Raw genomic sequence first — 112,225 nt, forward strand, 5'->3', positions numbered from 1 at the left:
CACTTGCGCTTGACGAGAGGGGTCGGGGTCGGTTCGCTCACAATTCGTCCCTCCAGGTGCCGCGGACCGGGAAGCCCGCACCTTCGAGAAGGCTCACCGTCTCATAGAGCGGCAGGCCGACGACATTGGTATAGGACCCGACGAGCCGCAGCACGAACACGCCGGCCAGGCCCTGAATGGCATATCCGCCCGCCTTGCCGTGCCATTCGTTGGAATCGAGATAGGCATTGAGTTCGTCGAGCGACAGATGCTTGAAGCGCACCCGCGTCTCCACCAGCCGGGTCCTGATGGTCCCATGCGGATCGGCGACGGCGACGCCCGTCATCACGATATGGCTACGGCCCGACAGTAGGCGCAGGCACGCTTCTGCGTCCTCGCGCGTTTCGGCCTTGGGCAGGATGCGCCCGGTGCAGGCCACCACCGTATCGGCCGACACCGTATAGGCTCCGGTGAGATCGGGCCGGCTCCCGAGGGTCGTCAGAGCGGCCTCGAGCTTGCCCCTGGCAAGGCGTTGCACCAGCATGCGCGCCGCTTCGCCGCGCCTGGGCGTTTCGTCGATATCGGTGGGCAGCAGCGCATCCGGCTCGCAGCCTGCCTGCTCGAGCAGGGCATGACGGCGCGGGCTGGCGGAAGCGAGCACGAGCTTGGGACGTTCAGTCATGACAGGCGCAATAGCAGGATTCGTCACGTTTGGACCAGAGACGGCTGAGAAATAGCGACGGCGCCTTTGGATCGCGACCTGTCTTCCCGGAGCGAGCGGCCTTCGACAAGCATCGGCGGCCAGCAAAAAGTTCCGTAGGGAACACAAGGTTGCGTCGCAACTATATTAGATCGCCCGAGATCTATAAGTGCCGTGCTATGTATTTCATCGCGAGGGGCAGAGGATAATTTGCGCGGCGTGCAACATGCCCGAATGACCTCTGATGATTTCGATTGAATCGGCAATGGGGAAGGGGCTGGCATGCAGCATAAAGGTTATATCGCTTTGGCGGCGGCAGGTATTGCTTTGCTTGGGATCGGGAGCGCCAGAAGCGAGGTCATCGGCCGTTACGACCTGGGGCAATGGGTGATCGAAGCCAATGCGAACAACGGCCGTTTCGAATATTGCGCCTCTACCGGCCGATATTCCCGGGGCGCGGCGGTGTACTTCCTGCTGACGCGTGAGGCGGCCTGGGGCATGGTCATCGAGAATCCCAACTGGAACTGGGTCAGGGATTCGCGGGGCGATGTGACCTATTGGGTCGACAATTACCGCTCGCGTGCCGGCGGCGCCAAAGCAACGGCGCCGACCCGGCTCCTGATTCCGCTGGCCGATTCCACGCAGCTCTTCCAGGAGATCCGGGCCGGCCGGGTTCTCTATTTCCAGCCGCGCGGCAACAAGCCCTTCTCGGTCACCTTGAACGGTACGTCGTCGGCCTTGAGCGCGCTGATGCAGTGCGTGGCGCGCTACCGCTAGGGCAAAGTGCGTTTGCACGGAAACGCCATTTCGCTCCAACTCTTTGGACGCAGCACCTTGGTGTCGGCGCGCCTTCGCAAGGCAAGGCCGGCGGCGAGGATTGTCGCCGCCGCTTCGCCTATTGCCCCTCGGGATAATCGGCGCCCTTGGTCACCTCTTCCCAGGCATCGAAATTCTGGGTGAGCTGGGCGATCTTGGTGCGTGCACCTTCGAGCGCGATCTTGCCGAGCAGCAGGCGCAGCGGCGGGTTGTCGGCTTCGACGGCCTTGACGATCGCCTGGGCGGCGCGCACGGGATCGCCGGGCTGCTGGCCGCTATAGCCGCGGATCTGGCTTTGGCGCGCACCGGACGTCTCGCGATAGGCGTCGATGGTCTGCGGCGCCTCGTTGGCCGAGCGTCCGGCCCAGTCGGTCCTGAACGGGCCCGGCTCCACGATCAGCACCTTGAGGCCCAGCGGTGCGACCTCCTGGGAAAGCGCTTCCGACAGGGCCTCCACCGCGAATTTGGTGGCGGTGTAGAAGCTGACGGAGGGCGCCGCCCGAAGCCCGCCGAGCGAGGAGATGTTGACGATGGTGCCCGAGCGCTGCTGGCGCATCAGCGGCAGCGCCGCACGCGTCATGGCCGTCAGGCCCCAGACATTGATGTCGAACATCTTGTGGACTTCGGCCATGTCGCTTTCCTCGAACGAGCCGAAATAGCCGATGCCGGCATTGTTCACGAGGACGTCGATGCGTCCGAACCGCTCCTGCGCGACAGCGATGGCGGCATCGATGTCCGCCTGCTTCGTCACGTCGAGCTTGAGCACCAGTGCCGTATCGCCGAACTCCATGACGAAGTCCTCGAGTTGCGCCGGATTCCTCGCCGTGACCACGGTGGGATAGCCCAGCGAAAGCGTATGGCGCGCCAGTTCCCGGCCGAAGCCGGTGGAGCAGCCGGTGATGAACCAGACGGGCTTTGCAATTTCTGACATGACAATCTCTATAGGAGGGCAAAGGTGAGGCATCTTACATAAAAGCTGGGCCTCGTCTCAATAACCCGGGTAAAATCGAATAGGCCGTATAGCTCAGCTGATGAATAGCCGGCTCTTCATTGTATTTTCAGCCCGCTAACCTGATCTCCCGCTTTTCGGCATGGGCGCGGCTGGCCGCTTCGAGACAGGCGATCAGGTGGCGCGCATAGGCTCCATCGACGGGAACCGGCGCGTTTGCCTCGATGGCGGCTGCCATGGCCCGCCACTCGGCCTCGACGGCACGCTGCATCCAGTCCGGATCGGCGGAATGGGCGATCGGGCTCCAGCTGCCGCCGCGCCCGATCGCGACGCCGTTGTCGAAATCGATCCGCAGCGTGCCGCCTTCGCAGACGAGGTCCATGGCGAAGCTCACGGCGCCGTCGCGATAGCCGATGCTGGCGACCTGGCCGATGCGCCCGTCCGTGAAGCGCAGCAGCATCAAGGCGCTGTCATCGGCTTCCTGCCGGTGGAACCAGGTGCCGGAGAGGGCGCTCACCCCGGCGACCTCGCCGTCCATCAGCCAGACCAGGCGGTCGAGAGCGTGGATGCCGGCCGTCATCAGCATGCCGCCGCCGGTCGCATGGGAGAGGTGCCAGGGGCGGCGATTGGCTTCCATCCACAATTTGATCATCCAGCTCGAGCCGAGCACCGGCCGGCCGAGCGTGCCGCTGTCGAGGATTTCCTTGGCGACGAGGCAGGGGCGGGCGAAATGCATGACATGGCCGACCATCAGCCGGATATCGGCCTCGGCTGAGGCGGCATTGATGGCGTCACATTCGGCCGGCGTCGGTGCCATCGGCTTTTCCAGCAGGATATGCTTGCCGGCCCGCGCCGCCGCCACGGCCATTTCGGCGTGGAGGTGATGGGGCGTGGCGATCACGACTGCATCCACGGCGGGATCGTCGAGCACGGCGCGCCAATCGGTATGGGCGTTGCCGCCATGCTCGCGCGCGAAAGCCCGGGCTGCTGCGGCATCCTCCCGGCAGATGGCTGCGACACGCAGGCCCCCGGTTGCGGCAATCGCCCTGGCGTGCACCGCGCCGAAATGGCCGGCCCCGATGATGCCGATGCCGATCATGCCGCCGTCCTCCGATAGGCCTCGTCGATCAGCGTCATGGCCCGCCAATAGTCCTCGATGCCGACGAGCGGGGGTTGGCCACGGGCCAGCCGGGCCAGCGTGTCCGCCATAAAGGCCTTGTAGCGCTCGCCGGGCGGCAAGGGCGGCTCCTCCTGCGTGGCCGCGTCGTCGAGCGTCGTGATGCGGCAATGGTTTCCGCGGTCGACGAGATAGGCGTTCGCGCTGGAAATGCGCCATTCGAAGTCACCGCCCGGCGCCATCGAGGCGTAGGTATAGCCGGCCTCCACGGTGACGATCAGCCCCCGTTTATTGCGCAGGACCAGGACGGCGTAGTCCTCGACGGCCTCGCCATGAAGACGGCCGAGGGAGGCGGAAACCAGTTCCAGCCCGTTGTCGCCTGCCAGGGCCAGCGCGGCATCGACGCCATGGATGCCGAGATTGCGCAGGGCGCCGCCGCCGCTGGTCTGCGGTGCCAGCAGCCAGGGCACGCCGTCGATCCGGTAGCGCTCCGGCGGGCCGTTCACGATGCGGAACTGGGCGTGAGAAAGCCCGCCGAGCCGGCCGGCGGCGGCCAGCTCGGCGATGCGCGACCAGATCGGGCTGCAGCGATTGGGAAGCGGCACGGCGATGAAGGCACCCCGCCGGCCGCGTTCCCTGAGCGGTTCGAGTTCGCCTGCCGTTAGTGCCGCGGGCTTTTCCAGCATCACGGCAAGCCCCGCATCGACAAGCGCGATGGCGCGCTCGACCAGACCCGTTGGCCTGCCCATCAGCACCACCAGGTCCGGCCGGGCCCCGGCCAAGGCCTCGGGAGAGGCGTGGGTCTCGAGGCCGTTTTCCCGGGCAAAGCGCGCCGCGACGTCGGCATCCTCGTCCCACACCCCGGTGATGGTTGCCCCGGCCTGGCGGGCGGCCTCCCGGTGCATGGCCGCATGCCAATGTCCGACGCCTGCCAGGGCGATGCGCATGGCCCTTTCCTCCGCGGTTCAAAGATTGACTTGACAGATATCCTACAAGTCAATCACTATCAAGCCACAGACAATGAGGGCTGGTGGCTGTGGACGTGGCAAGGGCAGGCAAGGTGAAGTCGATCAAGCCGCTCGACCGGCCGCCGCTCCTGCATGTCTCCGTGCAGGAGAGCCTGAAAAGCTATATCGCCGACAACCAGCTCGGGCCCGGCTCGGCGCTGCCGCCGGAGGGGTTCCTCGCCCAGCAATTGGGCGTCAGCCGTAATTCGGTGCGCGAGGCGATCAAGGCGCTGGAGTCGGTCGGTATCCTGGAGACGCGCCGCGGCATCGGCGTCTTCGTAAAGGCTTTCTCCTTCGCGCCGCTGCTCGACAATCTCGCTTATGGCCTGGGCGGGGCCCTGCGCGAGGTCGAGGAGGTGCTCGAGATCCGCCGCGTGCTCGAGGTCGGCCTGATTGCCAAGACGGTCGCGCTGATCGGCGAGGACGACATCGAGGAATTGCGCCAGACGGTCGAGCAGATGCGGCAGGCCGCCGAGCGCAACCAGAATTTTGCCGCCGAGGATCAGCGTTTCCACAACCTGCTGTTCCGCTGCCAGGACAATCGCATGCTGACCAGCTTGATCGATGTGTTCTGGCTCGCCTTCTACAAGGCATCGGATTTCGTCAACCTGGCCAATATCGATCCGATGGCCACCTGGCAGGACCATTACGACATCTATGCCGCCGTGGCGGCGCGGGACGTCGAGGCCGCTCGCAGCCGGCTCGATCAGCATTATGACGGCATCGCCCGCCTGCTTGCGACCAGGAAGACAGCGCCGACGCCCGACTGAGAGGCCTGCGGCACGACCAGACAAGAAGAGACGAGGGGAGAAATCATGGCACTGAGGAAGATCGCGCTCGCGCTTTTGGCCGCGACGATCATGGCACTACCCACCACCAAGCCAGCCCGGGCTGCGGATGGCACGGCGATAACCGGGGCCTTCGATGTCGGTCCGGGTGGGTTCCAGGGCAATTTCAACCCGCTGGCTGCCACCGGCGGCTTCACCTGGCTCAATCTCTATTTCGAGCCTCTGGTGATCTATGACGGCAAGCTGGAGAAGATCGAAGGAGCGCTCGCCACCAAGTTCGAGGTCAGCGCCGACCGGCTCTCCTACAGCTTCACCCTGGCCGACACCAAATGGCATGACGGCCAGCCTTTCACCTCGGCTGATGTGAAATTCACCATCGAGACCGCCAAGAACGGCGCCACCGGTTCGGTTTTCGCCGCCCGCCTCAGCGCGATCAAGGCGGTCGAGACTCCCGACGCCCATACGGTGGTCCTGAGGCTGTCGGCCCCGAATGCCGGCCTGCTCGACACGCTGACCCAGCTGATGATGCTGCCTCAGCACGCGCTGAAGGATATTGCGGCGGAGACGCTTGCCAAGAACCCCTGGTGGTCGAAGACGCCAATCGGCACCGGCCCCTACAAGTTCTCGCGCTATGTCACCGACCAATATGTCGAGCTCGCCGCCAATGACGAGTATCGCGGCGGCAAGCCGGTGACGGGGCGCATCATCAATCGCTACTTCGCCAACACGGCCGCGGCCGTGGCAGCCCTGCGCGCCGGGGAGATCAGCTTCAGCTATGTGGAGGCCGATGACGCCGCCTCCTTCAAGGGCAACGATGCCTATCGCGTCATCGACGGCAATTCCTTCGTGGTCAATTATCTCGGCTTCAACCAGGAAGCGCCCCTGTGGAAGGACCTCAAGGTGCGCCAGGCCGTGATGCACGCCATCAATCGCGACGCGATCGTCCAGAGTCTCTATGGCGGGGCTGCCAAAACAGCCAATTGCGGCTATGTCGCCGACCGGCTGCAGCCCGCCGGCCTCGATCCCTATGCCTATGATCCCGAAAAGGCCAAGCAATTGTTAGCCGAGGCGGGCTGGGACAAGATCAATGGCGACAAGCCGATCACCCTGCTGACCTATTATAACACGCCGCAGGCCACCAATGTGCTCGCCGCCGTGCAGGCCATGCTGTCCCAGGTCGGCATCAACGTGGTGCCGCGCGCCGTCGATACGCCGACCTATAACGGCACCATCTATGCCCAGAAGCCGGACTGGAAACAGTTCCCGCTCGTCTATGCCGGCCTGCGCAACGGCCCGGATCCCGGCGGCCTCAACATGGGCCTCAACGAGAAGCAGATTCCGCCGCAGGGCGCCAATTTCCTGCGCATCAGGATGCCGTCGGTGACGCAGGCCTTCGACGCGGCGCTGAACGAATCCGACGACGCCAGGCAGGCCGAGCGCTACCAGGCCGTCTGCAAGGCGATGAATGCCGACCTGCCTTGGGCGACGCTCTGGGTCGCCAATCGCTATGGCGTTGCGTCGAGCAAGCTGAAGAACTTCGTGTGGCTGCCGGCTCCCGGCGGCGGCCCCTATGCGGCTCATCCGGAAAAATGGGCGGTGGAATAGAGCGCAATCAGCCTTCTTCCCTGGCGGGAGAAGGTGCCTCGAAGGGGCGGATGAGGGGAGAAACGCGACTTGGCAAGCCATCTGCCTGCACCCCTCATCCGTCATTGCTTCGCAATGCCACCTTCTCCCGCAAGGGGAGAAGGTTAGTCGCGCCTGTCTGACCTCGCCCACCCCGAACCCCGCCCCCCACGAGGAACGCCATGCTGCGCTACTACCTCAACCGCCTGCTGGTCGGGGCCGCCATGCTCGTCGCCCTGAGTCTGCTGGTCTTCGTGCTGCTGCGCCTGGCACCGGGCGACCCGATCGACGCCTATATCAATCCGAATGTCGCGATGTCGCAGGAGGACATGGCGGCGGTGCGCAGCCGGCTCGGCCTCGACCAGCCCTTGCCGGTGCAATATGCCGCCTGGCTCGCCAGCGCGGCTAGGGGTGACCTCGGCTTCTCGCTGCAGCGCAACGGTGACACCGTGCTCGGCCTCATCGGCGAGCGTATCGGGCCGACCCTGCTGCTGATGGGGGCCGGGCTGGCGATCGCCATCGTCATCGGCATCGCAACGGGCATTCTCGGCGCGGTCAGGCGCAACTCGCCGACGGATGTGGGCCTGTCGATCGCCGCCTTCTTCGGCATCTCCAGTCCCGCCTTCCTGACGGCCCTGGTCGGTCTCTACGTCTTCTCGGTGCTGCTGCGCTGGGCGCCGTCGGGCGGCATGCTCACCCCGGGCGCTCCCTTCTCGGTGACGGACCTGCTGCGTCACCTCATCCTTCCGGCTCTCCTGCTCTCGATCGGACATGCCGCCTTGATCATGCGCTATATGCGGGCCTCGCTGCTGGAGGTGCTCAACCAGGACTATGTGCGCACGGCCCGGGCCAAGGGCGTCAAGGAGTTCTGGGTCATCGTCAAGCATGCGCTGCGCAACGCCCTGCTGCCGGTGGTCACGCTGATCGGTTCCACTATCGGCATCGCCGTGGGCGGCGCCATCTTCCTGGAGAGCGTGTTCAACTGGCCGGGCATGGGGTTGTTGCTCGTCAACGCGGTGTCGACGCGCGACTATCCGGTGATCATGGGGGCGACCCTGGTGGTGGGGGCCTGCGTCATCGTCGTCAACATCCTCACCGATGTCGCTTATGCGGCCGTCGATCCGCGCATCAAGGTTGGCTGAGATGGCGGTTTCGACACAGCTCCGGTCTCGTGGCAATGGCCCGCTCGCTCGGGCTATGAGACGCTTTGCCGCCAATAACGTCACATTGGCGGGCCTCGCCATCCTGCTGGTCATGCTGGCCCTGGTGGTCTTCCACCCCTGGCTGCTGCGCTACAAGCCCAACGACATCGACCTCCTGGCCATCAACAAGGGGCCCAGCGCCGCCCATTGGTTCGGCACGGATGGTGTCGGACGTGACATACTGGCGCGCGTCCTGCGCGGCGGCCGCATCTCCCTGCTGGTGGCAGGCAGTTCCGTGGTGATCTCGCTGGTCATCGGCTATGTCGTCGGTGCGCTCGCCGCCCTGGCGGGGCGGATCGCCGATGCGGTGATCATGCGCCTGGTCGATCTCGCCATGACGCTGCCGCCGGTGATCCTGCTCCTGGTGATCGCCTCGATCACCGGCGCGGGCGTCCTCTCCACCATCGCGGTGATCTCGCTGCTGTCCTGGCCGGTGCTGGCGCGCATGGTGCGGGCGCGGCTGATGGAACTGCGCGAGCGCGATTTCGTCATCGCCGCGCGCGGCATGGGCGCCTCGCTCGGCCACCTGCTCTGGCGCCATGGCCTGCCCAATACCATCGACATTCTTGTGGTCTATGCCGCCCTGCAATTCGCGGCCGCCATCCTGCTCGAAGCGGGCCTGTCCTTCCTCGGGCTCGGTATCCCGGCGCCGGAAGCGAGCTGGGGCAACATGCTGAACGCGGCCCGCAGCACCGTCGTGCTGGAGCAATATCCCTGGCAATGGCTGTTTGCCGGCGGCGCTCTCGTCCTCACGGTGCTCGCCATCAATTTCGTCGGCGACGGCCTGCGCGATGCCTTCGATCCCCGTTCCGAACTCAACTGATTTCAACAAAAGGTCTGCCATGTCCTCCGCATCTCCCCTGTTCCATGGCGTCGTGCCGCCGGTCGTCACGCCTCTGACCGCAAGCCTCGAAGTGGACTATCCCTCCTTCGCGCGGGTGATCGAGCATCTGATCGCGGGCGGCGTGCATGCGCTTTTCGTGCTGGGCTCGACCAGCGAGGTCGTCTTCCACGACGAGGCCACGCGTCGGAAGGTGCTGGAATTCGCGATCGACAGGGTCAATGGCCGGGTGCCGGTCCTGGCCGGCGTCGTCGATCCCACCACCGATCGCGTCATCGCCCACGCCAGGACGGCGCAGTCGGTCGGGGCGAGCGCCGTGGTCGCCACCGCGCCCTTTTATGCCCGCACCAGCGCCCCCGAGGTGATCGATCACTTCCGCACCCTGCGCGAGGCCATCGACGTGCCCGTGGTCGCCTATGACATCCCGGTCTGCGTGCATTTCAAGCTCGACCGCCACACCGTGGTGACGCTGGCCCGCGAGGGCAGCATCGTCGGCCTGAAGGATTCCAGCGGCGACGACGGCAATTTCCGCTATGCCCTGATGGATCTCGCCGACCGCCCCGAGATCATGATGATGACCGGCTCGGAAATCGTCTGCGACAATGCCCTGCTGATGGGGGCCCACGGCATCGTGCCCGGCCTCGCCAATGTCGATCCCGCCGGCTATGTCCGGCTCTATGACCTCTGCCGCAAGGGCGACTGGACTGGCGCACGCCGGGAACAAGAGCGCCTGTGCCGCCTGTTCGAGATGGTCTGGGTCGCCGCGCCGCGCGTCAGCGCCGGCTCGGCCGGCGTCGGTGCCTTCAAGACGGCGATGCGCCGGCTCGGGATCATCGAGACCAATGAGATGGCGCGTCCCCAGCGGGCGCTGAACGACGCCGAAGCGGCCGCGATCGAGACGATCCTGCGCCAGACCGGCCTGTTGGCCTGAGCATGGCCATGGCCGCGCAGCCGATCCTCGCCATCGAAGGGCTGAACACGGTGTTCCGCGTCAGCGGGCGCGAAGTGCCGGCGGTGTCGGAACTCGATCTCGCCATCGGCGTCGGCGAAACACTGGCGCTGGTGGGCGAGTCCGGCTCCGGCAAGTCGGTGACTGGCCAGTCCATCATGGGTTTGCTGCCGGGCAGGATCGCGCGGGTGGCAGGCGGAAGCATAAGGTTCCGGGGCAGGAGCGGCGCCCTGCGCGATCTCACGACGCTCGATGCCGAGGAGCGCCGGCGCATCCGCGGCAACGAGATCAGCATGATCTTCCAGGAGCCTATGACCAGCCTCAACCCGGTCTATACCATCGGGGACCAGATCGCCGAGCCCCTCCGCGTGCACAAGGGCCAGCCCCGCAAGGCGGCCATGGCCGCGGCCGTGGCGCTGCTCGACAAGGTGGGCATCCCCGATCCCGCCCGCAGGGCCGGGCAATATCCACACGAACTCTCCGGCGGCATGCGCCAGCGCGCCACCATCGCGATGGCGCTCGCCTGCGATCCGGTGCTGCTGTTCGCCGACGAGCCGACCACGGCGCTCGACGTCACCATCCAGGCCCAGATCCTCGACCTCCTGCGGCGCCTGCAGGCGGAGAACGGCATGGGCGTGCTGTTTGTCACCCACAATCTCGGCGTGGTCGCCGAGATCGCCCACCGCGTTGCCGTGATGTATGCCGGCCGCATTGTCGAGCAGGGCCCTGTCCGCGAGGTCTTCCGGCGTCCGCGGCATCCCTACACCAAGGGCTTGCTGGCCTCGGTGCCGCGGCTCGGCGAGGCGACCCGGCTCAAGAAGGCCGGCGGGCGCCTCGCCGCCATTTCCGGTGCCGTGCCCAGCCTCGCCGCCATGCCGCAGGGCTGCGCCTTCGCCTCCCGCTGCTCTCTGGCCCAGCCGGCCTGCCGACGAGTCATGCCCGCTCTGGCGGAAATCGGGCCGGGGCATGCCAGCCGCTGCATCCGTTCGCAGGAGTTGTGAGATGGAGACGTCCCCTTCCGGCTCGCCGCTGCTTCAGGTACGCGGCCTCGCCAAGCAGTATGGCGGCGGTTTCGGCCGCGCCGCGCCCGTCCGGGTGCTCGACGACATTTCCTTCGAGGTGAAGCGCGGCGAGGTCGTCGGGCTGGCCGGTGAGTCCGGCTCGGGCAAGACGACGATCGGGCGCTCGATCCTGCGGCTGATCGAGCCGAGCGCCGGCGAAATCCTGTTCGACGGCAGCGACATCGCCCGCCTGTCGGCCGGGGATCTGCGCCGCCAGCGCCGGCGCATGCAATATATCTTCCAGGACCCCTTCGCCAGCCTGTCGCCGCGCATGACCATCGGCGAGATCCTGAGCGAAGGGCTCGCCATCCAGGCGATCGGCACGCGCCGCGAACGCCTCGACAAGGCCCGCGCCGCCCTCCAAGCCGTCGAACTGCCGCCCGACGCCGTCGACCGCTACGCCCACGAATTCTCCGGCGGCCAGCGCCAGCGCATCGGCATTGCCAGGGCGCTGATCCTGCAGCCGGACCTGATCGTCGCCGACGAGCCGGTCTCGGCCCTCGACGTCTCGATCCAGGCGCAGATCGTCAATCTTTTGCGTGACCTCCAGGCCCGCCTCGGCCTGACCATGCTGTTCATCTCGCATGATCTTGCCGTGGTCGAGTTCATCGCCGACCGCGTCATCGTGCTCTATCTCGGCCGCATCATGGAGATCGCCCCTTGCGACCGGCTCTACGAGGCGCCCAAGCATCCTTATACCAGGGCGCTGCTCTCGGCGATCCCCGAGCCGGACCCCGACCGGCCGCGCGAGCGCCAGATCCTGAAAGGCGATATTCCCTCGGTGGCCAGTCCGCCCTCGGGCTGCGTCTTTCGCACCCGCTGCCCGCATGCGATCGAAGCCTGTGCCCGCGAAGTTCCCAGGCTCGAGGAAGTCGAGCCGGGCCATTTCAAGGCCTGTATCCGACAGGACATCAGCGCATGACCCTTCGCGGCAACTGGGCAACGCTGCTGCTGCCGATCGCAGCCGACGATGCCATCGATTCCGGTCGCCTCGGCGAGGAGATCGACATCCTGATCGCTGCTGGCGTCGACGGCATCTACTCCAACGGCACGGCCGGCGAATTCCACAACCAGACCGAAACCGAATATGAGGCGATCCAGGCTCTGCTGGCCGAAAAATGCCGGGCGGCCGGCATGCCCTTCGTGATCGGCGCCTGCCAGGGAGATCCCCGCCAGTCGCTTGAGCGGGTGCGGCGGGCGGCCGGACTGCAGCCCGCGGCCATCCAGGTCATCCTGCCGGACTGGTGGCCGGTGACCGACGAGGAGGCGATCGATTTCCTGGCGATGATGGCGGAAGCGGCACGCGAGTTGCCGCTGGTGCTCTACAATCCGCCGCATGCCAAGAGGGTGTTGCCGCCGGAGGTGCTCGGCCGGCTCACGCAAGCGGTCCCGTCTGTCAAGGCCATCAAGCTCGCCGATGGCGACGAGGCCTGGTACGTGGCCGCGCGCCGGTATCTTGCAGGCATCGCGCTTTTCGTTCCCGGCCATCACCTCGCCACCGGCCTCAAGGCGGGCGTGGCGGCCGGCGCCTTTTCCAATGTCGCCTGCCTCAGCCCCCGCGGCGCCCAGGCCTGGGCGGATAGCATGGCCGATGACATCGGGACCGCGCTCGATCTGGAGCACCGCATCTGCCGCTTCATGGACGAGCATATCGTGCCGTTCCGGCGCGATCACGGCTATTCCAACGCCGCGCTGGACAAGCTCCTGGCCGCGATCGGGGCCTGGGGCCCCGTCGGTCCACGCTTGAGGCGCCCCTATCGCTGGATCCCGCAGAGCGAGGCGGAGAAGCTGAAGCCGGTCGCCAGAGCCCTTATGCCGGAACTGTTCGAAGCGTAACTTCCTGGGGGAGGGCCGGATGTCTCGGTCAGCCGCCAACATTTGCTGGGACTAGCGCGGGATTGGAGGGTCGATCTCCAGATCGACCATCTTGGAAACGTAGCGTTTGCGAGGAAGAAAGATGCCGATCTGGAGATCGGCACCCCTATCTAGCTCAGCTTCTTCTCCAGCTCCGCATAGAGCGCGCTCTGCGGCTCGAAGACGAAATCGAGGCTGGTCACCGCGATCGAAGCGGCGCCCTGCGCCGTCAGCCAGGCAGCGAAGTCGAACACCTGTCCGGCCGGGACCAGGAAGGTAAGGGGCTGGCCCTGCGCCGGCAGGCCGAACGGGGCGCTGGCGCCGAACAGGCCGGCGGCATCCTGCAGATGCTGCTGGTTGACGCCGCGCAGGATGCAGCGGATTTCGCGCTGGGCACTGCCCTTTGCCTTGGCGGCAAGGCGGCCGAGCATGGCTGCCGCGCCGGCGCGGGCACGTTCGTTCCAGTCGGCACCGAGCGAGGCGACGAGATTGGCCTGGCTCTTCAGCATGATGCCGTCCTCGATCACCTTCAGTGCGTTGGCGGTGAGGGTCGAGCCCGTGGTGGTGATGTCGACGATGAGATCGGCCGCCCCGGAGGCCGGTGCGCCTTCGGTGGCGCCCAGGCTCTCGACGATCAGATAATCGGCGACCCCATGGGCCGAGAAGAAGGCGCGGGTCAAATTGATATATTTGGTCGCGACCTTGAGGCGGCGGCCATGGCGCTGGCGAAAGCTTGCAGCGACATCCTCGATGTCGGCCATGGAGCGCACGTCGATCCAGGCCTGCGGCACCGCGACCACGACATTGGCCTGGCCGAAGCCGAGCGGCTGCAGCAGGGTGACCCGCTCATCGGCGCGCGCAATGTTCTCGCGCACCAGATCCTCGCCGGTGACGCCGAAATGGATGGCGCCCGAGGCGAGCTGGCCGGCGATCTCGGAAGCCGAGAGGAACAGCACCTCCACATCGTCCATACCGGGCACGGAGCCGCGATAGTCGCGCGCGCCGCGTTCCTGCACGAAGCGGATGCCGGCACGCTCGAAGAAGGCCGTGCAGTTTTCCTGCAGCCGGCCCTTGGACGGGATGCCCAGAAGCAGCGGGGAGGGAGAGGGATTGGTCATCATGCGTCTCCGCCGAACCGGTCGAGCCAGATCGAGCAACCCACGGCCGGCACGGCCTCGGCGGCGCCGAGCTGGGCCATCAGCTGGTCGTAGCGTCCGCCGCCGACGCGGGCGGCAGCTTCCGGCTCGGCCGGATCGGTCAGCTCGAAGACGAAGCCGGTATAGTAATCGAGGCGCCGGCCGAAGCCGGTGGCGAACTTGATCGCGCCGACATCGATGTCACGGGCGGCGAAGAAGCCGGTGCGTTCGTCGAAGGCATCGAGCGCCGCGTTGAGATCGAGCCTGGCTTCGCCGGCAATGGCGCGCAATTCGGCGCTGGCACCGTCGGGATCGCCGCTGACGGCAAAGATCCGCCGGGTGATCGCCACCTTGTCGGCATCGACGCCGAGACCTGAGGACAGCGCCGCCTGTTCCAGGAACCGGTCGGCGATCTCATCGACGCTGCGTCCGCCGATCGGCTGGATGCCGGCGATCGACAGGAGATCGGCGACCGCGGCGCGGGCCGATCCCGGGTCCGAGCCTTCGAGGGCCGCGAGGAAGCCGGCATAGGCGGCGGCGCCGTTCTTGGGGGCGGCACTGCCGAGGCGGGCAAGATCCTCGTCGAGATCCTTGGAGCGCCTGAGGTCGCTGGTCAGGCGGCGGCGCCAGACCGGCGGCAAATCCAGCGCATCGAGCATGGCGGTGACGATGCCGGCATCGCCCATGCGGATGTCCGGCTGGGCAAGGCCGAGATCCCCGGCCGCCTCCAGGGCGATGGCCAGCATCTCGGCATCGGCGGCCGGCTTGTCGTTGCGGCCGAAATTCTCGAAGCCGGCCTGCAGGAACTCGCTCGGGCCGTCGGTGCGGAAGCGGAAGACCGGTCCGCGATAGGCATAGGCGCCGACCCCGCCGGCCTTCACTGCCTCGAGATGATGCAGCGACACCGGAATGGTGAAGTCTGGCCTGAGGCAGAATTCCCGTCCCTCGGCATCGGTGGTCAGGAAGGCGCGGCGGCGCATGTCCTCGCCGAGGAGATCGAGGAACAGGCCCGCCGGCTGCAGGATCGGCGGGTCGACCAGCTGATAGCCCGAGCGCGAGGCAAGCGCGTCGAAGGCTTCATAGGCGGGATGGGGCATGCCGGCGGTCCATGGTGAGTGTCGGGGTCTTCTAGCAGGGCAGGGCCCGGGGTGCGACTGGAAAGGGCAAACGAGGTTTATGTCGCGGGTGCGCGGACGTCTCGTCCGCTCTTGGAAACGGAGCAATGCAGAAAGGAAGAGCGGACGAGACGTCCGCGCACCCGGGAACTACCCCAGCATCTCCTTCACGACCTTCACCAGCTCCGCCCGCGGCACCTGGCGCTGGGCGACCCTCGCCTCGCGCCATTCGGTGTTGCCTTCGATGGCCTTGGCCATTTCGGCGCCGAGTGCCAGGTCCTTGAGCTGGACCTCGCCCTTCTCGGCCTCGTCCGAGCCCTGGATCACCGCGATCGGCGCCTTGCGGCGGTCGGCATATTTGAGCTGGGCCTTCATGCCGGAACCGCCGAGATAAACCTCGGCGCGGATGCCGGCCTGGCGCAATTCGCTGGCCATCGCCTGATAGTCGGCGAGGCGCGCCTGATCCATCACGCAGACCACGACGGGCCCGGCGACACCGGCGGTGTCGACGCGGCCGAGGGCGGTCAGGGCGGAGAGCAGCCGCGAGACGCCGATGGAAAAGCCCGTCGCCGGCACGGGCTCGCCGCGGAAGCGGGCGACGAGACCGTCATAGCGCCCGCCGCCGGCGACCGAGCCGAAGCGCACCGGCCGGCCCTGCTCGTCCTTCACCTCAAAGGTCAGCTCCACCTCGTAGACGGGGCCGGTGTAATATTCGAGTCCGCGCACGATCGAGGTATCGATCAGGATGCGGTCGGTGCCGTAGCCGGATTTTTCGACCAGTTCGGCGATGCGCGCGAGCTCCTCGACTCCCTCGCTGCCGGCGGGCGAGCCCGACACCAATGGGCGGATGCGCGCAAGCGTGTCGGCATTGGAGCCGCTCTGCCCCGCCACATAATCGAGAATGGTCTGCGCCTGGCTGTCGTCGAGGCCGGCACCTTTGGTGAAATCGCCGGATTCGTCCTTGCGGCCCGCTCCGAGCAGGGCCCTGACGCCCTCCAGGCCCAGCCGGTCGAACTTGTCTATGGCGCGCAGCACCGTGAGGCGGCGGCCGGCGTTCTCGTCACCCGCCAGGCCGATCGCCTCCATGATGCCGTCGAGCACCTTGCGGTTGTTGACGCGCACCACATAGGAGCCGCGGGGAATGCCGAGCTTTTCCATGGTGTCGGCAGCCATCATGCAGATCTCGGCATCGGCGGCGACGGAGGCTGAACCCACGGTATCGGCGTCGAACTGCATGAACTGGCGGAAGCGGCCGGGGCCGGGCTTCTCGTTGCGGAAGACGTAGCCGGCCCGGTAGCTGCGATAGGGCTTGGGCAGGGCGTCGAAATTCTCGGCGACGTAGCGGGCGAGCGGCGCCGTCAAATCATAGCGCAGCGACAGCCACTGCTCGTCATCGTCCTGGAAGGAGAACACGCCCTCATTGGGGCGGTCCTGGTCGGGCAGGAACTTGCCGAGCGCGTCGGTATATTCGACGAAGGGCGTCTCGACCGGGTCGAAGCCGTAGCGCTCATAGACTTCCTGGATCACGGAAACCATCGCGCGGGTTGCCGCGATCTCTCCGGCATTGCGGTCGACGAAACCGCGTGCCTGCCTTGCCTTCAATTTCTGCTTCTTCTCGCCCGACATCGTTGCAAACCTTCAAAATTCTTGCCGCTGTTTAGGCAGCAAAACCGGCCGGGGCAAGTTTTGGCACAAGAATAATCGCTGCGATCTCGAATCCGCGAGCCGAGCTCTCCGATTGCAGCCGCGCCCCCGGGCATGTCGCCCGAAAGGCTTTGATCGAATGGCTCATCGCGGTTCCGGTGACGGACGACCGCCCCTCGGACGGCAGAAGAATGGCTCAGCGGCGCCGTGTGACGATACGCACGACATAGATGAACACGACAAGAAACGCGATCAGGATGAGCCAATGTGTGATTGCAAACCCGCCCACGATGACCTCCAGGTTCTGAAAGCCTGAAAGGTAACAGGCACGGCGCCGAAACGACAGCCCGTTGCCACCATCCTGGCCATTGGGCGAGACAGCTCCTATTTTTGTCATTATTGTTCTGTTTTTAAGCAATTTGGATTAAATCTTCGGCCGGGTCGATACAGATGCTCTCGGCCGACCTCCCGGAACTAAGAACATAATTGCCATTTATGTGGTTTACATGACTTCATTTTCGCGAATTTTTGCTAAGAAGATACTAGAGATTGCTCTTGTCGCAGCGATCCTGAGTATTCCAGATGTAATATTTTCTTGTCTTGGATGGGATATTTCGCCGTTCAGAACGAAGGAATATTTTGTAACATTATTGTCATTTTCAGTGCTCTTCGCCTTGTCGGCGGGGACCTGGTTCAGAATACTCATCGTCGTCCTGGTGTTCTTGAATCAGGCCATCTGGCTGAGCTCGCTCGTATATTTCGGAGCGCCCCTCACGCCCGAGCAGGTCAGGCTGTTTTTCAGTGATACGGCCGATTCCGTTTCGACCGGCTTGCAGGTCCAGAGCGAGTTCCTGCTGCCGATGCTCCTGGCGCTGGCGACGGCTGTCCTGCTCGTGGCACTCTCGCTGATCCGCCCCCTGCGGAGCGGGAGATCCTGGGCATTCTCCCTCCTGCTCGTGGTGGCGCTCGGTGGCGTCGCCGCTCGTTGGGAATTGCACAAATTGCCGAGCGTGGTGCAGGCCAATGCCTATTCGGCTTCCTTCATCTCCAGCGCCAATGCCGGCGTGCTGGCCTATCGCGCCAGCCGGGCACCCGCGCCGCCGGCTTCCCTCAATGGGTTGGCCGATCATATCTTCGACAAGGCCGATATACCGGAGGGCCGGGCGACCGTCGTGTTCGTGATGGGCGAATCCATCAATCCGGTGCGGATGTCGCTGTTTGGCGCGGCACGGCAGACCACGCCGCGGCTCGATCACCTGTTCAGGGAACCGCCGGCGGGATGGCGGATGTTCGCCAAGATCGGCTTTTCCGGCGGCGTGGCTACGCTTGCCAGCGTTCCCTCCGCGCTCAGGCTCGTCTATTTCCCCAATTTGGCCGAGCGGCAGCCGGTGAATATTTTCGACATCGCCAAGGATGGTGATTTCGCCAGCTACTACTATTCGGCCCAGGCCATCCACACCATGCAGATCGCCGGCGGAGCCCGGCATGCCCTGCAGTCCAAGACGGTGGAGACCTATGACGAGACGGCCGAAAAATCGGCCGAGGAGTCGCTTGCCGACGACGTCAAGGACGTGCCTGCGGCGGAGCGGCGCTTCATCTATGTCCATCAGCGCGCCGATCACGAGCCTTATCTCGACAATTGCAAGAAATATGCGGGCGAGTTCCAGGTGTTCACGTCACCTGACGGCAGCGCCGACGAAGCCCGGCGCGCACGCTACGACACCGGCCTGCAGTGCTGGGACCGCAGCACCAGCGACATCATCGCCACCATGCTGGCCGAGAAGGACCCGGTCTATATCTTCGTCACCTCCGACCACAACGAGCTGATGGGCGAGGATGGGTTGTGGGGACACCTGATCCGCCACCTGCGCACGGCGGTGGTGCCGGTGATGCTGATGACCAACAGGCCGGATTCGGCGATCGCCACTGCGTTCCGCCAGCTCGACCGTCCCACCCAGTTCCAGCTCATGCAATTGACGGCCCAGGCGATGGGCAAGACGGTCGCGATCAAGCAATATGATCCGTCGGTCTTCTATGTGAACGGCACCATGCCCTTCGGCCAGGCTAAATATATGAAGGTCGAGCGCCAGCCGGACGATCAGTATCAGATCTCCCATTTTGCCAGCGACGGCTCGCCGGCCGAACCGCCGGAACATCTCTCCTTGAAGGGGGTGCCCAAGGAGCCCGGACATCTGGGCTCCTGAAGGATGTTCCGGAGCGTGGACCGGAAAGTGGATGCCGGCTAACGCCGCAAGCGGAAGAAATCCTGCAGCAAGGTCCGGGCCGCGGTGGCGTGGATGCCGGAATAGACGTCCGGGCGATGGTGGCAGGTGGGGGAAGCGTAGAACTGCACGCCATTCTCCACCGCGCCGCCCTTGGGATCGTCGCAGCCGAAATAGAGGCGCCGGATGCGGGCGAAGGAGATCGCCGCGGCACACATCGGGCAGGGTTCGAGCGTGACATAAAGGTCCGCGCCGACGAGGCGCTCGCTGCCCATCACCTGGGCGGCGGCGCGGATGGCGAGCATTTCCGCATGGGCAGTGGGGTCTTTCAGCGCCAGGGTGCGGTTTCCTTCGCGCGAAAGCACCACTCCGTCCTTGACGACAACCGCGCCGACAGGTACCTCCCCGCGACCTGCGGCAGCATGGGCTTCCTCCAGCGCCAGTTCCATGATCGAGCGCTTCATCTCGTGACATGCCGCCTTTTCTGCTAAAGCGTTTCCCGGTCCCAGTGGGATCGGAAAGACGCCCCTCTTTTCAAGGAGTTTTGGAATACCCGCCGTTACGATGGTAGCTGTGGGCCATTCCAGCAACAATCGATGTCCGACGATAAACGATCTGGCGGCGGCGGCCGCAAGCCCCCAAGCGGGGGCAAGAAGCCATTTGGCCCCAAGAAGACTTCCGCGGGTGCTGGACCTCGTCGGCGTGGCGTGGATGGCGATGCGCCGCCCCGCCGTTCCTTCCGGAACCGTGACGAGGGCGGCGAGACCCGCCGGGAGCGTCCGGCCCGTTCCTTCGCCGAGCGTCAGGACGGCGAGCGTCGCCCGGCGCGTTTCAAGCCGCGCGAGGAGGGGGATTCCGAGGCCCGTCCCGCCCGCCGTCCGTTCCGCGAGCGTGACGGCGGCGAGGAACGCGCCTTCAAGCCCCGTCGCTTCGAGGAGCGCGGCGAGCGCGGGGAAGCACGCCGTCCGTTCCGGTCGCGCGACGAGGGCCCCGAAGGCGGCTTCCGGCCGCGCCGCGATGCCGAGCGCGGGGAGGGCGGTGAGCGCTCCTTCAACCGCAAGCCTCGCCGGGAGGGTGAGGAAGGCGGGCGCTCCTTTGCGCCGCGTCGTTTCGACACGTCCTTCGAGCCCCGCGAGGGAGGCCGCAAAGCCTTCGAACCGCGTTTCGACGATCGCCAGGAGGAGCGGGGGCCGAAGCGCGCCCCGCGTCGCGCCGAGGCCAAGACCAAGGCGGAAGTGGTGGCCAAGCCGGATGCTGAGGCCAAGACCGGCGCCTTTGCCGGGGAGCGTGTGGCCAAGGTGATCGCGCGGGCCGGGCTGGGATCGCGCCGCGATGCCGAGACCTGGATCGAGGAAGGCCGGGTCGCCGTCAATGGCGAGGTGCTGACCAGCGCGGCGCTCAATGTCCAGGTGGACGACAAGATCACCGTCGACGGCAAGCTCCTGCCCCGGCGCGAGCGCACGCGGCTGTGGCTCTACCACAAGCCTCGCGGCCTGGTGACCACGGAAAAGGATCCGGAAGGGCGCCCGACCGTGTTCGAGAACCTCGATCCGTCGCTGCCGCGCGTGATGTCGGTGGGCCGGCTCGACATCAACACCGAAGGCCTGCTGCTGCTCACCAATGACGGCGGCCTGGCGCGCCAGCTCGAATTGCCCAAGACCGGCTGGCTCAGGCGCTATCGCGTGCGGGCCTTCGGTGAGACCGACCAGGTTCAGCTCGACAAATTGTTCGAGGGGCTGACGGTCGATGGCGTCGACTATGGCCGCATCGAAGCGCGTCTCGACAAGGAGCAGGGATCCAACTCCTGGCTGACCCTCGGCTTGCGTGAAGGCAAGAACCGCGAAGTCAAGAACGTGCTGGGTTCCATCGGCCTGGAGGTCAACCGTCTGATCCGCGTGTCCTATGGGCCGTTCCAGCTCGGCGATCTGGCCGAGGGCGCCGTCGAGGAAGTGAAGACCCGTGTTCTGATGGATCAGCTCGGTCCCGAGTTGATTGCCGAGGCTGGCTGCGAGTTCGAAGCGCCGATCCACGAGGCTGCCGGCGATAAGCCGGCCAAGGCTGTGGCCAAGCCCGCAAAGGGCGGTCCGGCGCGCGGGCTTCGTGTCAAGTCGGAGGGAGACGGCAAGGAACGCGTGATGCGCGGCAGCCTGGTCGAGGATCGCCACGGCCGGCGCGTGCTTGTGCAGCGGGTCGCCGATGTGCCCGAGGAAAAGCCGGCCCGGCGCAAGCCGTTTCGTTCCGGCGACCAGGAGGGCGGTGATCGCCCCTTCAAGCCTCGTGCGCCCTTCAGGGATCGTGACGAAGGGGGCGAGCGCCCGCGCAAGCCCTTCCGCGCGCGCGCCGAGGAGGGCGGCGACCGTCCCTTCAAGCCGCGTCCCTCCTTCCGCGACCGCGACGAAGGTGGCGAGCGCCCGCGCAAGCCTTTCCGCGCGCGCGCCGAAGAGGGCGGCGACCGTCCCTTCAAGCCACGTCCCTCCTTCCGCGATCGCGACGAAGGTGGCGAGCGCCCGCGCAAGCCTTTCGGTCCGCGGGACGGAGAGGGGGGTGACCGTCCCTTCAAGCCGCGTCCCACCGCCCGCGATCGCGACGGAGGCAACGAGCGTCCGTCACGGCCGCGCCCCGGCGGCAAGCCGGGTGGTGCGCCGCGCCGGGGCCGTTGACGGCTGATCGATGCGCATCATCGGCGGGCAATTTCGCGGCAAGCAACTGGCCACACCGAAGTCGGATACGATCCGGCCGACTTCGGACCGCCTGCGCGAGACCTTGTTCAACATCCTCGCCCATGGCTATGACGATCCCGTGCGCGATGCGCGGGTGATCGATCTGTTCGCGGGCACGGGCGCGCTTGGTTTCGAGGCCCTGTCGCGCGGAGCGCGCTTTGCCACCTTCGTCGACGAGGGCGCCGAGGCGCGTGGGCTGATCCGCTCCAATATCGAGGCGATGTCCCTGGGCGGACGCACCCGCTTGTTCCGCCGGGATGCCACCAGACTGGGCGTGATCGGGCCGAGCGAGCCCTTCTCGCTGGCGTTCCTCGACCCTCCCTACGGCAGGGGACTGGCATCGCAGGCCCTCGTCAGCCTTGCCGGTGGCGGCTGGCTGACCAAGGGAGCGCTCTGCGTGGTCGAGGAGGCGACGGACGCGCCCCTCGAAGCGCCGTCTGCCTTCGCTCTGGCCGATCAGCGCGATTATGCCGGTACCCGGCTGAGCTTCTTCCGCTACGAACCCTGACGTCTTCCGGCATTTTACGCAAAAGCAGGCAGACGTTTCGGCTTGTTGCTGTCATAGTCCGGCCTTTCCGAAAGGGGGCGGCCATGGCGACGGTAACGGTCGAACTGCGCAATGTCGGCGAGACGCAGGCTGCCCTCGGATGGGCCCGCGGACACACCATCGTGGTGGATCGCCCCGAGGGCAAGGCCGGCGGCATGGGGCTCGGCTTCAACGGAGCCCAACTGCTCGCCCTGTCGCTTGGCGGCGGCTTCTGCAACGATCTGCGCTATGCCGCCGAAGAAATGGGCGTGGCCATCGATACCATCGCGGTCAGCGTCGCGCTATAGCGTTTTGCGATTAGACGGAGTCACCTAGAATCGCAAAGACGCGTCATAACAATGAGTTAGAGCAAATAAGCGTTCACGCTTGAACGCGCTTTGCTCTAGAGCTCGAGGGCAAGCCGCTGCTGGCCACCGCTGCAAAGCTCGAAGTGCGCTGCCGCATGTCGGACGGATCCGATCCGCGGCCGGTGGTCGAGCGAGCCAGGACGATCTGCATGGTCGCCAATTCTCTGCGCAGCGGCGTACCGGTCGGCATCGAGATGGTCGCATGAGCGGGCGCATCCGCGATATGCGCAACCTCGGTCCTGCTACCGAGCGCATGCTGGCCGAAGTCGACATCTTCAGCCAGGAGGATCTCCGGCGGCTGGGAGCCGTCGCTGCCTATCGGCGCCTCAAATTCCGGTTCGAGCGCGGCGTCAGCCTGAACGCCCTCTACGCCATGGAAGGAGCCTTGACCGATCGTGACTGGCGCGAGGTCGATCGAGGCTTGCAGGAATTGGTCCACCGGAAGGAAGAACCCTTAGGGATTGTTTTCTTCCGACCTATGCCTTGCTAGGCTCATGCGCAAAGAGGTAAGGGATACTTCACTTCGCCCGTTTTCTACCCATATTGGGTAGATCTTTCGCTTTCCCTCCCGATCGGACCTTCTATGACGCTTGCGCTTATCCCCGGTCTCGGCGGTGCTTCCCATGCCCAGGGCCCGGCGATCACGGATTTCACGCTTCCCAACGGCTTGCATGTGGTGGTCATTCCCGACCGCCGTGCGCCGGTGGTCACCCACATGGTCTGGTACAAGGTGGGCGGAGCGGACGAGCCGAAGGGCAAGTCGGGCATCGCGCACTTCCTCGAACATCTGATGTTCAAGGGCACGGAGAAGAATCCGGGCGGCTTTTCCAAGCAGGTTGCCGAGCTCGGCGGCCAGGAGAACGCCTTCACCTCCTATGACTACACCGCTTATTTCCAGCGGGTGGCCAAGGAGCATCTCGGTGCCATGATGGCCTTCGAGGCCGATCGCATGACCGGACTGGCGCTTACCGACGAAGTCGTCAACCCCGAGCGCAACGTCGTTCTCGAGGAGCGCAAGATGCGGGTCGACAACGATCCCAATTCGCAGCTCGCCGAAGAGATCGCTTCGACCCTGTTCACCCATCATCCCTATGGCACGCCGATCATCGGCTGGGAGGACGAGATCGAAGGCCTGAGCCGGCAGGACGCCATCGATTTCCACAGCCGTTTCTATACGCCGAACAATGCCACCCTGATCGTGGCCGGCGACGTCACGGCCGACGAGGTGCGCGAGCTGGCCCAAACCCATTACGGCCCGGTGGCCCGGCGTGCCGATCCGCCGCCGCGTCTGCGCCCGCAGGAGCCCAGGCAGCGCGCCGACCGCCGCGTCCGGCTGGCCGACAAGCGGGTTGAGCAGCCGATCTATCAGCGCCATTGGCGTGCGCCGTCCTATATCCAGGCCCGCAATGGCGAAGGCGAAGCGCTTGACCTTCTCTCGCAGGTCCTCGGCGGCGGACAGACGTCCCGGCTCTACCGTGCCTTGGTGGTCGACAAGAAGGTGGCTTCGGCGGCCGGCGCCTTCTATGGCGGCTCCGCCGTGGACGAGACGCGCTTCGGCGTGTGGGCAATCCCGATGCCCGGCGTCAGCTTCGAGGCGGTAGAGACGGCGGTCGACGAGGAAATCGGCCGTATCGTCGCAGAGGGCGTGAGCGAGGCGGAACTGGAGCGTGCCAAGACACGCCTTGTCGCCGATGCGATCTATGCCCAGGACAACCAGTCGACCCTGGCACGTTATTACGGCGCCACCCTGTCCGTCGGCGGCAAGGTGGAGGATCTGCAGCTCTGGCCCCAGCGTATCGCCGCGGTGCCATCCGCGAGACTGCCGGAAATGGGCCGTGCCGTCCTGCTGGAGGGCAAATCGGTGGTCGGCCTGCTCGAAGGGCAGGCTTGACGCGTTTCGAACCGTCGTGGCGGGCACGGCCGCGCAATCCGGCCGCGCCCTGCTTGATTGCCTGGATTGCTCCGCCGCGCCCGCAAGGTCGGGAGATGTTCTTGCAGCGGCGAGCCAGTCCCAGAGCTTTTTGTGAACGAGTGTTTTCATGATCCAGAAGATCGTCTCGCCTCTTGGCATCGAAGCCTGGCTGGTCGAGGACTATGCCGTGCCCGTCATCGCCGTCGATTTCGCCTTCAAGGGCGGAGCGGCGCAGGACCCGGCCGACCGGCCGGGCTTGGCCCACATCATGTCGGCGCTGTTCGACGAAGGCGCCGGTCCGCATGACGACGAGGCCTTCCAGCGCCTGATGGAGGAGAATGCGGTCGAGCTCTCCTTCCATGCCGCACGCGACCAGATCAACGGCTCCCTGCGCACGCTGGCCGACCGCAAGGCCTTCGCCTTCGAGCTTCTGCACTATGCCGTCACCGAGCCACGTTTCGAGGAAGCCGCGGTCGAACGCGTGCGCCAGAGCCTGCTGGCCAGCTTGCGCCGCGAGGCAAGCGACCCCAATGCCATGGCATCCCTGGCTTTTTTCGCCGGGCTGTTCCCCGACCATCCCTATGGCCGCCCGACCCGCGGCACGCTGGAGAGCATTGGCGCCGTCAGCCGTGACGAGATCGCGGCCCAGCATCGCCGCCTGCTCGCCAAGGACGGCCTGACCGTCTCCATCGTCGGCGCCATCGATGCCCATGATGCCGAGGAGATGCTGGACAAGGTGTTCGGCTCGCTGCCAACCACCGCCTTGCTGCAGCCTGTGCCGGAGATCCAGCTGGCAGGCCTGGGGACTCGCAAGGTGATCGACCTCGACGTGCCGCAGACCGTATTGCAATTCGCCACCCCTGGCGTGAAGCGCGACGATCCCGACTTCATGGCTGCCTTCCTGCTCAACCACATCTATGGCGGCGGCAGCTTCTCCTCGCGCCTGTTCCAGAAGGTGCGTGAGGAAAAGGGATTGGCCTATTCGGTCTCCACCCAGCTCGGCGCGCTCTCCCGAGCCGCTTTCGTCGGCGGCGGCGTTGCCACCCGAAACGACAGGGCTGCTGAAAGCCTCGCCATCATCGAGGCCGAGATGGCCGAGCTCGCCCGCAACGGACCCGGCGCTGCCGAGTTGGAAAGCGCTAAGAAATACCTCACCGGCTCCTATGCGCTGCGCTTCGATTCATCGACCAAGATCGCCAACCAGTTGACCATGATCCAGATCGAGCGGCTGGGCATCGATTTCATCGACCGCCGCAACGGCCTGGTCGAGGCGGTGACGCTGGAGGACATCAAGCGCGTGGCCCAGCGGATGTTCGGGGGCGGCAAGCCTTTCGTCGTCGCCGTCGGGCGTCCGGAGGGACTGTCCTAAACTTCGGGATCGCCTCCGATGCCGACCGACGTTTCCGATGTTGAGCGGGTAAAGGCTCCGCATCACAAAGAACACGGCGACGATCGGCAAGAAGTAGCGAGCCTGCTCGAGCGTTTTCTTCTCGATGTGCAAGGTTAAATCGTTTTGCTTACGTCACACTGATTATTGCACGAAGGGGCCGACTGCATCACCCTGTCGCTCGTCGAGAAGCGGCGGGGGTCGCTCAAGCGGGAGGATGTCATGAAGCTTTGGAGTGTTTCGGCTGTCGTCCTTGTTGGTGTCATGGCGGCGGGCTGCGTGAGCAGCGGTCTTGGGACCTCGCGCGGGCCGGGCGCCAGCGGTGCTGCCGTTGCGGTGCAGTCCGGGCGTATCAGCAAGATCGACCAGTTTTCCTACATCACGGCCGCCTGCCGGGAAGTGCCCGGCGTTGCGGCTCGCGTCACAAGGCAGGCGGGCTATGGCCGGGTGAACATCCGCAGGACCCGCGACTTTTCTCCCTATGAGGCCGGCAATTCCAGCGCCGGCTGCAATTCACGGCGCGTGCCGGTCTGGCAGGTGCTCTATACCTCCGCACCCGACTATCGCGGTCCCGATCAATTTGCCTATCGCAAGGCTTTTCCCAACGGCAAGGTGCTCGACGTCGTCGTCAATGTCGATGTGCAATAAGGCAAGCGAGCGTTCAGTGACGCACGCCTGTTTGCTTTCGCTTTTTTGCTGACGCGTCCTTGTGATTTGAGAGGATTTTCGTCAGATCGCGAGCTGTCTTCGCGCGAGGCTCGTCTGCCGGCCGTTCCGATGGCCGGCCCCATGGTGTATTGTCCCCGGCACGCGATGCATTCGTTCCCCATGCGGACGGGCAAATGCATCAAGTCTTTGATTCTACGCCTGAATTTCTCTCCTGCGGAGAGCTGGCGCCGTTGGACGATTCGCCCATGGCTATCCGTGCCCTTCCCCAGATCCTGGTCGACCGCATCGCTGCCGGCGAGGTGGTGGAGCGGCCGGCGAGTGCCGTGAAGGAACTGGTGGAGAACGCCATCGACGCGGGTGCCCGCCGCATCGAGATCGTCACCGAGGGGGGCGGACAGCGCCTGATCCGCATCGTCGACGATGGTTCGGGCATGTCGCCAGAGGACTTGGCGTTGGCGGTGCAGCGCCACGCGACTTCCAAACTGCCGACCGAAGATCTGCTCGCCATCAACACGCTGGGCTTTCGCGGCGAAGCCTTGCCTTCCATTGCGTCGGTGTCGCGCCTGAGCATCACCACGCGGGAGCGGGGCGCGGCGACGGGGGCCGTGATCACCATCGAGGCCGGCGAACACCAGGCGATCCGCCCGGCGGCGATCGGGGAGGGTACCCGCATCGAGGTACGCGACCTGTTCTATGCCACCCCGGCCCGCCTGAAATTTCTCAAGACTCAGCGGACCGAGGCGGCGGCGATCGGCGATGTCGTCAAACGCCTCGCAATGGCCAATCCCGCCATTGCCTTCACTTTGGCCGGCGAAGACCATTCTCCCTCGACCTGGCCGGCCGGCGACGAGGAGACGCGCCTCGGCACCTTGCTGGGGGCCGACTTCATCGACAACGCGATAGCCATCGACGTGACGCGCGGCGATGTCCGGCTGCATGGCCATATCGGCCTGCCGACCTTCAATCGCGGCACCGGGCAGCATCAATATCTGTTCGTCAACGGGCGGCCGGTGCGCGACAAGCTGTTGCTGGGCGCCGTGCGCGGTGCCTATGCCGATCATCTGCCCAAGGACCGTTTTCCGGTTCTGGCCCTCTTCCTCGACATCACCCCGCAGAATGTCGATGTGAACGTGCACCCGGCCAAGGCCGAGGTCCGCTTCCGCGACGGCGGCCTGGTCCGGGGGCTGATCGTCTCGGCCATCCGTTCCGCGCTGGAACGCGAATCCGGCCGCAGCTCCAGCGGCAATGCCGATGTCGCGCTCGGCCTGCTCGCCCGCAGCCTCAACCGCCCGGCCGACCTCGATTGGGACTGGCGGGCTTCACCCGCTGCGCCTCGTCCGTCCGGGATGGGCGGCGCCGGCATGGGGGATGCCGGAAGTGGTTTCGCAGCGCCGGCGCAAGCTGGCTTCGACGAACTGGTGATGCCGTCCGCCGATGTGCGGGCCACGGCAGTGCCTCCCGCTCCCGACAGCCTCGACCGGCCGCTCGGTGCGGCCCGCGCGCAACTGCACGAGACCTATATCGTGGCGCAGACGCGGGAGGGCGTCGTCATCGTCGACCAGCATGCCGCCCATGAGCGCCTGGTCTATGAACGGCTGAAGCGCGAACGCGCCGCCGCTGGCGCCAAGTCGCAATTGCTGCTGATCCCGGAAGTCGTCGATCTCGATCCGGCGGATGTCGAACGCCTGACCGCGGCGAGTGAGGACCTGGCCGCCCTCGGGCTTGTCGTGGAGCCGTTCGGGCCGGGTGCCCTGCTGGTGCGCGCCACCCCCGCGGCGCTCGGCAGCACCAACCCGGCCGCGCTGATCCGAGACCTCGCCGACGGCTTTGCCGAATGGGGTTCGGAGATCGTGCTGGAGCGGCGGCTCGACCATGTCGCCGCGACTATGGCGTGTCACGGCTCCGTCCGGGCCGGGCGGCGCCTGTTACCGGCAGAGATGGATGCGCTTCTGCGCGAGATGGAAGTCACACCCAATTCGGGCCAATGCAATCACGGCCGGCCGACCTATGTGACGCTGAAGCTCAGCGATATCGAGGCCCTGTTCGGGCGGCGGTAGGCTTCGGAGGAGAGGCACAAACGAAAGAGCCGGTCTTCAGAGCCACTCCTTTCAAGGTCTTTCGAACGAACCGGAAAAAGGCTGGGATAGTGCGGTGTAACCCCTCATCCGCCCTTCGGGGCACCTTCTCCCACAAGGGGAGAAGGCGATTGGAAAGCGTCGTGCCTTCAAAAATAATCCCTTCTCCCCTTGCGGGAGAAGGTCCCGGCAGGGGGATGAGGGGGCGCACCGCCTATCCGGACTTCAGGCCTCAACACCTTGAAAGGGACTGGTCTGAAGACCACCCCTTGGCTTTGTGTTTTCCTGAGCTTCTTACTTGACCCGCGGGGTCTTGAAGACGCGATCGAACCAGGATTCGCTCTTGTTGCCTTCGGAAGGCAGGGGCTCGTTGCCGGCGAGAGGCGCCGAGGCGAGCGGCTTGCGGTAACCGGGCGGCGGCTCGGTCAGCGAGCGGCGCGGCGGTTCGACACCGGCGGCGAGCGGCGTGTTGTCCTCACCGAGGTTGAGGCGCTTCTGCAATTCGCTTGGCTTCAAAGCCCGGGAACTGGCCTTGGCGGCATCGAAGGGCTCGGGTTCGGTGGGAACACCGGCGCCCGGTACGCGGCCTGCCGCCATCTCTTCGGGGGAGAGCCGGCCATCGCCATGCTCGGCCTTGCTGCGCGGTATGACGCCGGCGGCCTTGCGCTTCTTGTAGTCGGGATCAACCGGCCAGTTCGGATCATTGTCCGACGTCGCAGCCGTGCCGGGTGGCGGCAGGTCGAGCTTGCCTGGCTTGGCCAGCGGTGCACGGTCGGAGTAGTTGATCGCCGGGGCGTCGTCACCGGTGCCCAGCATCTTCTGGAAGAAGTTCTGACCGAGGGACTGCGCATTCGCCGCACCCGCCGGCGCCAGGGCAACCAGTGCCGTCGCCGCAGCCAGGCCAAGCCAAATCTTTGTCCGCATCCTGTATCCCAATCACTGCTAGATTTCGGTGCAAATTCCGGGAGAGATCCTCGCTCTACTGCCCGAAAAATGCGTCAAAACCAAGAAACCACCGCTCCTTCGGGCAACCAGTACCTGAAAAGTCAGGAAGACCCGTGCGTCTGTGGCTCTTTGTTCACCACCATGTCATACAACAGCAGGGCCACGCCCGCAACGATGGCGACATCGGCCAGATTGAAGACATACCAGGAAAAATCGCCGGCATGGAGCAGGAAGAAGTCGGCGACGCCTTCGCGCTGCAGCCAATCGGGGGCCAGCGGCCCTTCTATCGCCAGCAATCCATCGGCAGCATTGCCGATGGCGCCGCCAATGATCAGCCCGATGCCGACCGCCGATGATCGGGTGTGGATACGGGCCAGCCAGGCGAGCAGCAGGACGGTTGCGATGAGGCGAAAGGCAACCAGCAAGATCAGGCCGATCTGGCTCTCCTGCTGGAACAGCCCGAACGATACCCCTCGGTTCCAAACCAGGGTGAATTTCAGGAACGGCGTCCAGTCGACGGCCTCCTGGTACATCACCCGCTCGCCGATCTGGAATATGTGGAGCGCCCAATACTTGAAGCCCTGGTCGATGATGATGGCGAGAACCGCCACCATCACCCCGATGAAGGTGTAACGCCCGGAAAACACCGACTTCATCGCTCAGGCCCCCGTCGCCTGCCATTCGCGCATCGCCGCCGCATCGCGCGGGGTGATGTCCGGGAAGGCGGGGTCGGCGGTTTCGGGGTCGAAATAGCGCCAGGAGCGCGCACATTTGACGCCGCTGGCCCGGCCAGGAACCACCGCGACGCCGGAGACGCCATCGAGGCGATAGGCCTCGGCCGGGCCTTCGCCGGCCACGAGCGTCAGCCCCGAGACGATGCAGACATCCTCGAAATCGACGCTGCGCAGGACCGCCAGCCTCGCTTCGTCGGCGACATGGACGGTCGGCGCGGCTTCCAGCGAGGAGCCGATGCGCTTGGCGGCGCGCTCATGCTCCAGCGCGCCGGTGACGACGCGCCGCACCTCGCGCACGAGCTCCCATTTCTCGGCGAGCGCGGGGTCGAGCCAGGCCGGATCGGCGGCCGCGAAGGGCTGCAGATGCACCGAGTTCTCCTCGCCGAAGCGTGAGGTCCAGGCTTCTTCCATGGTGAAACACAGCACCGGCGCCAGCCAGGTGGTGACGCAGGTGAAGAGCTTGTCGACCACGCTCAACGCCGCCCGGCGACGCAGCGACGATTTCGGGTCGCAATAGAGCGCGTCCTTGCGCACGTCGAAATAGAAGGCCGAAAGGTCTGCCGTCATGAAGGTCGCCAGCAGGGCGACCACGCGCTTGTAGTCGTAGTTCTCATAGGCGGCGCGCACCTCGCCGTCGAGCTCGGCCAGCCGATGCAGCATCAGCCGTTCGAGTTCCGGCATCTGCCCGGCGGCAACGTCGTCGCCGGCCTCGAAATGGGCGAGCGTGCCCAGCATCCAGCGGATGGTGTTGCGCAGCTTGCGGTAGGTGTCCTCCACCGTCTTCAGGATCTCGGGCCCGATGCGCTGGTCGTCGGCGTAGTCGGTGGTGGCGACCCACAGGCGCAGGATGTCGGCGCCCGAACGCTTGATCACGTCCTGCGGGGCGACGGTGTTGCCGATGGACTTCGACATCTTGCGGCCCTGCTCGTCGAGCGTGAAACCGTGGGTGACCACGATGTCGTAGGGCGCCCGGCCGCGCGTGCCGCAGCTTTCCAGGAGGGAGGAATGGAACCAGCCGCGATGCTGGTCGGACCCTTCCAGATACATCACCGTGTCGTCGCCGCCATCGACCTTGCGCTTGATGCCGGCAAGGCCGGGGAAATGCCGCGGATCCTCCAGCGTGAAGGCGTGGGTGGAGCCGGAATCGAACCAGACATCCAGGATGTCGTCGACCTTGACCCATCCTTCACCGGCGCGCGCGCCGAGAAAACGCTCGGCGGCGCCTTCCTGATACCAGGCATCGGCGCCCTCGGTTTCGAAGGCGGTGGCGATGGCCTGGTTGACGGCCTCGTCCTTGAGGATCTCGACGCCGCCACCCGGCTTGTCGCGCATGAACACGGCGATCGGCACGCCCCAGGCGCGCTGGCGCGACACCACCCAGTCCGGGCGATTGGCGATCATGCCGGTGATGCGGTTCTCGCCGGCAGCCGGCACCCATTGTGTCTGCCGGATGGCGGCGAGGGCGAGCTCGCGCAGCGACGAGCCGTCGCCGAGCGCCGGCCCGACATCGTTGCGCAGGGCGCCGCTTTCCGTGCGGGTCGGCGTGGCTGCCGGCACGGTACCGGGAAGAACCTTGTCGATGGGCTTGTCCATCGCGATGAACCATTGCGGCGTGTTGCGGAAGATCACCGGCTTCTTCGAGCGCCAGGAATGGGGATATTGGTGCTTGATGCGCCCGCGCGCCACCAGATTGCCCTGGGCTACCAGCGCCTTGATCACGGCGTCATTGGCATCGCCCTTGTCGCCCTTCTCGGTGATCACGCGCTTGCCAGCAAAGCCCGGTGCGTCCGCCGTGTAGAAGCTGTCGCCATCCACGGGGTAGGGGATATGCGTGTTGATGCCGCGGGCGTTGAGCTCGCGCTGATGCGCCGTCCAGACGTCGAAGTCCTCGCGGCCATGGCTGGGCGCGGTGTGCACGAAGCCGGTGCCGGCCTCGTCGGTGACATGCTCGCCCTCGAGCAGGGGCACGTCGAAGCCATAGAAGGGGTCGAAGCCCGCCAGCGGATGCGCGGCGGTGAGGCGCGCGAGCTCGCCGGCCTCGACGCCGCCGAGGCGCTCATAGGCTTCCACCTTGGCGGTCTTGAACACCTCCTCGGCGAGCTTGTCGGCTAGGATGAAGCTGTCGCCCACCTTGGCCCAGTTGTTCTCGGGTGCCGATGTGACGCGATAGAGCCCATAGGCGACGCGGCTCGAAAAGGCGACGGCGCGGTTGCCGGGGATGGTCCAGGGCGTGGTGGTCCAGATCACGAAGGCGGCCCTGGCCAGCTCATCACGCGTGGCGCCCGAGCGCACCGGAAACTTCGCCCAGATCATGTCGGAGGTATGGTCCTCATACTCGATCTCGGCCTCGGCGAGCGAGGTCTTTTCCACCACCGACCACATCACGGGCTTGGAGCCGCGATAGAGCTGGTCGCTCATGGCGAACTTCATGATCTCGCGGGCGATCTGCGCCTCGGCGGCGTAGGCCATGGTGAGATAGGGATGTTCCCAGTCGCCCTCGACGCCCAGGCGCTTGAACTCCTCGCGCTGCACGCCGACCCAATGCTCGGCAAAAGCCCGGCATTCGCGGCGGAACTCGACCAGCGGCACCTCGTCCTTGTTCTTGCCCTTGGCGCGATACTGCTCCTCGATCTTCCACTCGATCGGCAGGCCATGGCAGTCCCAGCCCGGCACATAATTGGAATCGAAGCCGAGCATCTGCTGCGAGCGCGTCACCAGGTCCTTCAGGATCTTGTTGAGCGCATGGCCGATATGGATGTTGCCATTGGCATAGGGCGGGCCGTCATGCAGCACGAATTTCGGCCGGCCGGCAGAGGTGTCGCGCAGGCGCTGGCGCAGATTCCGGGCCTGCCAGCGCCCCAGGATCTCGGGCTCCTTCTGCGGCAGGCCGCCGCGCATGGGGAAGGCCGTCTGCGGCAGGAACAGGGTCTTGGAATAATCGAAACTTTCGGAGCTTGCCTTCAAGCCCTCGGCGGCTTCGCTGGAGGGGGACGCAACATCGGTCATGGACAGGGATCCGTCGATACGGAGGAAAGGGAAAAGCGGCGCAAACCCGGACCTTCCGCGGAGCTCAGCCGAGCCCGCACGCGGAAGCCGGGACGATAATTCGGGCTATGCGCAGCATATATGTCATGCGGGCGTGAATAGCAGGCTCTGCGCGCGGGATAAAGCGGGGAGGGAAGGAGAGGCCGGGATTTTCTCGGACAGAGCCGCCCACCTTCCCCTAGCATGAGCTTCAGCCTCTCCCTATCTGCCAGGAAGGCAGCCCCTTCGCATGCTGGCCCCTTTACCGTAGGCTCTGACCTGGAGTTCGAGAATGACCGGTTCGTCCGACTATACGCCCCCGAAGATCTGGACCTGGAACAAGGCCAATGGCGGCGCGTTCGCCAATATCAACAGGCCGATCGCGGGGCCCACCCATGACAAGGAACTGCCGGTCGGCCGTCATCCCCTCCAGCTCTATTCGCTGGGCACGCCGAACGGCGTCAAGGTCACCATCATGCTGGAGGAATTGCTGGCTCTCGGCCACAAGGGCGCCGAATATGATGCCTGGCTGATCGAGATTGGCAAGGGCGACCAGTTCGGCTCCGGCTTCGTCGCCGTCAATCCGAACTCCAAGATCCCGGCCCTGCTCGATCGCAGTGGGTCCCAGCCCATCCGCGTGTTCGAGTCCGGCTCGATCCTGTTCTATCTCGCCGAAAAGTTCGGGGAGTTCCTGCCCAAGGATGCCGCCACCCGTGCCGAATGCATGTCCTGGCTGTTCTGGCAGATGGGCAGCGCTCCCTATCTCGGCGGTGGCTTCGGGCATTTCTATGCCTATGCGCCGACCAAGATCGAATATGCGATCGACCGTTTCGCCATGGAGGTGAAGCGTCAGCTCGACGTGCTCGACCGGCGCCTGGGCGAGGTCGAATATCTGGCCGGCAGCGACTATAGCATCGCCGACATGGCGGTATGGCCCTGGTATGGCGGTTTGGCCCGGGGTTGGCAGTATGGCGCGGCCGAGTTCCTCCAGGTCGAGGACTACAAGAACGTGCAGCGCTGGGCCGAGACGATCTTCCAGCGCCCGGCCGTGCAGCGCGGGCGCATGGTCAACCGCACCTCGGGCGAGCCGTCGAGCCAGCTGCGCGAGCGCCACGATGCCAGCGATTTCGAGACCAGGACCCAGGACAAGCTGGAGGCCGCGGGCTGATGGTCATCCCGGACGCGCTGCAGCACGTAGTGATGCGGCGCAGATCCGGGGCCGCGAGCAGGATGAAGCATAATTCCAACGGCGGCGATGTTTGACCCGCGCGTCATTGCGAGCGCAGCGAAGCAATCCAGGAGCCACGGCCGCCACATTTTCCAGCACTGGATTGCTTCGCTGCGCTCGCAATGACGATGCAGATCCAGGACGACCTTTTGTCTCGTCACTGCAAAGGCGGCTTGCGCAGAAAGGCGTTGCGGTCGGCCGATTTGACGCGCAGCCAGCTCTCGCGGCCGTCGCGCAGGACCCGCATCGGTACTTCCACGCCGGCCGGGCCGCCGCTCCACACCTTGCGATAGAAATCGGCGAGGCCCCGGACCTCCTCGTTGCGGATGTCGGAGATGATGTCGCCGGCCTTGAGGCCGGCCTTCGCGGCGGGCGATCCCTTAGCGACGCTGGCGACCACGACCTTGCCATTGCTTTCCGCCGAGAAGGCGCCGAGCCAGGGGCGCGGCGGCTGGTCGACCTGGCCCCGCGTCAGGAGATCGTCGAGAATGGGCGGCAGGAGGTCGATCGGCACCACCATGTTGATGTCGAAATCCTCGCCGCCGCGTTCCATCTGCAGGAGCAGGGATCCGATGCCGAGAAGCCTGCCGTCTGCGCCGACCAGGGCCGCCCCACCCCAGCCGGGGTGGGCGGGCGCGGTGAAGATCGCCTCATCGAGCAGATATTCCCAATAACCTGCGAATTCCTGCTTGGCGACGATGCGGGCGTCGACATGGCGCCCCGCGCCATCGACGAACACGGCCTCGTCGCCGACCGCCGCCTTGCCGGAACTGCCGAGCCCCAGGGCCGGCAGGTCGAGACGGCCGAGCGCCTGTACGAGGCCGAAGCCCGTCGCCTGGTCATAGGCCTGGACATGGGCAGGGACCACACGCCCATCCTGGGTGGTCAGCCAGATCTCGTCGGCTTCGGTGACGAGATAGCCGATAGTGAGCACCAGCCCGTCGTCACGGATGACCACACCGCTGCCCTCCCGCTCGGTTCCGAGCGCGGCCGCGGTGAAGGCGTCCTGTGGAATCTTGGCACGCACGGCCACGACCGAGCGCATGATGGAACGAAGTGTCATGGCTTTCATCTTGATGGAGCGCGCCCGCAGCAAGGCAGGATGCGCAATACCTGCAAGCCGGGCAAGGATGTTTTTCTAGAGGTATGCAGCCAGGCGCCACGCTGCAAGGTCATACGGGCAGGGACAATGAGAGGGCGCGGGCAGGTTTTGAGTGTCGGACCGTTCGCCCTCAGCCGCGTTTTGCGAACCAGATCACATGCCGCGCGCCGCTTCGCCCCTTATTGGCACGCACGCGGACTTCGTCCACCGCAAAGCCTGCCTGGCGCAGGCGCCGGGCGAAGGCCGCGGAAGGACCCTGCGACCACACGGCCAGCAGGCCGCCTGGCGTCAGCGCTCCCAGTGCCGCCGCGAGGCCTTCCAGGCTGTAGAGGCGATCATTGGCGGCATGGGTCAGCCCTTCCGGACCGTTGTCGACGTCGAGCAGGATCGCATCGAACCGGCGCCCGGCGCCGATGACGCCACCGACGTCGCCGAGTTCGATGCTGACGCGCCGATCCTCGAGGCTGCCCGCGAAGATCTCGGCCATCGGTCCCCGAGCCCAGGCGACGACGGCGGGCACCAGTTCGGCGACCACGATCTCGGCGTCCCCGGGAAAGCTCGCCAGCGCGGCGCGCAAGGTGAAACCCATGCCGAGCCCGCCGATCAGCACGTGCGGGTGCCTGCGCGCCGCCAGGCGTTCGGCGGCCATCGTCGCCAGCGCTTCCTCCGAGCCGCTCAGCCGGCTGTTCATCAATTCGTTGCTGCCGAGCATGATCGAGAATTCACTGCCGCGCTGCTTGAGGCGCAGCTCGCCGCCGCTATTGGGGATCGTCGCGGTGTCGAGATGCTTCCAGGGGATCACGGCCGGCTCATTGGTGGGGGTGATGGCAAGCGTCTAGCAGAACGCCACAACAATTCCAGTTTCCATCGGCAGTTCGGGTTGGAAGGCTCGTCGCGCTCACTCTTGCGGGTACGGCGTGTCGTCGCTCCTATTCAATGCGCGCCATGACCATGCCGGCCGTCACGGTGACGCCGGCTTCGATCTCCTGCGCCAGCCGGCCCGGGCGGTGGGCCTTGACCTGCATTTCCATCTTCATCGCTTCCATCACGGCGACGACATCGCCCTCCGCGACCTCGGCGCCGTCCTCCACCTGCCAGGAGCGCAGCGTGCCGGCCATCGGTGCCACCACCGCATCGGGCGATGTCTCGCCGGGTGCCGCCGCAGCCGGCGCCGTGGATGGCGCGGCCTGAAGACCGCCCAGCAAGGCGGGAGGCAGGCCGAGAGTGACGCGCCGGCCGTCGATCTCCACGGCGGTGCGGAGGAGCGTGGCCGTCGGCAGCGGTTCCGGCCGCGTGGCGGCGGCGAGGGTGGCGGCAAAGTCGGTCTCGATCCAGCGGGTGTGGACCTTGAAATCACCTTCGCCCGTAAAGTCGGTATGGCCGATCACCGTGCGATGGAAGGGCAGGACCGAGGCGACCCCCTCGATGCGGAATTCGGCGAGGGCACGCCGGGCGCGCGCAATGGCCTCACTCCGCGTCGCGCCGGTGACGATGAGCTTGGCCATCAGGGAATCGAAGCTGCCGGGAACGGTCGAGCCTGCGGCGACGCCGGTGTCCAGGCGGATGCCGGGACCGGAGGGCGGCTCGAAGGCGGTGACGAGGCCGGGTGTCGGCAGGAAGCCGCGCCCGACATCCTCGGCATTGATGCGGAATTCCAGGGCGTGGCCCCGCGGCGCCGGTGTCTCGGTGAAGCGGAGGCGATGGCCATCGGCGACGCGCAGCTGCTCGACCACCAGGTCGATGCCTGCCGTCTCCTCCGTCACCGGATGCTCCACCTGCAGGCGGGCATTGACTTCCAGGAAGGAGATCGCGCCCGAGGCGCTCAACAGGAACTCCACCGTGCCGGCGCTCACATAGCCGGCCCTGGCGCAGATATCGCGCGCGGCCTGGTGAATGCGGGCACGCTGTTCGTCGCTCAGGAAGGGGGCCGGCGCTTCTTCCACCAGCTTCTGGTTGCGGCGCTGCAGCGAGCAGTCGCGGGTGCCGAGCACCACGACGGTGCCATGGCTGTCGGCGATCACCTGCGCCTCGATATGGCGGGGGCGGTCGAGATATTGCTCGACGAAACACTCGCCGCGCCCGAAGGCGGTGACGGCCTCGCGCACGGCGGAGTCATAGAGTTCGGCGACCTCGTCCATGCGCCAGGCAACCTTCAGCCCGCGCCCGCCGCCGCCGAAGGCGGCCTTGATGGCAATCGGCAGACCGTGCTGTTCGGCAAAGGCGAGGACTTCGCCGGCACCGCTCACGGGATCGGCGGTGCCGGCGACCAGGGGGGCGCCCACCGCCAGGGCGAGCTTGCGGGCCTGCACCTTGTCGCCCAACTGCTCGATGGCCGATGGGGGCGGGCCGATCCAGGTCAGGCCGGCATCGATGACGGCCTGGGCGAAAGCGGCGCGTTCGGAGAGGAAGCCATAGCCTGGATGCACGGCATCGGCGCCGCTGCGGCGGGCGATGGCGATGAGCTTGTCGATGTCGAGATAGGTTTCGGCCGGCTTGTCGCCACCCAGGCCATAGGCCTCGTCCGCCATGCGGGCAGGCAGGGCGTCGATATCGGCATCGGCGTAGACGGCGACGGAGGCGACGCCGTAATCGGCGCAGGCCCGGATCACCCGCACGGCAATCTCGCCCCGGTTGGCGATCAGGACCTTCTTGATGGGCATCACTGTTCCCCTGAGCAAAGCGCGTTGAAGCGGAAAGGCTGGTCTATTCTGGTTTTTTGGTTCGAGGCGCCTTTGCGGCTCCCGGCGCTTCCGCCGGGTCGCAAGACGCTTCGGAAAATGGGGTGATCGGCCGGAAACGGATCTGCGCGCCGATCGGAATCTGGCCGGCGCGGTCGAGATGGTAGGGGGCGACCGCGGCGATGACGGGATAGCCGCCGGTCAACGGATGATCGGCGAGGAAGAGCACCGGCTGGCCCGATGGCGGTACCTGGATGGAACCCTGGATCGTGCCTTCGCTCGGCAGTTCCTTGCCTTCTTTGGCCGGCGCGCGCTTCAGCGCTCGTTCGCCGGCGAGGCGGATGCCGATGCGGTTGGACTGGGGCGTCACCGACCAGGACTGGTTCGCGAAGTCCTCGAGCGCCTGTTTGGAGAGCCAGTCGCTGCGCGGACCCATGACGACGTCGAGCACGACGGGTTCATCGAGCCTGGGCAGCGCGGGCGGCATGTCCGGCAGCGCCGTCACGGCGCCGGGCGGCGGCGCGAGCGCGGACAGGCGATCGCCGACCGCAAGGGCCGGCGGCCCGATCTGGGCGAGCGTATCGGTGGCGGCGCTGCCCAGCACGGGGGCGACGGCAAACCCGCCGCGCACGGCAAGGTAGGAGCGCATGCCGGCCACCGGCTCCCCGAAATGCAACCTGTCGCCGGCAGTGAGCGCGATGGCGGCGTGACGGGGCACGGGATGGACGGAACCACCAGCGGTCGTCAGGGTGAGCGGTCCGTCGGCACCGGTGACGGCGACCACCGTCTCGCCGAGGCAGAGGAGTTCGCAGCCGCCATAGGCGATCTCGATACAGGGCGAGGGGACGGGATTGCCGACCAGCCGGTTGGCGCTGCGCAAAGCGGCGCGGTCCATCGCGCCGGAAACGCTGACGCCCTGCCGCGCCTGGCCGGGACGACCGAGATCCTGGAACAGCATCTGAGGACTTGGCTTGACGATCTCGAAGAGGGGGGCGGCGGGATTGCTTCCCTCACCGCCGGGTCCTCTCCCCACCGAGGAGAGGGGGCGGGGGTGTGGGCTCTTGCCTTTGCCGACCTCGACGAAACGCACGCGGTCGCCGGGTTGCAGCAAGGCAGGGCGTTCGCGCGCAAGGTCCCACATCGGCAGGTCCGTCACGCCGATGATCTGCCAGCCGCCGGGGCTCGCCTGCGGGTAGACGGCGCTGAAACGTCCGGCAAGGCCCACGGAGCCGGCCGGCAGGCGCGGGCGCGGCGTGGCGCGCCGGGGCAGATCGAAGCTCGGATGGCCACCGCTGAGATAGGCAAAGCCGGGTGCGAAACCGGTAAAGGCCACGGTATAGTCACCGCCCGTATGGCGCCGGATCACCTCCGCGACCGGAATATCGAGGAGATCGGCGACTTCGGCGAGGTCCTCCCCGTCATAGCGGACCGGGATCTCGATCAGCGTGCCGCTTTGCTCGACCTTGGCATCGAGCCGGCGCCGGCCGATGGCGGCGATCAGGTCCCGCTGTGCGATGGCTGCCGGACGAAAGCGCACCAGCAGGGTTCGGGCTGCCGGCACGATGTCCTCGATGCCGGCGATGGGCTCGGCTCGCAGCGAGGCCTGCAGGGCCAGGGTCTGCGGCAGGTCTGGCAACTCCACCATGATGGCATCGAGATTGACCGGCAGGAAGCGCATCAACGCTTCTCCCCAGCCGAGGCCATGAAGGAGCGGATGGCGACCCCCGATCGTTCCAGCAAGACGCGGATCTCGCGGGCCATGGCGACGGCGCCGGGGCTGTCTCCATGGACGCAGATCGAATCCGCTTCGACGCGGACCGCGCTGCCGTCGATGGCGGGAACCGTGCCTTCGGTGACGAGGCGCAGCATGCGGGCCGCCACCTCTTGCGGGTCGTGGAGCACGGCGCCGGGCTCGCGGCGCGACACCAGCGAGCCATCGGGCATATAGCCTCTGTCCGCGAAGGCCTCGGCGACCGCGGTGAGGCCGGCGGCACGGGCCCAGCCGAGCAGGGGCGACCCGGCAAGGGCCACCAGCGTGAGCCCGGAATCGATCTGCCGGATCCCCTCGATGATGGCCTCGGCCTGCCGCCGGTCCTTGGCGATGGTGTTGTAGAGGGCGCCATGCGGCTTGACGTAGGATACGCGGGTGCCGGCGGCGGTGGCCAGGCCCTTGAGCGCGCCGATCTGGTAGATGGTATCGGCGATGAGATCCTCGCTGGCGACGTCCATATTGCGCCGTCCGAAACCGCCGAGATCGGGATAGGCGATATGCGCGCCGACGGTGACGCCCTTGGCCGTGGCGGCCCGCAGCGTGGCGAGGATGCCGGTCGGATCGCCGGCGTGAAAGCCGCAGGCCACATTGGCGCTGGAGACGATGGCGAGCATCGCCTCGTCGTCGCCCATGCGCCAGGCGCCGAGGCTCTCGCCGAGATCGCTGTTGAGATCGATGTTCATGGCTCGACGCTCCCGATAATTTCACGCCGCTCCGCTGCCCGGCGGCTCAATGGATCTGCCCGCCACTCTCACGCGCGTCCTCCTGAACGCTAAGTGCGGTGCGCGTGAGGTGGCGGATCGCCTCGACCTGTGTCTGCAGCGCCAGGCTCGGCAGTCCGGGCCGGCGCGCGGCGTGTTCGGGCAGGCAGGGCACATGCACGAACCCGCCCCTGGTGCCGGCAAGCGGGCGTAGCGTCGCCAGCCGGTGCATCAGGGCGAAGAAGACATGGTTGCACACGAAGGTGCCGGCAGTGTTGGAGAGCGAGGCGGGCAGTCCCGCCGCCCTGAGGTCGCGCACGATCGCCTTGACCGGCAGGGAGGAAAAATAGGCCGCCGGAGCACCCGGTATCACGGGGATATCGATCGGCTGTTGGCCGGCATTGTCGGCAATGCGCGCATCGTCGAGATTGATCGCCACGCGCTCGGGCGTGATCTCGGCACGCCCGCTCGCTTGTCCCAGGCTGACGACGAGGCGGGGCCGCCATTGCCTCAGGGCCTCGTCCAACCGCTCGATGGCGTCCCCGAACACGCACGGCAATTGCACCGCGCGGACGAGAGCCGCCTCGCATATCGACCCGTCCAGCGCCCGGGCGACTTCCCAGGAGGCGTTGGTCTCATCGTTTTCGAACGCCTCGAAGCCGGTGATCAACACATTTGGCGGCGTTTTGGGACTCATGGCTGCTTTCCGCGAATGATGGCCTAGAGCGGCATCAGGACATAGAGCAGTACGACATTGGCGGCGAGCAGGGCTAGCGCCGTCGGTATCTGGGCGCGGATCACCGCATTCTTGTCGATCTCCAGCAGGGCTGCCGGCACGATGTTGAAATTGGCGGCCATGGGGGTCATCAGCGTACCGCAATAGCCCGACAGCATGCCGACGGCCGCGATCACCGCCGGATTGCCGTGATAGACACCGATCAGGACTGGCACGGCGACCCCGCCCGTCATCACCGGAAAGGCGGCAAAGCCATTGCCCATGATCACGGTGAACAGCGCCATGCCGACGACATAGAGGGCGACCGCCACTAGGCGCAGGTCTATGTTGACATAGCTGGTGGTGAGGTGGGCGACCGCCTTGCCCACCCCGGCATCGGAAAAGACCAGGCCGAGCATGCCCAGCATCTGCGGCAGCACCAGGGCCCAGCCGAGCGCATCGGTGAGACGGCGGGATTCGCGCATGCCCTGCACCGGCGTTTCGCGGGTCAGCCAGCAGGCGAGGCCCAGCGCGACGATGCAGGCGATGCCGAGGGCGAGCAGGGTGGTATTCTTGGGATCGAACAGCGGCCTGCCGCCGATGATGACATAGTGGCCCGAAAGCGTGATCACCATGGTCAGCAGCGGAATGGCGAGCGCCGGCACGAAGAGCTTGTTGCCGAGGCGCTTTGCACTGGCCACCGCTTCGGCGACGCTGGGAATGTCATGGCGGCCGGCGCCGACCCCGCCGAAGCCGGCGATCAGCGCCAGCGCGACGACACCCGCGCCGACCACGGCCGGCGGCAGGAAATCGCCGACCAGGAAGGCCAGGGCGTAGAGGGCCCAGAACAGGGCGCTGCTGAAGCGTTTGGGATGGTCGCGGTCGGCAAGGGTCATCGCCGCCGTGATGGCCAGGATCGCGCCGACGAGGTAAAAAAGGTGGGAGAGCGTGAGGATCATGTCAGCTCTCCGGCGTTGTCTGAGGCCGCAGACCGGTCTCGGGCGGCGCTTCGGCAAGCTCGCGGGCAATGGCCGCGTCCAGGCGAGACAGCCGGAAGGCATGGATGACGAAGGCCGCTGTGGCGGTGGGGATGCCCCACAAGGCGACATGGAGCGGCTCGACCTCGATGCCGGCCTCCCGCAGGAAGGTCGTCATCAGCACGATGGCGCCGAAGGCGACAAAGATGTCCTCGCCGAAGAACAGGCCGACATTGTCGGTGGCGGCCGCAAAGGCCCTGAGCTTGTGGCGGACCCGCTCGGTGAGCGCGCCATGGCGGACCTCGGCCGCCCCTTCCGCCATGGGCGCGATCAGCGGGCGCACCATCTGGGGATGCCCCCCGAGGCTGGTCAGGCCCACCGCTGCGGTCAATTGCCGGACGGCCAGATAGACGATGAGCAGGCGGCCCGAAGTCGCCGAGCGTATCCTGCTGATCCAGGCCTGCGCATGCTGGCGCAGGCCATGGCGCTCGAGCAGGCCGACCACGGCGAGCGGCAGCAGCAGGATCACCGCAAGATTGCGTGTTTTCAGGAAGCCGGTGCCGATAGCGGTGAGAACCTGCTGCGGCGGGAAGCTCGCGGCGAGAGCCGTGCCGATGGCGGCGACGATCACGACGAGCATGGGATTGAAGCGCAGGACGAAGCCCGCGACGATGATGGCCACGCCGATCAGGGGCCATAGGCTGATGTCACTAGGCACGATGGTCGCTCCCCGGGGACATTGAATGGTTTGGAAATCGATCGGCTTTTGTAGGGTGATATTTTCCGATCTGCCGGCAATATCATCCAAATTGATGCCTCGATCAAGGATTTTGATTGAACTGAAATAAAATATTGTTCAACAATAAATTGATACCTCCTGGACGATCGGGAAAAGAGACCCGAGAGAACCGGCCCCAGTCCGGGCTTCAGCCTGCATATCGGGCGGACCGTTGGGTTTCCAACCTGCTTCGGCGACGGGTCATCGTGTGCCGGGCTGCACGCTGTGGCTCTATCGAGGCGGCTCGCCATTTCTCCCTGCCGAGATCGCAGGGGGCGTCGTTGTGAATCCCGAGGATTGCCCTACAATCCGGTGTGCTGTCGTGGACAGACGGAAGGGCAGCGTTGAGTGAAGCTCACACAATGGCACGAGGCACCGCCCCATGACGCAACCGGGTGATCCCCCTCCCGCCGCATCTGCCCTGACGCTCGGCGAACGTGTCGCCGAGCAATTGCGGCGCAAGATCACGCAAGGCGAATTCGCCCCGGGGCAGCGCCTGTCGGAGCAGGCGCTCAGCGATGATCTCGCCATTTCCCGCAACACGCTGCGCGAAGTCTTCCGGGTGCTCACCAAGGATGGCCTGCTCAGGCATGTTCCCAATCGCGGCGTGTTCGTGGCGGTGCCGAGCATCGCCTCGATCATCGATATTTACCGGGTCCGGCGCCTGATCGAATGCCAGGCCCTCGCCCAGGCCTATCCGCGCCATCCTGCCAAGAAACGCATGCGTGAGGCGTTCGAGGAAGCCCTGCGCTACCGGGCGGCGGAGGATTGGCCCGGGGTGGGTACCGCCAACATGGCCTTTCATATGGCCGTGGTGGAACTTGCCGACAGCGAGAGGCTGAATCTGCTGTTCGCCCAGGTCCTGGCGGAGCTGCGGCTCGCCTTCGGCATGCTGCAGGATGCCGAATTCCTGCATGCACCCTTCGTCGACAGGAACCTTGCCATTCTCGAACTGGCCGAAGCCGGCCAGTTCGACAGAGCGGCGGCCATGCTCGGCGACTATCTCATCCATTCCGAACGCCTGGTCCTCGCCGTCTATGCGCGGCGCATGGCGGATGGCAGCATCGGAGACCTGTGAGGCGCCCGGTTTCGGACGGACCGTATCAGCGCCTGACGCCGAGTCTTACCAGGACCTCGGGTGGAATCTTGAGCTCGCGGATGACACCGCCATGGGAAGCCATGCCCATCAGTTCGCGCTGGATGAAATAGCCGTAGACGGCGTCGACGGCGTCGGCGAGCAGGCGGGGGCGGTCGGGATTCTCGGGCGCGGCCGCATGCAGGGCGGCCATGGCCTGGCCGGCGGCCTCACCCGCCCGTTCCAGCGAGGCGGCCTTTTCCACGCGGATCTCGGCGCCGAGGACATCAAGGGCCGTACGGGCGGTGGCAGGGGAGAAATTCTGGGGCAGGCGGACGCTCATGTCCTTATTCTGCCGCTGCCCGGAACGCTTGTCGATATCGTCGCCGTGCAAAGCCGGGGCCGACGGCACCCGAGTCCGGATCCGAGGCTACAGCGCTGCCGCTGCCGCACGGCCGGCCTGCCGTCCGCTGAACAGGCAGCCGCCGAGAAAGGAACCCTCCAGCGCCCGATAGCCATGCATGCCGCCGCCGCCGAAACCGGCGGCCTCGCCCGCGGCATAGAGGCCGGGCAGGGGAGCAAGGTCCGGCCCGAAGACCCGGCCGTCGAGATCGGTCTCCAGGCCGCCCAGCGTCTTGCGCGTGAGAATGTTGAGCTTGACCGCGATCAGCGGGCCGTGGGCCCGATCCAGCAGGGCGTGCGGCCGCGCCGTGCGGACCAGCCGGTCGCCGAGATAGCGCCGGGCATTGCGGATGGCCATGATCTGGCCGTCCTTGCCGAAGCCGTTGGCGAGGTCGCGGTCGCGCGCCTCGATCAGCTGCCGTATCGCGGCGGCGTCGAGCAGGGGCTCCTGCGTCAGGGCGTTCATGCCGGCGACGAGACGTTCCAGGTCCTCCTCCACCACGAAATCGGCGCCGTGCTGCTTGAAGGCTTCCACCGGCCCGGTCGCTCGCCGGCCGATGGCGCGGCGCAGCGTCAATTTCCAGTCGCGGCCGGTCAGGTCGGGATTCTGCTCCGATCCCGAGAGCGCGAATTCCTTGCGGATGATGCTCTGGGTCAGGATGAACCAGCTGTGGTCGAAGCCGGTGGCACGCAGATGGGCCAGTGTCCCCAGCGTATCGAAGCCCGGATAGAGCGGGCCGGGCAGGCGGTTGCCGCGAGCGTCGAGCCAGAGCGAAGAGGGACCGGGCAGGATGCGGATGCCGTGGCCGGGCCAGATCGGATCCCAGTTTCTGAGGCCCTCGACATAGTGCCACATGCGGTCACGATTGATCAGCCGTGCGCCGGCCTCTGCGGCAATGCCGAGCATGCGCCCGTCGACATAGGCCGGCACACCGGTGACCATCGCCTTCGGCGGCCGGCCGAGCCGCTGCGGCCAATGGCGGCGCACCAGGTCGAGGTCGCCGCCGATGCCGCCGCTGGCGATGATCGTCACCGGCGCCGTCAGGGCGAAGTGACCCACCGCCTGGCGCGAGGTGGCGGCCCCGCGCGGCGCATCGCTGGGTGCGAGCAGGCTGCCTTCCACGCCGGTTACCGCCCCGCCTGCCCGGATCAGGCCGTCGACGCGGTGGCGAAACCGCAATACGAGCCTGCCTTCGGCCTCGGCCGCCAAGGCGCGCCGTTCGAACGGCTCGACCACGCCCGGACCCGTGCCCCAGGTGAGGTGGAAGCGCGGTACCGAATTGCCCGGGCCGCCGGCGCTGCCGCCACCCCGCTCGGCCCAGCCGACGACGGGGAAGATCCGATGTCCCATGGCGCGCAGCCAAGCGCGTTTCTCGCCGGCGGCGAAAGCGAGATAAGCCTCCGCCCAGCGCCGGGGCCAGTAATCCTCCTCGCGGTCGAAGCCGGCCGTGCCGATCCAATCCTGCAGGGCGAGGGCGAAACTGTCCTTGATGCCGAGCCGGCGCTGCTCGGGGGTGTCGACCAGGAAGAGCCCGCCGAGCGACCAGAAGGCCTGGCCGCCGAGATTCTGGCGCGGCTCCTGGTCGAGCAGGATGACCCGTTTTCCCGCGGCTGTGAGCTCGGTGGCCGCGACCAGCCCGGCCAGGCCCGCCCCGACGACAATGGCATCCGCATCGGCCATGGCCCCTCCCGCGACTCGCGACATCGGGCATCATGCAACGAATGCCGTAACGGCAGAACCCGGTGAATGTGACGATCATGGCGCGTGCATCACGTAGAGTGTACGGGGGCCGTGCCCCCTTCCGCGACATCTTGCCCGGGCCGCCTGCAGGGGCTAAGTCAGGGCATGGCCGACGCAAACGAGACATTGTCGAAGCTGCGCGCGGGATTTTCCCGCCAGAGCCTCAAGGCCAAGCTGCTGACCGGCATCGGTGGCTTCGCAGCTGCCGCGATTTCGCTGGGCGTTTCGCTCTATCAGCTGCGCAATCCCGCGCCGGTTCCGAATATCACGGCCGGGCAGACGATCGAGGCGGGGCGCTGGCTCGTCACGCCGAACTCGGCCGCCCTGGCCACGGCACTGCCGGACGGCCGCCCGGTCAAGGCCGGCCGCCGCGCCGTGGTGCTCGAGCTCCTGCTTGCCAACCGGACCGAACGCACCTCCAATGCCGTCACCGGCATCCTGAAGCTCACCAATATCGCCGGCGCCGAGGGCCCCGATTTCTACCTCGTCCGGGACAAGGAGCGGCTGATGGCGCTGCAGCCCCGCCTGCCGGAGCGCCTGCAGGCCGTGTGGACCCTGCCTGCCGAAGCTGCCTTGCCCAAGGCGCTGGAGCTCACCGTGGCCGGTGCGACCTTCAAGCCGAAAGACAGTCTCTATGGCGCTCCGGGCTGGTTCAATCCGCATGATGTCGCCCGCGTGAGCGTGCCTCTCGATGCCGCCGGGAGCCCGGGATGAAACAGGCCGCCGCCACCGTAGCGATCGTGTTGGCCGGCGTCGCCATATTGGCGTTGCTGCACTGGACGACGCCCGGCTATGCGGTCCTCACCGGGCCGATCGAGATCGCGGGCAGGCAGGAGGCACCTGCCGAAACCGCCGAGTTCAGCCTCAAGGTCGACAAGCTCATCCTCTCGGAACTGCTGGTCTTCCAGCGCTACGGCAAGAAGGTCGAACGCGGCACCGGCGGCATCTGGGCCGTGATCACGGCCGATGCGTCCGCCACCCATCGCACGCTCTTGCTCGCTGGCGTCGCCCTGCGTGGCGCCAGCGGCCGCATCTATATGCAGAGCCCTCGCGTGGACGGCCTGTCTCAACTGCTGTCCGGCAAGGAATTGCAGCCGGGCCTGCAGCAGCGCGGCCTCTTCGTCTTCGAACTGCCGGCGGACGAACTCCCAGGCGCGGAATTGGTGGTTTCCCGCGAGGCCTTCCCGCGACTCACATCCCAGCTCGCCATGTCCCTGAACGAGGGTTCCGCCATTCGCCGCACCGTCCTGGAGATCGGCCGTGACCCCCTCTGAGCCGGCCTTCCCGGAAAGCCAGCCCGCCTCGCGCTGGTATTGGCGCAGCCTGATCGCGATACCCGTGCTGTTGCTCGCCGTCTTCGCGTTCGGCGCGCGTGTCGACATCATGGACTATGTCGCCTCGCACGAAATGCGCATCACCGCCGTCGAGCCCGGCGGAGCCGCTCCCTATGCGCGCGCCGACTGGTCGCTCGTTTCGGCCCGGTTCATCGATGGCGGCGAGGGCGCGCGCCTGCCCTTGTCGAAGGATCGGAAGCTCCTCATCGTCCGCCTCAAGGCGGTGCCGGAGGGCAAGATAGCCGATGAGGCGCAGCGGCAGGCCATCTGGATGGGCTGCAGCCTGACCTTGCTGGATGGCCGGGGGCAGCGCTGGAGCCCGTTGTCCTTCGTGTTGTCCCGCGACATCAGCCGCGCGCTGGAGCCGACGGCAAGGCCTGTGGCGGGGTGCTTCGAGGCGGCCCGGTCCCTCGGCCTCGACGGTCAGCCGACGCTGGTCGAGGAGAAGTTCCTGCTTCCGGCCGAGGCCAGCTCGGACCTTTCCGTGCGGCTCTCCTTCCGGTCGGCCCTGCCGGACGCCCTCAACTTCCCGCTGGAACCGCGCTGAGCGGCTGGCGCGCACTGCACCACTGCCGGCCCTGGGCAAAGCCCGTTTCCAGTCCCGCGGCAAGGAGGGTGATCTTCAAGGGCATGATCAGCGCGCCATTGCCGGGTGCGCTCGGGCTGCCCAGCAGGATGGAGAGGCCGTGGGCGATGATCTGCCACAAGCCGATCTCATGAGGTCCGATCAGGCGCGCGGCGCCATACCATGCCCAGGCCGAGCCCCAGTCCAGGAGACGGAAGGCAACGATGACGGCAATGACGATGGCAAGACCCGTGCCGAAGGTCAGCCCGACGCCCTCTGCCAGCGCGCGGTAGCGCTTGGTCGTACCGGCTATGAAATGGGTGAGAAAATCGCGCAGGAACCTGGGCAGCCTGTCCCAGTGTGCGATCGCCCGGCTCCAGCGGCCCTGGGCGGGCGTGCCCGTCCGCCCGATGTCATAACCATAGACGAGTGCCGCCAGGGTCAGCCAGACGGCGGGGTAGAGGGCATAGAGGAAGAGAGCCGACAGCATGTCCCACCAGGACGCGGGCGCAGCCTCGACAGGCGGGGCAATGCCTGCCGCGCGCGCCGCCGGCAACAGCGCAGAGTTCAGGGCCTCCGGCAGGCGGGCAATGCAGGCCATGATCTCGCTATGCCAGCTCTGCAGCACATAGAGCGCGATGAAGGCCCAGTTGGCTTCGCACACCACGATCAGGAAGGGCCAGAATACATGCCTGGAACGCTTGTGCATGGATTTGGCGCCGAGCCGCACCAGCCAGGCAATGGCCACCAGCAATAGCAGCAACGCACCGCCGGTGACGTCGAGAATGCGGGCATTCTCGCCAAAGGGCGTCAGATCGAGCGCAAGCTTGGAATATTCACGCAATGTATCGCTGAGAAATCCCCAGGCTGCATAGAAGGCGAAGAACGGTACCAGGGTCAGGGACAGGGCCATGGTGAAGCCGGCAGGCCCGCCCTGCCGCGACGAGTCCTCCGGCGATTCGGCTGCGTTTGCCGCCGCCTGCAGGAAAGGCAGTCCCGGCCGGACGATCTCGAACAGGGCGACGATCACCACCAGCTTGACCAGGACCACCAATGTGAGCGTCGAAAGACCGGCCAATCGGTTGAGAAAGCCGATACGCACGGCGATTTCGGTCAGCACGTCCTCGGCCAGCATGCCGATCAGCCAAAGTGCCATCAGATGCGGCCAGTAACGCCGCAGCAGCACCATCCAAGCGGGAAAAAGACCGGCGAGCGCCGACAATGTGCAACCTCCGATGCCGACACGCCGCGGTGCCCAACTCCGGCGCCGACCATAGCAATCGAAGATCCGGCTCGCCAGGGTCTGCGTGCCTGCATGAACGTCCTATAGCGTTTTGCGATTAGACGGAGTCAGCAAGAATCGCAAAGACGCGTCAGAACAATGAGTTAGAGCAAATAAGCGTTCACGCTTGAACGCGCTTTGCTCTAGTCCTCGTCGGTGGAGAGAATGTCCTTCGATCGGTGTGCGATGGCCGTTCGGTTGATGACCTGCATCTGCTTCATGATTCTGCGGACATGCACCTTGACGGTGCTTTCGCTGATGCCGAGCTCCTTTCCTATTTGCGCATTGGTCTTGCCCTGCCGGATGCCGGTGACGACGGACAATTGCCGTTGCGTCAGCGGCTTCCATGCCTGTGTGCCGAACACCGTTTCAGGCGGGACGAAAGTTCCTCCTGCCATGACGCGGTGCACCGCGAGGATCAGATCGCCGACGGGCAGGGTGCTGGGCACATAGCCTCTTGCCCCCAGATCGATAGCCTGCACGATACTCGCTGCGTCGCTGGCATTTGCCAGGATGAGAACGGGGACGCGAGGTTTGTGAGCGCGGGCGGTCGCCAACGTTTTTGTGGCATCTATATACCCGCGATCATGCAGGATCACCAATCGGACCCGCACGGGTTGAGAAGAAAGACCCCATTCATCCGCGGCGGAAAATAGCTGTATTCTATAATCAGGAAAATTAAGAGAAAGGATAGAATTAAGACAATCCCTTATCAATACATTGCCGCTGATCAAAGCTATATTTCCAACGTATCGTGGATCGTCCATATGTATCCCTCGAGCAGCATATGTCCTTTTTACTTCAGAAGTGACGATTTTTTATTTTAAGCTTTATGATAGAAATATAAATTTGAATACATAATTTATTTATATATTGTAACTTCGGTAGCTTCAATACACATTATTTAACTCTTTAGGATTAGAATATATTTAAGCAATAGTATTATTTTACCTCAACCGATAAGTGTGTCCTGCTGCCCTGTCTTCAGGCTATGTTTTATTGCCTTTTCCTTCGGGGATTCCCGTGCTCGCTGCCCGAAATTCTGCCGAGTCCCTCAGGCCGGCAGGCCTTGCGGTGATGGACCGGAACGGTGATGGTTGAGAGCCTCACGGGCCGTCCAGCCGCAGCGCCCGGAACGACTTTCGTCGTGCCGGGGTTATGGCCAAGCTGGGGCGCTGCGGATGGGGTGCGGAACCCGAATGGAGTAAATCGGGGGGAAAGTGAGCTTTCGGCGCTAAATCGCCGCATTCAGGCCAAGAGATTTGGCCAAGAGATCTGGCCAAGAGAATAGCCAGGCCCATCCTGGTTGTCGAAAGGAGTGATGCCCTTGACGTCTCGGATCGAAGACTATGCCCTGATCGGCGATTGCGAAACGGCAGCCCTCGTTTCCCGCGACGGCTCCATCGATTGGCTCTGCTTTCCTCGTTTCGATTCGCCCGCCAGTTTTGCAGCCCTGCTCGGCACGCCGGAGAACGGGCGCTGGCGCATTGCCGCCACCGACAGGAAGGCCCGCGTCAGCCGCCGCTATCGGCCCGATACACTCGTCCTGGAAACGACGTTCGAAACGAAGGAAGGCGTCGCCACGGTGATCGACTTCATGCCGCTGCGCGATGGCACCAACGATCTCATCCGGCTGGTGGTGGGGCAGGAGGGCAGTGTCGATTTCAGCACCGATTTCGTCGTGCGTTTCGACTATGGACGCACCGTGCCCTGGGTCACCCGCGCCGATGACGGCACCATCACGGCCGTGGCCGGACCCGATCGGCTGATTCTCTCGACCCCCGTGCCCCTGGAGGGGGAAGACCTGCACACCGCCGGTTCCTTCCGGGTCAGCGCCGGCGAGCAGGTGCCGTTCGTGCTGACCTACAGCCCCTCCACGACGCCCCGGCCGACCCAGCCCGATGTCCAGGCCGCGCTGGCGAATACGGAAAGCTTTTGGCGCGATTTTGCCGCGCGCTGCCCATCGGTCGGAGCCTGGACCGATGTCGTCAAACGCTCCCTGATCACCCTGAAGGCGCTCACCTATATGCCGACGGGCGGCATCGTGGCGGCTGCCACAACCTCGCTGCCCGAACAGATCGGTGGTCCGCGCAACTGGGATTACCGCTATTGCTGGCTGCGCGATGCCACCATGACGCTGCAGGCCTTCATGAAGCTCGGCTATTACGAGGAAGCCTCCGCCTGGCGCGAATGGCTGATGCGGGCCATCGCCGGGGCCCCGGAGCAGATGCAGATCATGTATGGCCTGTCGGGCGAACGGAACCTGCTGGAATGGGAGCCTCATTGGCTCGGCGGCTATGAGGGGTCGCGGCCGGTGCGGATCGGCAATGCCGCCGCCGAGCAGTTCCAACTCGACGTCTATGGCGAGGTTGCCGATGCCATGATGCAGGCCGCCGCCGGCGGCCTGCAGCGCCACCCCCGCACGCGGGCGCTCAGCGAAGTCATCATGAACTACCTCGAAAGCGCCTGGCGTCGCCCCGATGAGGGGATCTGGGAGGTCCGCGGCGGAGCGCAGCATTTCACCCATTCCAAGGTGATGGCCTGGGTCGCCTTCCACCGTGCCGCCAACATGGCCATCAAGTCCGGCGACAGGCCCGCTTTTGCCGAGCGCTGCCAGCGTGTGGCCGACGAGATTCACGAAGATGTCTGTCGGAAGGCCTTCGACACCGATCTCGGCAGCTTCGTGCAGGCCTATGGCTCGAAGACGATCGACGCAAGCCTGCTGCAGATTCCGCTGGTGGGCTTCCTGCCGGCGGACGATCCGCGGGTGATCGGCACGGTCAAGGCCATCGAGACCATGCTGATGCGCGACGGCTTTCTGCTGCGCTACAACACCGACCATGTCGATGACGGCCTGCCGCCGGGGGAGGGGGCCTTCCTGGTCTGCACTTTCTGGCTGGCGGATGTCTATGTGCTGCAGGGCCGCGAGGACGATGCGCGGCGTCTCTATGAGCGGTTGGTGGGGCTTTGCAACGATGTGGGGCTGCTGTCGGAGGAATATGATCCGATCGCGGAGCGCATGCTCGGCAATTTCCCGCAGGCCTTCAGTCATATCGGGCTGATCAACACCGCGCTCAATCTGGCGCGGCGGACCGGGCCCGCCGAGGAGAGGGTCGAGGCGAGCGGCCAGCCGGTAGCGCAGGCGGACGCCGTCTGATCGTCACCGGCGAACCTCCACGCTCGATTCCACGGGAGCTGCCATGTTGCATCACGTCTCCTTCGGCGTCGCGGACATCGAACGCTCCGCGGCTTTCTACGACGCTGTCCTGGGAGCCCTCGGCTATGTGCGCGTGTGGGAGGACCTGCGGCCGAATGAACCGGACCAGGCGGTGGGCTACGGGCTGCCCGGCGGCGGCGACAAATTCACGCTCAAGCTGCGGGACGAGCGAGCGCGATCTCCCGGCGCCGGTTTCCACCTCGCCTTTGCCGCACCCAGCCGGCAGGCGGTTTCGCAGTTTCACCAGGCGGCGTTGGCGCATGGCGGTGTCGACAATGGCGGGCCCGGCCTTCGCGCCCACTACGGCCCCACCTATTTTGCCGCTTTCGTGATCGACCCGGACGGTCACCACATCGAGGCCGTCTGCAAATCGGAGAGATAGGCGCGCACCCAGCCGCTCCCTCGCGCTGAGAGGGACTTGACACATAATGAAATTAGGTAGATCGGTCTACCTAATCAAGGGGCCAGGAACATGACCGACCGCATGCCAGCCAGGGAACGCCTGCTGAAGGCCGCAGCCGAGCTGTTCTACAGCGAGGGGGTCGGCGCCACCGGGATCGATGCCATCACGGCACGGGCCGGGGTCGCCAAGATGAGCCTCTACAATAATTTCTCGTCCAAGGCCGATCTGGTGAATGCCTACATCCAGGAGAGGCGCACCGAATGGCAGGAGATCTATCGGGAACGGCTCAAGAGTGCAGCTACGCCGCAGGAACGGGTGCTGGCGATCTTCGATTCCTATCTGGACTATGCGGGCGCGGCTTATGAATGGGGCTTTCGAGGCTGTGGCTTGCTCAACGCTGCCGCGGAACTGCCGGTCGGGGATCCGGGCCGCGCCTCGGTCGCCTCGCAGAAGGAGGAGGTCGAGCGCCTGTTCAGGGCCTATCTCGGCGAGATGCGGCCGGACGCGGGCACAGAGATCGACGAAACCGCCGAACATCTTTCCTTCCTGCTCGAAGGCGCCATGTCGCGCGCCGGGCTGGACGGGCATGACGGGCGCCTGAAGACCGCACGCAGGATTGCCGCCTCGGTTATCGAACGGTTCTGAACCCGGATGCCCATGAGCGAGGCCATCAGCCCATCTCCTCCCCGGGAGAACAGAAGCGTGGCGATTGTCGTGCTGCTCGTGCTCGAAGCAGCGTTGGTGATCTCATGGAGCGCCGGCTTCGTCGGCATCCGGTTTGCGATCGATCATGCCCCGATCTTCCTGATCCTGCTGTGGCGCAGCTTGGTCTCCGGCCTGGTCCTGCTCCCCTTCGCACTGACCATGGGGCCTCCGCTGCGCTGGAAGGACATCCTGCCGCAGATTTGGTTCGGCGCGCTGGCCATGTCCGGCTATCTCGCCGGTTTCGCCCTGGCGATTGTCTTCGGCGTGCCGACCGGCCTCGTTGCCCTGATTGCCGACATGCTGCCCCTTGCGGTGGCCATCCTGTCCTGGCCGGTGCTGGGGCAGGCCTTGAGCGCGCGCCAATGGCTGGGCTCGTTCCTTGGCCTGGCCGGTGTCCTGATCGCCTCGGGCTGGTCCATCGACATGGGCCATGTCCCGCTCTGGGCCTATGGTCTGCCCGTGCTCGGCACACTGTCGCTGGCCCTGGCGACCTTGCTGCAGAAGCGCAGCCCGGCCGGCGCCATGCCCGTGCATCGGAGCCTGTGCGTCCAGTGCCTGTCCGCTTCGGCGATCTTCGCCATGTTCGCCTGGCATGAGGGCAGCGTCCTGCCCGTCCTGGACTGGGGCTTCATCGGCGGCGTCCTCTGGCTGGTCTTCGTGGCCACCTTCGGCGCCTGGAGCCTCTATTACATCGCCTTGCGCAAATCCTCGCCCACCCGCGTCACCTCGGTGCTGTATCTCAGTCCCCCGGTGACGATGATCTGGGCCTGGTTGATGTTCGGCGAGCCGCTGTCATGGGCCATGGCGGCGGGGCTGGTAGTTTCCCTGGCGGGGATCGTCATCGTCGCGCGGTCACCGGCCGTTTTAGCGGGCCGTACCCGCGATTCCTGAGCGGTGGATCATGGCATCAGCCACGAAGGCCTGGCGTCCGTCCTGGCCGAAAGGTTCAGATTCCACTGATGCGTCGGTGCACGCCGTCGAGGCTCTCGGCGAAAGCCTCGAAGAGCTTGCGATCGGTCAGCTCGCGCAGGACCTGTTCGTTGATGCCGCCACGTGTCGCATATTCCTGTGCCAGATGCATGAAATCGGTGTCGGGCGCTGCCTCCGGCGCCTGGGCCAGGGCCTTGAACAGGGCGCTGACATAGCTACGCGCTGTCGGGTCAGAAACGCCATGGCCCTGCAGCCAGCCGTGAAGGGTGTCGAGATATTTGAAATAGGTGGCGAATGTCGCGGTGGCGACGCTCAGCGCATCGAATTCGGTAACATCCTTCACCGCGAAGGCCTTGCCGAACCGGGCGAAGAAGGCCACGACGTCGGGATCGGGCGGATAGATGATCGTCGGCCCCTGCCTTTGGGCGACCATCGGCAGCGCCTTGGTGACGCGCTCGGCCGGGGAGACCAGGGCGGCGATCTCCTCGAGAGACAGAGTGGCGATCAGACTGATGATGCGATGGGCGGGGCGAAACTGCAGGCCTGCCAGCACGTCATGGGCGATCTGCGGCCGGACGGCGAGCATGATCGTGTCGCAGGCGTCGAGAACGGCCTGATTGTCGGCCGCGACCCGTACATCGGCAAAGCGCGAGGCCAGGTCGGCGGCGACAGCCTCGTTGCGCGGCGACAGCACGACCGCCACGTCGTTGTCGGCAACGGATTTGAGGCCGGTCACGATAGCCGACGTCAGCGCTCCCGTCCCGATGAAGCCGAGCTTCACGATCCGTCTCGTGCTGTCATCTGCCGGGCAATGCGGCTGTCCTCGTTCATGCGCTCGATCAGCGCCTTGATCGAGTCGAACTTCAACTCGCCGCGGATATAGCCGACGAAAGCGATCTCGATCTCCTTACCGTAGAGATCGCCGGAATAATCGAACACGAAGGTCTCCAGCAAGGGCGGGCCGTTGTCGAAGGTCGGGCGGCGGCCGAAACTGGCGACGCCGGCATGCACGATGCCGTCGATCTCGGCACGCACGGCGTAAATGCCCAAGGCCAGGCCACATTGCGGATCGAGTGCCATGTTCGCGGTGGGAAAGCCGAGTTCGCGGCCACGCTTCTCGCCGTGGACGACGGTGCCCAGCACGGACCATTCATGGCCGAGCAGGCGATTGGCGCGCGTGATGTCGCCAGCCGCCAGGGCGCGGCGAATGGCCGAGGAGGACACGGCCTCGCCGCTCTCGCGCGTCGGCGCCACGATGGCGATGTCGAGGCCGAGGGCACGCCCGTGCTGCACCAGGAATTCGGGGGTGCCGCGGCGGTCCTTGCCGAAATGAAAGTCATAGCCGACGGCGACGGCATGGGCGCCGAGCCGCCGCACCATCAGCTCCTCCAGGAATTCCTCGGCCGTCATGCCGGCAAGCGCCCTGTCGAAGGTGAGGGTGATCAGCGCGTCGAGGCCGGCCTTCTCCAGGAGGCGGGCCTTCAAGGCGGGCGGCGTCAGCCGGAACAGGGGCTCGTCCGGCCGGAACAGGCTGCGCGGATGCGGCTCGAAGCTGAGGGCGACGGCCGGGCGCGAGCGATGATGCGGTCCCGGCTGCGAGCCCCTGGCAAGCGCCTCGGCCGCATCGATCACGGCCAGGTGGCCGCGATGCACACCGTCGAAATTGCCGATCGCGATGGCGGCGCCGGCAAGATGCGCGGGCAGGGTGACGGGATCGAGAAACTGCTCGAAGGCCATGATGTCTACCAGATCAGCCGCGGCATGACCGCGTCGGGAATGACGCCCTTGTCGGCAAGGAAGGCAGAGAGCGCCTCGGGGTCGACGCCATCGCCTTCATGGCCGGCCTCGAGCGCATGGATGCCGCCGGAGATGAACAGCGCCCCGCAGCCGATGGCGGTGGCGCCCGCGAGATCTGTCCGCACCGAATCGCCGATCGCCAGGGTTTGCGCGGAGGAGGTCGGCTTGCCGCGGAGCGAGGCGGCAGTCTCGAAGGCGGCGTCGTAGATCGGCTTGTAGGGCTTGCCGCAGATGGCCACGTCGCCGCCGATGGCGCGATAGGCTTCTGCCAGTGCTCCGGCGCAATAGATGATGGTGCCGCCACGATCGACGATGAGGTCGGGATTGGCGCAGATCATCGGCACGTCGCGCGCCTTGAAGCCGGCCAGCATGTCCCTGTAGGTCTCCGGCGTCTCCGTGGTGTCGTCGAACAGGCCGGTGCAAACGACCACCTCGGCCTCCTCGGGCGTGTCGGCGAAGCGGATGCCGAGGCCGTCATAAAGCGGCCGGTCGCGATCGGGGCCGAGATGGAAGACCTTTTTTGCCGCCACGGCGGCGATCTGCGCCCGCGTCACGTCGCCCGAGGTGACGATGGCGTCCCAGCATTCGCGCGGCAGGCCGAGCCGGTCGAGCTGCGGCATCACCGACTGGGCGGGCCGCGGTGCGTTGGAGACCAGCACCACCGTGCCGCCCTGCCGGCGATAGGCGATGAGGGCGTCGGCAACCCCGTCGAACACCCGGTGGCCATTATGGATGACGCCCCAGATGTCGCAGAAAATCAGGTCATAGGCGCTGGCAATCTCGCGAAAGCCATGGATGAGACGGGGCGAGGAAACCAAGGCGGGGCCTTTCTGGTCGAAGGAACGATGCGTGGCGGGACGCAGCCCCTCACATAAGCCCTGAAAGACGGGCTGGGAAGAGACAAGGGGGTGGCAGCGTCGAAAGGGGCAGGAAAGAGCGCCACCGCCTTCTCCCCTTGCGGGAGAAGGTGCCCCGAAGGGACGGATGAGGGGAGATACGCAACCTGGTTGGGAAATCGCTGCACCCCTCATCCCCCTGCCGGGACCTTTAGCCAACTCCTTCGGAGTTGGCGACACCCGCAAGGGGAGAAGGAACCTGGCTTATCCCCGCTCCAGCAAATCGCCGAGCCGCCGTTTCAATTCCTCCTTCGCCGGCCTCGCCAGGCGGAAGACCACGCTGGAGCGGGCGAAATCGAGGGCGCGGATGCTGCCGACATTGGGGCGGATCAGGATGTCGGGTCGATAATGGGCGGCCTTGGCGTCGACGATGGCGGCCTGCATGATCTGCAGCGCGCCGAACATCGCCTCGAAGGTGCCGGGCATGTCGGTCTCCGTGGCAAGCGTGGCAGCACCGGAGACATCGACCCCGACCAGGATATCGGCCTTGCCGGCGAGATGGTCGAGCGGCAGGGGATTGACGGTAGCGCCGTCGATCAGCACCTGGCCGTCGATGCGTACCGGCCGGATCGCACCGGGTATCGCCATGGAGGCGGCGACGGCCTGGCGCAGCGGGCCGGAGGTGAAGGCCCGTTCGCGGCGGCCGTAATAGTCGGTGGCCACGACGGTGAGCGGAATGGCGAGTTCGGAGAAAGTCTTGGGCACGACCTCTGGCAGGAAGGCTTCGCAGAAGGCTTCGGCATCGATCATCACCGGATTGCCGAGGCCGGAGAACAGGTCGGCCAGCCGCCCGGTGCGGGCCGCCATCAGCTTGCTGCGCGTGCCGCGGCGATCGGCGAGGGTGGCAAGCGTGTAGGCATGGAGCTCGGCGGCCGACAGGCCGGCGGCATAGGCGGCGGCATAGATCGCCCCCATCGAGGTGCCGGCCATAGCGACCGGGCGGATGCCGAGCTCGTCGAAGACTTCCAGCATCGCGATATGGGCGAGGCCCCGTGCGCCGCCGCCGCCGAGTGCCAATGCCACGGTCTTGACGGGGCTCTTGACCCTGGGCGTCATGTCAGGCCTTGCCGATGGCACGCCAGCCGATGTCGCGGCGGCTGAAGCCTTCGGGCCAGTCGATGAGGTCGACGGCTTCATAGGCCCGCTTCTGTGCCTCCGCCACGCTCTTGCCGCTGGCGGTGATGCCGAGCACGCGCCCGCCATTGGCCAGGATGTGATCACCCGAGCGCTTGGTTCCGGCATGGAAGACCAGCACGTCGTCGAGCGAGGCGGCCTTGGCGAGATCCCGGATTTCCGAACCGCGGGGGAAACTGCCGGGATAGCCCTTGGTGGCCATCACCACGCAGAGCGCCGCATCGCTCTTCCAGCGCAGCGAGATGGTGGAGAGCACGCCGTCCGCCGAGGCGATCAGGGCCGGCAGGAGGTCCGAGCGCAACCGCGGCATCAGGACCTGCGTTTCCGGATCGCCGAAGCGGACATTGTATTCGATCAGCTGAGGGCCGTCCCTGGTGATCATCAGGCCGGCGAAAAGCACGCCCTTGAAGGGGGTGCCGCGGGCGGCCATGGCCCGCACGGTGGGGCGGATGATGGTCTCCATCACGCGCTCTTCCATCTCGGGCGTCATGATCGGGGCGGGCGAATAGGCGCCCATGCCGCCGGTATTCGGACCCTTGTCACCGTCGAAGGCGCGCTTGTGGTCCTGCGCGGAAATCAGCGGAATGGCGGTAGTGCCGTCGCACAGGGCGAAGAAGCTCGCCTCCTCGCCTTCCAGGAACTGCTCGACCACCACCTCGTGGCCGGCCTCGCCGACGCTGCCGGCGAAGATGGCGTCGACGGCGGCAAGGGCATCCTCCAGCGTCATCGCCACCACCACGCCCTTGCCGGCGGCCAGGCCGTCGGCCTTGATCACGATCGGCGCACCCTGTTCGCGGACATAGGCGCGCGCGGCGGCAGCGTCGGTGAAGCGCCGATAGGCTGCGGTCGGGATGGAGAATTCCTGGCAGAGGTCCTTGGTGTAGCCCTTTGAGCCCTCGAGCTGGGCGGCGGCCCTGGAAGGACCGAAGGCCTTGATCCCGGCGGCGGCGAGATCGTCGACCAGGCCGGCGACCAGCGGTGCCTCGGGACCCACCACCACGAAGTCGATCTCGTTCTCGCGGCAGAAGGCGATTACCGCCGGATGATCTGTCGCGTCCACGGCGGCGCAGATGGCGCATTCTTCCATGCCGGGATTGCCGGGCGCGGCATAAAGCCTCTCGCAGAGCGGGCTCGCCGATATCGCCCAGGCCAGGGCATGTTCGCGCCCGCCCGATCCGATCAGAAGAATGTTCATCGTCACCGCCTGCAGAAATTCCGTTGGCCGGACCTTTGCCCCATCGGGGAGCAGGATGCAATGTCGAAGCGTATTCCCCCGGAGCGCAGGCGTTTCTTGCTCAGCAGATGACGGTGTCGACCACCCACCAACCCGGCCGATGCTCCGCGATCGCCAGCCTCGCCTCGACCGCGGCTTCGACCGTCTCGAACAGGCCGAACACGGTGGCGCCCGAGCCCGACATGCGGGCGAGGCGGCAGGCGGGCTGGTCGCGCAAGGCGCCGAGTGCTTCGGCGATCGCCGGGCGCAGGGCAAGGGCGGGCGGCTCGAGATCGTTGCCGCCGCGACGAAGATTGTCGATCAGCCTGACCGGGCTCCGCTCGCCCTCGATGGCCGCCGCCAGGGAAAGCTCGGAAGAAGCGACCGGCCCGACGGGAAGGGCGAGAGCCCGGAAGACGTCCGCCGTCGGCGTGGCAACGCCTGGATTGACGAGGATGGCGGGCAGGGGCGGCAGAGGGACCGGAGCCGACAGGCTCTCTCCCGCACCGCGCATCCAGCGGCTCACGCCTTCCAGGCAGACCGGAACGTCCGAGCCCGTGGCGCGGGCGGCAACCAGGATGCGCTCATCGGTCAGCGGCAGGCCGTTGGCGCGGGCGAGCAGGCGCAGGGCAGCCGCGGCATCCGAGGAGCCGCCCCCGATGCCGGCTGCCGCCGGCAAGCGCTTGTCGAGCCGGAAATGGCCGAGAACGAGACCTGGATGCCGCTCGCCCAGAGCCTTGGCCGCCTTAAGCACGAGATTGTCGGCAAGAGCGCCGGTCTCATCCGCCCGGGGACCGGAGACCTCCAGGGAAAGATCGGCCCCCGGTTCGAGACTGAGTTCGTCGGCGATGCCGGCAAAGGCGACCAGGCTGTCGAGCACATGAAGGCCGTCCGCACGCCGGCCCAGCACGGCCAGGGTCAGATTGACCTTGGCACGGGCTTTCTCGTTCAGCCGGCCCGGCGAAACTCCCGTTTCGCCGGCCGCCGGGAGGTCAGCCGCCATTGTTGTTGGACGGAGCTGCAGGCTTTATGGGCTCGGCCGGCTTCGGTGTATCGGCCGGCTTGGGCGCATCCATTGGCTTGGGAGCGTCAGCTGGCTTTGTCTCGTCTGCGGGCTTGGGAGCCTCAGCAGGTTTCGTCTCATCCGCCGGCTTGGGCGCATCCGCAGGCTTTTCGGGCTGCGAGGGCTGGACGGCATCCGGTGTCTTCGGCGCGTCGGCCGGCTTTGCCGCGTCCGCCGGCTTGGGAGCATCGGCGGGCTTGGGCGCATCGGCGGGTTTGGGCGCATCCGGAGACTTGGTGGCGTCGCCGGCCTTGCCGGCATCGGCCGAGGCCGTGTCCCGCATGCCGTCCTTCAGCTTCTGCTCGATCTTGGCTTTTTCGTCCGGCTCGGGCTTGGCATCGAGAGCGTGGCGCCACTGGAAGGTCGCCTCCAGCTTGCGCCCGATCTTCCAATAAGCATCGCCCAGATGGTCGTTGATGGTGGGGTCGCTCGGTTTGAGGGAGACTGCGCGCTCGAGCTGTTCGACGGCCTCGTCATATTGGCCGAGCTTGTAGTTGGCCCAGCCGAGACTGTCGACAATGTAGCCGTCATCGGGGCGCTGATCGACGGCCTTCTTGATCATCTCCATGCCTTCCTGGAGATGGAGGCCCTGATCGATCCAGGAGTAGCCGAGATAGTTCAGCACCGAAGGCTGGTCGGGGAAGAGCTCGAGCGCCTTCTTGAAGTCGGCCTCGGCCTTGGGCCACTGCTTGGTGCGCTCATAGGCGATGCCGCGATAATAGAAGGTGGGCCAGTCATTGCGGGTGGGTTTGCCGATCACGTCGACGGCCTGGGAGAAGGCCACCGCCGCTTCGTCCCAGCGTTTGCGCTGATTGAAGATGCCGCCGAGCGAGATGATGGCATCGAGATCCTGCGGATTGGCCGCGATGATCTTCTTCAGATGCGCCACGCCCTCATCCGTCTTGTCGAGTTCGTCCAGCGTGGTGGCGAGCTCGATTTCGGCATTGCGCTTGAGCGGCGAGGAAGCGGGCACGCTCTTGAACAGGGTCTCCGCGGTCTGGGGCTGCTTGAGATCGCTGTAGAGCTCGGCGAGGCCGATCAGCGCGGTGGCGTTGTTGGGCTCCAGATAGAGCGCCAGACGATAGAACACCACGGCATAGTCGGCGCCACCCTGCTTGGCGATACCGGCGGCGACCGAAACCAGGATGTCGGCTGCACCCTGCTGGGCTGATGTCACGGCCGGCCCGATGCGCTTGCCGGCCTTGATGTCGGCGATCAGCGCCGTGACGATCGGCTGGCGGGGCACCTTGGCCGAATAGGCATCCAGCACCTTCAGCGCCTCGTCCTTCTTGCCGGCGCGCACCAGCGCGCGCGCATAGGCATCGACGATGGAGACGGCATTGGCGTCGCGCTCATGGGCATCCTTGAGCCGGGCGATCGCCTCATCGCGCATGCCGGCCATGTCGAGCATCATGCCGGTGGAGAAATTCTTGAAGGTGGAAAAGCCGTCATTGGACGAAATGTCGTCGCTGGCCACCACGCCCTTCTTGGTCTGGCCGGCGCCCGCATAGGTCCAGGTGGAGATCAGCGGCGTCGCCAGCTGCAGGATCGGCTTGTCGAGGGTGAAGGCGAGTTCGTCGCGGGCCTTGGTGTAGTCCCGTCCCTTCAGCGCCCGGATGCCGAGCACGAGATGGGCGATGGGGTTCTTCTTGTCGATCGCCACCACGCGCCGGGCGAAAGTGACGGCCTTGTCCATCTCGCCCGAGGTCAGCAATGCGATGAAGGTGCGGTTGGTCAGCTCCTGGCGGGCCTGTTCGTCCTTGAACAGGCCGCTGCTCAGCGCCTTGGCATAGAAGGAGGCCGCGTTGTCGTCATCGCGCACATTGGCGGCCAGCCGTCCCGCCAACAGGCTGCCGGAGGCGGAGGTCGGCCGGAACGGACGCTCGACCGTCTTGGCCGCCAGTGCCGGCGCCATCAGGGTCGTCGAGAAGGCGATCGCCAGCAAAGCGGCGGAAAAGGACATGCGGGAAGACAGGGGCACTGGAAAGAAAACTCCGAATCAGCCGGCCGCCTCGACACAGGCGACGCAGTCGCGAATTATTCGCCGCTACCATGGCTGCTTTGAGGCGAGGGAACAACCCACTCGCCTCGCTAATCCGCCGATTTCGCCGGCCGATGCGCCCATCTCCAGCCGAGGTTGGCGGCTGTAACTCCAGACGGCGCCATTGCTGGCGGGTATCGGCCGTTCCCCCGGAATGGCCCGGGGATCCGTGCTTGACAAGCTGCCCCTGCGGTACGACCCCTTGGTCATGTCCGCTCCCGCCGCCTGTGCGCCGCCCGTGCCTCATGTCGCACGCGGTTCGGCCGCCTACCGCAAGATCAGCCTCGCTCTCTTCCTCGCCGGGTTCGGCACTTTTTCGCTCATCTACTGCGTTCAGCCCTTGCTGCCGCTGCTGGCCGAGGAATTCCATGTCGGCGCGGCCCAGAGTTCGCTGGCGCTCTCGCTGACCACCGGTGCCCTGGCCTTCGCGATCTTCGCCGCCGCCGCGGTTTCGGAGCGATTCGGGCGGCGCGCCTTGATGTTCGCGTCCATCGGCCTTGCCAGCCTGCTCAATCTTGCCGTCGCGGTCACGCCGGGCTGGCACGCCATTCTCGCCCTGCGCGCGGCGGAAGGCGTGGCGATCGGCGGCGTACCGGCCATTGCCATCGCCTATCTGGCCGAGGAGATCGAGCCTGCCGGCCTCGGCTTTGCGATGGGGCTTTACATTGCCGGCACCGCGCTCGGCGGCATGTCGGGCCGTGTGCTGACCGGCATTCTGGCCGAGTTCCTGACCTGGCGCTTCGCAGTGGGGATAGTCGGTCTCGCCGGCCTCGTCCTGGCGCTCGGTTTCGTCCTGCTGCTGCCGCCGTCGCAGCATTTCACCCCGCGAAAGGGGTTCGATCTGCGCTATCATCTCCGGGCCTGGCTTTCTCATTTCGGCCGCGAAAAGCCTGGAGGCGTGCCGGCGAAGCCCCTGCTGTTCGCCATCGCCTTTTGCGGCTTCGGCAGCTTCGTGACCGTCTATAATTACGCCGGGTTCCGGCTGATGGCGCCGCCCTTCGACCTCGGCCCGACGCAGACGAGCCTGATCTTCACCGTCTATCTGTTCGGCACCCTCTCTTCCTCGCTCGGCGGCATGGCGGCCGACCGGGTGGGGCGGGCACCGGTGCTGATCGCAGGCCTCCTGACCATGGCGGCCGGCATCGGGCTGACATTCCTGCCCAGCCTTGTCGGCATCATCGCCGGCATTGCGGTGCTGACATCCGGTCAGTTCGCCTGCCACGCCGTGGCGAGCGGCTGGGTCGGACGGCTGGGCGGCACCAGCAAGGGCCATGCAGCTTCGCTATACATGCTGGCCTATTACCTCGGTGCCAGCATCGTCGGTTCGACCGGCGGCTGGTTCTGGAGTGCCGGGGGATGGCCCGCCGTCGTCGGCTTCACCCTGGTGCTGATCGTGCTTGCGATCGGAGGGGCGGCGGGGCTGATGCGCCATGAGCGGGGAGAGCGACTGGCGCGATGAGGCGGTGCCGAATGTCTCTCACGGCGGTGCGGGGACGCGCCAACCCGCCGTAGAGGAAAAAGCGTTCGGGCCAAGGCAAACCGGGACTCGCCTCAGTTGCAGGCGTGAGCAGCGGCGGCAGGCAGAGCCTCGCCGCCGATGAAGACACGTTCCACCTCGAACTCCCTGTCGAGAACCACGATGTCGGCGCGCTTGCCCGGCGCCAGGCTGCCGACTTCGCCGGCAATGCCGGTGAGCTCGGCCGGCGTGAGCGAGGCCATGCGGATGACGGCGGGCAAGTCCCCGCCGATGGCGCGCGCCATCGTCCTTACCATCCGGTCCATGCCATGCATCGAGCTCGCCAGGCTGCCGTCCTCGCCCCGAACGGAATGGCCGTCGCTCCAGACCCAGCTGCCGTCCTCGCGGGAACCGAAGCGATATTGGCCCGGCGGCATGTCCATGGCGCGGTTGGCATCGGTGACGAGGCAGCAGCGCCGGGGCCCGATCAGGCGGAAGGCGAAGCGCAGCAGGTCGTCGGAGAGGTGGATGCCGTCGGCGATCACCTCGGTGCTCATCGAGGTGTTGGCGAGGACATATTGCTCCATGCCGGCCTGCATGGGCGTGCCGAAGCGCCTGCGCAGGGAGGCGACCGAACTCATGGCACACCAGAAATGGTCGACATGGCGCATGCCGTGCGCGAAGGCCGCCTCCAGCTCGCTCCAGCAGGCATTGGAATGGCCGCAGGTGATGAAGCAGCCCTGTTGGCGGGCATGGTCGAAGAAAGCGAGGGCGCCGGGCAGTTCGGAGGCGCAGGTCGCGATCCTGATGATCTTCCGGCCGAGGAAATATTCGTATTCCTCCCGCACCGGGTCGCGCCGGCCTTCCGGCGCGTGGATGCCGACCTTGTCCTCCGCGAAATAGGGACCGTAGAAATGAAGGCCGGCGATGCGGGCGCCGTCCGCGGGCGTCCAGGAAGCCTGCACGTTTTCGCACGCTTTCACCATCGCGTCGAGCTGGGCGAAGGACCCCGTCGTGGTGGTCGGAAAGATTGAGGTCGTGCCGTGCCTGGCATGGGCGACATTGGTCCGCCGTATGGCATCGACGGTGCCGTCCATATAGTCGGCGCCGGCGCCGCCATGCACGTGAATGTCGACGAAGCCCGGCGACAAATAGCAGCCGCTGAAATCGAGCAGGTCTTCGCCTTCATGCGCGGAAGCATAGGGTTCGATCGCGGCGATCCGGCCGTCGACGCAGCGGATCACGGCGTCTTCGCGAATGGCGTCTTCGAGAATGACATTCCCCTTCAGGAGGAGCTCTTTCATGCTGGATCCGTCGACAGATGTTGTGATAGGGAATGCATGTTTCTATCGATATCGTCATAAACGTGCAATCGAGGACTCGCCTTGTCGATTGAATCCACGCCCGATGAGCGGCGCGCCTTCATCCTGTCGACGCTGAAGGCCAGGGGCAGGCTGTCGACCCAGGAGGTCTCGGCCCATTTCGAGGTTTCCGAGGACACCATCCGGCGCGATTTCCGGGACATGGCGGCCGAGGGCCTGATCAAGCGTGTCCATGGCGCCGCCCTGCCGGTCTCGCCGGGAGAATTGCCTTTCCAGGGGCGCTACAAGATCGCAGCCGGCTTGAAGACGCGCCTCGCCCGGGTCGCGGCCCGGCTCGTGCTGCCGGATCAGGTGGTCGTCATCGACGGGGGCACCACCAATCTCGAAGTGGCCAGGCAGCTGCCGCGTGATCTCAGGGCAACCATCGTCACCAACAGTCCGCTGGTGGCGACGGCCACGACCGAGCATCCGCATCTGGAGGTGATCCTGCTCGGCGGCGTCTTCGACAAGCGCAGCCAGATGGTGCTGGGCGCGCGCGTGCTCGACCAGCTTCAGGCCGTCAATGCCGATCTGTGCTTCATCGGGGTGCACGGCATCCACGAGGAGTTCGGGTTGACCACCGCCGGCTATGACGAGGCTGCGATCAAGGCTGCGATGATCCGGGCGGCCGCCGAGGTCGTCGCCGTGGCGACCCCGGATAAATTCGGCACCGCGGCGGCGCACCATTTCGCTGCGCTGTCGTCGATCGATACGCTGGTCACCGAAGATACCACCCGCACGCGCGACCTGCTGGGGAAGGGAGGCATGAAGGCGATCTATGCCTGAGGCAGTGGTCGGCGGGCGGGTCTTGAGAGTCGCTCCCGCTTGGCGCCTATACGGCCCGCTTTTTCGACTGCCGGAAGGTGGCGGCAGCCGCACCTAGGGCACCAATGCCGGCGCCGATCAGGGCGCAATTGAGCAGGATGCCGACGAGACCGGTGCGATTGGCGGCCGCAATCGACTGCGCCGCCTGCTCGGCGCCGGCGCCGCTGGTCCTGGCATCCATCATGGCGACCATGCCCGGCTCGCCGCATTTGGGCAGGAGCGTTGATTTGGTTTCCTCGCTGCCGCCATAGACCTTCTCGACAGCCTGCTCGCAATGCGACCGGTCGGCCGGGGAAACCCCGGCCATGCCGAACTGCAGATAGAGGCCGATGCCCAGGAGAACGGCCCCGAGGCCGGCGTACATGAACGCTTTCATCCGGCGAGGCGCGTTTACATGTTCGGATAGTTCGGGCCGCCGCCGCCCTCCGGGGTCACCCAGTTGATGTTCTGGGCCGGATCCTTGATGTCGCAGGTCTTGCAGTGCACGCAGTTCTGCGCGTTGATCACGAAGCGCGGATCCTTCTTGGCCGCCTCGTCGCCATAGACCACCTCATAGACGCCCGCCGGGCAATAGAGCCGGGCCGGCTCGCCATAAAGGGGCAGATTCTTTTCGATCGGGACCTTGGGATCCTTCAATGTGAGATGGATCGGCTGGTCTTCCTCGTGGTTGGTCGAAGAGAGGAAAACGGAGGATAGCTTGTCGAAGGACAGCTTGCCGTCCGGCTTGGGATAGTCGATCGGCTTGCTTTCGGCGATCGGCTTCAGCGTGGCGTAATCGGGCTTGCCATGCTTGAGCGTGCCGAACAGGGAGAAGCCGAGCTTCTCGTTGAGATGCATGTCGATGCCGCCGAGCACAACGCCGGCGATGGTGCCGAGCTTGGACCATAGCGGCTTGACGTTGCGCACCTTGTAGAGGTCGCGGCCGATCTCGCTGGAGCGCCAGGCCGCCTCGTAGGAGGCGGGCTCGTCATGCGAACGCCCCTCGGCCAGCGCCTTGGAGAGGTGTTCGGCCGCCAGCATGCCCGAGAGCACGGCGTTGTGGCTGCCCTTGATACGCGGCACGTTGACGAAGCCGGCGGCACAGCCGATCAGGGCGCCGCCCGGGAAGGAGAGCTTGGGTACCGACTGGTAGCCGCCCTCGGTGATGGCGCGCGCGCCATAGGCGATGCGCTTGCCGCCCTCGAAGGTCGGTGCGATCAGCGGATGGTGCTTGAAGCGTTGGAACTCGTCGAAGGGCGAGAGATAGGGATTGGTGTAGTTGAGGTGGATGACGAAGCCCACCACCACCTGGTTGTTTTCGAGGTGATAGAGGAAGGAGCCGCCCCCCGTCTTCGAATCCAGCGGCCAGCCGAAGGAATGCTGCACCCGGCCAGGCACATGCCGGGCCGGATCGATCTGCCAGAGTTCCTTGATGCCGATGCCGTATTTCTGGGGCTCGCGGCCGTCGGCGAGATTGTATTTGGCGATCAGCGTCTTGGTCAGGCTGCCGCGGGCGCCCTCGGCGAACAGGGTGTATTTGCCGTGCAGTTCCATGCCGCGGGTGAAGCCGGATTTGGGCTGGCCGTCGCGGCCGATGCCCATGTCGCCGGTGGCGATGCCCATCACCGCGCCCTTATCGTCATAGAGCACTTCGGCGGCGGCAAAGCCGGGATAGATCTCGACGCCGAGCGCTTCGGCCTGGACCGCCAGCCAGCGGCAGACATTGCCGAGCGAGCCGACGAAATTGCCGTGGTTCGACATCAGCTTGGGCATGCCGAAATTGGGCAGGCGCAAGGCGCCGGACGGGCCGAGATAGAAGAACTGGTCCTCGGTGACCTCCGTCACCAGCGGGCGGTCATCGGCCTCGCGCCATTCGGGCAGCAGCTTGTCGAGGCCCACCGGATCGATGACCGCTCCCGAGAGGATATGGGCGCCGACCTCCGAGCCCTTCTCCACCACCACCACGCTGGTTTCGGGATTGAGCTGCTTGAGATGGATCGCTGCCGCCAGACCGGCAGGTCCGGCGCCGACCACGACGACATCATATTCCATCGCCTCGCGGGGGCCGAGATCGGCACTGTCGGTCATCGAGAAGTCTCCACGTTGAGTAATCGTGCTTTTTTCACGTTTTTGGAATGGGTGCAAACAATGCTGCGACGGTTTCCCGAATTAAGTAACCAATTGGTGCGTTAATGTCACGGTTGGCGGAGCCGCACGTTCCATTCCGATGCAGCGAGGTTCAGGATCACGGTCTCACCTCCTGTCGCCGGCCGGCTGGGGGACACGAAAAGACGATATCGATTCCGGCGATGCCCTTGATCCGTCACGGATTGTCATATTCTCCCACAAAAAAGACAGGAGGCCTGCGGCATCCGTCTGCGGGGAGCTGGTCCTGTGCATTTCTATAGTGATACGGACTACGACTGTCCCTTGGGTTACTCTTTCTCATTGCCACCGATGCTAGGTAGAGTAGGCTATCTATGGCTTGCGGATCCGTCGGTGTGGAGCATACGGGCATGGGCATTCTGGACTTCATCTCCAAGCAATTTATCGATGTCATCCAGTGGACGGCCGAGGAGCCGGGCCTTTTGGCCTACCGTTTCCCGATGTCGGGCATGGAAATCCAGAACGGCGCCCAACTCGTGGTGCGGGAGACGCAGAAGGCGGCCTTCTTCAACGAGGGCAAGATTGCCGACATTTTCGGCCCCGGGACCTATACGCTCACCACCCAGACCCTGCCGGTGCTGACCTATCTGAAGAACTGGGACAAGTTCTTCGAATCGCCCTTCAAGTCGGACGTCTATTTCTTCGACACCAAGGACCAGATCGACCGCAAATGGGGCACAACCCAGCCCCTCACCATCCGCGACAAGGAATATGGCCCGATCCGCATTCGCGCCTTCGGCAATTATTCCTACGCCGTCGGCGATGTCGGCGCGTTCTGGTCGCGCCTGGTCGGCACGGCGGAGCGGTGCACCACCGAGATGATCGAGGGGCAGTTGCGCGGTGCCGTGCTCACCGCCATCGCCTCGACCCTCGGCCAGAGCAATGTCGCCTTCATCGACATGGCCGCCAACCAGGAAGCTTTTTCGCAGAAGCTGGCGGAAGCCATTCGTCCCGCGCTCCGGGACTATGGCATCGACGTCAAGAGCTTCTACGTCCAGAGCCTGTCGCTGCCCGAGGAACTCCAGCGCATTCTCGACAAGGCCAGTTCCATGAACATGTTGGGCGATCTCAATCGCTACGCCCAGTTCCAGACGGCCGAATCCATTCCTCTTGCCGCCGAGAACCCGGGCGGCCTGGCCGGGGCGGGGGCAGGGCTCGGCGCCGGCATGGCGATCGGCCAGGCCATGGCGCAGGGCTTTGCCAATGCGGCGCCGACCCAAGCCCCCTCGGTACCGGCCGCGCCCGCGCAGCCGGCGGAGGATCCGATCCAGCTCCTCGAAAAGCTCGGCGGGCTGTTGGCCAAGGGCATCCTGACACAGCAGGAATTCGACGCCAAGAAGGCCGAATTGCTGTCACGGATCAAATAGACCCGACTTCAAAGCAGTCGTCCTCCCCGGCCGAGTTTCTCGCGAGCGTAGCGAGAGACGGCGAGGGAAGGGATCCAGGGCCCATGGATGTGTTTCATAGCCACTGGATCGCTTTCCTCGGCCCCCGGCCCCGCCTGGGACGACAGAACCCTTGTCTCGGAGCCGTGCCTCGGCGCAGGAGGCCGGCCAATCCCGTGATCCATACGAGGCCCAATGCGTAAATTCGCCTGCCCTTCCTGCGGAGCGGATGTCGTGTTCCGGTCGGCGCAGTCGGTCTATGCCGTCTGTGCCTATTGCCAGTCCATGGTGGTGCGCACCGATGTCGACGTGGCGTCGCTCGGCGTGATGGCGGCTCTGCCCGACGACATGAGCCCTCTTCAGCTCGGCACCGGCGGTATGTTCGACGGCCAGTCCTTCACCATTATCGGTCGCCTGAAGATCGGCTGGAGCGACGGGCTGTGGAACGAATGGCGCATGCTGATGGATGATGGCCGCGAAGGCTGGATCGGCGAGGCGCAGGGGTTCTTCTCGGTGAGCTTCAAGGCGGAGGAGAAGTCCTGGAACAATGTGCGCGAAGCACTGGATCGCTGCCGGCCGCTGCTGAAGGAGAGCGAGGACGGTGCCACCGACGTAAGGCCGGGCTTCTCGGTGACGGTGAAGGGCGTTCAGCTCAAGGCCGTCGATATCAAGCTGGCGACCTGCCTGGGGTCGGAAGGTGAATTGCCCTTCGCGGCCCCCAAAGGCCGGCGCACCGTGTCGATCGATTGTATCGGTACCGATGGCGAATTCGCCACGCTCGAACATGATGGTGTGGAGGCCAATGTCTATTTCGGCCGTTATCTGGAATGGGACGCCTTGCGCTTCTCCAATCTCAGGCCACTGGAGGGCTGGTGATGGATGAGCCCCTTGCGCCGCCGCCATCCCCGTCACCGGCCGCACCTGCGCCACGGCCGCCCGGACGGCCGCGAACCTTTGCCTGTCCCAATTGCGGCGGGTCGGTGACGCTGCGCGCCGTCGGCCAGTCGATCAGCGCCACCTGCAGCCAATGCTCCTCGCTGATCGACGTCGCCGACGAGAATTTGCGCATCATCCAGAAGGCGCAGGCTGCGTTGGAGCCCTCGGAAATTCCGATCGGCGCCCGTGGGCGGCTGCAGGACGTCGAATGGGAGGTCGTCGGCTATATGCGCCGGAGCGACCGGACAGGATATTACGAGTGGATCGAATATCTCCTCTTCAATCCCTATCGGGGCTATCGCTTCCTGGTCCGGGAAGCCGGCCATTGGACCTTGGTGAAGATGCTCACCCGCGATGTCCCGGCGGCCGGCAGCGCCGTCGACATCACGGTCGAGGGGCGGCGCTATGCCTTTTTCAGCAAGGGACAGGCGCTTACCAAATATGTCGCGGGCGAATTCTATTGGCGCGCTTCCACGGCGGACGTCACCGAGACGACGGACTATATCGCCTCGCCCCATCGGCTGATGGTCGAGAGCAACGATGAGGAAATCATCGTCTCCGAAGGCATCTATCTCGAACCCAGCCAGGTGGCCGAGGCCTTCAAGCTGCCGCTGGCGGACGAGCGCTATGGGCCCGGCGTCAACCAGCCCAATCCGCACAAGCGCTGGCTGAGGGTGCCGCTCGCCGCCCTTGGCGTGGCGACGCTGCTGCAGTTCGGCTCGCTCGCCCTCTCGCCCGGACGCCAGGTCGTCTCGCAGACCTTCACCCTGACATCCGCCGACAAGGGCAAGACCTTCGCCTCCGAACCGTTCCGCCTGGAGGGCCGCGGCAATATCGAGTTCGAGACCAGCGCCGAGCTCAAGGATGATTGGCTGGAGCTCGACGTCGCCCTGGTCAATGTCGAGACCAACCGCAGCTATCACGCCTCCCAGGGGCTGGAGAATTACAGCAGCGGGCGGGTCACCGAGCGCACCAGCGAATTGCTGTCACCGGTGCCGGCCGGCACCTACAAATTGCTGATCGACACCAATGCCGGCCTGTTCACCAAGGTGCCGGAGACCGTGCCGATGGTGGCGCGGGAGGATTATCTGCAGACCTGGCTGCGCAACAATGGCCAGGCCGGGAGTGCACCCGCCTCGCAACCCGCCGTTGCTCCCGCGCCCGCCAATCCCCTGCCTTCGGAAACGTTCACGGTCACGGTACGGCACGATGTGCCGATCTGGTCGAACTATCTCGGCGCCGTCGGCCTGCTGGCCCTCGGCGCCGGCTTCGGCTTCTTTCGCGACCGGCGCTTCGAGCGGTCGCGCTGGGAGCAGGGCGGCATCGACGAGGAAGCACCATCGCTGTCCGGCAACCTGGCGGCGGGCGGTTTCGTCGCCGCCGCCGCCGGCACCAGCAACTCCGATTCCGGGACCGATGATTGGTGGTCGTCGAGCGATGACGACGACAGCGACAGTTCCTGGTCGAGCGACGACTTCAGCAGTTTCGGCAGCGAGGACACGTGAGCAGGATTCAGATGATCTTCGCCGGGGCCGTCGTGTTCGGCATGGCGCTCGGCAATTTCGGCGGCTATTCGCTGGCCAATATGTGGCACGGCAAGCAGACCACCAGCCGCGGCCTCAGAAGTAGCGACGGCGGCTCCTCCGGCTGGTTCGGCGGCGGGGGCAGAAGCTCTGGCGGCGGCTATTCATATCATAAATAGGGGTCATTCATGGACGTCTCCGGCCTGATCGAACTGAAATTCGTCGTTGCGTCGCTGGTCTATTCGGGCATCGGCATCCTGGTCTTCGTCGTTGCTTTCGTGCTTCTCGACCTGCTTACCCCGAAGGTGCAGGTGTGGAAGGAACTGTGCGAAAAGCGAAACATGGCCCTGGCTGTCTTCCTGGGCTCGGTGGCTCTCGGCATCGCCATCATCATCGCCTCGGCGATCCATGGCTGACGGCATGTCAGGCGGGACTGTCATGCTTGGCCTTTCAGTCATTGCGAGCGTAGCGAAGCAATCCAGCCGGTCCCATTCCAGGGCCTTGGATTGCTTCGCTGCGCTCGCAATGACGTGAGGTTTGGGTGGTAATCCCGCCACAACAGTAATCCGAAGGCGCGTTCGTGGAAATCCTGCTGCTCTTCTCGGCCTTCGTGATCGCAACCTGCGGGCTGATCTACGAACTGATCGCCGGTACGCTGGCGAGCTATCTGCTTGGCGATTCCGTCACGCAGTTCTCCACCATCATCGGCACCTATCTCTTCGCCATGGGCGTGGGCTCATGGCTTTCGCGCTATCTCGCGCGTGATCTCCTCGGCCATTTCGTCCGCATCGAGCTGCTGGTCGGAGCGGTCGGCGGCAGTTCGGCGGCGGCCCTCTTCGTCCTGTTCGACCACGTCGCCTCCTTCCGGCTCTGGCTTTACTCGCTGGTCGGCGTGATCGGCATTCTGGTCGGCATCGAGATTCCGCTGCTGCTGCGCATCCTGGAAGGGCGGCTCGCCTTCAAGGATCTGGTCTCCAAGGTCTTCACCTTCGACTATATCGGCGCGCTCTTCGCCTCCCTGCTGTTTCCGCTGGTGCTGGTGCCCTATCTCGGCCTGATCCGCTCGGCCTTCCTGTTCGGTATCCTCAATACGCTGGTGGCTATCTGGGTACTCTATGCCATCGAGGCGCCCATCCTCCGGCGCGGCGCGCACAAGGCCGCGGCCTTCGCGGTCCTGGCCCTGCTCGGCGCTGGCTTCATCTGGTCCGAGCGCATCCAGTCGATGGCAGAGGCGAGCGCCTATCCGGGCACGGTAATTTACGCAGAGTCGACACCCTATCAGCGCATCGTGGTCACGCGCCAGCAGCGCGATGTCCGCCTCTTCCTCAATTCGAACCTGCAATTCTCCTCGCTCGACGAATATCGCTACCACGAGGCGCTGGTGCATCCCGTGATGAGCGCCCTGAAAGCGCCGCGCAGGGTGCTGATCATCGGCGGCGGCGACGGGCTGGCGCTGCGGGAGGTGCTGAAATATCCGGCGGTCGAGGCGGTCACCATGGTGGATCTCGATCCGGCCGTGACGCGCCTGTTCTCGCACAACGAGATGATGACCGGTCTCAATGGCGGCTCGCTGGCTTCGCCCAAGCTGACGCTGATCAATGCCGATGCCTTCCTCTGGCTGCGGGAGCAGAAGCCGGCCGATGCGCATTTCGATGCGGTGATCATCGACCTGCCCGACCCCTCCAATTTCTCGATCGGCAAGCTCTATTCGCTCACCTTCTACCGCCTCCTGAAATCGGCGGTGAACCAGGACGGGCTGGTGGTGATCCAGAGCACCTCGCCTTTGGTCGCGCGCAAGTCCTTCTGGTGCGTCAACAACACGCTGGCGGCGGCGGGCTTTCAGACCGCGGCCTACCACCTCTTCGTGCCGTCCTTCGGGGAGTGGGGCTTCATCATCGGCTCCTTCTCGCCCTATCGCCCGCCGGACCGCCTGCCCGGGGGGCTGCGTTTCCTCGATGTGACCACCATGAAGGCGATGTTCCAGTTCCCGCCCGACATGGCCCATGTCGCCACTGCCATCCAGCGCCTCGACGATCAGCCGTTGGTGCGCTATTTCGACGAGGAGTGGGGCAATTACCTCATTTATTAGACATTCGGCTTCGATTTTGCCGGCCGTCATTGCGAGCGTAGCGAAGCAATCCAGCTTTGACCCGCCCGAGGGATTGGATTGCTTCGCTGCACTCGCAATGACGTTTTCAGGGCGACCTTCGCCATGACCCGGATCAGCCGCAAGCAGTTCCTCGCCCTGGGGGCCGCCTCGCTCGGCCTGGCCGGCGCCGGGCTGGTCGGCGGAGAATTGCTGGCGGGCAAGGCGCTGCCCGGCGGCGGCGGAGGCGGTTCCCTGCCGGGGGACCTGGTGGGCGCGTCGTCCCGTATCGGCCACAGGCTGCGGAACGGGTCCTTCCCGGTTGCCGGCGAGATCCGCAAGACCGGCGTCGTCATCGTGGGCGGAGGGATTGCGGGCCTCGGCGCCGGCTACCGCCTCGCCAAGGCCGGCTACGACGATTTCCTGCTGCTCGATCTCGAGGCCTCTCCCGGCGGCAATGCCGCCAGCGGCCGCAACGAGGTCTGCGCCTTCCCGTGGGGCGCCCATTACGTGCCGCTACTCACGGAGGAGGCCAGGGCGGTCAGGGCGCTGTTCCAGGATTTCGGCATCATCACCGGCTACGACGCCAAGGGCACGGCCATCTATGACGACTATGCTCTCTGTGCGGATCCCTCGGAGCGGCTCTATCGCTATGGACGCTGGCAGGAGGGCCTGATGCCCGCCATCGGCCTCGAGGCGGACGAGGAGGCCGATGGCAAGCGTTTCTTTGCGGCGATGAAGACGTTTCGTCAGCGTATCGGCCGTGACGGCCGGCGCGCCTTCGCCATTCCGCTCGACCTGAGCTCGCAGGACGCCGATTTGATGGCGCTCGACGGCATCACCATGACGGCCTGGATGGAGAAGGAGGGCTATCGCTCGCCGTCGCTGGCCTGGTATGTCGACTATTGCTGCCGCGACGATTATGGCGCGCGCGCCCAGGATGTTTCGGCGTGGGCCGGCATCCATTATTTCGCTGCCCGCAACGGCCGGGGCGCCGACGCGGACGATCAGGGCCTGGTCACCTGGCCGGAGGGCAATGGCTATCTGGCGCGCCGTCTTGCCGAAGCGCTCGGCTCGCGCATCCGCACGCAATCGCTTGCTTATGCCGTCGAAGAGAAGGGCAATGGCGTGGCCGGTAACGCTGGCGTTACCGTCGACGTCTGGGATGCGGCCGCCGACAAGGCTTTCCGCATCGAGGCCAGAGCCGCCATCCTGGCGACGCCGCATTTCGTCTCGGCGCGGCTCATGCGCGATCCCGGCCGCGCTGCCGGTTTCTCCTATGCGCCATGGGCCGTTGCCAATATCACGCTCGGCCGCCTGCCCGGTGGTGTGGGCGCCAGTCTCGCCTGGGACAATGTCGTCTTCGACAGCCCCTTGCTCGGTTATGTCGTGGCAACGCACCAGATCCCCCAGATGCGCCCGACCAAGACGGTGCTGACCTACTACTGGCCGCTCAGCCATCTGCCGCCGGCGGAAGCACGCCGCGAGGCATTGGCCCGCCCCCTGAACGAGTGGCAGGCGATCTTCCTCAAGGAACTTCTCGCCGTGCATCCCGAACTCGAGGGCCATGTCGAGAGGGCCGACGTCTGGATCTGGGGCCATGCCATGGTCAGACCGGTGCCCGGCTTCATCTGGGGCCCGCAGCGGCGTGCCGGGCTGAACCAGAAGCCGCCGCTCTTTACCGCTCATTCCGATATGAGCGGCATCTCCATCTTCGAGGAGGCCTATACGCATGGGGTGCGTGCGGCCGAGAACGCCATGGCCTATACTGGCCATCGTTACGTGACGGTGCTGTGATGGCGCAAACCCTCCTGAAAGTGCAGCCCTGGATCTTTTCGGCCCGTTTCGACCTCAGCTTCATCCTGGCGCCCGCGGTGCTGGTGACGCTGGCTGCCCTGGCCTGGCCCTTGTTCGGCAATGCCGCCATCGGCGAGGCCTCGCCCTGGCTCTGGCTGGTGCTGGTGGTGGGCGTCGATGTCGCCCATGTCTATTCCACCCTGTTCCGTACCTATCTCGACCGGGCCGAGCTGACGGCGCGGCCCTTGCTCTACGGGCTGACGCCGGTGTTGGCCTGGCTTGGGGGCTGCCTGCTCTACTGGTGCGGCAGCCTGGTGTTCTGGCGCGTGCTCGCCTATGCGGCCGTGTTTCATTTCGTGCGGCAGCAATATGGGTTCATGATGATCTATGCGCGCCGTGAACGGGGCTTGCCGGTCTTGTTTCGCCGCATCGACAAGGCGGCAATCTATGGCGCCACCCTCTATCCGCTGGTCTACTGGCATTGCCACAGGCGGCAATTCTCGTGGTTCGTGGACGGTGATTTCATCCGCCTCGACCTGCCGTTGCTCGCAACCGTCGCCGGCATCGTCTATGGCGCCATTCTCGTTGCTTATGCCGCCAAGGAAATGATCTTGATCAGGCGAGGCGCCGGCTTCAACCTGCCACGCAATCTCCTGCTCGTCGGGACGGCAACGTCCTGGTTCATCGGCATCGTGCTGTTCGACAACGATCTCGTCTTCACCGGGACCAATATCATCGCCCACGGCATTCCCTACATCGCCTTGATCTGGGGCTATGGCCGCAACCAGGCGCGGTTGCAGGGCGCACGCAGTTCCTTCCTGGCGCCGTGGATCGCCCGCCTCTTCACCTGGCGGGCGGTGCCCGTTTATATGGCCATCCTCGTCGGCCTCGCCTTCCTGGAGGAGGGGCTATGGGACGGCTTCGTCTGGCGTGAACATGGCGGCCTGTTCGGCCTCTTCGAGGCGCTGCCGTCGTTGGAGGGGTCCGATACCCTGATCTGGCTGGCGCCATTGCTCGCCATGCCCCAGGCTACCCATTACATCCTCGATGCCTTCATCTGGCGCATGCAGACCAAGGACACCAATTGGAAACAGGTGCTGTTCGCGCAGGAGCGCGCCGTGCAGCAGCACGCCGCGCAACAGCCGGGGCGGCCGTGATGGACGACGCCAAGCGCGATCCGGGTCCAACCACCCCCACCGTCGCAGTCCCGGCTTTCGCGCCCGGCCTGCATCTTCTGGCGGATTTCTGGGATTGTCGCGGCTTGCGCGATGCCGAGGGAATCGAACGCGCCTTGCGCAAGGCGGCGGACGCCTGCGGCGCCACGGTGCTTGCCGTCACGCTGCATGGCTTCGGCGACACCGGCGGCATCACCGGCGTCGCCCTGCTCGCCGAATCCCACATCAGCATCCACACCTGGCCCGAGACCGGCTATGCCGCCCTCGACATCTTCATGTGCGGGCGCTGCGATCCCCGCCGGGCCGTGCCTGTGCTGGAAACCCATTTCGCGCCGGGGCGGGTGACGGTGAGCGAGCATCGGAGGGGATGAGGCGTCGCGATTTCCATCTTGGCGATTGCAAGCCGCGAGTGTATTGCTATATTGATACACATGGACGCTTCGGAATTCGCCATCTTGCCCGGTGCGGCTGAACCGATCTATCGGCAGATCGCCGGCCAATTGCGCCGCATGATCGTGAGCGGCCAGTTGGAAAAGGGCGTGTCTTTGCCCTCCGTACGAGAGGTCGCCGGCTTCCATGCGATCAATCCGATGACGGTGTCGCGGGCCTATTCCCTGCTGGAAACCGAAGGGCACCTCGAGCGCCTGCAGGGGCGAGGCATGATCGTCGCGACATCGTCCCGGCGCGCTGCCTCACTCGACCAGCGCCTCGCACTGATTGAACCTCATCTCCTGGAAATGGCGCGTCAGGCGCGTGAATTGGAACTGCCCGGCGACGTCATCTTGCGGCGACTGGCGGCCTTGCTGGAGGGGAAGGAATGACGAATTTTGCGTCGACTCAATCGATTCCGGCAGCAACGCCGATACGCGCGGCTGGGCTCAGCAAGGTCTACGGTACGCATCAGGCCCTCACCAATGTCAGCGTGCGCATAGAGCCCGGCGAGATCGTCGGGCTCGTCGGTCGAAACGGCGCCGGCAAATCGACGCTGATCCGGGCATTGCTGGGCTTGATCGAAGTCGAGGCCGGCACGGCCTGGGTCTTTGACGAAGCGGCCCTGACGATGAGCGACGGCGTCAAGGAGCGTCTAGCCTATGTGTCGCAGACCCCGACCGCTCTCGAATGGATGTCGGTGAAGCAGATGATGCACTTCATCGCCCGGCTCTATCCGAGTTTGGATCGAGAGTATGTGAATGAGGCGCTCAAGCGTGCCCGGATCCCGATCGACCGCAAACTCTCCGCGCTTTCGCCGGGAGAGCGCCAACAGGTCGAACTGGTGCGCGCACTGGCCATTCGTCCCGAGCTCCTGGTCCTGGACGAGCCCGCCGCTGCGCTCGATCCTGCGGTCCGCCGGGAGCTCTTACGCGACATCGTGATCCGGGCCGGCGAAGGCGGAACCACAGTGTTGTTCTCGACGCATATCGTGTCCGATCTTGAACGCGTGGCCTCGCGTATCCTATTTCTGCATCAGGGGCATCTCATCCTGGATGCTCCAGTGGACGATCTCAAGGAATGCGTGGCGCATGTGATTGTGCCGCCCCATGCGTTGCCGGAAGGCGCCATCGTGGGAGAGCTTCACCGTCGAATTCTGGCTGATGGCGCCCTCTCGCTGGTGCTTCGGCGCTCGCCCGCCGAAGACTGGCCCGATTTCGCTCGTCGGGCAGGAATCAGGACGCTCGGCATCGAGGATCTCTTCGTGGAGATTGCGCAATGAAACGGGAGCAGATCTGGCTGAAATTGACGCTGGGTTGCGACCCCACAGCCGCACTTGCTTATCTGTTCTGGTGTGTGACGCTTTTCATCATATCGCCTTTGCTGCGCCTCGAAGGTCACGTTTACACGCGCGTGTTACCCATCTATCTCATCTGTTCTGCAGCGTGTTGGTACTATGCCTTGGAAGTGGCCCGCCGCCGCTTACAGGTGGCAAAGAGCCTGCTCGTTCCTCACCTTGACCGCTACGCCATCGAGGGACTTCTTCTTTCCGCGGCCGCCCAGATCGCTCTGCCGTCCTTGATCATCGGATTGTGCCGACTCTCTTTGACCGAAGGACTGGTTTCTTGCGTCATTCAGGCTTGCTTTGTCACGGGCGGCTTGGTCGCCTTGCGAATAGGCTCCGACAAGAAGAGGCAGCTAAGGGTGACAGCAGGTGTTGTCGTCGGCTTTGCTGCAGCCCTGTTTGGGCTCGAAGAAGTAGGGCGACAGGCAGGGGTTCCCGATTTCTTCGAATGGGCTGTACTGATACTGACATTGTGCCTGATCGCTGTCGTCGCCTGGCTCTATTGGCCCATAGCGACGTTGACAAGGATAGTTCCCACACAGGCGATTGAACGCAATGTTGAGACTTTTATCAGGGCCATTGGCAAGGCGCTGCTGGCGCAAATCCAGCCTGCCGAACGCAAGCAGGCGGTGCCGGGTGGTTCAGCTTTTGTCTTTGAGCCCGGAACTCCGGAAGAAAAGCTGATATCGTCCGCGGAAGCACTGCGCTGTCTCTTGTGGAGAGATCTCAACATTGGCTTTGGATGGCGACAGGCAGTGGCCGGACTCCGCCGCCGCTTCGTCAGTGTTGGCATAGTCGCAGGCATAATGATCGGTCTCGACTATTTTCTTGCTGAAAAGATAAATCCATCTCTGAATTTTATGTGGTTCTTTTTTGCTGTATTTAACTCGTCGACCCGAGAACAAGATGAAATGGTTTCGAAATTCAACCAGGATAAGTCAGCCGATCGCGAATTTGCTGCGTTGATGCCAGTGAGTGGGGAGCAGCAAGCTTTAAAGGTTAGATTTCTCGGGGTCGTTATCTCGCCCGCAGTTCGGGACTTTATCTTGGATGCGGTAAGTATAAATATCGGCATATTAATTATATCTATATATTATAGAAATTACAATTTTTTTGATTATTTCTCGTGGGGGCTTGTTGCAAATATTTTACTTTTGACCGTGAGTGTAATTAGGGCGCGTTTTATTTTAAATGATATATTTAGAAAAGGCATAGATTTGAACTTAAAGGAAGAGTATAATATGTTGTTATTGCTTCCTGTTGCATTGATGGTTGCGATTGTTTTGGCGTTTACTGGTTCGTTCGCAATCGTTATGACAGGGCTTTGTATGATAGCAATTCTATGGGCTGTTATGCTGGTAAGAGAGGATTTGCATGTTTATTTCATGTATCCGCATCCGTTCCTGCCAAAACGATAGCTTCATCCTCGCTTAATTGCTGTTACTCCTTCACGCCCATATCGGCATCAGTAAGGTAGACCGTCTCGATCTGCCCTGATGGATCCACGCAATACCAGCTATAGGGATTCAGTTCCTCGTCGGTGATGATAGAGCGGCAGTTGGCTGTCTTCGAAAAATAGATTGCGAAGCGCCGCTCTTCTTCGAGCGAGTCCGGGCCGGGCTGCCAGACGTCGAGCAGGAGAGGATAGGTCTTGCTCAAGGGCGCGATGACGACACGGACATCGAGCGGCCTGTCGCCACCGGCGCCCCAGCTTTCATACATCTCCTCCTTGGAGGCGAAATAGGCGATCGCCCGCTCCGACCCGAAATAATGCCGGATGGCACTTTTGATCGTCTCGATGTCGAGATGGCGGTCGATGAAGAGCTGGAAGAAGCCCATGCCTGGCCCGGTGCTGTGAAAATCCCGCAGGGCCCGCGCCGGCGGGAATGATCGTTTCCTATTCCGCCGCGTCCTTGATCGGCTCCGGCTGCGTCCAGCGCAGCACGGGTTGGCGGGCGGCACGGGTCTCGTCCAGGCGCCGGCGCGGGGCATGGTAGGGCGCGCCGGAGAAGCGCTCGGTCTCGCCGCGCCTGGCGGCCAAGGCGAGGTCGCGCAGCGTGGCGATGAAGAGGTCGAGCGAGGCCTTGGATTCGCTCTCCGTCGGTTCGATCAGCATGGCGCCGTGCACCACGAGGGGGAAATACACCGTCATCGGATGATAGCCCTCGTCGATCATCGCCTTGGCGAAATCGAGCGTGCTCACGCCGGTATCCCTAAGCCAGGTGTCGTCGAACAGGGCCTCGTGCATGCAGGGCTGGTCGCCGAAGGGGGCCGACATCAAGTCGGCCAGGCTGGCGCGGATATAGTTGGCGGAGAGCACCGCGTCTTCGGAGGCCTGCCGCATGCCGTCGGCGCCATGCGAGAGCATGTAGGTCAGCGCCCGCGTGAACATGCCCATCTGGCCGTGGAAGGCGGTGAGGCGGCCGAAAGGCGTCTCGCCGTTCATCACCTCTTCGGCCCGTTCGACCAGCACGCGGGCATTGACGACATAGGGGAAGGGCGCGAAGGGGGCGAGCTTGTCGGAGAGCACCACCGGCCCCGCGCCCGGCCCGCCGCCGCCATGGGGCGTCGAGAAGGTCTTGTGCAGGTTGATGTGCATGGCATCGATGCCGAGGTCGCCGGGGCGGACCTTGCCGACGATGGCGTTGAAATTGGCGCCGTCACAGTAGAAATAGGCGCCCGCCTCGTGCACCACATCGGCGATGGCGCTGACGTCACGCTCGAACAAGCCGCAGGTGTTGGGGTTGGTCAGCATGATCGCGGCGACATGCGGACCCAGGGCCTGCTTGATCTCGGCGGGATCGACGGTGCCATCCTCGCGCACGGGGATCGATTCGACCGTGAAGCCGATCAGGGCGGCGGTGGCCGGATTGGTACCATGGGCCGAGTCCGGCACCAGCACGACCTTGCGCGTCTCGCCTTCACCCCTGGCTGCGATGGCGGCCTTGATCGCCATCATGCCGCAAAGCTCGCCATGCGCGCCGGCCTTCGGGCTCATCGCCACCGCCGGCATGCCGGTAAGGGTCTTGAGGTAATGGGCGAGATGATCGATCACTGCCAGCGCGCCGGGCACGGTCGAAATCGGCTGCAGCGGATGGATGTCGGCAAAGCCCGGCAGCCGCGCCACCTTCTCGTTGAGGCGTGGATTGTGCTTCATGGTGCAGGAGCCGAGCGGGAAGAGCCCGGTGTCGATGCCGAAATTCTTCTGGCTCAGGCGCACGAAATGACGCATCGCTTCCGGCTCGGCAAAGCCGGGCAGGCCGATCGGATCCTTGCGCTCGAAGGCCCCGAGCCTCGGCTCGAAATCCTCCACCTCCTCGACGTCGACGCCGGTCACATCCGTGCGGCCGATCTCGAACAGCAAAGCTTCCTCGATGACGAGGGCGCGATTGCCCGTGAAGGTGGGGTGGACAGCCTCGGCGCCTTCGCCGGGGGAGGAGGGACGTCCCTGACGGTTCAACATCAGACCAGCTCCTTCAGGGCGCTGACGAGGGCGGTGCGGTCCTCGTCGGTGTTCACTTCGGTAGAAGCGATGATCAGGAGATCCTTCAGCTCGGCGTTGGGCGACAGGCGCGAATAGGGCACGCCCCCCAGAATGCCTCGCGCTGCCAGCTTCTCCAGCAGAGAGGCGGCACTGCCAGGTACCCGGATGGTGAATTCGTTGAAGAAGTTCTTCTGGATGAGCTCGATGCCCTTCACCTTGGCCAGCATCTCGGCCAGCTTCACCGCATTGGCGTGGTTGACGAGGGCGAGCTTGCGCAGGCCCTTCTCGCCCAGCAGCGCCATGTGGATGGTGAAGGCGAGCACGCACAGGCCGGAATTGGTGCAGATGTTCGAGGTCGCCTTGTCGCGGCGGATATGCTGCTCGCGGGTGGAGAGCGTCAGCACGAAACCGCGCCGGCCCTCGGCATCCACGGTCTGCCCACAGAGGCGGCCGGGCATCTGGCGCACATATTTCTGCCGCGTGGCGAACAGGCCGACATAGGGCCCGCCATAGTTGAGGGCATTGCCGATGGACTGGCCCTCGCCGACCACGATGTCGGCGCCCATTTCGCCTGGCGATTTAATGAGGCCGAGCGAAACGGCCTCGGTGAACACGGCGACCAGCAAGGCGCCGGCCTTGTGGCAGGCCTGCGCGATCGGAGTGAGATCGCGCAGATTGCCGAAGACATCAGGGTTCTGCACCACCACGCAGGAGGTCTCGCCGTCGATCTTAGCAATCAGGTCCTCGCTGCCGTCCACATCGGCGGGCATGGCCACCTCGGTATGGCCGGCCATCTTCGAGATGGTGTGCACCACGTCGGTATAATGCGGATGCAGGCCGCCGGAGAGGATCGCCTTGGAGCGGCGGGTGACTCGATGGGCCATCAGCACGGCTTCGGCCGTGCCGGTCGAGCCGTCATACATCGAGGCATTGGCGACTTCCATGCCGGTCAGCAGCGCGACCTGGGTCTGGAACTCGTAGAGATATTGCAGCGTGCCCTGCGCGATCTCGGGCTGATAGGGCGTATAGGAGGTGAGGAACTCCGAGCGCTGGATCAGATGGTCGACGGTCGCCGGCACATGATGCTTGTAGGCGCCGGCGCCGACGAAGAAGGGCACCGAGGACGCGGTGACATTGCGCGAGGCGAAGGCTGTCATGATCTTCTCGACCGCCATTTCGCTCTTGGCGTTCGGCAGGACCGGCGGCGCCTTCAGGAGCTTGTCGGCGGGGACGCTGGCGAAGAGATCGTCGATGCCGTTGACGCCGATCTTCGCCAGCATGGCGTTGCGATCCTCGGCGGTCAGGGGTAGATAGCGCATGGATCAGGCTCCGATATGGGCCTTGTAGGCTGCATCGTCCATGAGGGCGTCGAGTTCGGCCGGGTTGGAGAGCTTGATCTTGATGAACCAGCCCTTGCCGAGCGGATCCTCGTTCACGGTGGACGGTGCATCGGGCAGGGCCTCGTTCACTTCCAGCACCTCGCCGGAAACCGGCGCATAGACCTCGCTGGCGGCCTTCACCGATTCCACCACCGCGGCTTCGTCGCCCTGCTTGAGCACCTTGCCGGCAGCCGGGAGTTCGACGAACACCACGTCGCCGAGCTGCGACTGGGCGTAGTCGGTGATGCCGATCGTGGCGACATCGCCCTCGACGGATACATATTCATGGTCGCTGGTGAATTTGATCGTGGCCATGGTTTTCCTCTGGTGGTTTACACACCCTCCTCTGCAGGGGGAGGGTCGACGCGCCAGCGTCGGGGTGGGGTGATGAACTATCGATCGGTGAAAACGGGGTAAGGAATGGTGCGGAAGGCAAGTACCGTCACCCCACCCCGCACTTCGTCCGACCCTCCCCCTCCAGGGGAGGGTGAAATTTGGCTCTCCTCTACGACCTATGGAAGCGGTGTGGCGCGAATGGCAGTGGCGCGACCTGTATCGGCACGTCTTTGCCGCGCAATTCGACGGTGAGGCTGGTGCCTTCAGCCGACAGGGCAGGGGGCACATAGCCAATGGCGATGGGACCGCCCACGCTGGGGCCGAAGCCGCCGGAGGTGACGATGCCGACGGTTTCGCCAGCTGCATTCTTCAGCGCCGCGCCCTCGCGCACGGGCGCGCGACCCTCCGGTTTGAGGCCGACGCGAACCCGCGCGGGCCCCGAAGCGATTTCGCGCTGAATGCGGGAGGCACCGGGAAAGCCGCCCTGTTCGCGGCGGCGTTTCTGGATCGACCACAGCAGGCCGGCCTCGACCGGTGAGATGGTCGGGTTGAGCTCATGGCCATAGAGACACAAACCGGCTTCCAGGCGCAGCGAATCGCGGGCGCCGAGGCCGATCGGCTTGACCCGCTCGTCGGCCAGCAGCGTGCGCCAGAGGGTGACGGCCTTGTCGTTGTGAACCGAGATCTCATAGCCGTCCTCGCCGGTATAGCCCGAGCGGGAGAGACCGACCGCGATGCCGTCGAAGGTCGAGCGGCGGGAGGCCATGAAGGGCATGGCGGCTGCGTCGGGGCTATGATCGGCCAGCACGGCAGCTGCGAGCGGACCCTGCAATGCGAGCAGGGCGTAGTCGGCAGCAATGACCAACTGGGCGCTGTCGCCGATCTTGTCGCGCAACAGGGCAAAGTCGGCCTCCTTGCAGCCGGCATTGACCACCAGGCCGAGCTTGCCGTCTTCGGCGGGGTCGGTCGAGCGCGTCACCATCAAGTCGTCGAGCGTGCCGCCTTCATCGTTCAGGAACTGGGTGTAGCGCTGGCGACCCGGGGCGAGATTGAGGATATCGGCCGGCACCAGGGTTTCCAGGGCCGCGGCAACGGCTTCATGGCTGTCGGCGATGAGATAGGCCTGCCCCATGTGCGATACGTCGAACAGGCCGGCCGCATTGCGCGTATGATTGTGCTCGGCGATGATCCCGGTGGGATACTGGACCGGCATGTCATAGCCGGCAAACGGTACCATGCGCGCGCCGAGGGCGACATGCTCGGCATGAAGGGGGGTCTTCAGGAGCGTTTGCTGATCTGGGCTCGCAGCTGGCTCGGCCATGGGCACTCCGGCAAAAGGTTGCACGCCGGACGGATGTCCGGTTGTGCCCCCTCTGTCGCGGTTACCTGAGAGATTTCGCGACCCCGCACCCAAATTTCAGGTGACAAGAACCGGGGGTAGCTTGCGCCCTTCGGTGAGCCCGAATGCTCGCGCATTCGTGCCGCTTTCCAGAGTTTCGTTCCCCCGCGGTCCGGTTGCCTGAGAGTTTCCGGGGCGGTTGCTCCTTCGGCGCCGGTCCGTGATTCCTCAAGGGAATCAGACCGAACTCTTCCGCGGGGATCGGCCGAATGCCGGGAAGCTATCCCTCGCCTCTACTGTCGTCAACCCAACAGAATGGGGCGCGAACAGAAAAGGTCAGAGGAATTTAAGACCCGCTCAGCCCCGGCGCTTTTTCTTGGTGACAGTGCCGCCCTTGCCATCGAAACCCACCACGATGTCATAGGAACTGAGCGGCTGTTCGAGGCCGATGGTGATCGGTGCCGAGGTATCGACCACCCGGAAACTGCCGGGGCCGCCGCCGGGCGTCGCCGACGCGGTGGCGCGGATCACCCTGGTATAGACGGGCTTCTCGTCGCGGTCGCGGATGGTGATGCGCACCGGTGCCGAATAGCCGCCGCCACCGCCGCCCGCCACGGACACATGTCCCTCGACGCCGATCTTGATGGTGACGGTGTTACCGCTGGCAAGATCGCATTCGCGGGCAAAATTGGTGATCGAGAACTGCGCGCTGGGAGGGCCATAGGCTGCGGCGCCGGTGGGAATGTTGATCTGCGGGCACTCGGTATCGGGATCGAAATCCACCCGCAGCGGCCCTTGGGAAGCGGTCTGCGTCTGTTGCGGCGCGGCCGTTTCCGTTGGCGTGCCATAGACGCCGGTGATGACGCTGCTGGAGCAGCCGCCCAGGAGGAGCGCCGGGGTGACCACACCTGCCAACAGGGCGCTACGAGCCGCCCAGACGCCATACTGACTGCCAACCATCGTCACGCTCCGCTGAATGTACGGCGTCCTTATAGCATGCCGTTCGGCTTCGGCCAGTCCGTCGGGGACCCGCTATGCACAGGCTCCCCTCACCAGTCGGTGCGCTGCAGGAAGCGTCGCAGGATGTGGTGGGAGTAGAAACTGGCGACCGTGGCGAGGAAGGCCGGGAAATCGACATGGGCATTGTCGTCCGCGCTGTCGGAGATGGTGCGCAGTACGCCGCAGGGAATGCCGTAGTCGTGGCAGATCTGGGCCACCGCTCCGCTTTCCATCTCGATCGCAAGGGCGTCCGGGATGTCGTCGCGCAGGGCCGCGACCGCAGCGTGACCGTTGACGAACTGGTCGCCGCTGATGATCAGCCCACGATGGAGGCGGGGAGCGGCGAGGGCGAACCGTTCGCGAATCTCGGCGGAAAGCTGCAGCAGATCCTCGGCCAGGAAGGCTTCGATCGCCTGCGACAGGCTGTTGCCGATGGCCGCATCGGCGGCAAAGCGGGACATGCCCGTGAGGGGCACCTCATAGCGCGGGAAGATCGGGCGCGCGTCGAGATCGTGCTGGAGCATCGCATCGGCCACCACGATATCGCCGACCTTTACCGTTGCCGCCGCACCGCCGGCCACGCCGACATTGAGGATGGCGCCGACCTTGTAGGCATGGATGAGGCCGGCGGCGGCGGTGGCGGCGGCGACCTTGCCGACCCGAGACAGCGTCAGCACGCAGGAGCGCCCGAAGAGGTGGCCGCTATGATAGTCCCGGCCGCCGATGCGCTGCGTGTGCGTGGCACCGTCCTGCTTCATCAGGGCGAAAAGCGCTTCGGCCTCCTGGGCGAGCGGGACGAGAATGCCGAGGGGAGAGATAGAGGAGACTGTCATGCAAGCTTCCGAGGCAGGCGGGTTCAGCGAAGGCGGGAATGGATACCATAGCCATTCGTTCATCGCCTTGATGTCAAGCCATTCCCATGTGGCGGCGCGCCCCGCCAAAAGAAAGGCCGGGACTGAGCCCGGCCATCTCGTCGCGTTCTTGGGGGAGGTGCGGCCTCAGACCGCGATACGCTCCTCGATCTCGTTGGGCTCGCGCAGCACATAGCCGCGACCCCAGACCGTCTCGATGTAATTGGTGCCGTTGGTGGCGTTGGCGAGCTTCTTGCGCAGCTTGCAGATGAAAACGTCGATGATCTTCAGTTCCGGCTCGTCCATGCCGCCATAGAGATGGTTGAGGAACATTTCCTTGGTGAGCGTGGTGCCCTTGCGCAGCGAGAGCAGCTCGAGCATCTGATATTCCTTGCCGGTCAGATGCACGCGCGAGCCATGGACCTCGACCGTCTTGGTGTCGAGATTGACCACGAGGTCGCCGGTGGCGATCACCGATTGGGCGTGGCCTTTTGAACGGCGGACGATGGCGTGGATGCGCGCGACCAATTCGTCCTTGTGGAAAGGCTTGGTCAGGTAGTCGTCGGCGCCGAAGCCGAGCCCCTTCACCTTGTCCTCGATGCCGGCGAGGCCGGACAGGATCAGGATCGGCGTCTTGACCTTGGCTACCCTGAGGGAGCGCAGGACTTCATACCCCGACATGTCGGGGAGGTTCAGGTCGAGCAGGATGATGTCGTAATCATACAGCTTGCCGAGATCGACACCTTCCTCGCCCAGATCCGTCGTATAGACGTTGAAACTCTCTGACTTGAGCATCAGCTCAATGCTTTGCGCCGTGGCGCTATCGTCTTCGACAAGAAGTACGCGCATCTCAATCCCCCACTGCGGCCTCGGAGGGTCGACCGCCGTCGCGAATGCGCAGACGGCACGGTGAAGTCACCTCGTCGATGATCAACCGCGACGCTACGCAGGCATGGTTAACAAATTGTGATTCTCTCATGCAAGCGAAACTTGAAAACAAGGTCCAAAACTCCCTGTAACACATTGCCTGAAAGACAGATTCGGTGAGCGACAAGCGTCAACATTCACATGAAGAAACTTGCCTAAGCGATTCAACCGACTCACCCATTCGCCGCAGAATTTGGACAAACGTGGCGGTGAGTTCGTTGACCGTTGTTAGGGATCATTAACGAGGCAGGTAAATTAATGGTTACCGTCGGGGGAGCTTCTTAGTGATTTAGGGCGAATCAACAGCTTCTTCGAGCGGCCGTGCTCGATGGTGGACGTGAGGGCTTGCCTCGCCGGTGTCGAAAGAGGCAGGCCGGTTCACAGCGATGCTGCCTCGTCGAATCCGCTTGCTTCTTCAAGCTGTTAGAAACATGTGAACGCAGTATTAATCCGGCTCTTTCCATCCGGCGTGAAGCATAGCTTCAGCTGGAGTCGGTACTCTTACTGCAGCCTGATGCTCCCGGGAGAAATCTTAAGAAAAGCGGCAGGAGCATGCAGAAATGATGCGCCGACTTGATAAATCTTGGCAGGCGCTTTTCTTGATCGTCGACTGTCCCGCCTTGGTTCGCGGCTTTTTTGCGGCGAGTAAGGAAGAATTCACGTCCATGCCGGATGGTGTGGGTCTTCGCCGGGCCGATGGCCTGGCGATCCGATTGTGCGGCCTGTCCTCCACGGTAGGGGCGGCGGGCCGATGCGGCTGATGGAGTAGTGAGTAATGAAGTCGCGCGACACCCTTATTCGTCTCAAGCGCTTCCAGGCAGACGAGAGACGCCGCCAGGTCATCCAGATCGAAACAATGGTGGCAGAGTTCGAGCGCATGGCAGGCGAGCTCGATCGTGAAATCAAGGCCGAGGAAGCCAAGGCCGGCATCACCGATCCGAGCCATTTTGCCTATCCGACCTACGCGCGTGCGGCCACGGCGCGCCGTGACAACCTGCGTGGCTCGGCCGACGATCTGAAGATCAAGCTGGAAGACGCCAGGAGCGCGCTCGCCGATGCCCTGGACGATCTGAAGATGGTCGAGACGCTCGACGATCGCGAAAAGGCCAGCGAGCGCAGCATCGCTGCCCAGTGAGACTGATTCCGGGCAGGCAAATCCTGTTCCACTCAGGCTTGGGCAGCCGATACGGTAAGGGGCCGCCGCTCACTGCTTGGGCGTCGGCGGCTTGGTGCTGGTGCAGCGCAGATCCTTGCGCAGGCAGGCGATGCCCGGGGTCGAACACATCGGCTTGCCGTTCACTACGGCGCAGATGATGCATTCGTCGGTGATTTCTGTGCAATCGGGATGGCCGGCGGTGAAGGAAAGCACGCGCTGGTCGGGGGCAATCGGCTTTGAAGGGGCCGGAGGCTCCGACGCCCTGGCCTGATTATCCTGCGCCCGCACCGGCCGCCCTTCCAGGCCGACAGTCAGCAGGGAAGCAGCCAGACACAGGCGGAACAGCACGCTGCGCATTCAGGCTCCCTCCCTGCGATCGGCCTTGAACAAAGACTTAAAGCAAAATCCCTCAGCCGCGAAACGCCGTGACCTCGATCTCGACCTTCATTTCGGGCTTGATGAGATCGCAGATCAGCATGGTGGCCGCGGGCCTGATAGCGCCGAAGACCCGGCCGGTGACCGCCATCACGGTCTCCACATGGTCGGTGCTGGTCACATAATAGGTCGCACGCACGACCTGGTTCATGGCAAAACCGCCCTCGGCCAAGGCCTTTTCGATGGTCGCCAGCGTGTTCTCGGTCTGGGCGCCGACATCCTCCGGCAGCGTCATGCTGGCATAGTCATAGCCGGTGGTGCCCGATACGAAGCACCAGTCACCCTGCACGACGGCGCGGGAATAGCCGGCGCTGCGTTCGAGCGGGGAGCCGGTCGAGATCAGTTTGCGGGGCATGGAGACGTGCTCACACTGGCGCGGCGGCGATGCGCACGCCGCCATCGATCGTCTCGACCGTCACGGACATGCCGGCAGCTCGGGCAATCAGCCCGGTGTAGTAGGGCTGGATCAGGTGGCTATCGAGCGTGCCGTTTTCGGGTTCGCCCGCCAGCAGGCTGATCAGGCCGGGCGGAATGCGCGAATTGCCACCGAGCGAGATGACCTCGAAGGTGGGCATCTCCGGATCTCCGGTCACCTTGGCATTGATCGAACCGCCGCGCGGAATAGTGGTGGTGGCGACCACGAGCAGGTTCAGCAGCAGCTTGACCTTGTTCTTGGGCATGAATTGGCGCGGCGCAGACCAGCTGAGCGTCACCTTCTCGTCCTGGATGAAGCCGCGCGCCACGTTCTCGGCATCGCCGAGGTCGATCGAGGCCCCGGCCGAGCCGGCCGCCCCGAAGGCAATCCGCGCAAATTGCAGGCGGGCCGAGGCATTCCGGGAGCTCTTCTTGATCAGGTCGAGGGCGAAAGCCTTCATCGAGGCATCGTCCTCGTCCTCGAGGACTTCGAGCCCGTTGACGATGGCGCCGACCGGATTGATCACGTCATGGCAGACGCGAGAGCAGAGCAGGGCGGCCAGATCAAGCGCATCGAGTTGAAAACCAGCGGTCATCGCAGCACCCAGAATAAATCAGGAGAGAAAGGCAAATCAGGAGAGAATCAGATCTCAAAACCTGTTTTTCAGATAGACTCTGCGGCGCGGGATGTGAAGGCGCGAGGGACCGGCTTGTCCTGTTACGCCCTCTTTGCAACCCTGGGCCGCGATTGCGAAGGGGATGCGCACAGCGCCGCAAGACCCAATATTCTTGCGGTAGGATGCCAATCAGGACTAAACAGGCCGCTGCTATCGGAGGCCCTTTTGACCCAGACCGCTCAGACTTCGCCCTCGCCCCTTTCCAGCCCGGACGCCATTGCGCAGGCCTTTGCCGAGATCGCCCGCGAGGCGGGTGCCGCGATCATGCAAGTCTACGCCAAGGGATGCGACGCCCGCATCAAGGACGACCGCTCGCCGGTGACGGAAGCGGACGAAGTGGCGGAGGCGATCATTCTGCGGCGGCTGGCGCATGTGATGCCGGATGTGCCTGTGGTGGCCGAAGAGTGCGCCGCCAAGGGGGTGATTCCGGATGTCGGCAGGCGTTTCATCCTGGTCGACCCGCTGGACGGCACCAAGGAATTTCTCAACCGCAACGGCGAGTTCACCGTCAACATCGCGCTGATCGAAGACGGCAAGCCGGTGGCAGGGTGCGTCTTTGCGCCGGCCGTGAATGCGCTCTATGCCGGCGGTGACACGGCCTGGCGCGTGCGGGACGGCATCGAAGAGAGGATTTCCACGCGAGCCTATCCCGCCGAGGGCCTGACGGCGCTGTGCAGCCGTTCACATCCCGACGCCAAGAGCGAGGCATTTCTGGCCGAATATGCCATTGCGGACCGGCGCGAGGCGGGGTCCTCCCTGAAATTCTGCCGGGTGGCGGAAGGTGTCGCCGATGTCTATCCGCGCTTCGGACCGACCATGGAGTGGGACGTCGCAGCCGGCCATGCCGTGCTCTCCGCCGCGGGAGGACAGGTGCTGATGCCCGATGGCGAAGATTTTCGCTATGGCAAGGCCGATGCCGGCTTCCGCAATGTCGCTTTCGTGGCCTGGGGCCAGGACGCTCCTCAAAAATAGCTATTGCCGGGTGGTCGGGCCGCTGCCGGGCCGCCGCCTCGCTGCGCCCGCTCCCTTGCCTCAATCCTGCATGAATGCGGCCATGCTTCCGGGCGTTTTGGTTGCTGCTATCGCCACCTCGCATCGCGTCGGCGTCTTGTGATTCACGGTGATTCCACCGGGGCGCCCAGACCCGCCGAAGTGAGCAGGGGGAGGCGCGGCAACGACATCGTTCGAACGCGTTTGCTCTTGGAAGCAATTTCTTAACGCTGTTGGGCCACAAAATAGGGCTCACAGAGGCCTGGGCCTGTCGTCAGGCCCTCAGCCAACGAGGCTCGCGATGAACGACATTCTTCCCCGCCGCAAGGCTCTTACCATGATGGCCGGCATGGCTCTGTCCGCAACCGGCTTCGTTTCTCCCTCCCTGGCGCTGGCGCAGTCGGAGCGGCCGGAGCGCATCTCCTCCAACGAACTCGTCAATTCCGGCCACCGTTTCTTCGGCACCGTGTCGAGGGATCTGGCGCTCACCATTCAGAAGGCCGTGGCACGCTGGGGTGAACCCAACGGCTACATCCTGGGCCAGGAAGGGTCGGGCGCCTTCATCGGTGGGCTTCGCTATGGCGAGGGCACGATGTTCACGCGCAATGTCGGCGACCGCAAGGTCTATTGGCAGGGCCCCTCCGTGGGCTGGGATTTCGGCGGCGACGGCGCCCGCACCATGATGCTGGTCTATAATATGGATCGGGTCGACGAGATCTACAGCCGTTTTCCGGGGATCGCCGGCTCGGCCTATATCATCGGCGGTTTCGGCATGACGGCGCTCGGCGACGGCAATATGATGGTCGTGCCCATCAAATCCGGCGTCGGCGCCCGTCTCGGCATCAATCTAGGTTATCTCAAATTCACGCCGTCGGCTACGTGGAATCCCTTCTGATCGCACGCAACTGTGCGGCAGCAAGGGGCAGTTGCTGGCTCTCATCTCGGCAAGAAAATGCAGTTACCAGCACTGCTGTCAGATCATCTGGATAACCCGTACGCAAGGGATTCCGGCGGGACATCAAAGTGCGATTTTAAGCACGCTGTGCGTTTTCATCCTGCATTGTCGTCGAATTGACGTATAGTACGGCGAAGATATCGCCGTACTGAGACCCTGCCGTGCTCGATTATGCGATTGCCTTTTTCCTCGGAGCAGCGCTCGCTGCCCTGGCCGCACTGGCCATGGTGCCTGCGATCTGGGGACGTGCGCGTCGCCTGATCCGCCGTGAAATGGAAACGGCGCTGCCCCTGTCGATGGCACAGGTGCGGGCTGCCCAGGATCATGTCCGGGCGGAAGCGGCCCTGCGGCACCGCCGCCTCGAACAGAAAGCCGAGCATGAGCGGGCCCGGCGACATCAGTTGATGGCCGATTTTGGCCGGCAGAGCGAGAGGCTGCGCAGGCTCGAAGCCCTGCTTGGGGTCGATGCTGCCAGGCTCGGCCGGATGGAAGACGGTGCAGCCAACGCCCAGCGCGACGTGCTGGCCGCCCAGCAGGAGGTTGCGGCGCTCAAGGCGGAACTGGCGGCGGCGCGGGTGACCATTGCGCTGCGCGACGACGAAGCCATCGATCGCGACCGTGAGCTTGCCAGCGCGCGGGAAAGCAATGACGGCCTGCGCCTCGAACTGGTTGCCCTTCGCACCAAGCTCGGTGCGGCGGAGGATGGCGCGGTGCTGCACCAGCACGAATTGCAGGAAGCGCTGGCACTGGCCTCCGGCAAGGATGATCGGCTGGCCACCCAGTCGATCGAGCTGATGCGGCGCGACACCGCGATCGCCGCGCTCGAGGCGCGCACGGCCTCGCTGCAGCGCGAATTGCAGGCGATGACCGACAAGAGGCAATTGGCCGAACTGGAGAAATTGGACAATCAGGACAGGCTTTCTGCTTGGGAGGCGGATCTGCGCCGCAAGGATGCCCTGCTGGCCGAGCGCGATGCCCGGTTGGCACTGGCCGCCGGACGGGAGGCCGAACTGATCGCCGAACTCAACCGCCTGCGCCGCAGCGCGGAGCCGAGCGCTGCCGAGGAAGAAATCGGCGCTTTGAAGATCGAGCGGGCCCGCCTGCAAGCCGAGCTTGCCGCTCTTCGCGAGGAAGCCCACGAATCCTGGCTCCGCATCGAAGCCGACAATAGCCTGTTGCGGCGTGAAATGGCGCAGGTTGCTGCCGAGATCGCCCGCGAGGCGGCGACCCGCAGGGCCGTCGGCGTTGTGCCCGGACCGGAGCGCCAGGCAGCGAACGATCCGGCAATGAAGGAACCGCTGGCGCAAGGAAGCCAGGAAGCCCGGCCACGCTGACCACGCTCCCCAAGCGCTCGACGGCTTGGCCGTCTAGAGCAAAGTGCGATTTCTCCGAATCGGACTTTGCTCTCTAATTCCTTGTTTTGACGCGTTTTTTTAATCGAAAAGTCTATCGACTTTTCTGGAAAACGCTCTAGCGAGGGAGAGGAGCGTCTACGGGGAGCAAGCCATGACCAAGCTGAACGGCATCGTGCCGTGCCTGACCATCGATGGGGCCAAGGCGGCCATCGACTTCTACAGGAATGCCTTCGGTGCCGAGGAGGTCAGCCGCGCCGACCATGAGGACGGCAAGCGGCTGATGCATGCCCATATCCGCATCAATGGCTGTGACGTGATGATGTGGGACCTGTTTCCGGAATTCGGCATGGCCGCCACGCCGCCCCATGGCGTGACCATCCATATCGAGGTCGATGATGCCGACCGATGGTGGCAGCGCGCGCTCGATCATGGCGCCACCGTCGCCATGCCGATCCAGGACATGTTCTGGGGCAGCCGCTACGGGCAGCTCAAGGATCCCTTCGGTCACACCTGGTCGATCGGCGCGCCGCTGAAGGCGTAGAATGACGGGAGCATTCCGCGCTCCCGCCAATGACCGTGCCGATATTACAGCGCGGCGGCGATCTTCGCCGCCAGGCGTGCATTGTTCTCCACCAGAGCGATATTGGCGATCAGGCTGCGCCCCTGGGTAAGGTCGAGCATGCGCGAGAGCAGGAATGGTGTCAGCGCCTTGCCGGAAATGCCCATGGCATCGGCTTCGTCGACCGCCGCTTCGATGGCGGGATTGATCTCGTTGGCGGCGATCTCGTCGGCCAGCGGGATCGGATTGCCGACCAGCACGCCGCCGTCGAGCCGCAATTCGGCGCGGGCACGGATCAGGGCCGCGATGTCGGCGGGGTCGTCGAGGCGCATCGGCGCCGCCAGGCCGCTCCTGCGGCTCCAGAAGGCCGGGAACTCGTCGGAGCCGTAGCCGACCACCGGCACGCCGAGCGTCTCCAGCGTCTCCAGCGTCTTGGGCAGGTCGAGAATGGCCTTGGCGCCGGCGCAGACGACGCAGACCGGCGTGCGCGCCAGTTCCTGCAGGTCGGCCGAGATGTCGTAGGTCTTCTCCACGCCGCGATGCACGCCGCCGATGCCGCCGGTGGCGAAGACACGGATACCTGCCCGATCAGCGGCGATCATGGTGGCGGCCACCGTGGTGGAGCCGTTCTTGCGGGTGGCGACGGCATAACCGAGATCGGCACGGCTGAGCTTCAGGAACCCTGTGGCCTTGCCCATGGCCTCGAGCTGGCTGTCCTCCAGCCCGGCATGGATGACGCCGTCGAGCACGGCGATGGTCGCCGGCTCGGCGCCGCCCGCCCTGACGGCCGCTTCGACCTTGCGGGCGGTCTCGACATTCTGGGGCCAGGGCATGCCATGGGTAATGATGGTGGATTCCAGGGCGACGACCGGCTTGCCGTCCCTTAGGGCGGCTGAGACGGCGGCGGAATGGGCAATGGACGTCATGATGCTATCGTTTCGGTTGGATGGGAAAGGGCATAGCGGGCCAGCACGGCCCGCATGGTGAGGTCGGAACGCACGGTCTGGGGCGATTCGACCGTGAGGGCGGCCGCTGCCATGGCGCGGCGGGCCGCCGTGAGGAATTCGTCGCCGGCGGCAAGGCGTGCCAGCGTGGCGCCGGCCAGCGCGTCGCCGGCCCCATTGACATTGGTCGGGCGGGAGGCCAGCGCGGCGATGGGGGTGACTTTCCCCTTCTGCCAGGCGAGCGCACCCCGCGGGCCGAGCGTAAGCAGCCCAAGCGGCACCGGGCCCGTTGCGAGCCTTGCCGCCAGATTCTCTGCTTCATCCTCGCAGCCGAGCAGCGCGCGTGCCTCGTAGAGATTGAGGAAGAGGATATCGATCGCAGCCAGGATGGGCACGAGCCTGGCCAGTTTCTGCACCGAGACGGGCACGCAGGCGAGGGCGCGGGGTCCTTTCGCTTCGGCCACGGCCTGCAATGCTGCCGGCGGCAGGTTGGCGTCGGCGAACAGGTAGCCTTCCGAAGGGAAGGCCGCCATGCGGGCGGCAATGGTTTCGGGGGCGATCCGGTCGAAGATCGCCATGTCGGCGAGGCCGATCACCAGTTCGCCCTCGCCGCTGAAGATGGCGGTGTAGGAGGCGGTGGTGGCCCCGGCAGCCGGCGTGACGGCGCTCATGTCGATACCGGCCCGGCGGCTTTCTTCGACAATGCGGCGGCCTTCCAGGTCATCGCCGACCAGCGAGACGAGACCGACATCGACCCCCAGACGCGCCAGATTCTCCGCCACGTTGCGGGCGACGCCGCCGAGGCTGGTACGCATCGTGCCGATGTTCGAGGTGTAGAGGCGCTCCTTCGCATCGGCGGTTTCGCCGACACGGTCGATCACGCAGCCGCCTGCACACAGAACGGGACGATAGGCCATGCTTCCTCGCGACGGGACCATAAGCCCGAAAGCGCATCCCGTGCCACAGATTCGCAGCCGCAACAATGCAACGCTCCCTCGGTTGCCGCTTTCCTCTTGCGTCACGCCGTGATTGCAGTCATGAGAAACCCGCCTTCCAAGCGCATCTCGGGCAGGCCTTGCTCTTTCCCGGCAACCGCCACATTTTGCGCATTCTTGTTTGGCTTTTGTGGCTCTTCTTCCCTCCGAGATGGTTTCATGCGCACTGCCCCCTTGCTTGCTGCCCTGTTGCTGATGGCCTCGCCGGCCCTGGCCCAGACGGAGCCGCAACCTTCGCCGCCTCAGGCCCAGCCGCAATCCCAGGGCCAACCCGACCCCCAAGCCCAGCCGCAGCCCCAAGCCCAGCCGCAATCGGGAGCCCAGCCTGCCGCACAGCCCCAGCCGCAAGGTCAGGCCCAGCCCCAGACCCAGGCCCAGGCCTGCACCACGCCGACCGATCCCGCCGGCTTTCCGGCCTGGCTGGAGAATTTCAAGAAGGACGCCGCGGCCCGGGGCATCGGCGCTGAGGGTCTGGCGGCCCTGGAAGGCGTCTCCTACGATCCGAAGGTGATCGGGCTCGACCGCGCCCAGCGGAAGACCTTCTCGCAGACCTTCGAGGAATTCTCCGGCCGCATGGTCAATGCCTATCGCATCAAGCGTGGCAAGCAGGTGATCAAGAAATATCAGGCCGTGTTCGACAAGGCCGAGGCCGAATATGGCGTGCAGGCCCCGATCATCGCTTCCCTTTGGGCGCTCGAGACCGATTTCGGGGCCAATGTCGGCAAGTTCGAGAGCATCCGCTCGCTGGCGACCCTCTCCTTCGACTGCCGGCGCGGCGACAAGTTCCGTCCCGAATTGTTTGCCGCCCTCACCATCGTCGACAAGGGCGATGTGCCGCTGCACGAGATGCGCGGCGCCTGGGCCGGGGAGATCGGCCAGGTCCAGTTCATGCCGACCTCCTATCTCAAGCATGCGGTGGATTTCGACGGTGATGGCCACAAGGATCTGGTCAAGAGCCAGGCCGACGTGATCGGCTCGGTGGCCAAGTTCCTGTCGGGCCGCTGGCAGCGCGGTGCCGGCTGGAATCCCGGCGAGCCGAATTTCGATGCCCTCAAGGCCTGGAACGGCAGCGAACTCTATCGCAAGACGGTGGCGCTGCTCGCCAGCAAGATCGCGGAATAAAAGCCGCGGGCTTCTAGCCCGCTTCTTCCTTCCCCTACGAGCCGCCGCAAGGGCTGAGAGGATGTCCGCGCTCCGGCCTTTTCCATGTGGGGACCGCGAAAATACCCTGTTCGGCATGAAACCCGCGTGGCAAGGTTGCGCCTCGAGCTTGCCACACCGGAGTTTCCCGATGCTTCGCCGCACCTTTCTCGCCCTTGGCGCCCTTGCTGCCATGGCCGTTCCCCTTGGATTGGCCCAGGGGCGGGCCGAGGCCCAGACGCTGCCCGACCTCAAGGGCCGCACCATCGTCGCCGTGACCGAGAACGCTTACTTCCCGCTGAACTTCACCGATCCCAAGACCGGGCAGGGCATCGGCTGGGAATATGATGCGATCAACGAGATCGGCAAGCGGCTCAATGCCAAGATCGAGTGGAAAACCTCGTCCTGGGATGCCATGATCCAGGCGGTGCAGAACGGCCAGTTCGACATCGGCATGGACGGCATCTCCATCACCGACGAGCGCAAGAAGCAGGTCGCCTTCACCGATCCCTATATGGTGTCCGAGCAATTCATGCTGGTGAGGGCCGACGAGAAGCGCTTTTCCGATGCCAAGAGCTTCGCGGCCGATGACAAGCTGCTCGTCGGCGCGCAGTCCGGCACCACCAATTTCTTCGTCTCGGTCACCGATCTGCTCGGCGGCAACGACAAGAGCCCGCGCCTCAAGCTGTTCGAGACGTTCGGGGCCTCGGTGCAGGCGCTCAAATCGGGCGACGTCGACACGGTGCTGATGGACAAGGCCGGCGCCGAGGGCAACATCGCCGCCTCGCCGGATAGCTTCAAGATCGTCGGCAGTGGCCTTGGCCATGACGAGTTCGGCTTCATCCTCAAGCAAGGCTCCGATCTCATCGGCCCGGTCAACGCCGCCCTGGCCGCGATGAAGGCGGACGGGACGCTGAAGGCCCTCGATAAGAAGTGGTTCTTCGACTACAAGACCGCGAACTGAGCCCGGATCGGTCTGCCGCAATGACGAAAATGTCCATCGGCGCCGGTGCTTGAGCCGCCTGCCTTACTCCAGGATCTCCCCGCCTTCATATGACGACGTCTCACGCGCCACCGCCGCCGCCCTCCTTTCTGTCGAAAGTCCCCTGGTGGCTGGTGATCCTCATCATCCTGGGTGCCGCCGTCCTGATTGGCGGTCTCGCCAGCGAGCAATATCGCATCATCTTCGGCGTGGTCGGGCAGGGCCTCTTCGTCACCATCCGGGTGACGGTGATCGCCTTCGCTGCTTCGCTGGTGCTCGGCACCATCCTGGCGCTTGGGCTGGTGTCGCAGTCGCGCTGGCTGGGGGAGGGGCTCAAGGCCTATGTCGAGATCATGCGCGGCGTGCCCATGATCGTGCTGCTCTATTATATCGCTTTTGCAGTCGGACCGGCCTTGATCGAGGGTTATGTCAACCTGTTCGGCCCGGCCATCGCCGCCGGCTTCATGCCGCAGGTCACCATCCGTGATTTCAGCTTCGAATGGCGGGCGATCTTCGCGCTGACGCTAGCCTATTCGGCCTTCATCGCCGAGATCGTGCGCGGCGGCATCCAATCGATCCCGGCCGGGCAGTTCGAGGCGGCCCAGGCACTCGGCCTGACGCGCTTCAAGACCATGCGGCTGGTCGTGCTGCCGCAGGCCTTCAAGACGATGACGCCGCCGCTCGGCAACGACCTCGTCTCCATGCTCAAGGATTCCTCGCTCGTCTCCGTGCTCGGCATCGCCGACATCACCCAGAACGGCAAGACCTACACGGCCTCGACCTTCCGCTTTTTCGAAACCTATACGGTAGTCGCTTTCTTTTATCTGGTGATGACCATCGGCCTGACCCTCCTGGTGCGCCGGCTGGAGCAGCGCATGCGCCGCAACGAGGTGAGGCAGGATTAGGGGGAGCTGGAGGGTCGATCTCCAGATCGACCTCTTTGCCCGCAGCCTCGGCGTTTCCAAGAGGTCGATCCGGAGATCGACCCTCCAAGGCGGTTGAAGACCCGTATTCCCTTGCATCCGCCTGGCCAGGCTGCCACACTCCGTCAAGATCATGCCAGACCCTTCCTCCCTCTCCGGCCCCCTCGTGGCCGTCCTCGTCTATGACGGCCTGTGCACCTTCGAATTCGGGGTTGCCTACGAGGTCTTCGGCCTGCCGCGCCCGGAGATGGGTCCCTCCTGGTATCGCTATGCCACCTGCGGCGTCGAGTCCGGCCCCCTGCGGGCGGCAGGCGGCCTCACGGTCGAACCCCACGCCGGGCTGGACTTGCTGGACGAGGCGGATCTTGTCGTCGTGCCGGGCTGGCGCGGCATCGACAGCCCGGTGCCGGCGAATCTCACCGCCAGGCTTCAGGCGGCACGCCGGCGCGGCGCTCATCTGATGTCGTTCTGTTCCGGGATCGCCGTGCTGGCGGCCTGTGGCCTGCTCGACGGCCGGGAGGCGACCACGCACTGGCGCTATGCCGCCACGATCTCTGCCCGTCATCCCAGCATCGCACTCCACCCCGACCGGCTCTATGTCGACCTCGGCGACGTGCTGACCGCGGCCGGCAGCGCAGCGGCGCTGGATCTGTGCCTGCATGTGATCCGGCGGGACTTCGGCCCGGATGCCGCCAATATGGTGGCACGCCGGCTGGTGGTGCCTCCGCATCGCGACGGCGGCCAGGCCCAGTTCATCGAGCGGCCGGTGCCGCGTGAGCGCGAATCCGCGCGGCTTGCCCCGGTGATCGACTGGCTGCGCCAGAATTTGGCTGCGCCGCATCGCATCGAGACGATCGCTGCGCGTTCCGGCATGAGCCAGCGTACCTTCCAGCGCCGCTTCGAGGAAACGACGGGGCTGCCGCCTGGCGAATGGCTGGTGGCCGAGCGCGTGCGACTGGCCCGCGAACAGCTCGAACGCAATCTCGGCGCTTCGCTCGGGGACATTGCCGCAAGCTGCGGTTTCAACTCGCTGGAGACGATGCGTCATCATTTCCGGCGTCGGGTGGGCGTCAGTCCTGCCGCCTATCGGGCGCGCTTCTGCGCGGAGTAACTCTTGGGATCGCAGGCTTCCAGCCTGCCTCTTCTTCGCCAGGGCGTCGCCAGGAGCAGGCTGGAAGCCTGTGTCCCCATGAGAATTAGCCGGCAAACTTCAGCACGGACTGCAGCAATCCCGGGAATTTCTCCTCGACATCCGGACGCAGGGCAACGAAGCAGCGCGTGCCTTCCTTGCGATGGTTGACGATGCCGGCCTCGCGCAATTGCTTGATGTGATGGCTCAGGGTCGAGTTGGCGACCTGGCAATCGAATTCCGTCGATCCCTTTTCGCCTTCCTCGATCAGCGTGGTGACGATGTGCAGCCGCACCGGATCCCCCAGAGCGGCCAGAACGCCGATCAGATTGATGTCGTTCACATCAGGGTGAGGGTGTTGCTTCATGCGCTCTTCTACCTATATTCGACGAACATCGAACTTTGAAACTTTAACGCCTCGGCGAGCCAACCACCAGTTAAGTCTGTGTAAGCCAGGTGCAGGAGTGTCAATCGATCGCTCAGAAAAGCCATTTGGAACAAGGTTCTTCCAATGCCCTCCTTACTTGATCCTATTCGTATCGGCGCGCTCGACCTGCCTAACCGCGTCATCATGGCCCCGCTGACCCGCACCCGGGCCAGCGAGGGCCGCGTACCCAACACGCTGATGCGCGATTACTATGTCCAGCGCGCCTCGGCCGGCCTGATCCTGACCGAAGCCACCGCCGTCACGCCGATGGGCGTGGGCTATCCCGACACCCCCGGCATCTGGTCGCGGGAGCAGGTCGAGGGCTGGAAGGTCATCACCAAGGCCGTACATGAGGCCGGCGGGCGCATTGCCCTGCAGCTCTGGCATGTCGGCCGCATTTCCGATCCGATTTATCTCGACGGGGCCCTGCCGGTCGCGCCGAGCGCCATCGCTCCGGCGGGTCATGTCAGCCTGATCAGGCCCGAAAAGCCCTATGTCACCCCGCGAGCGCTCGAACTCGACGAAATCCCGGCGATCGTCGAAGCCTATCGCCAGGGTGCGGCCAATGCCAAGGAGGCCGGCTTCGACGGCGTCGAAATCCATGGCGCCAACGGCTATCTGCTCGATCAGTTCCTGCAGGATTCCACCAACAAGCGCACCGACGCCTATGGCGGCTCGATCGAGAACCGGGCCCGGCTGATGCTCGAGGTCACCGATGCGGTGATTTCGGTCTGGGGTGCCGATCGCGTCGGCATGCATCTCGCTCCGCGGGGCGATTCGCATTCGATGGGCGATTCCGATGCGCCAGCCCTGTTCGGCTATGTCGCCCGGCAATTGGATGCCCGCGGGATCGCCTTCATCTGTGCTCGCGAATATACCGACGGCTCCAGCGTCGCGCCGGTGATCCGCGGCAATTTCAAGGGTGTCTTCATCGCCAATGAGAAGCTGACGGCGGAAAGCGCCGAAGCCTTGGTCGAGAGCGGCGCGGCCGACGCGGCGGCCTTCGGCAAGCTCTTCATCTCCAATCCGGACCTGCCCAGGCGCCTGTCCCTCGGCGCTCCGCTGGCCCCGTGGAACGCCGCGACCTTCTACGCCAAGGGCGCCGAAGGCTATACGGACTATCCGGCGCTGGAAGAGGTGCCGGCGTGATCTTCCTGGGAGCGCAGACACCTAGTTCATGAGCGCTAACTTAAGTCGGACAAGGCATGACCATACCCTCCCCTCGATGGGGAGGGTCGACGCGTAGCGTCGGGGTGGGGTGACTTCTTTGCAAGAATCTACCGCTTCCGCTGTGGAGACCTGCGTATTTTCACCCCACCCCGGCCTTTCAGGCCGACCCTCCCCATAGAGGGGAGGGTAAAGAACCCGCGCCTCCAACCTTATGTTAGCGCCTATGGACACCCAGTCCGCGCTCCAGAAATCACTTCGCCTTCTTCACGTCCTTGATGTCGGCGAACACGATGGAAGGCGAGCGCTCGCCCTGGTAGCGCAGGTCGAAGGCGGATTTGGCCATGAATACCGGATCGCCGTCGAGATCGTCGGCGATCGAGAAATTATGGGAGGTGACGAAGCTGTCGAGTTCGGCCTTCGTCGGTGCCGAGATCCAGCGCGCCAGCGCGAACTCGGACGGCTCGAAGCGGATCTCCAGCCCATATTCGGCGGCAAGTCGGCCCTGCAGCACGTCGAGCTGCAGGGCGCCGACCACGCCGACCAGCGCCGGCGAGCCGTCACGCGGGCGGAAGACCTGCACCACGCCTTCCTCGGCGAGGTCCTGCAAGGCATCCTTGAGCTTCTTGGCCTTCATGGCGTCGGGCAGGCGCACCCGGCGCAGGATTTCCGGGGCGAAGCTGGGCACGCCGAGGAAAGCGATCTCCTCGCGCTCGGTGAGCGTGTCGCCGATGCGCAGCGCCCCATGATTGGGAATGCCGACGACGTCGCCCGCATAGGCTTCCTCGGCCAAAGCGCGATCCTGGGCGAAGAAGAATTGCGGCGCGTTGAGGCTCATCGACTTGCCGGTGCGCACCTGCTTCACCTTCATGCCGCGCGTCAGCTTGCCCGAGCACAGGCGTACGAAGGCGATGCGGTCGCGGTGATTGGGATCCATATTGGCCTGGATCTTGAAGACGAAGGCGGAGAGGTTGTCCTCCGTCGCCTCGACCATGCGGGTGGCGGCTGCCTGGTCGCGCGGCTGGGGCGCGTAGTCGCCCAGGCCCTTGAGCAGGTCGCCCACGCCGAAATTCTTGATGGCCGAGCCGAAGAACACCGGCGTCATATGGCCCTCGCGGAAGGCGGCGAGATCGAACTCGCCGCAGGCTTCCTGCACCAGCGCGATCTCCTCCGAGGCCGCCTCGGCGTCGATGGAGGGCACGGCGCGGGCCAGCGCGGCCGCATCGCCGGCCTCGACCGGGATCGGCGCCGTATCCTTGTCGAGCAGGCGCACATGGCTGGCCGTCAGATCATAGGTGCCGGCAAAGTCCCGGCCGCGGCCGAGCGGCCAGGTCATCGGCACGGTGGAGAGCGCCAGCGTCTTCTCGATCTCGTCGAGCAGTTCGAAGGGGTCGCGCCCCTCACGGTCCATCTTGTTGATGAAGGTGACAATGGGAATGTCGCGCAGGCGGCAGACCTCGAACAATTTGCGCGTGCGCGCCTCGATACCCTTGGCCGCATCGATCACCATCACCGCCGAATCGACGGCCGTGAGCGTGCGATAGGTGTCTTCCGAGAAGTCCTCGTGGCCCGGCGTATCGAGCAGGTTGAAGACCAGGCCCTCATATTCGAAGGTCATCACCGAGGTGACTACGGAAATGCCGCGCTCGCGCTCGATCGACATCCAGTCCGAGCGGGTATTGCGCTTTTCGGCCTTGGCCTTGACCTGGCCGGCGAGCTGAATCGCGCCGCCGAACAGCAGCAGCTTTTCCGTCAGCGTGGTCTTGCCGGCGTCCGGATGGGAAATGATGGCGAAGGTACGCCGCCGCTCGACTTCACGGGCGAGGGGTGTGAGGGCCGAAGTGTGTGACAGATCGTTCAAGGCGGACCTAAGCAAAAATTTGAAGCCCGGAAGGAGGGCCGATCATCGGGAATTGGCGCGCTTTTGGCACGAAACGGGGCTCGCGTCACCCCCGGCGATACCAGCGCAGCCTGTGGATTGATCACGCAATGCAAAAAAACTGAAACTTGCCTGTTGCAATCCGTCACGGGCTTTGGCATAGAGCGCCCACGCCGATGCAACGAGCATCTGCGGCCCACGGAAGCGGGTGTAGCTCAGGGGTAGAGCACAACCTTGCCAAGGTTGGGGTCGAGGGTTCGAATCCCTTCGCCCGCTCCAGTGGTCCCTTCGGGGAAAAAACAAAAAAGCGGTCCTTCGGGGCCGCTTTTTGCTTTTGGGGGCCTCCTGCCGGCGCCGGCGGGCCGGGGCCGCGGCGCCCATTTCGGCGAGGGGCATCTGGTTCGCCTGCGGCTCATCCGGGCCATTCAGCAGGCCGGCAACGACCTTGAGACCATACGCGAATATCTGGACGAATTGGGGCCAGAGGATGCAAAGGCTGAGGCTGCCTTGCATGTCTGGGAATACCGCCAGGAACAGGCGCAATGGGGCGAGGCTTGGCGTGAAAGATTCGGAATGCCGGCCACGCTCTACCGTTACCGCATTGTCGACGGCGTCGAACTCCTGGTGGAGAGCAAAGCGGCGCCGAGTCGCGAGCAGATGCTTGCCATTCTGCGCGATCTTCGAAAGTCCTTTGCGGACGAGGAATGAGTCGTCATCCGCTATCGGCCGTTTGCCGCCACGTCTGCCATTTGCCGCACCGCTGCAGGAGTTCGCCGTGGTGCGCGCCAGGGTAATTGTGCAGAGGTTCGGGCTTGATTGCGCCCAGTCGCCTCACGGCCCGATCTGCCGGGCCTTGGTGAAGGCTTCGGCCTGCCGTTCTGCCTCTTCGCGCTCCGCCGCCAGGCGCTCGGCACGCTTTTCGCGCCGCCAGGCGATCAGGCTGTTGATGGTGAGCGCGGCGAAGCCGAGCGTGTAGACCGCAGCGACGAAGGCGCTGAACCAGGCATTGTTGTCGCCGGTCCGCAAAGCGCGCTGGATCTCGATGGTGGTGGCGATGCCGTAGATCAGCACCACCAGCATGATGAAGTTCTGCACACGCGCGCCGAAGCGCCGGAGCAGCAAATGCAGGCACAGATAGAAGAACGGCATCACCACCGCATTGGCGACGATGCGGCCGATCGGGTGGAAGACCGCGGGCAGCATCTCGCCGAGCCAGCGTGCGCCGAAAAACGGGACGGCCAGGAGCAGGGCGTAGAGCAGGCCGAGGCCGGTCCAATCCAGCAGGCGATTGGAAAATGCCGGTCTCGTCGGTTCTGCCGTCATGTTCCCGTTCCGCGGACTGTAGCTGCTCCGGATTTAAGCACATTCCGGAGCTGATAACAGAGGAAACAGGGCCGTTGCGATCAGGCCGTACCAGCTTCGCGGATGACGCGGCCGAGGCGCTCGATGCCTTGGTCGATCGCGGCATCATTGGCCAGCGAAAAGCTGAGCCTGAGCGTGTTGGCGCCCGAACCATCGGCATGGAAGGCCCGGCCCGGCACGAAGGCGATGCGGGCGGCCTCGATGGCGCGGGCGAGAAGGCGGGCACCGTCCATGCCGTCCGGCAGCGTCACCCAGACGAACATGCCGCCCTCGGGGCGCGACCAGGGCACACCCTCGGGCATGTGGCGTTCGAGGGCGGCCAGCATGCGGTCGCGCCGATGGCGATAGGCACCACGGATCTTCTCGACCTGGGCGGGGAAGGCGTGCTCGGCCACATGGTGCATCACCATCTGGTTGATGGTGGGGCTGTGCAGGTCCGAGGCCTGCTTCATCAGCACCAGCTTGCGGATCACGCCGGCGGCGGCGCAGATCCAACCCATGCGCAGGCCCGGTGCCAGCGTCTTGGAGAAGCTGCCGCAGGAGATGGTGCGGGTCAAGTCGATATGGCCCTCGCGGGCAATGTCGAGCGCCAGGATCGGCGGCACGTCGGCGCCGTCATAGCGCAGCGACTGGTAAGCCGTATCCTCGATCACCACGATGTCGAGCTCGCGGGCGAGATCGAGCACGCGTTCTCTCCCGGCCCGATCCAGCGTCTCACCGGTGGGATTGGCGAAATCCGGGGTCAGATATGCGAACTTCACCCGGCCGCCTGCCTTCGCGGCAGCGTCGGCATAGGCGGAAGGCGTCATGTTGCCTTCCACCGGTGCCAGCCTGTCATAGCGCGGCTCATAGGCATTGAAGGCCTGCAATGCGCCGAGATAGGTCGGCCAGGTGACGAGGGCGGTGTCGCCGGGCGAAAGCAGCAATTTGCCGAGATAATCGAGCGCCTGCTGCGAACCGGAGGTGATCAGGATGTTCTCCGGGCCGCAGGCGACACCAATACGCTGCATCTGCCTGACCACCCAGTCGCGCAGCGGCGGAAAGCCTTCGCTGGTGGAATATTGCAGCGCTGCGCCGGCGCTGGCATCGCCGAGCACGCTGGCATAGGCGGCTCGGAAGGCCTCGTTCGGAAACAAGGCGGGGTCGGGAATGCCGCCGGCAAAGGAAATGATATCCGGCTGCTCTAGCAGTTTCAAAAGTTCGCGGATTTCAGAGGCACGCATCCGTCCCGCCCGCGTGGCGAAGATCGCTTCCCAGTCCAAGGTCCAGTTCTCCTGACAAACGGCGGCAAGGCGCATGCCGTCATACGATCACGGCATCGTTTCCTGGCGGGATTTGCCCCTTTTCTGGGCGCGATGCTCATGTTGCGTGCAGCATCCTCCCTGCGAAAAAATATGTCAATAATGCTGACATATTTTTTCGCTTGTTGCGCTGCAAAGCCGCAGCGCGGCCGGTCAGGCCTTGACCGTCACGAGATAGTCCGCCTCCAGCCAGGGGCCGCCGATCGGGGCGAGGCGGAAGCGGATCTCGCTACCCTCCGGCAGGGGCGAGGTCGGCAGGTCGAGGACATGGAGGGAGAGGCCCGCGTCATGGGTTCTGCCTTCGTCATGGCTCGCCCATCCGTCGAAGCTCCAGCGAATCGCCGAGAGGTCGGCAAGCTCGATGCGCAGGATCTGGCCGGGGGCGATGGCTCGGCGCCGATGGTTAAGCCGCCAGAAGCGGCGGTTGCTGATGGTTTTGCGTGTGAGATAGCGCTCGACCGTCTGGGGCGGAGTGTCGAACACGGCGCCGTCCCGCAGCGAGCGCAGCAGCTTGATATGCTCGCCATGGGCCCAGACCAGCGGCATGGCGCTGCCGGTCGGCTTGCCCAGGAAGAGTTCGTGTTCCGGCCTGTCGGTGCTGTCCCAGATCTGCTCGGGCAATTGGCCGCCGGGGCCTGCCGACGCCTCCAGCGCGGCCAGCAGGCGCCGGGCTTCCTCGGGCCGGCCGGCGGCGAGTTCGTAATGCGCCCTCTCGCCGGTCAGAAGCGGCCAGAGCCGGCCGATGCCGGTGCCGTCGAAGGCAGAGCCGTCCTCATGCTCGCCATAGCCGTCATTGTTGTAGCGATACCAGCAGGGGCCGTTGGGCAGGTCGCGTTTCAACAGATGATCAATCGCCTTCACGGTCGCCACCATGCGCGGGTCGTCGGCGGCCCTGAGGCCGAAGCGCACCAAAGCGAGGGCATCGGGACTGAGCAGCATCTTGGCGCTGAGCACGGCCTCCTGGGCGGAGCGGTTCTTGATGGCGACGTTGCCGCCGAGGCCAGGCCCGTCCTCGCCGTCGCCCGGACCGATGCGGACATAATAGCCGGGAATGTCGAGCGCCCTGGCAAGCTCGGTGTCGCTGGCGAAGGTCCAGTCGTCGATTTCGGCATGCCATGCGTCGGCTGTCTCGCGCAGCAGCGTGGCGGCGTCAGGGCGGTCCGCCGCGTCCATGGCGTCGGCGGCGGCGAGCAGGGCGGTGATCTCCACGGCAAGCGTGAAGGGCGAATAGCCGGCATCTTCTTCCCAGCGGTCCTCGTCGGTGACGGGGCCGTTGCGGAGCACGAAGCTCGCTGCGCGCTCCACCATCGGCAGGAAGCGCCTGGCCTCGGCGGCATCGAGGCTGCCGGCGCGCACCAGCATGTCGAAGAGCAGGATGGGAAAGGCGGTCTCGTCCATCTGGATGCCGTCCCAATAGGGATGGCCGTCGATCCAGTTGTTCTGGGCCCAGTGGCCATCGCCTTCCTGGATGGCGGCGAGATAATCGAGAATGCCGCGGGCGTCGGCGGGGCTGCCGGCCGCCAGGAACCCTCCTGCCGTCTCGACCAGGTCGCGCGGCCAGACCAGGTGGTAGCCGCCGAGGTCGTTGTCGCCCTTGTTGTAGCCCCAAGGCGTCGACAGGCTGGCGATAGCGCCGCCCGTGAAGGCGCCGGTGCGATGGGCGGCGAGCACGGCCGTGCTGGTTCGGTAGGTAGTGCCTCGGGCGGGGCTGACATGGTCGAGATCCTCGAGGCCCGCCTGCCAGCCCTGCCAGATGGCGCGCACGCGCCGGCGGGCGGGCTCGAGCCCCTGCTGCAGGCTGGAGATGGCGTTGAGGGCGGCCTCCTCCGGCCTGAGGCCGAGGCCCAGGGTGAGCAGCACGCGGCCCTGGCTGCCGCGAAGGTCGAGCGTGCCGCTCAGCGCGACATTGCCGTCCTCGGCGCGGAGCCAGGCGGAATTCACGCCTTCGCCCCGTTTGAGCGTCTGCCAGCCGTCGGAAAAGCCGACATAGCCGGCCGAGCGCGCCTGCCAGGGAACCGAGGCGGCGAGAGCGAGCGAATAGCCATAGCTGCCGCTGGCCATCAGCAGGCCGTGGCCCTTGTAGTCGTCGACCCAGGCGGTGTTGCGGCTGCCCTGGTTGACCAGATGGGGCGACAGCAGCACGTGCAGGCCGTAATCCTCGGCCTCGCCCTTCAGGGCATCGAAGCGGATGTCCTGCAACAGGCTGTCGCGAAAGGGATCGGCCAGGACGGTCTTGGTGATGCGGTAGCGCCCGTCCTTCGCCGTGTTGACGAGTTCGAAGATCGGGATGCCGTCGCTCTCCATGCGGATATCGCCGTCGGCGTCGCGCTTTTCTTCTGAAAAATAATCGGCTGCCGTGACCAGGAGGCCGCAATCCCGGATGCAGGCAAGGTCGATGCGTGGATAGTAGATCTCGTTGAGGATGCCGTGGCTGAGGGCGAACCAGACGCGGCTCGATGCGGAACCGGCCGTGCCGATGCCGCTCTTGGCGGCCGAGGTCCAGCGCGGTTCGACACCCGGGGCTCCGGGCGGTGGGGCGGTTTCGCTCATGCCTTGGCCTTCTTGCGGGCCAGGGCGGTCTTACCGGCTGGCTTGGCCCTGCCGGACGCCCCGGCTCGGGCGGGCGTCGAGGCCTTGGCGGCCGTCCCGGTCCTGGCGGTCATCCCGGTCTTGGCCTTCGTCTTTGCCTTGGCGGGCGCCTCGACCCTGGGAGAAATCTCGGGTGCTTCCTCGGATTCGTGGAAATTCTTCAGGCGCCAGAGGGCCGCGCCGCCATCGAGGCCGGCATCGTTGGAGCCGAGCGTGACATTGGCCGGCAGAGCGAGCTTCACATGCTTGGTGTTGCCGCCGCCGAGATAGAGATGGTCATAGTGGAACAGCACGAAGAGCACGTCGATGACGTGCTTCAGCCGCTTGTTCCAGCGCTTGTTGCCGATCTTCTCGCGGGCCGCCTCGCCGATATAGTCGTCATAGGTCTTGGAGCGGGTGATGGGGTGGTGAGCCAGCTCCATATGCGGCATCAACTCGCCGTCGCGGAACACGGCCGTGCCCGCGCCGGTGCCCAGGGTCAGGGCAAGCTCGATGCCCTTGCCCTTGATCAGCCCGAGGCCCTGGACTTCCGCGTCGTTGATCAGTCGTATCGGCTTGTTGCCGAGACGGGCCGCAAGCTTCTGGCCGAGCGGGAAGCCGGCCCAGCCATCGGGCGAGAGGTGCGGTGCGGTGAGGATGCGGCCATGCCGCACCAGGCCCGGAAAGCCCACCGAGATGCGGCCATAGGCCGGTAGGGCCGCGACCAGCTCCGCCAGCGTCTCGACCAGTAGATCGGGCGGGCAGGGATGGGGCGTGGCGACGCGCACCCTTTCTCCCTGCATCTGCCCGCTTGGATCGATGATCGCCGCCTTGAGGCCGGTGCCTCCAATGTCGATGGCGAGGATGTCGGATGTCTCCTTGGCCACGGGCAAGCTCCCTGATTGACGGCGATCCCAGCCTTACCGGATTTTATCGATGGAAAGGCGCAATTGTGGCTGGCTTGTGTTGCCGGCTTTATTTCGGTGACCATCCTAGCAGCTTGGTTACCCCTGCGGCAATTCGGAGGCGGAATCCGCCTCGCATCGCGTCGGGCATTCGATTGAGGCGGAATGTTGCCCTATTGCTAAGCGCTATGCACAAAATCCATGCAACTGCCGCATAGCGGGCATACGCGCCGGTCTGTGCGATTTTTTACCATGCGGTGCAAAAGAGGAGTATATGCACTGCAACAAATCAATCTCTTCGGAAAGTAAGTGTCATGGTTCTCTTCGGTTTCGTTTCTTCGATCGCTTCTCGTTTCACGGCCTACCGCAATTATCGCCGTACTCTCCAGGCTCTCTCGGCTCTCGATGACCGTGAGCTGGCTGATCTCGGCATCTTCCGCGGCCGTATCGAGGAAATCGCTCGCGGCGCCGCTCGCTAATCAAGCTTAGCGTCCGCTACGGAAAGCAAAGCCGCCGGGATAGTTCCCGGCGGCTTTTTCTTTAGGCTCTGCTCGAAGCGATTTCGTGGAAAATGCTGGAACAGCCTATGCTGCACATGCGAAAAGAATGGGCTGCGTCCGTCACTGCCTAGACAATAGGCGCCCGCGCCCTGCGCATAGCTCGCTCAATGACAGCGCGCGTCTTCTTGAACGGTCCCTTAGGAGTCCAGCTGGCGCTCGAACCAGGCCAGAGCTGGTTCGGCCTCGGTGAACTTGGCTTCCTCGTCCTGCTTCACCCGCTCGCCGCCCTTCTGTTCGAAGAGGCGGCCGCGATAGAAGGTCGCCACGCCGCCGCCCGGAAGCGGCTTGTCGAGCTTCCACAATTCCGCCCTGGCGTTCTGGCGGATCCGGACCCAGCGCAGTGTCGTCACAGGCCCTCAATCCGCATCAGCGCCTCGAAATGCAGCTTGGCCTGGTGGTCGAGCACGGTCATCCATTCACGGGCGGTGCTCTCGATCACCTGCTGGGGAATGAGCTTGAGCGGCCGGCCGGTCGACATGGCCAGCACCTGCTGGCGGCAGGCGCGGTCGAGAT

109 protein-coding genes, 1 tRNA gene, 1 pseudogene and 1 riboswitch (2 of these 112 cut by a window edge) are annotated in these 112,225 nt (G+C 65.1%); of the genes and pseudogenes, 56 read left to right on the plus strand and 55 right to left on the minus strand.

Going from position 1 to position 112,225, the window contains the following annotated elements:
* Positions 1–41, minus strand: partial view of a DNA gyrase inhibitor YacG gene (yacG, locus tag C5L14_RS07585; protein ID WP_105861445.1) — the start only. The gene continues 175 nt to the left of window position 1, outside the view; the window shows 41 of its 216 coding nt (coding positions 1–41); it begins with the start codon at positions 39–41; its stop codon lies beyond the left edge, outside the window.
* On the minus strand, positions 38–661 hold the full coding sequence (locus C5L14_RS07590) for a Maf family nucleotide pyrophosphatase (protein WP_105861446.1): 624 nt from the start codon (positions 659–661) through the stop codon (positions 38–40). The genes yacG and C5L14_RS07590 overlap by 4 nt, the downstream gene beginning before the upstream one ends.
* Positions 662–961: 300 nt before the next feature.
* On the opposite strand from C5L14_RS07590, the gene C5L14_RS07595 reads away from it, so the two are divergent.
* On the plus strand, positions 962–1,456 hold the full coding sequence (locus C5L14_RS07595) for a hypothetical protein (RefSeq protein ID WP_105861447.1): 495 nt from the start codon (positions 962–964) through the stop codon (positions 1,454–1,456).
* A 118-nt stretch (positions 1,457–1,574) separates the two neighbouring features.
* Here the strand turns inward: C5L14_RS07595 and C5L14_RS07600 are convergent, their stop codons facing one another.
* The 3 genes from C5L14_RS07600 to C5L14_RS07610 form a co-directional block, all read right to left on the minus strand.
* Complete coding sequence (locus tag C5L14_RS07600) at positions 1,575–2,426, minus strand: oxidoreductase (protein ID WP_105861448.1); 852 nt, start codon at positions 2,424–2,426, stop codon at positions 1,575–1,577.
* Between the two features lie 127 nt (positions 2,427–2,553).
* Positions 2,554–3,543: a Gfo/Idh/MocA family protein gene (locus C5L14_RS07605; RefSeq protein WP_105861449.1), complete on the minus strand. Its 990-nt coding sequence runs from the start codon at positions 3,541–3,543 to the stop codon at positions 2,554–2,556.
* The gene (locus tag C5L14_RS07610; RefSeq protein ID WP_105861450.1) at positions 3,540–4,508 is read right to left on the minus strand and encodes a Gfo/Idh/MocA family protein; all 969 of its coding nucleotides are present in this window, start codon (positions 4,506–4,508) and stop codon (positions 3,540–3,542) included. Before C5L14_RS07610 ends, C5L14_RS07605 begins: the two co-directional genes overlap by 4 nt.
* Before the next feature lie 89 nt (positions 4,509–4,597).
* On the opposite strand from C5L14_RS07610, the gene C5L14_RS07615 reads away from it, so the two are divergent.
* The 8 genes from C5L14_RS07615 to C5L14_RS07650 all read left to right on the plus strand — a co-directional run bounded on the left by C5L14_RS07615 (position 4,598) and on the right by C5L14_RS07650 (position 12,868).
* Positions 4,598–5,338 carry a FadR/GntR family transcriptional regulator gene (locus C5L14_RS07615; RefSeq protein WP_245443333.1) on the plus strand — a complete coding sequence of 247 codons (741 nt, stop codon included), beginning with the start codon at positions 4,598–4,600 and terminating at the stop codon, positions 5,336–5,338.
* Between the two features lie 45 nt (positions 5,339–5,383).
* Entirely contained in the window at positions 5,384–6,961 is a 1,578-nt protein-coding gene (locus tag C5L14_RS07620) for an ABC transporter substrate-binding protein (RefSeq protein ID WP_105861451.1), read from the plus strand.
* A gap of 200 nt (positions 6,962–7,161) precedes the next feature.
* Positions 7,162–8,121 (plus strand): ABC transporter permease, encoded by a 960-nt coding sequence (locus C5L14_RS07625; RefSeq protein ID WP_105861452.1) that lies wholly within the window; start codon positions 7,162–7,164, stop codon positions 8,119–8,121.
* A 1-nt stretch (position 8,122) separates the two neighbouring features.
* The gene (locus C5L14_RS07630) at positions 8,123–9,004 is read left to right on the plus strand and encodes an ABC transporter permease (RefSeq protein ID WP_245196542.1); all 882 of its coding nucleotides are present in this window, start codon (positions 8,123–8,125) and stop codon (positions 9,002–9,004) included.
* Positions 9,005–9,023: 19 nt separating this feature from the next.
* Complete coding sequence (locus C5L14_RS07635; protein ID WP_245196543.1) at positions 9,024–9,953, plus strand: dihydrodipicolinate synthase family protein; 930 nt, start codon at positions 9,024–9,026, stop codon at positions 9,951–9,953.
* An 8-nt stretch (positions 9,954–9,961) separates the two neighbouring features.
* Positions 9,962–10,972, plus strand: coding sequence for an ABC transporter ATP-binding protein (locus tag C5L14_RS07640; protein WP_105861947.1), 1,011 nt, complete (start codon positions 9,962–9,964; stop codon positions 10,970–10,972).
* Position 10,973: 1 nt separating this feature from the next.
* Positions 10,974–11,954 carry an ABC transporter ATP-binding protein gene (locus tag C5L14_RS07645; protein WP_105861455.1) on the plus strand — a complete coding sequence of 327 codons (981 nt, stop codon included), beginning with the start codon at positions 10,974–10,976 and terminating at the stop codon, positions 11,952–11,954.
* Positions 11,951–12,868: a dihydrodipicolinate synthase family protein gene (locus C5L14_RS07650; protein ID WP_105861456.1), complete on the plus strand. Its 918-nt coding sequence runs from the start codon at positions 11,951–11,953 to the stop codon at positions 12,866–12,868. The genes C5L14_RS07645 and C5L14_RS07650 overlap by 4 nt, the downstream gene beginning before the upstream one ends.
* 149 nt (positions 12,869–13,017) lie before the next feature.
* Here C5L14_RS07650 and hisG read toward each other — a convergent pair whose 3' ends face one another.
* The 3 genes from hisG to hisS form a co-directional block, all read right to left on the minus strand.
* The gene (hisG, locus tag C5L14_RS07655) at positions 13,018–14,004 is read right to left on the minus strand and encodes an ATP phosphoribosyltransferase (protein WP_105861457.1); all 987 of its coding nucleotides are present in this window, start codon (positions 14,002–14,004) and stop codon (positions 13,018–13,020) included.
* Entirely contained in the window at positions 14,004–15,119 is a 1,116-nt protein-coding gene (locus C5L14_RS07660) for an ATP phosphoribosyltransferase regulatory subunit (RefSeq protein ID WP_105861458.1), read from the minus strand. Before C5L14_RS07660 ends, hisG begins: the two co-directional genes overlap by 1 nt.
* A gap of 168 nt (positions 15,120–15,287) precedes the next feature.
* Positions 15,288–16,763 carry a histidine--tRNA ligase gene (gene hisS / locus C5L14_RS07665; RefSeq protein ID WP_105861459.1) on the minus strand — a complete coding sequence of 492 codons (1,476 nt, stop codon included), beginning with the start codon at positions 16,761–16,763 and terminating at the stop codon, positions 15,288–15,290.
* A gap of 668 nt (positions 16,764–17,431) precedes the next feature.
* Here hisS and C5L14_RS07670 point away from each other — a divergent pair.
* On the plus strand, positions 17,432–18,985 hold the full coding sequence (locus tag C5L14_RS07670; protein ID WP_181161075.1) for a sulfatase-like hydrolase/transferase: 1,554 nt from the start codon (positions 17,432–17,434) through the stop codon (positions 18,983–18,985).
* A 38-nt stretch (positions 18,986–19,023) separates the two neighbouring features.
* Here C5L14_RS07670 and C5L14_RS07675 read toward each other — a convergent pair whose 3' ends face one another.
* Positions 19,024–19,467 carry a nucleoside deaminase gene (locus C5L14_RS07675; RefSeq protein ID WP_105861461.1) on the minus strand — a complete coding sequence of 148 codons (444 nt, stop codon included), beginning with the start codon at positions 19,465–19,467 and terminating at the stop codon, positions 19,024–19,026.
* Positions 19,468–19,599: 132 nt separating this feature from the next.
* On the opposite strand from C5L14_RS07675, the gene C5L14_RS07680 reads away from it, so the two are divergent.
* The 8 genes from C5L14_RS07680 (at position 19,600) to mutL (ending at position 28,642) form a co-directional block, all read left to right on the plus strand.
* Entirely contained in the window at positions 19,600–21,663 is a 2,064-nt protein-coding gene (locus C5L14_RS07680; protein WP_105861462.1) for a pseudouridine synthase, read from the plus strand.
* A 10-nt stretch (positions 21,664–21,673) separates the two neighbouring features.
* Complete coding sequence (gene rsmD / locus C5L14_RS07685) at positions 21,674–22,231, plus strand: 16S rRNA (guanine(966)-N(2))-methyltransferase RsmD (RefSeq protein ID WP_105861463.1); 558 nt, start codon at positions 21,674–21,676, stop codon at positions 22,229–22,231.
* 83 nt (positions 22,232–22,314) lie between these two features.
* A complete protein-coding gene (locus C5L14_RS30900) occupies positions 22,315–22,557 on the plus strand; it encodes a hypothetical protein (RefSeq protein ID WP_342588401.1) in 243 nt (80 codons plus the stop codon).
* Positions 22,558–22,819: 262 nt separating this feature from the next.
* Positions 22,820–23,107, plus strand: a complete 288-nt coding sequence (locus C5L14_RS07695) for a TfoX/Sxy family protein (RefSeq protein WP_105861464.1) — start codon at positions 22,820–22,822, stop codon at positions 23,105–23,107.
* 93 nt (positions 23,108–23,200) lie between these two features.
* Positions 23,201–24,508 (plus strand): M16 family metallopeptidase, encoded by a 1,308-nt coding sequence (locus tag C5L14_RS07700; protein WP_105861465.1) that lies wholly within the window; start codon positions 23,201–23,203, stop codon positions 24,506–24,508.
* A gap of 148 nt (positions 24,509–24,656) precedes the next feature.
* Positions 24,657–25,898 (plus strand): M16 family metallopeptidase, encoded by a 1,242-nt coding sequence (locus C5L14_RS07705; RefSeq protein WP_105861466.1) that lies wholly within the window; start codon positions 24,657–24,659, stop codon positions 25,896–25,898.
* Between the two features lie 240 nt (positions 25,899–26,138).
* Positions 26,139–26,564, plus strand: a complete 426-nt coding sequence (locus tag C5L14_RS07710) for a hypothetical protein (protein ID WP_146126862.1) — start codon at positions 26,139–26,141, stop codon at positions 26,562–26,564.
* A gap of 266 nt (positions 26,565–26,830) precedes the next feature.
* Positions 26,831–28,642, plus strand: a complete 1,812-nt coding sequence (mutL, locus tag C5L14_RS07715; RefSeq protein WP_105861948.1) for a DNA mismatch repair endonuclease MutL — start codon at positions 26,831–26,833, stop codon at positions 28,640–28,642.
* Between the two features lie 312 nt (positions 28,643–28,954).
* Here the strand turns inward: mutL and C5L14_RS07720 are convergent, their stop codons facing one another.
* From C5L14_RS07720 to ileS, 3 genes are all read right to left on the minus strand, one after another.
* The gene (locus C5L14_RS07720; protein ID WP_105861468.1) at positions 28,955–29,584 is read right to left on the minus strand and encodes a hypothetical protein; all 630 of its coding nucleotides are present in this window, start codon (positions 29,582–29,584) and stop codon (positions 28,955–28,957) included.
* A gap of 122 nt (positions 29,585–29,706) precedes the next feature.
* Positions 29,707–30,261 carry a signal peptidase II gene (gene lspA, locus C5L14_RS07725; protein ID WP_105861469.1) on the minus strand — a complete coding sequence of 185 codons (555 nt, stop codon included), beginning with the start codon at positions 30,259–30,261 and terminating at the stop codon, positions 29,707–29,709.
* Between the two features lie 3 nt (positions 30,262–30,264).
* The gene (gene ileS / locus C5L14_RS07730; RefSeq protein ID WP_105861470.1) at positions 30,265–33,345 is read right to left on the minus strand and encodes an isoleucine--tRNA ligase; all 3,081 of its coding nucleotides are present in this window, start codon (positions 33,343–33,345) and stop codon (positions 30,265–30,267) included.
* A 310-nt stretch (positions 33,346–33,655) separates the two neighbouring features.
* Between ileS and yghU the strand changes: the two genes are divergently transcribed.
* Complete coding sequence (gene yghU, locus C5L14_RS07735) at positions 33,656–34,531, plus strand: glutathione-dependent disulfide-bond oxidoreductase (protein WP_105861471.1); 876 nt, start codon at positions 33,656–33,658, stop codon at positions 34,529–34,531.
* A gap of 217 nt (positions 34,532–34,748) precedes the next feature.
* Here the strand turns inward: yghU and C5L14_RS07740 are convergent, their stop codons facing one another.
* The 8 genes from C5L14_RS07740 to C5L14_RS07775 form a co-directional block, all read right to left on the minus strand.
* Positions 34,749–35,654 carry a S1C family serine protease gene (locus tag C5L14_RS07740; RefSeq protein WP_105861949.1) on the minus strand — a complete coding sequence of 302 codons (906 nt, stop codon included), beginning with the start codon at positions 35,652–35,654 and terminating at the stop codon, positions 34,749–34,751.
* 169 nt (positions 35,655–35,823) lie between these two features.
* Positions 35,824–36,495 carry a spermidine synthase gene (locus tag C5L14_RS07745; protein WP_105861472.1) on the minus strand — a complete coding sequence of 224 codons (672 nt, stop codon included), beginning with the start codon at positions 36,493–36,495 and terminating at the stop codon, positions 35,824–35,826.
* A gap of 127 nt (positions 36,496–36,622) precedes the next feature.
* Complete coding sequence (locus tag C5L14_RS07750; RefSeq protein WP_105861950.1) at positions 36,623–38,347, minus strand: acetyl/propionyl/methylcrotonyl-CoA carboxylase subunit alpha; 1,725 nt, start codon at positions 38,345–38,347, stop codon at positions 36,623–36,625.
* Between the two features lie 49 nt (positions 38,348–38,396).
* Positions 38,397–40,049, minus strand: a complete 1,653-nt coding sequence (locus tag C5L14_RS07755; RefSeq protein ID WP_105861473.1) for an urea amidolyase family protein — start codon at positions 40,047–40,049, stop codon at positions 38,397–38,399.
* Positions 40,049–40,825, minus strand: coding sequence for a LamB/YcsF family protein (locus tag C5L14_RS07760; protein ID WP_105861474.1), 777 nt, complete (start codon positions 40,823–40,825; stop codon positions 40,049–40,051). The genes C5L14_RS07755 and C5L14_RS07760 overlap by 1 nt, the downstream gene beginning before the upstream one ends.
* Positions 40,826–40,871: 46 nt before the next feature.
* Positions 40,872–41,540, minus strand: a complete 669-nt coding sequence (pcp, locus tag C5L14_RS07765) for a pyroglutamyl-peptidase I (protein ID WP_105861475.1) — start codon at positions 41,538–41,540, stop codon at positions 40,872–40,874.
* A gap of 23 nt (positions 41,541–41,563) precedes the next feature.
* A complete protein-coding gene (locus C5L14_RS07770; protein ID WP_105861476.1) occupies positions 41,564–42,517 on the minus strand; it encodes a DUF979 domain-containing protein in 954 nt (317 codons plus the stop codon).
* Between the two features lies 1 nt (position 42,518).
* Complete coding sequence (locus C5L14_RS07775) at positions 42,519–43,253, minus strand: DUF969 domain-containing protein (RefSeq protein ID WP_105861951.1); 735 nt, start codon at positions 43,251–43,253, stop codon at positions 42,519–42,521.
* Positions 43,254–43,695: 442 nt separating this feature from the next.
* On the opposite strand from C5L14_RS07775, the gene C5L14_RS07780 reads away from it, so the two are divergent.
* Entirely contained in the window at positions 43,696–44,391 is a 696-nt protein-coding gene (locus C5L14_RS07780; RefSeq protein ID WP_105861477.1) for a GntR family transcriptional regulator, read from the plus strand.
* A 25-nt stretch (positions 44,392–44,416) separates the two neighbouring features.
* On the opposite strand, the gene C5L14_RS07785 is transcribed toward C5L14_RS07780, so the two are convergent.
* Positions 44,417–44,731: a DUF6665 family protein gene (locus tag C5L14_RS07785; protein ID WP_105861952.1), complete on the minus strand. Its 315-nt coding sequence runs from the start codon at positions 44,729–44,731 to the stop codon at positions 44,417–44,419.
* Positions 44,732–44,818: 87 nt separating this feature from the next.
* The gene (locus C5L14_RS07790) at positions 44,819–46,471 is read right to left on the minus strand and encodes an FAD-binding dehydrogenase (protein WP_105861478.1); all 1,653 of its coding nucleotides are present in this window, start codon (positions 46,469–46,471) and stop codon (positions 44,819–44,821) included.
* Positions 46,472–46,636: 165 nt separating this feature from the next.
* On the opposite strand from C5L14_RS07790, the gene C5L14_RS07795 reads away from it, so the two are divergent.
* From C5L14_RS07795 to C5L14_RS07805, 3 genes are read left to right on the plus strand one after another with little or no spacing between them, the layout of a single operon-like run.
* On the plus strand, positions 46,637–47,245 hold the full coding sequence (locus C5L14_RS07795; protein WP_105861479.1) for a hypothetical protein: 609 nt from the start codon (positions 46,637–46,639) through the stop codon (positions 47,243–47,245).
* Complete coding sequence (locus C5L14_RS07800; RefSeq protein ID WP_105861480.1) at positions 47,242–47,805, plus strand: hypothetical protein; 564 nt, start codon at positions 47,242–47,244, stop codon at positions 47,803–47,805. The genes C5L14_RS07795 and C5L14_RS07800 overlap by 4 nt, the downstream gene beginning before the upstream one ends.
* On the plus strand, positions 47,792–48,412 hold the full coding sequence (locus tag C5L14_RS07805; RefSeq protein WP_105861481.1) for a hypothetical protein: 621 nt from the start codon (positions 47,792–47,794) through the stop codon (positions 48,410–48,412). Before C5L14_RS07800 ends, C5L14_RS07805 begins: the two co-directional genes overlap by 14 nt.
* On the opposite strand, the gene C5L14_RS07810 is transcribed toward C5L14_RS07805, so the two are convergent.
* Entirely contained in the window at positions 48,387–49,652 is a 1,266-nt protein-coding gene (locus C5L14_RS07810) for a hypothetical protein (RefSeq protein WP_105861482.1), read from the minus strand. The two genes, C5L14_RS07805 and C5L14_RS07810, sit on opposite strands and share 26 nt — an antisense overlap.
* Positions 49,653–49,855: 203 nt before the next feature.
* The gene (locus C5L14_RS07815; RefSeq protein WP_181161076.1) at positions 49,856–50,446 is read right to left on the minus strand and encodes a response regulator transcription factor; all 591 of its coding nucleotides are present in this window, start codon (positions 50,444–50,446) and stop codon (positions 49,856–49,858) included.
* Between the two features lie 587 nt (positions 50,447–51,033).
* Between C5L14_RS07815 and C5L14_RS07820 the strand changes: the two genes are divergently transcribed.
* The 4 genes from C5L14_RS07820 (at position 51,034) to C5L14_RS07835 (ending at position 54,928) form a co-directional block, all read left to right on the plus strand.
* Entirely contained in the window at positions 51,034–52,869 is a 1,836-nt protein-coding gene (locus C5L14_RS07820; RefSeq protein ID WP_428832610.1) for a glycoside hydrolase family 15 protein, read from the plus strand.
* A 43-nt stretch (positions 52,870–52,912) separates the two neighbouring features.
* Positions 52,913–53,311, plus strand: coding sequence for a VOC family protein (locus C5L14_RS07825; RefSeq protein WP_105861484.1), 399 nt, complete (start codon positions 52,913–52,915; stop codon positions 53,309–53,311).
* Between the two features lie 90 nt (positions 53,312–53,401).
* Positions 53,402–53,977, plus strand: coding sequence for a TetR/AcrR family transcriptional regulator (locus C5L14_RS07830; RefSeq protein ID WP_105861485.1), 576 nt, complete (start codon positions 53,402–53,404; stop codon positions 53,975–53,977).
* Positions 53,978–54,034: 57 nt separating this feature from the next.
* Positions 54,035–54,928: a DMT family transporter gene (locus C5L14_RS07835; RefSeq protein ID WP_245443303.1), complete on the plus strand. Its 894-nt coding sequence runs from the start codon at positions 54,035–54,037 to the stop codon at positions 54,926–54,928.
* A gap of 55 nt (positions 54,929–54,983) precedes the next feature.
* On the opposite strand, the gene C5L14_RS07840 is transcribed toward C5L14_RS07835, so the two are convergent.
* The 7 genes from C5L14_RS07840 to C5L14_RS07870 all read right to left on the minus strand — a co-directional run bounded on the left by C5L14_RS07840 (position 54,984) and on the right by C5L14_RS07870 (position 63,051).
* Positions 54,984–55,748, minus strand: a complete 765-nt coding sequence (locus C5L14_RS07840) for a pyrroline-5-carboxylate reductase (protein ID WP_105861486.1) — start codon at positions 55,746–55,748, stop codon at positions 54,984–54,986.
* Entirely contained in the window at positions 55,745–56,704 is a 960-nt protein-coding gene (locus tag C5L14_RS07845) for a bifunctional riboflavin kinase/FAD synthetase (RefSeq protein ID WP_105861487.1), read from the minus strand. Before C5L14_RS07845 ends, C5L14_RS07840 begins: the two co-directional genes overlap by 4 nt.
* Before the next feature lie 5 nt (positions 56,705–56,709).
* Positions 56,710–57,582 carry a TIGR01459 family HAD-type hydrolase gene (locus C5L14_RS07850; RefSeq protein WP_245443305.1) on the minus strand — a complete coding sequence of 291 codons (873 nt, stop codon included), beginning with the start codon at positions 57,580–57,582 and terminating at the stop codon, positions 56,710–56,712.
* A gap of 282 nt (positions 57,583–57,864) precedes the next feature.
* The gene (locus C5L14_RS07855; protein WP_105861489.1) at positions 57,865–58,716 is read right to left on the minus strand and encodes a patatin-like phospholipase family protein; all 852 of its coding nucleotides are present in this window, start codon (positions 58,714–58,716) and stop codon (positions 57,865–57,867) included.
* 1 nt (position 58,717) lies between these two features.
* Positions 58,718–59,989 carry a phosphoribosylamine--glycine ligase gene (gene purD / locus C5L14_RS07860; RefSeq protein WP_105861490.1) on the minus strand — a complete coding sequence of 424 codons (1,272 nt, stop codon included), beginning with the start codon at positions 59,987–59,989 and terminating at the stop codon, positions 58,718–58,720.
* 100 nt (positions 59,990–60,089) lie between these two features.
* Positions 60,090–61,010, minus strand: coding sequence for a 4-(cytidine 5'-diphospho)-2-C-methyl-D-erythritol kinase (locus tag C5L14_RS07865; RefSeq protein WP_105861491.1), 921 nt, complete (start codon positions 61,008–61,010; stop codon positions 60,090–60,092).
* Entirely contained in the window at positions 61,000–63,051 is a 2,052-nt protein-coding gene (locus C5L14_RS07870) for a tetratricopeptide repeat protein (RefSeq protein WP_146126863.1), read from the minus strand. The genes C5L14_RS07865 and C5L14_RS07870 overlap by 11 nt, the downstream gene beginning before the upstream one ends.
* Before the next feature lie 241 nt (positions 63,052–63,292).
* On the opposite strand from C5L14_RS07870, the gene C5L14_RS07875 reads away from it, so the two are divergent.
* Positions 63,293–64,570, plus strand: coding sequence for an MFS transporter (locus C5L14_RS07875; RefSeq protein WP_428832615.1), 1,278 nt, complete (start codon positions 63,293–63,295; stop codon positions 64,568–64,570).
* A 92-nt stretch (positions 64,571–64,662) separates the two neighbouring features.
* On the opposite strand, the gene C5L14_RS07880 is transcribed toward C5L14_RS07875, so the two are convergent.
* Entirely contained in the window at positions 64,663–65,871 is a 1,209-nt protein-coding gene (locus C5L14_RS07880) for an N-acetylglucosamine-6-phosphate deacetylase (RefSeq protein ID WP_105861493.1), read from the minus strand.
* 81 nt (positions 65,872–65,952) lie between these two features.
* Here C5L14_RS07880 and C5L14_RS07885 point away from each other — a divergent pair, with 81 nt between their 5' ends.
* Entirely contained in the window at positions 65,953–66,714 is a 762-nt protein-coding gene (locus tag C5L14_RS07885) for a DeoR/GlpR family DNA-binding transcription regulator (RefSeq protein WP_105861494.1), read from the plus strand.
* Positions 66,715–66,760: 46 nt separating this feature from the next.
* Here the strand turns inward: C5L14_RS07885 and C5L14_RS07890 are convergent, their stop codons facing one another.
* On the minus strand, positions 66,761–67,117 hold the full coding sequence (locus tag C5L14_RS07890) for a hypothetical protein (protein ID WP_105861495.1): 357 nt from the start codon (positions 67,115–67,117) through the stop codon (positions 66,761–66,763).
* A gap of 26 nt (positions 67,118–67,143) precedes the next feature.
* Complete coding sequence (locus C5L14_RS07895; RefSeq protein WP_105861496.1) at positions 67,144–68,820, minus strand: electron transfer flavoprotein-ubiquinone oxidoreductase; 1,677 nt, start codon at positions 68,818–68,820, stop codon at positions 67,144–67,146.
* 428 nt (positions 68,821–69,248) lie between these two features.
* Between C5L14_RS07895 and C5L14_RS07900 the strand changes: the two genes are divergently transcribed.
* The 12 genes from C5L14_RS07900 to C5L14_RS07955 all read left to right on the plus strand — a co-directional run bounded on the left by C5L14_RS07900 (position 69,249) and on the right by C5L14_RS07955 (position 80,992).
* Positions 69,249–70,265: an SPFH domain-containing protein gene (locus tag C5L14_RS07900; protein WP_105861497.1), complete on the plus strand. Its 1,017-nt coding sequence runs from the start codon at positions 69,249–69,251 to the stop codon at positions 70,263–70,265.
* Positions 70,266–70,478: 213 nt separating this feature from the next.
* Positions 70,479–71,159 (plus strand): DUF4178 domain-containing protein, encoded by a 681-nt coding sequence (locus C5L14_RS07905; RefSeq protein ID WP_105861498.1) that lies wholly within the window; start codon positions 70,479–70,481, stop codon positions 71,157–71,159.
* Positions 71,159–72,724, plus strand: coding sequence for a DUF4178 domain-containing protein (locus tag C5L14_RS07910; RefSeq protein ID WP_181161077.1), 1,566 nt, complete (start codon positions 71,159–71,161; stop codon positions 72,722–72,724). Before C5L14_RS07905 ends, C5L14_RS07910 begins: the two co-directional genes overlap by 1 nt.
* Positions 72,721–72,921, plus strand: coding sequence for a hypothetical protein (locus tag C5L14_RS07915; protein ID WP_146126864.1), 201 nt, complete (start codon positions 72,721–72,723; stop codon positions 72,919–72,921). Before C5L14_RS07910 ends, C5L14_RS07915 begins: the two co-directional genes overlap by 4 nt.
* 9 nt (positions 72,922–72,930) lie before the next feature.
* Entirely contained in the window at positions 72,931–73,158 is a 228-nt protein-coding gene (locus C5L14_RS07920) for a DUF350 domain-containing protein (protein WP_105861501.1), read from the plus strand.
* 164 nt (positions 73,159–73,322) lie between these two features.
* Positions 73,323–74,831 (plus strand): polyamine aminopropyltransferase, encoded by a 1,509-nt coding sequence (locus tag C5L14_RS07925; protein ID WP_105861502.1) that lies wholly within the window; start codon positions 73,323–73,325, stop codon positions 74,829–74,831.
* 123 nt (positions 74,832–74,954) lie between these two features.
* Positions 74,955–76,625, plus strand: a complete 1,671-nt coding sequence (locus C5L14_RS07930; RefSeq protein ID WP_105861956.1) for an FAD-dependent oxidoreductase — start codon at positions 74,955–74,957, stop codon at positions 76,623–76,625.
* Complete coding sequence (locus tag C5L14_RS07935) at positions 76,625–77,782, plus strand: hypothetical protein (RefSeq protein WP_181161078.1); 1,158 nt, start codon at positions 76,625–76,627, stop codon at positions 77,780–77,782. Before C5L14_RS07930 ends, C5L14_RS07935 begins: the two co-directional genes overlap by 1 nt.
* A complete protein-coding gene (gene speD / locus C5L14_RS07940) occupies positions 77,782–78,171 on the plus strand; it encodes an adenosylmethionine decarboxylase (protein WP_105861503.1) in 390 nt (129 codons plus the stop codon). The genes C5L14_RS07935 and speD overlap by 1 nt, the downstream gene beginning before the upstream one ends.
* Before the next feature lie 18 nt (positions 78,172–78,189).
* Entirely contained in the window at positions 78,190–78,621 is a 432-nt protein-coding gene (locus C5L14_RS07945; protein WP_210203214.1) for a GntR family transcriptional regulator, read from the plus strand.
* Positions 78,618–79,511: an ABC transporter ATP-binding protein gene (locus tag C5L14_RS07950; protein WP_105861505.1), complete on the plus strand. Its 894-nt coding sequence runs from the start codon at positions 78,618–78,620 to the stop codon at positions 79,509–79,511. The genes C5L14_RS07945 and C5L14_RS07950 overlap by 4 nt, the downstream gene beginning before the upstream one ends.
* Positions 79,508–80,992: a hypothetical protein gene (locus C5L14_RS07955; RefSeq protein WP_105861506.1), complete on the plus strand. Its 1,485-nt coding sequence runs from the start codon at positions 79,508–79,510 to the stop codon at positions 80,990–80,992. Before C5L14_RS07950 ends, C5L14_RS07955 begins: the two co-directional genes overlap by 4 nt.
* A gap of 22 nt (positions 80,993–81,014) precedes the next feature.
* Here the strand turns inward: C5L14_RS07955 and C5L14_RS07960 are convergent, their stop codons facing one another.
* The 8 genes from C5L14_RS07960 to ctrA form a co-directional block, all read right to left on the minus strand.
* Positions 81,015–81,413 carry a hypothetical protein gene (locus C5L14_RS07960; RefSeq protein WP_105861507.1) on the minus strand — a complete coding sequence of 133 codons (399 nt, stop codon included), beginning with the start codon at positions 81,411–81,413 and terminating at the stop codon, positions 81,015–81,017.
* Between the two features lie 58 nt (positions 81,414–81,471).
* Complete coding sequence (gene gcvPB / locus C5L14_RS07965) at positions 81,472–83,037, minus strand: aminomethyl-transferring glycine dehydrogenase subunit GcvPB (protein ID WP_181161079.1); 1,566 nt, start codon at positions 83,035–83,037, stop codon at positions 81,472–81,474.
* Complete coding sequence (gene gcvPA, locus C5L14_RS07970) at positions 83,037–84,377, minus strand: aminomethyl-transferring glycine dehydrogenase subunit GcvPA (protein ID WP_105861508.1); 1,341 nt, start codon at positions 84,375–84,377, stop codon at positions 83,037–83,039. The genes gcvPB and gcvPA overlap by 1 nt, the downstream gene beginning before the upstream one ends.
* Before the next feature lie 3 nt (positions 84,378–84,380).
* A complete protein-coding gene (gene gcvH, locus C5L14_RS07975) occupies positions 84,381–84,752 on the minus strand; it encodes a glycine cleavage system protein GcvH (RefSeq protein ID WP_105861509.1) in 372 nt (123 codons plus the stop codon).
* A 190-nt stretch (positions 84,753–84,942) separates the two neighbouring features.
* Positions 84,943–86,094 carry a glycine cleavage system aminomethyltransferase GcvT gene (gene gcvT / locus C5L14_RS07980; RefSeq protein ID WP_105861510.1) on the minus strand — a complete coding sequence of 384 codons (1,152 nt, stop codon included), beginning with the start codon at positions 86,092–86,094 and terminating at the stop codon, positions 84,943–84,945.
* Between the two features lie 176 nt (positions 86,095–86,270).
* Positions 86,271–86,377, minus strand: a riboswitch (glycine riboswitch).
* A 92-nt stretch (positions 86,378–86,469) separates the two neighbouring features.
* Positions 86,470–87,072, minus strand: a complete 603-nt coding sequence (locus C5L14_RS07985) for a hypothetical protein (RefSeq protein WP_105861511.1) — start codon at positions 87,070–87,072, stop codon at positions 86,470–86,472.
* An 89-nt stretch (positions 87,073–87,161) separates the two neighbouring features.
* Positions 87,162–87,944, minus strand: coding sequence for a 5'-methylthioadenosine/adenosylhomocysteine nucleosidase (locus tag C5L14_RS07990; RefSeq protein ID WP_105861512.1), 783 nt, complete (start codon positions 87,942–87,944; stop codon positions 87,162–87,164).
* Between the two features lie 165 nt (positions 87,945–88,109).
* Positions 88,110–88,811, minus strand: coding sequence for a response regulator transcription factor CtrA (gene ctrA, locus C5L14_RS07995; protein WP_105861513.1), 702 nt, complete (start codon positions 88,809–88,811; stop codon positions 88,110–88,112).
* 638 nt (positions 88,812–89,449) lie between these two features.
* Here ctrA and C5L14_RS08000 point away from each other — a divergent pair.
* Both C5L14_RS08000 and fliJ read left to right on the plus strand, forming a co-directional pair.
* The gene (locus C5L14_RS08000; protein ID WP_105861514.1) at positions 89,450–89,650 is read left to right on the plus strand and encodes a hypothetical protein; all 201 of its coding nucleotides are present in this window, start codon (positions 89,450–89,452) and stop codon (positions 89,648–89,650) included.
* A 14-nt stretch (positions 89,651–89,664) separates the two neighbouring features.
* Positions 89,665–90,024: a flagellar export protein FliJ gene (gene fliJ / locus C5L14_RS08005; protein ID WP_105861515.1), complete on the plus strand. Its 360-nt coding sequence runs from the start codon at positions 89,665–89,667 to the stop codon at positions 90,022–90,024.
* A 69-nt stretch (positions 90,025–90,093) separates the two neighbouring features.
* Here fliJ and C5L14_RS08010 read toward each other — a convergent pair whose 3' ends face one another.
* Genes C5L14_RS08010 through chpT form a run of 3 tightly spaced genes read right to left on the minus strand, consistent with a single transcriptional unit; the run spans position 90,094 to position 91,490 of the window.
* Positions 90,094–90,402 carry a hypothetical protein gene (locus tag C5L14_RS08010; protein ID WP_105861516.1) on the minus strand — a complete coding sequence of 103 codons (309 nt, stop codon included), beginning with the start codon at positions 90,400–90,402 and terminating at the stop codon, positions 90,094–90,096.
* A 52-nt stretch (positions 90,403–90,454) separates the two neighbouring features.
* A complete protein-coding gene (locus tag C5L14_RS08015; protein WP_105861517.1) occupies positions 90,455–90,835 on the minus strand; it encodes a RidA family protein in 381 nt (126 codons plus the stop codon).
* Between the two features lie 10 nt (positions 90,836–90,845).
* On the minus strand, positions 90,846–91,490 hold the full coding sequence (gene chpT / locus C5L14_RS08020; RefSeq protein WP_105861518.1) for a histidine phosphotransferase ChpT: 645 nt from the start codon (positions 91,488–91,490) through the stop codon (positions 90,846–90,848).
* A gap of 246 nt (positions 91,491–91,736) precedes the next feature.
* Between chpT and cysQ the strand changes: the two genes are divergently transcribed.
* The 4 genes from cysQ to C5L14_RS08040 all read left to right on the plus strand — a co-directional run bounded on the left by cysQ (position 91,737) and on the right by C5L14_RS08040 (position 95,412).
* Positions 91,737–92,543 (plus strand): 3'(2'),5'-bisphosphate nucleotidase CysQ, encoded by an 807-nt coding sequence (gene cysQ, locus C5L14_RS08025; protein WP_245196547.1) that lies wholly within the window; start codon positions 91,737–91,739, stop codon positions 92,541–92,543.
* A 319-nt stretch (positions 92,544–92,862) separates the two neighbouring features.
* Entirely contained in the window at positions 92,863–93,456 is a 594-nt protein-coding gene (locus tag C5L14_RS08030; RefSeq protein ID WP_181161080.1) for a DUF1134 domain-containing protein, read from the plus strand.
* A gap of 221 nt (positions 93,457–93,677) precedes the next feature.
* Positions 93,678–94,850, plus strand: coding sequence for a hypothetical protein (locus C5L14_RS08035; RefSeq protein WP_105861519.1), 1,173 nt, complete (start codon positions 93,678–93,680; stop codon positions 94,848–94,850).
* 172 nt (positions 94,851–95,022) lie between these two features.
* Positions 95,023–95,412: a VOC family protein gene (locus C5L14_RS08040; protein ID WP_105861520.1), complete on the plus strand. Its 390-nt coding sequence runs from the start codon at positions 95,023–95,025 to the stop codon at positions 95,410–95,412.
* A 44-nt stretch (positions 95,413–95,456) separates the two neighbouring features.
* Here C5L14_RS08040 and C5L14_RS08045 read toward each other — a convergent pair whose 3' ends face one another.
* Together C5L14_RS08045 and C5L14_RS08050 are read right to left on the minus strand one after the other, a co-directional pair.
* A complete protein-coding gene (locus C5L14_RS08045) occupies positions 95,457–96,356 on the minus strand; it encodes a pseudouridine-5'-phosphate glycosidase (protein WP_105861521.1) in 900 nt (299 codons plus the stop codon).
* A complete protein-coding gene (locus tag C5L14_RS08050) occupies positions 96,353–97,291 on the minus strand; it encodes a carbohydrate kinase family protein (RefSeq protein ID WP_181161081.1) in 939 nt (312 codons plus the stop codon). The genes C5L14_RS08045 and C5L14_RS08050 overlap by 4 nt, the downstream gene beginning before the upstream one ends.
* 237 nt (positions 97,292–97,528) lie before the next feature.
* On the opposite strand from C5L14_RS08050, the gene C5L14_RS08055 reads away from it, so the two are divergent.
* The 4 genes from C5L14_RS08055 to ftrA all read left to right on the plus strand — a co-directional run bounded on the left by C5L14_RS08055 (position 97,529) and on the right by ftrA (position 101,525).
* Positions 97,529–98,491 (plus strand): lytic murein transglycosylase, encoded by a 963-nt coding sequence (locus tag C5L14_RS08055; RefSeq protein ID WP_105861523.1) that lies wholly within the window; start codon positions 97,529–97,531, stop codon positions 98,489–98,491.
* Positions 98,492–98,660: 169 nt separating this feature from the next.
* The gene (locus tag C5L14_RS08060) at positions 98,661–99,473 is read left to right on the plus strand and encodes a transporter substrate-binding domain-containing protein (protein WP_105861524.1); all 813 of its coding nucleotides are present in this window, start codon (positions 98,661–98,663) and stop codon (positions 99,471–99,473) included.
* Between the two features lie 89 nt (positions 99,474–99,562).
* Positions 99,563–100,396, plus strand: coding sequence for an amino acid ABC transporter permease (locus tag C5L14_RS08065; RefSeq protein ID WP_105861525.1), 834 nt, complete (start codon positions 99,563–99,565; stop codon positions 100,394–100,396).
* 151 nt (positions 100,397–100,547) lie between these two features.
* The gene (gene ftrA, locus C5L14_RS08070; protein WP_428832611.1) at positions 100,548–101,525 is read left to right on the plus strand and encodes a transcriptional regulator FtrA; all 978 of its coding nucleotides are present in this window, start codon (positions 100,548–100,550) and stop codon (positions 101,523–101,525) included.
* Between the two features lie 85 nt (positions 101,526–101,610).
* Here ftrA and C5L14_RS08075 read toward each other — a convergent pair whose 3' ends face one another.
* Positions 101,611–101,910 carry an ArsR/SmtB family transcription factor gene (locus C5L14_RS08075; protein ID WP_105861527.1) on the minus strand — a complete coding sequence of 100 codons (300 nt, stop codon included), beginning with the start codon at positions 101,908–101,910 and terminating at the stop codon, positions 101,611–101,613.
* A gap of 144 nt (positions 101,911–102,054) precedes the next feature.
* Here C5L14_RS08075 and C5L14_RS08080 point away from each other — a divergent pair, with 144 nt between their 5' ends.
* Positions 102,055–103,119, plus strand: coding sequence for an alkene reductase (locus tag C5L14_RS08080; protein ID WP_105861528.1), 1,065 nt, complete (start codon positions 102,055–102,057; stop codon positions 103,117–103,119).
* A gap of 271 nt (positions 103,120–103,390) precedes the next feature.
* Here the strand turns inward: C5L14_RS08080 and C5L14_RS08085 are convergent, their stop codons facing one another.
* Positions 103,391–104,998, minus strand: coding sequence for a peptide chain release factor 3 (locus tag C5L14_RS08085; RefSeq protein ID WP_105861529.1), 1,608 nt, complete (start codon positions 104,996–104,998; stop codon positions 103,391–103,393).
* Positions 104,999–105,220: 222 nt separating this feature from the next.
* Here C5L14_RS08085 and C5L14_RS08090 point away from each other — a divergent pair.
* The 3 genes and pseudogenes from C5L14_RS08090 (at position 105,221) to C5L14_RS30810 (ending at position 105,724) form a co-directional block, all read left to right on the plus strand.
* A tRNA-Gly gene (locus C5L14_RS08090) sits at positions 105,221–105,295 on the plus strand.
* A pseudogene (locus C5L14_RS30950) lies at positions 105,296–105,478 on the plus strand (MerR family transcriptional regulator); the annotation flags it as partial.
* Between the two features lie 111 nt (positions 105,479–105,589).
* Entirely contained in the window at positions 105,590–105,724 is a 135-nt protein-coding gene (locus C5L14_RS30810) for a hypothetical protein (RefSeq protein ID WP_281062566.1), read from the plus strand.
* 123 nt (positions 105,725–105,847) lie between these two features.
* Here the strand turns inward: C5L14_RS30810 and C5L14_RS08100 are convergent, their stop codons facing one another.
* From C5L14_RS08100 to C5L14_RS08115, 4 genes are all read right to left on the minus strand, one after another.
* Positions 105,848–106,339 carry a hypothetical protein gene (locus C5L14_RS08100; protein ID WP_105861531.1) on the minus strand — a complete coding sequence of 164 codons (492 nt, stop codon included), beginning with the start codon at positions 106,337–106,339 and terminating at the stop codon, positions 105,848–105,850.
* Between the two features lie 80 nt (positions 106,340–106,419).
* Positions 106,420–107,601: a PLP-dependent aminotransferase family protein gene (locus tag C5L14_RS08105; RefSeq protein ID WP_245443334.1), complete on the minus strand. Its 1,182-nt coding sequence runs from the start codon at positions 107,599–107,601 to the stop codon at positions 106,420–106,422.
* Between the two features lie 231 nt (positions 107,602–107,832).
* Entirely contained in the window at positions 107,833–110,229 is a 2,397-nt protein-coding gene (locus C5L14_RS08110) for a glucan 1,4-alpha-glucosidase (protein WP_105861533.1), read from the minus strand.
* The gene (locus C5L14_RS08115; RefSeq protein ID WP_105861534.1) at positions 110,226–111,134 is read right to left on the minus strand and encodes an ROK family protein; all 909 of its coding nucleotides are present in this window, start codon (positions 111,132–111,134) and stop codon (positions 110,226–110,228) included. The genes C5L14_RS08110 and C5L14_RS08115 overlap by 4 nt, the downstream gene beginning before the upstream one ends.
* A 332-nt stretch (positions 111,135–111,466) precedes the next feature.
* Between C5L14_RS08115 and C5L14_RS08120 the strand changes: the two genes are divergently transcribed.
* Positions 111,467–111,631, plus strand: coding sequence for a DUF1127 domain-containing protein (locus C5L14_RS08120; protein WP_082979645.1), 165 nt, complete (start codon positions 111,467–111,469; stop codon positions 111,629–111,631).
* A gap of 218 nt (positions 111,632–111,849) precedes the next feature.
* Here C5L14_RS08120 and C5L14_RS08125 read toward each other — a convergent pair whose 3' ends face one another.
* Positions 111,850–112,062, minus strand: coding sequence for a hypothetical protein (locus C5L14_RS08125; RefSeq protein ID WP_105861535.1), 213 nt, complete (start codon positions 112,060–112,062; stop codon positions 111,850–111,852).
* Positions 112,059–112,225 carry the final stretch of an aldolase gene (locus C5L14_RS08130; protein WP_105861536.1) on the minus strand. The gene runs 550 nt beyond the window's last position, so the window shows 167 of its 717 coding nt (coding positions 551–717); its start codon lies off the right edge, out of view — the gene reads right to left on this strand; its stop codon occupies positions 112,059–112,061. Before C5L14_RS08130 ends, C5L14_RS08125 begins: the two co-directional genes overlap by 4 nt.

Source organism: Labrys okinawensis (assembly GCF_002982075.1).
GTDB lineage: Bacteria > Pseudomonadota > Alphaproteobacteria > Rhizobiales > Labraceae > Labrys > Labrys okinawensis_A.

Bases quoted from the DNA above. Each gene is read 5' to 3' on its own strand.
- purD (WP_105861490.1), bottom strand. From the start codon at position 59,989: ATGAACATTCTTCTGATCGGATCGGGCGGGCGCGAACATGCCCTGGCC.
- C5L14_RS08065 (WP_105861525.1), top strand. From the start codon at position 99,563: ATGACGACGTCTCACGCGCCACCGCCGCCGCCCTCCTTTCTGTCGAAA.
- C5L14_RS07935 (WP_181161078.1), top strand. From the start codon at position 76,625: ATGGCGCAAACCCTCCTGAAAGTGCAGCCCTGGATCTTTTCGGCCCGT.
- yghU (WP_105861471.1), top strand. From the start codon at position 33,656: ATGACCGGTTCGTCCGACTATACGCCCCCGAAGATCTGGACCTGGAAC.
- C5L14_RS07720 (WP_105861468.1), bottom strand. From the start codon at position 29,584: ATGCGGACAAAGATTTGGCTTGGCCTGGCTGCGGCGACGGCACTGGTT.
- lspA (WP_105861469.1), bottom strand. From the start codon at position 30,261: ATGAAGTCGGTGTTTTCCGGGCGTTACACCTTCATCGGGGTGATGGTG.
- chpT (WP_105861518.1), bottom strand. From the start codon at position 91,490: ATGACCGCTGGTTTTCAACTCGATGCGCTTGATCTGGCCGCCCTGCTC.
- C5L14_RS07880 (WP_105861493.1), bottom strand. From the start codon at position 65,871: ATGAAAGAGCTCCTCCTGAAGGGGAATGTCATTCTCGAAGACGCCATT.
- C5L14_RS07700 (WP_105861465.1), top strand. From the start codon at position 23,201: ATGACGCTTGCGCTTATCCCCGGTCTCGGCGGTGCTTCCCATGCCCAG.
- gcvH (WP_105861509.1), bottom strand. From the start codon at position 84,752: ATGGCCACGATCAAATTCACCAGCGACCATGAATATGTATCCGTCGAG.
- C5L14_RS07890 (WP_105861495.1), bottom strand. From the start codon at position 67,117: ATGTACGCCGGCCTCGGGGCCGTTCTCCTGGGCATCGGCCTCTATCTG.
- ctrA (WP_105861513.1), bottom strand. From the start codon at position 88,811: ATGCGCGTACTTCTTGTCGAAGACGATAGCGCCACGGCGCAAAGCATT.
- C5L14_RS07590 (WP_105861446.1), bottom strand. From the start codon at position 661: ATGACTGAACGTCCCAAGCTCGTGCTCGCTTCCGCCAGCCCGCGCCGT.
- C5L14_RS07960 (WP_105861507.1), bottom strand. From the start codon at position 81,413: ATGGGCTTCTTCCAGCTCTTCATCGACCGCCATCTCGACATCGAGACG.
- C5L14_RS07900 (WP_105861497.1), top strand. From the start codon at position 69,249: ATGGGCATTCTGGACTTCATCTCCAAGCAATTTATCGATGTCATCCAG.
- C5L14_RS30900 (WP_342588401.1), top strand. From the start codon at position 22,315: ATGGCGACGGTAACGGTCGAACTGCGCAATGTCGGCGAGACGCAGGCT.
- C5L14_RS07865 (WP_105861491.1), bottom strand. From the start codon at position 61,010: ATGGCGGCTGACCTCCCGGCGGCCGGCGAAACGGGAGTTTCGCCGGGC.
- C5L14_RS07825 (WP_105861484.1), top strand. From the start codon at position 52,913: ATGTTGCATCACGTCTCCTTCGGCGTCGCGGACATCGAACGCTCCGCG.
- C5L14_RS07795 (WP_105861479.1), top strand. From the start codon at position 46,637: ATGGCCGACGCAAACGAGACATTGTCGAAGCTGCGCGCGGGATTTTCC.
- C5L14_RS07820 (WP_428832610.1), top strand. From the start codon at position 51,034: ATGCCCTTGACGTCTCGGATCGAAGACTATGCCCTGATCGGCGATTGC.
- C5L14_RS08080 (WP_105861528.1), top strand. From the start codon at position 102,055: ATGCCCTCCTTACTTGATCCTATTCGTATCGGCGCGCTCGACCTGCCT.
- C5L14_RS08055 (WP_105861523.1), top strand. From the start codon at position 97,529: ATGCGCACTGCCCCCTTGCTTGCTGCCCTGTTGCTGATGGCCTCGCCG.
- C5L14_RS08075 (WP_105861527.1), bottom strand. From the start codon at position 101,910: ATGAAGCAACACCCTCACCCTGATGTGAACGACATCAATCTGATCGGC.
- C5L14_RS07800 (WP_105861480.1), top strand. From the start codon at position 47,242: ATGAAACAGGCCGCCGCCACCGTAGCGATCGTGTTGGCCGGCGTCGCC.
- fliJ (WP_105861515.1), top strand. From the start codon at position 89,665: ATGAAGTCGCGCGACACCCTTATTCGTCTCAAGCGCTTCCAGGCAGAC.
- C5L14_RS08110 (WP_105861533.1), bottom strand. From the start codon at position 110,229: ATGAGCGAAACCGCCCCACCGCCCGGAGCCCCGGGTGTCGAACCGCGC.
- C5L14_RS07950 (WP_105861505.1), top strand. From the start codon at position 78,618: ATGACGAATTTTGCGTCGACTCAATCGATTCCGGCAGCAACGCCGATA.
- C5L14_RS07705 (WP_105861466.1), top strand. From the start codon at position 24,657: ATGATCCAGAAGATCGTCTCGCCTCTTGGCATCGAAGCCTGGCTGGTC.
- C5L14_RS07740 (WP_105861949.1), bottom strand. From the start codon at position 35,654: ATGACACTTCGTTCCATCATGCGCTCGGTCGTGGCCGTGCGTGCCAAG.
- C5L14_RS07955 (WP_105861506.1), top strand. From the start codon at position 79,508: ATGAAACGGGAGCAGATCTGGCTGAAATTGACGCTGGGTTGCGACCCC.
- C5L14_RS07905 (WP_105861498.1), top strand. From the start codon at position 70,479: ATGCGTAAATTCGCCTGCCCTTCCTGCGGAGCGGATGTCGTGTTCCGG.
- C5L14_RS07660 (WP_105861458.1), bottom strand. From the start codon at position 15,119: ATGCCCCATCCCGCCTATGAAGCCTTCGACGCGCTTGCCTCGCGCTCG.
- C5L14_RS08045 (WP_105861521.1), bottom strand. From the start codon at position 96,356: ATGACGTCCATTGCCCATTCCGCCGCCGTCTCAGCCGCCCTAAGGGAC.
- C5L14_RS07910 (WP_181161077.1), top strand. From the start codon at position 71,159: ATGGATGAGCCCCTTGCGCCGCCGCCATCCCCGTCACCGGCCGCACCT.
- C5L14_RS07605 (WP_105861449.1), bottom strand. From the start codon at position 3,543: ATGATCGGCATCGGCATCATCGGGGCCGGCCATTTCGGCGCGGTGCAC.
- C5L14_RS08120 (WP_082979645.1), top strand. From the start codon at position 111,467: ATGGTTCTCTTCGGTTTCGTTTCTTCGATCGCTTCTCGTTTCACGGCC.
- C5L14_RS07845 (WP_105861487.1), bottom strand. From the start codon at position 56,704: ATGGCCTTCGAGCAGTTTCTCGATCCCGTCACCCTGCCCGCGCATCTT.
- C5L14_RS07680 (WP_105861462.1), top strand. From the start codon at position 19,600: ATGTCCGACGATAAACGATCTGGCGGCGGCGGCCGCAAGCCCCCAAGC.
- speD (WP_105861503.1), top strand. From the start codon at position 77,782: ATGGACGACGCCAAGCGCGATCCGGGTCCAACCACCCCCACCGTCGCA.
- C5L14_RS07640 (WP_105861947.1), top strand. From the start codon at position 9,962: ATGGCCGCGCAGCCGATCCTCGCCATCGAAGGGCTGAACACGGTGTTC.
- C5L14_RS07920 (WP_105861501.1), top strand. From the start codon at position 72,931: ATGGACGTCTCCGGCCTGATCGAACTGAAATTCGTCGTTGCGTCGCTG.
- hisG (WP_105861457.1), bottom strand. From the start codon at position 14,004: ATGACCAATCCCTCTCCCTCCCCGCTGCTTCTGGGCATCCCGTCCAAG.
- ftrA (WP_428832611.1), top strand. From the start codon at position 100,548: ATGCCAGACCCTTCCTCCCTCTCCGGCCCCCTCGTGGCCGTCCTCGTC.
- gcvT (WP_105861510.1), bottom strand. From the start codon at position 86,094: ATGGCCGAGCCAGCTGCGAGCCCAGATCAGCAAACGCTCCTGAAGACC.
- C5L14_RS07780 (WP_105861477.1), top strand. From the start codon at position 43,696: ATGACGCAACCGGGTGATCCCCCTCCCGCCGCATCTGCCCTGACGCTC.
- C5L14_RS07645 (WP_105861455.1), top strand. From the start codon at position 10,974: ATGGAGACGTCCCCTTCCGGCTCGCCGCTGCTTCAGGTACGCGGCCTC.
- C5L14_RS07785 (WP_105861952.1), bottom strand. From the start codon at position 44,731: ATGAGCGTCCGCCTGCCCCAGAATTTCTCCCCTGCCACCGCCCGTACG.
- C5L14_RS07630 (WP_245196542.1), top strand. From the start codon at position 8,123: ATGGCGGTTTCGACACAGCTCCGGTCTCGTGGCAATGGCCCGCTCGCT.
- C5L14_RS07600 (WP_105861448.1), bottom strand. From the start codon at position 2,426: ATGTCAGAAATTGCAAAGCCCGTCTGGTTCATCACCGGCTGCTCCACC.
- C5L14_RS07755 (WP_105861473.1), bottom strand. From the start codon at position 40,049: ATGCGCTTCCTGCCGGTCAATCTCGATGCCATCATGGTGGAGTTGCCA.
- gcvPB (WP_181161079.1), bottom strand. From the start codon at position 83,037: ATGTTGAACCGTCAGGGACGTCCCTCCTCCCCCGGCGAAGGCGCCGAG.
- C5L14_RS07595 (WP_105861447.1), top strand. From the start codon at position 962: ATGCAGCATAAAGGTTATATCGCTTTGGCGGCGGCAGGTATTGCTTTG.
- C5L14_RS07675 (WP_105861461.1), bottom strand. From the start codon at position 19,467: ATGAAGCGCTCGATCATGGAACTGGCGCTGGAGGAAGCCCATGCTGCC.
- C5L14_RS07710 (WP_146126862.1), top strand. From the start codon at position 26,139: ATGAAGCTTTGGAGTGTTTCGGCTGTCGTCCTTGTTGGTGTCATGGCG.
- C5L14_RS07830 (WP_105861485.1), top strand. From the start codon at position 53,402: ATGACCGACCGCATGCCAGCCAGGGAACGCCTGCTGAAGGCCGCAGCC.
- C5L14_RS07790 (WP_105861478.1), bottom strand. From the start codon at position 46,471: ATGGCCGATGCGGATGCCATTGTCGTCGGGGCGGGCCTGGCCGGGCTG.
- C5L14_RS08000 (WP_105861514.1), top strand. From the start codon at position 89,450: ATGATGCGCCGACTTGATAAATCTTGGCAGGCGCTTTTCTTGATCGTC.
- C5L14_RS07990 (WP_105861512.1), bottom strand. From the start codon at position 87,944: ATGACAGTCTCCTCTATCTCTCCCCTCGGCATTCTCGTCCCGCTCGCC.
- C5L14_RS08040 (WP_105861520.1), top strand. From the start codon at position 95,023: ATGACCAAGCTGAACGGCATCGTGCCGTGCCTGACCATCGATGGGGCC.
- mutL (WP_105861948.1), top strand. From the start codon at position 26,831: ATGGCTATCCGTGCCCTTCCCCAGATCCTGGTCGACCGCATCGCTGCC.
- C5L14_RS07895 (WP_105861496.1), bottom strand. From the start codon at position 68,820: ATGACCGACAGTGCCGATCTCGGCCCCCGCGAGGCGATGGAATATGAT.
- C5L14_RS07635 (WP_245196543.1), top strand. From the start codon at position 9,024: ATGTCCTCCGCATCTCCCCTGTTCCATGGCGTCGTGCCGCCGGTCGTC.
- C5L14_RS07855 (WP_105861489.1), bottom strand. From the start codon at position 58,716: ATGACGCCCAGGGTCAAGAGCCCCGTCAAGACCGTGGCATTGGCACTC.
- C5L14_RS07770 (WP_105861476.1), bottom strand. From the start codon at position 42,517: ATGATCCTCACGCTCTCCCACCTTTTTTACCTCGTCGGCGCGATCCTG.
- ileS (WP_105861470.1), bottom strand. From the start codon at position 33,345: ATGACCGATGTTGCGTCCCCCTCCAGCGAAGCCGCCGAGGGCTTGAAG.
- C5L14_RS07620 (WP_105861451.1), top strand. From the start codon at position 5,384: ATGGCACTGAGGAAGATCGCGCTCGCGCTTTTGGCCGCGACGATCATG.
- C5L14_RS08100 (WP_105861531.1), bottom strand. From the start codon at position 106,339: ATGACGGCAGAACCGACGAGACCGGCATTTTCCAATCGCCTGCTGGAT.
- C5L14_RS08030 (WP_181161080.1), top strand. From the start codon at position 92,863: ATGAACGACATTCTTCCCCGCCGCAAGGCTCTTACCATGATGGCCGGC.
- C5L14_RS07625 (WP_105861452.1), top strand. From the start codon at position 7,162: ATGCTGCGCTACTACCTCAACCGCCTGCTGGTCGGGGCCGCCATGCTC.
- gcvPA (WP_105861508.1), bottom strand. From the start codon at position 84,377: ATGCGCTATCTACCCCTGACCGCCGAGGATCGCAACGCCATGCTGGCG.
- C5L14_RS07695 (WP_105861464.1), top strand. From the start codon at position 22,820: ATGAGCGGGCGCATCCGCGATATGCGCAACCTCGGTCCTGCTACCGAG.
- rsmD (WP_105861463.1), top strand. From the start codon at position 21,674: ATGCGCATCATCGGCGGGCAATTTCGCGGCAAGCAACTGGCCACACCG.
- pcp (WP_105861475.1), bottom strand. From the start codon at position 41,540: ATGAGTCCCAAAACGCCGCCAAATGTGTTGATCACCGGCTTCGAGGCG.
- C5L14_RS08010 (WP_105861516.1), bottom strand. From the start codon at position 90,402: ATGCGCAGCGTGCTGTTCCGCCTGTGTCTGGCTGCTTCCCTGCTGACT.
- C5L14_RS07650 (WP_105861456.1), top strand. From the start codon at position 11,951: ATGACCCTTCGCGGCAACTGGGCAACGCTGCTGCTGCCGATCGCAGCC.
- C5L14_RS08015 (WP_105861517.1), bottom strand. From the start codon at position 90,835: ATGCCCCGCAAACTGATCTCGACCGGCTCCCCGCTCGAACGCAGCGCC.
- C5L14_RS07610 (WP_105861450.1), bottom strand. From the start codon at position 4,508: ATGCGCATCGCCCTGGCAGGCGTCGGACATTGGCATGCGGCCATGCAC.
- C5L14_RS07985 (WP_105861511.1), bottom strand. From the start codon at position 87,072: ATGGTTGGCAGTCAGTATGGCGTCTGGGCGGCTCGTAGCGCCCTGTTG.
- C5L14_RS07760 (WP_105861474.1), bottom strand. From the start codon at position 40,825: ATGAACATCGATCTCAACAGCGATCTCGGCGAGAGCCTCGGCGCCTGG.
- C5L14_RS30810 (WP_281062566.1), top strand. From the start codon at position 105,590: ATGCCGGCCACGCTCTACCGTTACCGCATTGTCGACGGCGTCGAACTC.
- C5L14_RS07930 (WP_105861956.1), top strand. From the start codon at position 74,955: ATGACCCGGATCAGCCGCAAGCAGTTCCTCGCCCTGGGGGCCGCCTCG.
- C5L14_RS08105 (WP_245443334.1), bottom strand. From the start codon at position 107,601: ATGCGTGCCTCTGAAATCCGCGAACTTTTGAAACTGCTAGAGCAGCCG.
- C5L14_RS08050 (WP_181161081.1), bottom strand. From the start codon at position 97,291: ATGGCCTATCGTCCCGTTCTGTGTGCAGGCGGCTGCGTGATCGACCGT.
- hisS (WP_105861459.1), bottom strand. From the start codon at position 16,763: ATGTCGGGCGAGAAGAAGCAGAAATTGAAGGCAAGGCAGGCACGCGGT.
- C5L14_RS08060 (WP_105861524.1), top strand. From the start codon at position 98,661: ATGCTTCGCCGCACCTTTCTCGCCCTTGGCGCCCTTGCTGCCATGGCC.